105 protein-coding genes and 2 pseudogenes (1 of these 107 running past the window's edge) are annotated in these 111872 nt (G+C 72.1%); 37 read left to right on the plus strand and 70 right to left on the minus strand.

The features are described from left to right. Positions 1 to 10: 10 nt before the first annotated feature. The 3 genes from AMK18_RS33065 to AMK18_RS33075 all read left to right on the plus strand — a co-directional run bounded on the left by AMK18_RS33065 (position 11) and on the right by AMK18_RS33075 (position 2738). The gene (locus tag AMK18_RS33065) at positions 11 to 1219 is read left to right on the plus strand and encodes an NAD(P)/FAD-dependent oxidoreductase (protein ID WP_073865732.1); all 1209 of its coding nucleotides are present in this window, start codon (positions 11 to 13) and stop codon (positions 1217 to 1219) included. Continuing rightward, complete coding sequence (locus tag AMK18_RS33070; protein ID WP_073865733.1) at positions 1216 to 2166, plus strand: RNA polymerase sigma-70 factor; 951 nt, start codon at positions 1216 to 1218, stop codon at positions 2164 to 2166. The genes AMK18_RS33065 and AMK18_RS33070 overlap by 4 nt, the downstream gene beginning before the upstream one ends. A 218-nt stretch (positions 2167 to 2384) precedes the next feature. Beyond that, positions 2385 to 2738, plus strand: a complete 354-nt coding sequence (locus AMK18_RS33075) for a beta/gamma crystallin domain-containing protein (protein ID WP_018105894.1) — start codon at positions 2385 to 2387, stop codon at positions 2736 to 2738. Between the two features lie 57 nt (positions 2739 to 2795). On the opposite strand, the gene AMK18_RS33080 is transcribed toward AMK18_RS33075, so the two are convergent. Beyond that, on the minus strand, positions 2796 to 3275 hold the full coding sequence (locus AMK18_RS33080) for a VOC family protein (RefSeq protein ID WP_073865734.1): 480 nt from the start codon (positions 3273 to 3275) through the stop codon (positions 2796 to 2798). A 75-nt stretch (positions 3276 to 3350) separates the two neighbouring features. Between AMK18_RS33080 and AMK18_RS33085 the strand changes: the two genes are divergently transcribed. From AMK18_RS33085 to AMK18_RS33110, 6 genes are all read left to right on the plus strand, one after another. Continuing rightward, positions 3351 to 3830, plus strand: a complete 480-nt coding sequence (locus AMK18_RS33085; RefSeq protein WP_073865735.1) for a nuclear transport factor 2 family protein — start codon at positions 3351 to 3353, stop codon at positions 3828 to 3830. Between the two features lie 93 nt (positions 3831 to 3923). After that, a complete protein-coding gene (locus AMK18_RS33090; protein WP_073865736.1) occupies positions 3924 to 4562 on the plus strand; it encodes an RNA polymerase sigma factor in 639 nt (212 codons plus the stop codon). Continuing rightward, positions 4559 to 5632, plus strand: a complete 1074-nt coding sequence (locus AMK18_RS33095) for a CU044_5270 family protein (RefSeq protein WP_073865737.1) — start codon at positions 4559 to 4561, stop codon at positions 5630 to 5632. Before AMK18_RS33090 ends, AMK18_RS33095 begins: the two co-directional genes overlap by 4 nt. Before the next feature lie 28 nt (positions 5633 to 5660). After that, a complete protein-coding gene (locus tag AMK18_RS33100) occupies positions 5661 to 6428 on the plus strand; it encodes a histidine phosphatase family protein (protein WP_079199391.1) in 768 nt (255 codons plus the stop codon). Next, on the plus strand, positions 6425 to 6916 hold the full coding sequence (locus tag AMK18_RS33105) for a nucleotidyltransferase domain-containing protein (protein WP_073865739.1): 492 nt from the start codon (positions 6425 to 6427) through the stop codon (positions 6914 to 6916). Before AMK18_RS33100 ends, AMK18_RS33105 begins: the two co-directional genes overlap by 4 nt. Before the next feature lie 176 nt (positions 6917 to 7092). Further along, the gene (locus AMK18_RS33110; RefSeq protein ID WP_073865740.1) at positions 7093 to 7560 is read left to right on the plus strand and encodes a DUF2871 domain-containing protein; all 468 of its coding nucleotides are present in this window, start codon (positions 7093 to 7095) and stop codon (positions 7558 to 7560) included. Positions 7561 to 7623: 63 nt separating this feature from the next. Here AMK18_RS33110 and AMK18_RS33115 read toward each other — a convergent pair whose 3' ends face one another. Next, the gene (locus tag AMK18_RS33115; RefSeq protein WP_073865741.1) at positions 7624 to 8820 is read right to left on the minus strand and encodes an alpha/beta hydrolase family protein; all 1197 of its coding nucleotides are present in this window, start codon (positions 8818 to 8820) and stop codon (positions 7624 to 7626) included. 372 nt (positions 8821 to 9192) lie between these two features. On the opposite strand from AMK18_RS33115, the gene AMK18_RS33125 reads away from it, so the two are divergent. Both AMK18_RS33125 and AMK18_RS33130 read left to right on the plus strand, forming a co-directional pair. Continuing rightward, positions 9193 to 9549: a YciI family protein gene (locus AMK18_RS33125; protein WP_241836715.1), complete on the plus strand. Its 357-nt coding sequence runs from the start codon at positions 9193 to 9195 to the stop codon at positions 9547 to 9549. Between the two features lie 17 nt (positions 9550 to 9566). Beyond that, a complete protein-coding gene (locus tag AMK18_RS33130; protein ID WP_073865744.1) occupies positions 9567 to 10832 on the plus strand; it encodes an RNA polymerase sigma factor in 1266 nt (421 codons plus the stop codon). Positions 10833 to 11063: 231 nt separating this feature from the next. Here AMK18_RS33130 and AMK18_RS33135 read toward each other — a convergent pair whose 3' ends face one another. After that, a complete protein-coding gene (locus AMK18_RS33135; protein WP_073865745.1) occupies positions 11064 to 11966 on the minus strand; it encodes an NAD(P)/FAD-dependent oxidoreductase in 903 nt (300 codons plus the stop codon). A 93-nt stretch (positions 11967 to 12059) separates the two neighbouring features. Here AMK18_RS33135 and AMK18_RS33140 point away from each other — a divergent pair, with 93 nt between their 5' ends. From AMK18_RS33140 to AMK18_RS33150, 3 genes are read left to right on the plus strand one after another with little or no spacing between them, the layout of a single operon-like run. Further along, positions 12060 to 12722: an ArsR/SmtB family transcription factor gene (locus tag AMK18_RS33140; protein ID WP_018105907.1), complete on the plus strand. Its 663-nt coding sequence runs from the start codon at positions 12060 to 12062 to the stop codon at positions 12720 to 12722. Beyond that, on the plus strand, positions 12719 to 14035 hold the full coding sequence (locus AMK18_RS33145; RefSeq protein ID WP_073865746.1) for an MFS transporter: 1317 nt from the start codon (positions 12719 to 12721) through the stop codon (positions 14033 to 14035). Before AMK18_RS33140 ends, AMK18_RS33145 begins: the two co-directional genes overlap by 4 nt. A 10-nt stretch (positions 14036 to 14045) precedes the next feature. Then, a complete protein-coding gene (locus AMK18_RS33150) occupies positions 14046 to 14885 on the plus strand; it encodes a class I SAM-dependent methyltransferase (protein ID WP_073865747.1) in 840 nt (279 codons plus the stop codon). Between the two features lie 4 nt (positions 14886 to 14889). On the opposite strand, the gene AMK18_RS33155 is transcribed toward AMK18_RS33150, so the two are convergent. Further along, on the minus strand, positions 14890 to 15495 hold the full coding sequence (locus tag AMK18_RS33155) for a hypothetical protein (RefSeq protein ID WP_073865748.1): 606 nt from the start codon (positions 15493 to 15495) through the stop codon (positions 14890 to 14892). A gap of 53 nt (positions 15496 to 15548) precedes the next feature. Then, the gene (locus AMK18_RS33160; protein WP_073865749.1) at positions 15549 to 16478 is read right to left on the minus strand and encodes a quinone oxidoreductase family protein; all 930 of its coding nucleotides are present in this window, start codon (positions 16476 to 16478) and stop codon (positions 15549 to 15551) included. An 85-nt stretch (positions 16479 to 16563) separates the two neighbouring features. On the opposite strand from AMK18_RS33160, the gene AMK18_RS33165 reads away from it, so the two are divergent. After that, positions 16564 to 17049, plus strand: coding sequence for a MarR family winged helix-turn-helix transcriptional regulator (locus AMK18_RS33165; RefSeq protein ID WP_073865750.1), 486 nt, complete (start codon positions 16564 to 16566; stop codon positions 17047 to 17049). Here AMK18_RS33165 and AMK18_RS33170 read toward each other — a convergent pair. Continuing rightward, complete coding sequence (locus AMK18_RS33170; protein ID WP_073865751.1) at positions 17003 to 18406, minus strand: MATE family efflux transporter; 1404 nt, start codon at positions 18404 to 18406, stop codon at positions 17003 to 17005. The two genes, AMK18_RS33165 and AMK18_RS33170, sit on opposite strands and share 47 nt — an antisense overlap. Further along, a complete protein-coding gene (locus AMK18_RS33175; protein ID WP_073865752.1) occupies positions 18403 to 19389 on the minus strand; it encodes a phosphotransferase family protein in 987 nt (328 codons plus the stop codon). The genes AMK18_RS33170 and AMK18_RS33175 overlap by 4 nt, the downstream gene beginning before the upstream one ends. A gap of 311 nt (positions 19390 to 19700) precedes the next feature. Between AMK18_RS33175 and AMK18_RS33180 the strand changes: the two genes are divergently transcribed. Beyond that, entirely contained in the window at positions 19701 to 20084 is a 384-nt protein-coding gene (locus AMK18_RS33180) for a hypothetical protein (protein ID WP_143202289.1), read from the plus strand. A 194-nt stretch (positions 20085 to 20278) separates the two neighbouring features. Here AMK18_RS33180 and AMK18_RS33185 read toward each other — a convergent pair whose 3' ends face one another. Continuing rightward, positions 20279 to 20839: a peptide deformylase gene (locus AMK18_RS33185; protein WP_073865826.1), complete on the minus strand. Its 561-nt coding sequence runs from the start codon at positions 20837 to 20839 to the stop codon at positions 20279 to 20281. Positions 20840 to 21564: 725 nt separating this feature from the next. On the opposite strand from AMK18_RS33185, the gene AMK18_RS33195 reads away from it, so the two are divergent. Continuing rightward, the gene (locus AMK18_RS33195; protein WP_073865755.1) at positions 21565 to 22020 is read left to right on the plus strand and encodes a MerR family transcriptional regulator; all 456 of its coding nucleotides are present in this window, start codon (positions 21565 to 21567) and stop codon (positions 22018 to 22020) included. A 15-nt stretch (positions 22021 to 22035) separates the two neighbouring features. Next, entirely contained in the window at positions 22036 to 23106 is a 1071-nt protein-coding gene (locus AMK18_RS33200; RefSeq protein WP_073865756.1) for an SDR family oxidoreductase, read from the plus strand. Positions 23107 to 23114: 8 nt separating this feature from the next. Here the strand turns inward: AMK18_RS33200 and AMK18_RS33205 are convergent, their stop codons facing one another. From AMK18_RS33205 to AMK18_RS33215, 3 genes are all read right to left on the minus strand, one after another. Beyond that, positions 23115 to 24875: an ABC transporter ATP-binding protein gene (locus AMK18_RS33205; RefSeq protein WP_073865757.1), complete on the minus strand. Its 1761-nt coding sequence runs from the start codon at positions 24873 to 24875 to the stop codon at positions 23115 to 23117. Then, entirely contained in the window at positions 24872 to 26620 is a 1749-nt protein-coding gene (locus tag AMK18_RS33210; RefSeq protein WP_073865827.1) for an ABC transporter transmembrane domain-containing protein, read from the minus strand. The genes AMK18_RS33205 and AMK18_RS33210 overlap by 4 nt, the downstream gene beginning before the upstream one ends. A gap of 84 nt (positions 26621 to 26704) precedes the next feature. Next, on the minus strand, positions 26705 to 27637 hold the full coding sequence (locus tag AMK18_RS33215; protein ID WP_073865758.1) for a LysR family transcriptional regulator: 933 nt from the start codon (positions 27635 to 27637) through the stop codon (positions 26705 to 26707). Between the two features lie 66 nt (positions 27638 to 27703). Here AMK18_RS33215 and AMK18_RS33220 point away from each other — a divergent pair, with 66 nt between their 5' ends. From AMK18_RS33220 to AMK18_RS33230, 3 genes are all read left to right on the plus strand, one after another. Further along, entirely contained in the window at positions 27704 to 28534 is an 831-nt protein-coding gene (locus AMK18_RS33220) for a MerR family transcriptional regulator (protein WP_018105919.1), read from the plus strand. Between the two features lie 134 nt (positions 28535 to 28668). Next, entirely contained in the window at positions 28669 to 29904 is a 1236-nt protein-coding gene (locus AMK18_RS33225) for an MFS transporter (protein ID WP_073865759.1), read from the plus strand. Between the two features lie 66 nt (positions 29905 to 29970). Further along, a complete protein-coding gene (locus AMK18_RS33230) occupies positions 29971 to 30381 on the plus strand; it encodes an SgcJ/EcaC family oxidoreductase (protein WP_073865760.1) in 411 nt (136 codons plus the stop codon). A gap of 15 nt (positions 30382 to 30396) precedes the next feature. On the opposite strand, the gene AMK18_RS33235 is transcribed toward AMK18_RS33230, so the two are convergent. The 3 genes from AMK18_RS33235 to AMK18_RS33245 form a co-directional block, all read right to left on the minus strand. Further along, positions 30397 to 30927, minus strand: a complete 531-nt coding sequence (locus AMK18_RS33235) for a GNAT family N-acetyltransferase (RefSeq protein ID WP_073865761.1) — start codon at positions 30925 to 30927, stop codon at positions 30397 to 30399. Between the two features lie 77 nt (positions 30928 to 31004). Then, positions 31005 to 31790, minus strand: coding sequence for a VOC family protein (locus AMK18_RS33240; protein ID WP_073865762.1), 786 nt, complete (start codon positions 31788 to 31790; stop codon positions 31005 to 31007). Positions 31791 to 31890: 100 nt separating this feature from the next. After that, complete coding sequence (locus tag AMK18_RS33245) at positions 31891 to 32943, minus strand: phosphotransferase family protein (protein ID WP_073865763.1); 1053 nt, start codon at positions 32941 to 32943, stop codon at positions 31891 to 31893. 259 nt (positions 32944 to 33202) lie between these two features. Between AMK18_RS33245 and AMK18_RS33250 the strand changes: the two genes are divergently transcribed. Both AMK18_RS33250 and AMK18_RS33255 read left to right on the plus strand, forming a co-directional pair. Next, positions 33203 to 33739 (plus strand): pyridoxamine 5'-phosphate oxidase family protein, encoded by a 537-nt coding sequence (locus tag AMK18_RS33250; protein WP_073865764.1) that lies wholly within the window; start codon positions 33203 to 33205, stop codon positions 33737 to 33739. A gap of 164 nt (positions 33740 to 33903) precedes the next feature. After that, complete coding sequence (locus AMK18_RS33255; protein ID WP_018105927.1) at positions 33904 to 34398, plus strand: anthrone oxygenase family protein; 495 nt, start codon at positions 33904 to 33906, stop codon at positions 34396 to 34398. A gap of 58 nt (positions 34399 to 34456) precedes the next feature. Here AMK18_RS33255 and AMK18_RS33260 read toward each other — a convergent pair whose 3' ends face one another. After that, positions 34457 to 35083, minus strand: coding sequence for an anthrone oxygenase family protein (locus tag AMK18_RS33260; protein WP_018105928.1), 627 nt, complete (start codon positions 35081 to 35083; stop codon positions 34457 to 34459). 175 nt (positions 35084 to 35258) lie between these two features. Then, positions 35259 to 36728, minus strand: a complete 1470-nt coding sequence (locus tag AMK18_RS33265) for a multicopper oxidase family protein (protein WP_073865765.1) — start codon at positions 36726 to 36728, stop codon at positions 35259 to 35261. 259 nt (positions 36729 to 36987) lie between these two features. Here AMK18_RS33265 and AMK18_RS33270 point away from each other — a divergent pair, with 259 nt between their 5' ends. The 3 genes from AMK18_RS33270 to AMK18_RS33280 are packed head-to-tail and all read left to right on the plus strand — an operon-like array spanning position 36988 to position 39685. Then, positions 36988 to 38412 carry a pyridoxal phosphate-dependent decarboxylase family protein gene (locus AMK18_RS33270; protein ID WP_198957125.1) on the plus strand — a complete coding sequence of 475 codons (1425 nt, stop codon included), beginning with the start codon at positions 36988 to 36990 and terminating at the stop codon, positions 38410 to 38412. After that, a complete protein-coding gene (locus tag AMK18_RS33275; protein ID WP_018105931.1) occupies positions 38409 to 39053 on the plus strand; it encodes a hypothetical protein in 645 nt (214 codons plus the stop codon). The genes AMK18_RS33270 and AMK18_RS33275 overlap by 4 nt, the downstream gene beginning before the upstream one ends. Beyond that, on the plus strand, positions 39050 to 39685 hold the full coding sequence (locus AMK18_RS33280; protein WP_018105932.1) for a DUF6875 domain-containing protein: 636 nt from the start codon (positions 39050 to 39052) through the stop codon (positions 39683 to 39685). Before AMK18_RS33275 ends, AMK18_RS33280 begins: the two co-directional genes overlap by 4 nt. A gap of 60 nt (positions 39686 to 39745) precedes the next feature. Here the strand turns inward: AMK18_RS33280 and AMK18_RS33285 are convergent, their stop codons facing one another. From AMK18_RS33285 to AMK18_RS33335, 11 genes are all read right to left on the minus strand, one after another. Then, on the minus strand, positions 39746 to 40462 hold the full coding sequence (locus AMK18_RS33285; protein ID WP_073865767.1) for an indole-3-glycerol-phosphate synthase: 717 nt from the start codon (positions 40460 to 40462) through the stop codon (positions 39746 to 39748). Continuing rightward, positions 40459 to 41214: a hypothetical protein gene (locus tag AMK18_RS33290; protein ID WP_018105934.1), complete on the minus strand. Its 756-nt coding sequence runs from the start codon at positions 41212 to 41214 to the stop codon at positions 40459 to 40461. The genes AMK18_RS33285 and AMK18_RS33290 overlap by 4 nt, the downstream gene beginning before the upstream one ends. Beyond that, positions 41211 to 42356: an acyl-CoA dehydrogenase family protein gene (locus AMK18_RS33295; RefSeq protein ID WP_018105935.1), complete on the minus strand. Its 1146-nt coding sequence runs from the start codon at positions 42354 to 42356 to the stop codon at positions 41211 to 41213. Before AMK18_RS33295 ends, AMK18_RS33290 begins: the two co-directional genes overlap by 4 nt. A 35-nt stretch (positions 42357 to 42391) precedes the next feature. Continuing rightward, entirely contained in the window at positions 42392 to 42766 is a 375-nt protein-coding gene (locus AMK18_RS33300; RefSeq protein WP_018105936.1) for an ectoine synthase, read from the minus strand. Positions 42767 to 42768: 2 nt separating this feature from the next. Next, positions 42769 to 43605 carry a tryptophan synthase subunit alpha gene (gene trpA / locus AMK18_RS33305; protein WP_018105937.1) on the minus strand — a complete coding sequence of 279 codons (837 nt, stop codon included), beginning with the start codon at positions 43603 to 43605 and terminating at the stop codon, positions 42769 to 42771. Then, complete coding sequence (locus tag AMK18_RS33310; protein WP_073865768.1) at positions 43598 to 44638, minus strand: hypothetical protein; 1041 nt, start codon at positions 44636 to 44638, stop codon at positions 43598 to 43600. Before AMK18_RS33310 ends, trpA begins: the two co-directional genes overlap by 8 nt. 164 nt (positions 44639 to 44802) lie before the next feature. Beyond that, entirely contained in the window at positions 44803 to 45060 is a 258-nt protein-coding gene (locus AMK18_RS33315) for an acyl carrier protein (protein WP_073865769.1), read from the minus strand. Continuing rightward, positions 45057 to 46586 (minus strand): AMP-binding protein, encoded by a 1530-nt coding sequence (locus AMK18_RS33320; protein WP_073865770.1) that lies wholly within the window; start codon positions 46584 to 46586, stop codon positions 45057 to 45059. Before AMK18_RS33320 ends, AMK18_RS33315 begins: the two co-directional genes overlap by 4 nt. Continuing rightward, positions 46583 to 47485 (minus strand): MaoC family dehydratase, encoded by a 903-nt coding sequence (locus AMK18_RS33325; RefSeq protein ID WP_073865771.1) that lies wholly within the window; start codon positions 47483 to 47485, stop codon positions 46583 to 46585. Before AMK18_RS33325 ends, AMK18_RS33320 begins: the two co-directional genes overlap by 4 nt. Further along, entirely contained in the window at positions 47482 to 48732 is a 1251-nt protein-coding gene (locus AMK18_RS33330; protein WP_073865772.1) for a beta-ketoacyl-[acyl-carrier-protein] synthase family protein, read from the minus strand. Before AMK18_RS33330 ends, AMK18_RS33325 begins: the two co-directional genes overlap by 4 nt. Positions 48733 to 48778: 46 nt before the next feature. Then, positions 48779 to 49996 carry an aminotransferase class I/II-fold pyridoxal phosphate-dependent enzyme gene (locus AMK18_RS33335; RefSeq protein WP_018105943.1) on the minus strand — a complete coding sequence of 406 codons (1218 nt, stop codon included), beginning with the start codon at positions 49994 to 49996 and terminating at the stop codon, positions 48779 to 48781. Positions 49997 to 50372: 376 nt separating this feature from the next. On the opposite strand from AMK18_RS33335, the gene AMK18_RS33340 reads away from it, so the two are divergent. Beyond that, entirely contained in the window at positions 50373 to 51230 is an 858-nt protein-coding gene (locus AMK18_RS33340) for an AfsR/SARP family transcriptional regulator (protein WP_073865773.1), read from the plus strand. 134 nt (positions 51231 to 51364) lie between these two features. Here AMK18_RS33340 and AMK18_RS33345 read toward each other — a convergent pair whose 3' ends face one another. Genes AMK18_RS33345 through AMK18_RS33355 form a run of 3 tightly spaced genes read right to left on the minus strand, consistent with a single transcriptional unit; the run spans position 51365 to position 53368 of the window. Beyond that, the gene (locus AMK18_RS33345; RefSeq protein ID WP_018105945.1) at positions 51365 to 52120 is read right to left on the minus strand and encodes an SDR family NAD(P)-dependent oxidoreductase; all 756 of its coding nucleotides are present in this window, start codon (positions 52118 to 52120) and stop codon (positions 51365 to 51367) included. Next, the gene (locus tag AMK18_RS33350) at positions 52117 to 53103 is read right to left on the minus strand and encodes a 3-oxoacyl-ACP synthase III family protein (protein ID WP_018105946.1); all 987 of its coding nucleotides are present in this window, start codon (positions 53101 to 53103) and stop codon (positions 52117 to 52119) included. The genes AMK18_RS33345 and AMK18_RS33350 overlap by 4 nt, the downstream gene beginning before the upstream one ends. A gap of 10 nt (positions 53104 to 53113) precedes the next feature. After that, positions 53114 to 53368 carry a hypothetical protein gene (locus AMK18_RS33355; protein WP_018105947.1) on the minus strand — a complete coding sequence of 85 codons (255 nt, stop codon included), beginning with the start codon at positions 53366 to 53368 and terminating at the stop codon, positions 53114 to 53116. A 193-nt stretch (positions 53369 to 53561) separates the two neighbouring features. Here AMK18_RS33355 and AMK18_RS33360 point away from each other — a divergent pair, with 193 nt between their 5' ends. The 7 genes and pseudogenes from AMK18_RS33360 (at position 53562) to AMK18_RS33390 (ending at position 61194) form a co-directional block, all read left to right on the plus strand. Next, positions 53562 to 54440, plus strand: coding sequence for a class I SAM-dependent methyltransferase (locus AMK18_RS33360; protein WP_018105948.1), 879 nt, complete (start codon positions 53562 to 53564; stop codon positions 54438 to 54440). Positions 54441 to 54449: 9 nt separating this feature from the next. After that, positions 54450 to 56006 (plus strand): flavin-containing monooxygenase, encoded by a 1557-nt coding sequence (locus AMK18_RS33365; RefSeq protein ID WP_073865774.1) that lies wholly within the window; start codon positions 54450 to 54452, stop codon positions 56004 to 56006. Positions 56007 to 56025: 19 nt separating this feature from the next. Next, positions 56026 to 57519 carry an FAD-binding protein gene (locus AMK18_RS33370; RefSeq protein WP_018105950.1) on the plus strand — a complete coding sequence of 498 codons (1494 nt, stop codon included), beginning with the start codon at positions 56026 to 56028 and terminating at the stop codon, positions 57517 to 57519. A 71-nt stretch (positions 57520 to 57590) separates the two neighbouring features. Then, positions 57591 to 58121, plus strand: coding sequence for an SRPBCC family protein (locus AMK18_RS33375; protein ID WP_241836716.1), 531 nt, complete (start codon positions 57591 to 57593; stop codon positions 58119 to 58121). After that, positions 58118 to 58966, plus strand: coding sequence for an alpha/beta fold hydrolase (locus tag AMK18_RS33380; protein ID WP_018105952.1), 849 nt, complete (start codon positions 58118 to 58120; stop codon positions 58964 to 58966). Before AMK18_RS33375 ends, AMK18_RS33380 begins: the two co-directional genes overlap by 4 nt. 421 nt (positions 58967 to 59387) lie before the next feature. Next, on the plus strand, positions 59388 to 60014 hold the full coding sequence (locus AMK18_RS33385) for a zeta toxin family protein (protein WP_073865776.1): 627 nt from the start codon (positions 59388 to 59390) through the stop codon (positions 60012 to 60014). Positions 60015 to 60219: 205 nt separating this feature from the next. Further along, a pseudogene (locus AMK18_RS33390) lies at positions 60220 to 61194 on the plus strand (site-specific integrase). A 168-nt stretch (positions 61195 to 61362) separates the two neighbouring features. On the opposite strand, the gene AMK18_RS33395 reads toward AMK18_RS33390, so the two are convergent. The 14 genes and pseudogenes from AMK18_RS33395 to AMK18_RS34705 all read right to left on the minus strand — a co-directional run bounded on the left by AMK18_RS33395 (position 61363) and on the right by AMK18_RS34705 (position 77992). After that, entirely contained in the window at positions 61363 to 63444 is a 2082-nt protein-coding gene (locus AMK18_RS33395) for a hypothetical protein (protein WP_073865777.1), read from the minus strand. Between the two features lie 50 nt (positions 63445 to 63494). Continuing rightward, entirely contained in the window at positions 63495 to 64061 is a 567-nt protein-coding gene (locus AMK18_RS35065; RefSeq protein ID WP_198957126.1) for a hypothetical protein, read from the minus strand. A 48-nt stretch (positions 64062 to 64109) separates the two neighbouring features. Continuing rightward, entirely contained in the window at positions 64110 to 65057 is a 948-nt protein-coding gene (locus AMK18_RS33405) for a PHP domain-containing protein (protein ID WP_241836717.1), read from the minus strand. Between the two features lie 131 nt (positions 65058 to 65188). Further along, complete coding sequence (locus tag AMK18_RS33410; RefSeq protein ID WP_073865778.1) at positions 65189 to 65704, minus strand: hypothetical protein; 516 nt, start codon at positions 65702 to 65704, stop codon at positions 65189 to 65191. Positions 65705 to 65744: 40 nt separating this feature from the next. After that, positions 65745 to 65954 carry a hypothetical protein gene (locus tag AMK18_RS34695; protein ID WP_143202290.1) on the minus strand — a complete coding sequence of 70 codons (210 nt, stop codon included), beginning with the start codon at positions 65952 to 65954 and terminating at the stop codon, positions 65745 to 65747. A 52-nt stretch (positions 65955 to 66006) separates the two neighbouring features. Next, positions 66007 to 68744 (minus strand): annotated as a pseudogene (locus tag AMK18_RS35735) (Tn3 family transposase). An 832-nt stretch (positions 68745 to 69576) separates the two neighbouring features. After that, positions 69577 to 70140 carry a DUF4913 domain-containing protein gene (locus AMK18_RS33425; protein ID WP_079199393.1) on the minus strand — a complete coding sequence of 188 codons (564 nt, stop codon included), beginning with the start codon at positions 70138 to 70140 and terminating at the stop codon, positions 69577 to 69579. Beyond that, positions 70130 to 71869: a type IV secretory system conjugative DNA transfer family protein gene (locus AMK18_RS33430; RefSeq protein WP_073865780.1), complete on the minus strand. Its 1740-nt coding sequence runs from the start codon at positions 71867 to 71869 to the stop codon at positions 70130 to 70132. The genes AMK18_RS33425 and AMK18_RS33430 overlap by 11 nt, the downstream gene beginning before the upstream one ends. Further along, positions 71866 to 73461 carry an ATP-binding protein gene (locus AMK18_RS33435; RefSeq protein ID WP_073865781.1) on the minus strand — a complete coding sequence of 532 codons (1596 nt, stop codon included), beginning with the start codon at positions 73459 to 73461 and terminating at the stop codon, positions 71866 to 71868. The genes AMK18_RS33430 and AMK18_RS33435 overlap by 4 nt, the downstream gene beginning before the upstream one ends. A gap of 2 nt (positions 73462 to 73463) precedes the next feature. Further along, positions 73464 to 74918 carry an SCO6880 family protein gene (locus AMK18_RS33440; protein ID WP_241836718.1) on the minus strand — a complete coding sequence of 485 codons (1455 nt, stop codon included), beginning with the start codon at positions 74916 to 74918 and terminating at the stop codon, positions 73464 to 73466. Beyond that, positions 74902 to 76356: a hypothetical protein gene (locus AMK18_RS33445; protein WP_143202291.1), complete on the minus strand. Its 1455-nt coding sequence runs from the start codon at positions 76354 to 76356 to the stop codon at positions 74902 to 74904. Before AMK18_RS33445 ends, AMK18_RS33440 begins: the two co-directional genes overlap by 17 nt. Before the next feature lie 38 nt (positions 76357 to 76394). Next, a complete protein-coding gene (locus AMK18_RS34790; RefSeq protein ID WP_073865783.1) occupies positions 76395 to 77204 on the minus strand; it encodes a hypothetical protein in 810 nt (269 codons plus the stop codon). A 1-nt stretch (position 77205) separates the two neighbouring features. After that, the gene (locus AMK18_RS33455; RefSeq protein WP_073865784.1) at positions 77206 to 77514 is read right to left on the minus strand and encodes a hypothetical protein; all 309 of its coding nucleotides are present in this window, start codon (positions 77512 to 77514) and stop codon (positions 77206 to 77208) included. A gap of 1 nt (position 77515) precedes the next feature. Next, positions 77516 to 77992 (minus strand): hypothetical protein, encoded by a 477-nt coding sequence (locus AMK18_RS34705; RefSeq protein ID WP_143202293.1) that lies wholly within the window; start codon positions 77990 to 77992, stop codon positions 77516 to 77518. A 415-nt stretch (positions 77993 to 78407) separates the two neighbouring features. On the opposite strand from AMK18_RS34705, the gene AMK18_RS33465 reads away from it, so the two are divergent. Beyond that, entirely contained in the window at positions 78408 to 79469 is a 1062-nt protein-coding gene (locus tag AMK18_RS33465; protein ID WP_073865786.1) for a C40 family peptidase, read from the plus strand. Positions 79470 to 79611: 142 nt separating this feature from the next. On the opposite strand, the gene AMK18_RS33470 is transcribed toward AMK18_RS33465, so the two are convergent. The 16 genes from AMK18_RS33470 to AMK18_RS33545 all read right to left on the minus strand — a co-directional run bounded on the left by AMK18_RS33470 (position 79612) and on the right by AMK18_RS33545 (position 101770). After that, on the minus strand, positions 79612 to 80748 hold the full coding sequence (locus tag AMK18_RS33470) for a hypothetical protein (protein WP_079199395.1): 1137 nt from the start codon (positions 80746 to 80748) through the stop codon (positions 79612 to 79614). Positions 80749 to 81114: 366 nt separating this feature from the next. Then, on the minus strand, positions 81115 to 81648 hold the full coding sequence (locus AMK18_RS33475; RefSeq protein WP_018105953.1) for an anthrone oxygenase family protein: 534 nt from the start codon (positions 81646 to 81648) through the stop codon (positions 81115 to 81117). Continuing rightward, complete coding sequence (locus tag AMK18_RS33480) at positions 81645 to 82313, minus strand: hemerythrin domain-containing protein (protein ID WP_073865787.1); 669 nt, start codon at positions 82311 to 82313, stop codon at positions 81645 to 81647. Before AMK18_RS33480 ends, AMK18_RS33475 begins: the two co-directional genes overlap by 4 nt. 85 nt (positions 82314 to 82398) lie before the next feature. Beyond that, the gene (locus tag AMK18_RS33485) at positions 82399 to 83208 is read right to left on the minus strand and encodes an NmrA family NAD(P)-binding protein (RefSeq protein ID WP_198957127.1); all 810 of its coding nucleotides are present in this window, start codon (positions 83206 to 83208) and stop codon (positions 82399 to 82401) included. A 269-nt stretch (positions 83209 to 83477) separates the two neighbouring features. Then, a complete protein-coding gene (ahcY, locus tag AMK18_RS33490) occupies positions 83478 to 84929 on the minus strand; it encodes an adenosylhomocysteinase (RefSeq protein WP_073865788.1) in 1452 nt (483 codons plus the stop codon). Further along, positions 84919 to 85794 carry a methylenetetrahydrofolate reductase [NAD(P)H] gene (gene metF, locus AMK18_RS33495; protein ID WP_073865789.1) on the minus strand — a complete coding sequence of 292 codons (876 nt, stop codon included), beginning with the start codon at positions 85792 to 85794 and terminating at the stop codon, positions 84919 to 84921. The genes ahcY and metF overlap by 11 nt, the downstream gene beginning before the upstream one ends. Then, positions 85794 to 89264 carry a methionine synthase gene (gene metH, locus AMK18_RS33500; RefSeq protein WP_073865790.1) on the minus strand — a complete coding sequence of 1157 codons (3471 nt, stop codon included), beginning with the start codon at positions 89262 to 89264 and terminating at the stop codon, positions 85794 to 85796. Before metH ends, metF begins: the two co-directional genes overlap by 1 nt. After that, positions 89261 to 90244 carry a carbohydrate kinase family protein gene (locus AMK18_RS33505; RefSeq protein WP_073865791.1) on the minus strand — a complete coding sequence of 328 codons (984 nt, stop codon included), beginning with the start codon at positions 90242 to 90244 and terminating at the stop codon, positions 89261 to 89263. The genes metH and AMK18_RS33505 overlap by 4 nt, the downstream gene beginning before the upstream one ends. 39 nt (positions 90245 to 90283) lie before the next feature. Continuing rightward, entirely contained in the window at positions 90284 to 91495 is a 1212-nt protein-coding gene (gene metK / locus AMK18_RS33510; RefSeq protein ID WP_018106341.1) for a methionine adenosyltransferase, read from the minus strand. A gap of 47 nt (positions 91496 to 91542) precedes the next feature. Then, positions 91543 to 93627 (minus strand): condensation domain-containing protein, encoded by a 2085-nt coding sequence (locus AMK18_RS33515; protein ID WP_073865792.1) that lies wholly within the window; start codon positions 93625 to 93627, stop codon positions 91543 to 91545. Positions 93628 to 93907: 280 nt separating this feature from the next. Continuing rightward, positions 93908 to 94738 carry a 4'-phosphopantetheinyl transferase family protein gene (locus tag AMK18_RS33520; protein WP_018106303.1) on the minus strand — a complete coding sequence of 277 codons (831 nt, stop codon included), beginning with the start codon at positions 94736 to 94738 and terminating at the stop codon, positions 93908 to 93910. Next, positions 94735 to 96504: an acyl-CoA dehydrogenase gene (locus AMK18_RS33525; RefSeq protein ID WP_073865793.1), complete on the minus strand. Its 1770-nt coding sequence runs from the start codon at positions 96502 to 96504 to the stop codon at positions 94735 to 94737. Before AMK18_RS33525 ends, AMK18_RS33520 begins: the two co-directional genes overlap by 4 nt. Positions 96505 to 96635: 131 nt before the next feature. Beyond that, positions 96636 to 97592, minus strand: a complete 957-nt coding sequence (locus AMK18_RS33530; protein ID WP_073865794.1) for an aromatase/cyclase — start codon at positions 97590 to 97592, stop codon at positions 96636 to 96638. 62 nt (positions 97593 to 97654) lie between these two features. After that, entirely contained in the window at positions 97655 to 98449 is a 795-nt protein-coding gene (locus AMK18_RS33535) for an SDR family NAD(P)-dependent oxidoreductase (protein ID WP_073865795.1), read from the minus strand. Further along, positions 98446 to 100149, minus strand: coding sequence for an FAD-dependent oxidoreductase (locus tag AMK18_RS33540; protein ID WP_073865796.1), 1704 nt, complete (start codon positions 100147 to 100149; stop codon positions 98446 to 98448). The genes AMK18_RS33535 and AMK18_RS33540 overlap by 4 nt, the downstream gene beginning before the upstream one ends. Positions 100150 to 100186: 37 nt before the next feature. Further along, on the minus strand, positions 100187 to 101770 hold the full coding sequence (locus tag AMK18_RS33545) for a class I adenylate-forming enzyme family protein (protein WP_073865797.1): 1584 nt from the start codon (positions 101768 to 101770) through the stop codon (positions 100187 to 100189). A 157-nt stretch (positions 101771 to 101927) separates the two neighbouring features. Here AMK18_RS33545 and AMK18_RS33550 point away from each other — a divergent pair, with 157 nt between their 5' ends. Continuing rightward, positions 101928 to 102416, plus strand: coding sequence for a nuclear transport factor 2 family protein (locus AMK18_RS33550; RefSeq protein WP_018106309.1), 489 nt, complete (start codon positions 101928 to 101930; stop codon positions 102414 to 102416). Positions 102417 to 102432: 16 nt separating this feature from the next. Here the strand turns inward: AMK18_RS33550 and AMK18_RS33555 are convergent, their stop codons facing one another. The 6 genes from AMK18_RS33555 to AMK18_RS33580 form a co-directional block, all read right to left on the minus strand. Beyond that, positions 102433 to 103332: an MBL fold metallo-hydrolase gene (locus AMK18_RS33555; RefSeq protein ID WP_073865798.1), complete on the minus strand. Its 900-nt coding sequence runs from the start codon at positions 103330 to 103332 to the stop codon at positions 102433 to 102435. Then, a complete protein-coding gene (locus AMK18_RS33560; RefSeq protein ID WP_018106311.1) occupies positions 103333 to 103596 on the minus strand; it encodes an acyl carrier protein in 264 nt (87 codons plus the stop codon). A 57-nt stretch (positions 103597 to 103653) separates the two neighbouring features. Next, positions 103654 to 104907: a beta-ketoacyl synthase N-terminal-like domain-containing protein gene (locus tag AMK18_RS33565; RefSeq protein WP_073865799.1), complete on the minus strand. Its 1254-nt coding sequence runs from the start codon at positions 104905 to 104907 to the stop codon at positions 103654 to 103656. Then, positions 104904 to 106169, minus strand: coding sequence for a beta-ketoacyl-[acyl-carrier-protein] synthase family protein (locus AMK18_RS33570; protein ID WP_073865800.1), 1266 nt, complete (start codon positions 106167 to 106169; stop codon positions 104904 to 104906). Before AMK18_RS33570 ends, AMK18_RS33565 begins: the two co-directional genes overlap by 4 nt. Then, complete coding sequence (locus AMK18_RS33575) at positions 106166 to 106930, minus strand: thioesterase II family protein (protein ID WP_073865801.1); 765 nt, start codon at positions 106928 to 106930, stop codon at positions 106166 to 106168. Before AMK18_RS33575 ends, AMK18_RS33570 begins: the two co-directional genes overlap by 4 nt. Positions 106931 to 107024: 94 nt before the next feature. After that, the gene (locus AMK18_RS33580; protein ID WP_026171947.1) at positions 107025 to 107846 is read right to left on the minus strand and encodes an AfsR/SARP family transcriptional regulator; all 822 of its coding nucleotides are present in this window, start codon (positions 107844 to 107846) and stop codon (positions 107025 to 107027) included. Between the two features lie 304 nt (positions 107847 to 108150). Between AMK18_RS33580 and AMK18_RS33585 the strand changes: the two genes are divergently transcribed. Next, positions 108151 to 109080: an AfsR/SARP family transcriptional regulator gene (locus AMK18_RS33585; RefSeq protein WP_073865802.1), complete on the plus strand. Its 930-nt coding sequence runs from the start codon at positions 108151 to 108153 to the stop codon at positions 109078 to 109080. 10 nt (positions 109081 to 109090) lie between these two features. Here AMK18_RS33585 and AMK18_RS33590 read toward each other — a convergent pair whose 3' ends face one another. The 4 genes from AMK18_RS33590 to AMK18_RS33605 form a co-directional block, all read right to left on the minus strand. Beyond that, positions 109091 to 109612 carry an acyl carrier protein gene (locus AMK18_RS33590; protein WP_018106317.1) on the minus strand — a complete coding sequence of 174 codons (522 nt, stop codon included), beginning with the start codon at positions 109610 to 109612 and terminating at the stop codon, positions 109091 to 109093. Between the two features lies 1 nt (position 109613). Then, a complete protein-coding gene (locus AMK18_RS33595; protein ID WP_073865803.1) occupies positions 109614 to 110255 on the minus strand; it encodes a ScbR family autoregulator-binding transcription factor in 642 nt (213 codons plus the stop codon). A 32-nt stretch (positions 110256 to 110287) separates the two neighbouring features. Continuing rightward, positions 110288 to 111121 (minus strand): AfsR/SARP family transcriptional regulator, encoded by an 834-nt coding sequence (locus AMK18_RS33600; RefSeq protein ID WP_073865804.1) that lies wholly within the window; start codon positions 111119 to 111121, stop codon positions 110288 to 110290. Between the two features lie 108 nt (positions 111122 to 111229). After that, on the minus strand, positions 111230 to 111872 hold the 3' end of the coding sequence (locus tag AMK18_RS33605; protein ID WP_107422387.1) for an acyl-CoA carboxylase subunit beta. It continues 944 nt past the right edge of the window; 643 of the gene's 1587 nt are visible here — the last part of the coding sequence; its start codon lies off the right edge, out of view; its stop codon occupies positions 111230 to 111232.

Consider the following 111872-nt stretch of genomic DNA (forward strand, 5'->3'; position numbering starts at 1 on the left):
AGGACCGATCATGAGCACGCAGCGGGAGACGCACCACATCGTGGTTCTGGGAGCCGGATACGCGGGCATGGCCGCCGCCGTGCAACTGGCGGCCCGGACGGGGAAGCGGGGGGACGCGGTGCGGGTGACCGTGGTGAACGCGCGGGAGCGGTTCACCGAGCGGATGCGGCTGCACATGGTGGCCGCCGGGCGTCCCCTCGACGCGATGAGCGTCCCGGAGATGCTGGAGGGCACGGGCGCGCGGTTCACGCGGGGCTGGGTGACGGCGGTGGATGCCGGGGCCAGGACCGTACGCATCGACGACGAGCGCGTCCTGTCCTACGACACGCTGGTGTACGCGCTGGGCGGGGTCGCCGACACCGCTGCGGTCCCGGGCGCCGAGGACCACGCGTACACCCTGGGCAGCGCCGAGGACGCGCAGCTGCTCGCCGACCGGCTGAAGGCCCTCGAAGGCGGCCACGGCACCGTCGCCGTCGTCGGCACCGGGCTCACCGGCATCGAGTCGGCGGCGGAGATCGCCGAGCGGTACCCCCGCCTCGATGTGGTCCTGCTCGGCGGCCCGCAGCCCGGCGCGACCATGAACGCCAGGGCGGCGGCGCGTGTGCGGGCCGCGCTCGACCGACTCGGCGTGCGGGTGCGCGGCGGCGTCAGCGTGGCGAAGGTGCTCGCCGGTTCGGTGGAGCTGGCGGACGGCGAGAGCATCGCGGCCGACGCGGTCCTGTGGACGGGCGGCACCCGGGTGGCCCCGCTGGCGGCCGCCGCCGGCCTGGAGACGGACGAGCGCGGACGCATCGTCACCGACCGGGCGCTGCGTTCCGTTTCGCACCCCGAGGTGTACGCGGTCGGCGACGCGGCCGCGATCCGCCAGGGTTACGGGGTCATGCACGGGACCTGCCAGGGCGGCATGCCGACCGGGGTGCACGCGGCGCTGTCGATCGACCGGGTGCTGCGCGGCAAGGAGCCCAAGCCGTTCCGGTTCGGCTACTACCACACGCCGGTGAGCCTGGGCCGGGGCGACGCCGTCGTCCAGTTCACCCGGCCCGACGACAGCCCGCGCCGGATCTGCCTGGTGGGAGCGGTGGCCGTCCGGTACAAGGAGACCGTGACAGCCTCACCCTGGCCGACGTACGGCCGTATGAAGAAGATGCCCGCGTCGGGCGCGTTCTGGCCGCGCGGAGGGCGCTTCACGCGCATCCGACGTATCCGGGGGGACAAGTGACCGGCGCCGCCGACCGTTTCGCCCATCCCGGCCAGCAGGTCTTCCTGGAGTACCGGCGGCTGCTGTTCTCCGTGGCGTACCGCGTCCTCGGCACCGCCGCCGACGCCGAGGACGCCGTGCAGGACGCCTGGCTCAAGTGGTCCGCCGCGGACCGTTCGCAGGTGGCCGACCCCAAGGCGTACCTGACCCGGATCGTGACGAACCTGGCGCTGGAGCGGCTGCGGTCCGCCCGGTACAAGCGGGAGACGTACGTCGGGCCGTGGCTGCCGGAGCCCATCCTGACCGGCGGCGGCCCCTCCGAGCCCGTCCCGGACGCCGAATCGGCCGCGCTGGGCGCCGAGTCGGTGTCGATGGCCATGCTGGTGGTGCTCGAAACGCTCAGTCCGCTGGAGCGCGCCGTGTTCGTGCTGAAGGAGGTGTTCGCCTTCAGCCACGCCGAGATCGCCGAGGCGGTCGAGCGTTCCGAGGCGTCGGTACGGCAGGCCGCGCACCGCGCCCGTGCGCATGTGCGGGCCCGGCGCCCGCGCTTCGAGGCGGACCGGGCGCGGCAGCGCGAGGCGGCGGAACGTTTCCACGCCGCCGCGACGGGCGGTGACGTCAACGCCCTCCTCGAACTCCTCTCCCCCGACGTCACCCTGTGGACCGACGGCGGCGGCAAGGTCCGCCAGGCCCTGCGCCCGGTGACCGGGGCGGCCACGGTGGCCGGCTGGTTCGCGGCGATCGGCACGGTCGCCTACCAGGGCGTCGAGCCGGAGGACATGAAGGCCGGACTCGTCGAGATCAACGGCGGTCCGGGCATGGTGTTCAGCGGCCCGGACCGCGTCATCGCCACGGTGACCTTCGACTTCGACGCGCAGGGGCGCATCACCGCGATCCACAACGTGGCCAACCCGGACAAGCTGCGGGCGGTCGCCGAGGGCGTCGCGTACGACATCGGGGCGCGGTAGCCGTCACCCTCGCCCGATCGGGTCGAAAACGGGCGGCGCCGCTCCGCCTTCCGCATATGCCGGTGCCATGCCTACAAGATCGTCAACGAGTCGCCACCGGCTCGGCGGAGCGCGCCCCGGTATGTCATGGCGCCACGTCACCGACCCGGCCGGACCCCGGCCGAGTCCCCCAAGTCCCGCCCGGCCGCGCGACGCCGGGCTCGTACGAAGGAGATCCCGTGATCGCACAGGGCAAGCGGATTCTCGGCTCCCTGGCCATGGCATTCACCGCCGCGGCCTCGCTGACCGTCGCCGTCCCCGTAGGGTCCGCCTACGCCATCGACCACGTGGAGTGCGTCGGCGGTGCGGACTTCCTGAAGATCTACTCCCACCTCGACGGCCGCCAGAGCGTCGACTGCTACGCCAACGCGGGCCGGACCGACTTCGGCGGCTGGTGGGCCGACCGGATCGTCACCGGCAACAACGACCTCATCTACTACGACGTCAACGGGGACTCGGTCCGGATCAACCGCTGGACGGACATCACGTTCCCGAACAACCCGCCCCGGATCAAGAGCATCCAGATCCTCTGAGCGCCCGGAAGTGCACCACCGGTCACCGCCGTTCACGAACGGCGGTGACCGTGGCCGTCAGACCACGTCGAACTCGTTGCCCTCCGGGTCCAGCATGGCGGTGGCGTAGAAGTCCATGTCCGGCAGCTCCCTGACCTCCGCCACCGTGGCACCGGCCCCGACCAGCCGCGCCACCGTGGCATCGACCCGCTGCTTGCGGACCTCCCGCGGAACGGCACGCCCCCCGCCGACCTTGAGGTCGAAGTGCCACCGGTTCTTGACCGCCTTCACCTCCGGGACCTTCTGGAACCACACTCGCGGCCCGTGCCCGGCCGGATCGATGATCGACTCCGGCAGGTCCCCCGCCCCGGGCGGCAGCTCCTCCTCGGGCACCCCCATGTCCTCCCAGTAGGCACGCCAGCTCGCATGCCCCTCCGGCGGCGGCTCGGGGACGTACCCCAGAGCCTCGGCCCAGAAGGCCACCATCCGCTGCGGATCGGCACAGTCGATCGTCAGCTGCACCGTCATCTCGGGCGTCATCTCGGTCTCCGTCTCCATCCCCGGAGCATCCCAGACGGGTCTGACAACGCAGCACCTTGACCTCAAGTCCGCTTGAGATACGAGGCTTGCGCCATGGATACCGAAGAAGCGCGGCGACAGCTGCGCCACCTGACCGACCGTGCCGAGATCACCGACCTTCTGAACCGCTACCTCCACTCCCTGGACCACGATGTCCTTGACGAGGAGTGGGCTCGCGCGTTCCACACCGAGGACGTCACCGCCGAGATGCCCGTGGGCACCGTCCACGGGCGCGATGCCGTGCTGGACCGCGTGCGTAAGGGCATGGCGCTGTTCGACCGGACCGCGCATTTCGGTACGAACAATGTCATCGAAGTCGACGGCGACCGGGCCACGGCCCGGGGCGCCCAGCTGAGCACCCATGTCCTCGCGGGCAGCACCGACGACGTCTTCGTCTCCGCCGGGCACGCGGAGGCCGAGTTGGTCAGGACGGCCGACGGCTGGCGGATCTCCGCCACCGCGCTGCGGATCGTATGGACACAGGGGACTCCGCCGCGACTGCCGGAGGAGTTCGCTCCCGCCGCCACCGTCTGACGCCCGCCCGGTGTGGCGGGGGTCACGGGAACCCGCCGCAGCGGGCGGAGAGGTAGAGGTGTGAGATGTGATGATCAGGAAGACCGGGAGCGCATGCGCACACGCATCAGGGCGGGCGACCGTCAGGCGTTCGCCGTGCTCTACGAGGAGTACGCGCGGGCGGTCTACAACCATGCCTACCGGCTGACGGGCGACTGGTCGACGGCCGAGGAGGTCATGTCCGAGACCTTCCTCGCCGCCTGGCGCACCCGGGAATCCGTCGAGCCGGAGGGCGATTCGCTGCTGCCGTGGCTGCTCGGCATCGCCACCAACAAGGCGCGCAACGCCAACCGGGGTACCGGCCGGCGCCTCGCCTTCCTGGCCCGGCGCCCCGCGCCCGAGCCCGTCGCGGACATCGCGGAAGCCGCCGCCGGGCAGGTGGACGACACCCGGCGGCTCGCCGCGGTCCGGCAGGCGCTGGACGGACTGCGCCGCCAGGACCGTGAGGTGCTGGCCCTCTGCGTCTGGTCGGGCCTCGACTACGCGGAGGCCGCCGAGGCGCTCGGCGTGCCGGTGGGCACGGTGCGGTCGCGGCTGTCCCGCGCTCGGGAACGGCTGAGGCGGCTCACGGACGAGCGGCTGGCCAGGGAACGGAAACGGAACGACAACGCCGGGGAACCCCGCCCCCGTCGCGGAGAGGTACAGGGCAGGGCCGCGTTCGTGGCCCTGCCCCTTCAGGAGGAAGCCCGATGAACGACCGTGCCTCCGGCCCCACCGGCGCCGAACGCGAGGAACTGGCCCGGCTGCTGCCGGCCCCGGCCGAACGGGACCTGCCCCCGGGGCGCCATCTCCACCACAAGGAAACCCTGATGCAGCTGATCGACCAGGACGGCGACCGCGCCACCGCCCGCCCCGGGCCCCGCTCCCGGCCCCACCTCCTGCGCCCCGCCGTCCTGCTGCCCGCCGCCGGACTGGCCCTGGGCGGGATCCTGTTCACCACGCTCACCGTGACCGGCCGGGACGAGACCCCCCGCACCGCCGCCACGGCCACGGCCCCGCGCGGCGCGACCGTGCTGCTGGACCGGATCGCCACGGTGGCCTCGAAGAGCGACGCGATCGAGGTCACCGACGCCCAGTACGTGTACGTCAGGACGTTGCAGGCGGAGAACACGGGCGCGTTCGGCGGTCCGGTGAAGCTGGGGAAGCCCGGTGAGCGCGAGGTCTGGATGGCGCAGAAGTCCGGACCGGTGATCGACGAGGGGCTGATCCACGAGGACGGCACGTACTTCCCGATCGAGGTCGGCGTCCCGGACGGCGAGAAGCCCGTCGGCTACCCGGCGGGCCTCAACCGGCCGACGTACACCTGGCTCGCCTCCCTGCCCACCGACCCCGACGCCCTCCTCCGCAGGCTCGCCGCCGAGATCACCGCGGACCAGGACGCGCGGAACACCCCGGCCGACGAGCGGGACCCGGACCAGGACGCCTTCGAGGCCATCGGCGAGCTGCTGCGGGAGACCCTGATGCCGCCGAGGACCGCGGCCGCCCTGTACAAGGCCGCGGCGCGGATTCCCGGCGTGAGCGTGGACTCCGACGCGGTGGACGCGGCCGGGCGGCACGGCATAGGCGTGGCCCGCGACGACGAGCGCGCCGGGTGGCGGACCGCCTGGATCTTCGACGCGAAGACCCTGGCGTACCTGGGCGAGCGGACCTATCTGATCCGGGACACCTCCATGGGCCGGAAGGGCACCGTCACCAACACGTCGGCGGTCCTGGAACGCGCGGTGGTGAACGCCCTCCGCGAGAAGCCGTCGACCACCGCCTGAGCGGCCGGACTCCCCGTAGCCTGACGGCATGACAGACGCGGGACGGGGAAGAGGCGAGGCGGCGCCCTGGCGTCCCGAGGGGGAACCGGGCGGGGCTCCTCTCCCCGTCCCGAACGCGCTCGGCGCGTTGTGGGCGGTCCGGCACGGGCAGAGCACCGCCAACGTCGCCTTCGCCGAGGCGGGCGCGGCGCCCCTGGAAGGACGCGACCGCGACGTACCGCTGTCCGGCCTCGGACAGGAACAGGCGCGGGCGCTCGGGCGCTGGCTCGTGGAGTACGCCGGTGAGCTGGACCTCGTCGTCTGCTCGCCGTACGTACGGGCCCGGCAGACCTGGCAGCTGATGGCCGGGTGCGCGGCCGGTGAGGGCGTCGCTCCGCTTCCGCTTCTGGTGGACGAGCGGCTGCGGGACCGGGAGATGGGCGTCTTCGAGCTGTACCCCCCGGCCGCGCTGGCGGCGCGGGACCCGGAGGAGGCCGCCCGCCGGGAACGGCTGGGCGAGTGGTTCTACCGCCCGCCGGGCGGCGAATCGCTCGCCGATGTCGCCCTGCGGGTGCGCGGGTTCCTCGCCGGTCTGGAGCAGGCCGCGCCCGGGCGGCGCGTGCTGCTCGTCGCCCATGACGCGGCGGTCGTCGCCGTCCGCTTCGCCCTGGCGGGCCTCGGCGCCGCGGGTCCCGAGGACGTGCCGCCGGTGCCCAACGCCTCGCTGTCCCACTGGCAGGGCGACGGCCACCGCCTGAGCCTGCGGCTCTGGGGCGGGACCGCACACCTCCCTCGGGAAGGGGACACGACCGCGTGACGGGCGACGATGTGCTGGAGATCCTGGACCTGCTGCGGGCGGCCGGTGCGGAGGTGTGGGTCGGCGGGGGCTGGGGCGTCGACGCCCTGGTGGGGCGGCAGACCCGGGAGCACCGGGATCTGGACCTGATGCACCGCCTGGAGCAGGAGCCGGCGGTCGTCGCGGCTCTTGCCGCCGCCGGGTTCGCCGAAACACTCGACTGGCGGCCCGTACGGTTCGTCGTGTCCGACCGGACGGAGCGTGAGATCGATCTGCACCCGCTCTCGTTCGGCCCGGACGGGAGCGCCCTCCAGGAGTCGCCGGAGCCCGGGAAGCCGTTCCTCTATCCGGCGGACTGCTTCGTCACGGGCAGCGTCGGGGGCCGTACCGTGCCCTGCCTGTCCGCCGCGCAGCAGGTGTACTTCCACCAGGGGTACGAGCCCAGGGATCGGGATCTCCATGACATGGCCCGGCTCCGCGAGACGTTCGGTATCGGCACGCACTTCTGATCCTGGAGCGCGGTACGACCACCGGCAAAGGCGCGCAGGAGAAGCGCTCGAAGGCGACTTGAGGATCGCTCGTGAAGCTTCCCGGCGCACTGGGTGAAACACCCGCACGCGCGAGGCCGGGTGTTTGAATGGCCGTGATCAGTACGGTATTCGACCCAGGGGGGGCGAAATCCGCCATGCGGAAGTCATTTCACGCAGCACACGTTTACATGATCGTCGGAGTGATCTCGGGGCTTTTCTACCGTGAGTTCACGAAAATAAAGGACTTTCACGGCGATACCCAGTTGGCGCTCATGCACACCCATCTCCTGGCACTGGGCATGCTCGTCTTCCTCATCGTCCTCGGCCTGGACAAGCTCTTCGGGCTGTCCGGATCGAAGCTGTTCACCGCGTTCTTCTGGTTCTACAACATCGGCATCGCCATCTCGACGGCGATGATGGGCGTCCACGGCATCCTGACGGTGCTCGGCCGGGACGAGGACCACATCGCGGAGGCCGTGCCGCTGACCGCCGGGCTCGGACACATCCTGCTGACCGTGGGGCTGATCCTGCTCTTCATCCTGCTCGGACAGCGCGTCAACGAGCACGTCAAGGCGGACGCCACGCCGAAGGAGCCGACGGCGGAGGCGGCGAACGCCGTCTGAGCTCGCACCTGGGGGTCTCGATTATTACGGCGTAATAATCGAGACCCCCGCGTTGCGCAACCGCTAGCGCGCAGGCGCCTGGAACGTCACCTCGGGATTGCCCGGCGTCGGTCCGGCGAGCAGGCGCTGCGGTACGCCCTTGAGGTGGAGGTCGAAGAAGGCGGCGACGTAGTCGCGGGTGATGTCGCCGGAACGGTCGGCGGGCAGCGGGGCCGAGGGGTCGCTGATGCCCAACTGCGCCCCGAGCAAGGGAAGATCGGTGAACGTGAAGTGACCGGCCCCGGCGACCGTGAGCCACCTCTTCCAGCCGTCGAGGCGCGCCCAGTCGCGGTCCCACGTGGTGTCGAAGGTGCCGCCGGACGCGTGGTCGGCCTCGGTGCCCAGCATCATGAACGGCCGGCCCCGGAGCCCCTGGGCGGGCACCGGGTCGAAGAAGGTGCCGTCCATGTTCACGCCCGCCCGCACCCGCCGGTCGGCGGCCATCGTGGACGCGGCGGAGTCACCGCCGATGGAGTGCCCGGCCATGCCGATGCGCCGCCGGTCGATCATCGAGGCGTACCGCCAGGCGGGGTGACTGCCCGTCAGCCGGTCCAGCAGGAACGGGACGTCCTTCGCCCGGCCCCGTGCGACCTCCGCATACCCCTCGTAACCGGCCCGCTCCACGTAGTCGCAGGCGGCGCAGGGCAGGACGCGCCCGCCCGGGAAGACGGTGGAGACGGACTCATGGGCGTGGTCCACGGCCGCGACGACGTACCCCCGGGAGGCCAGGTCCGTCGCAAGGGAGGTCAGCGTGAAGCGGCTCTGCCCGAACCCGGGCGACAGCACGACGAGCGGGAACCGCCCGCGCGCGGGGGCCGCACCGGTCCGCGCGTACGTCTCGGTGGCCCCGACCACCTCGGGCGCTACGGCACCGGTCAACCCCTTGTCCTCCAGAAGCAGTTCCGCCTCCTTCGCGCTCATGTACGGGGCACGCGCCCCGGTCCCGGCCCGCGCCGGGTAGAACACGGACACCAGCAGCTCACGTGCCCCCGCCTCCGGCACGTACGGGTCGGCGCGCCCGGTGTCCCGGAGGTGGACGGTGTCCTCGCCTACGGCATACGGGCCGGTCGGCGCGGGCAGGCGCAGCTGCTGGGCGGGGGTGGTGAGCGCGGAGCCGTTGCCGGCGGGCGCCGGGGTGGCGGCGACGGCCGGGAGGGTGGCCGTGGCCCCCAGGGCGAGGACGAGGAGCGAGGCGGCCAGGGCGCGGTGACGAGTTCTCATGCCCCGAACGCTAGGCGGGGGCCCAATGCCCCAACGTCCGCCCACGGTCTGCGTTTTGGTACCTCCGCGGTCGCACGGAGCGGGGCGCGTGTCCTACCACGGGCCTACGGGCAGGCGGTGACCGGGAACGGGTCCGGGGTCCATCCCCACGAGGAGCCGGAGGTCGGCCGGAACCTCCGGGACCATCCGACGGTCAACATGGTCTTCGCGCATTCCCCGGTGATCGCGATCGCCGAACGCGCGGCGGATCTGATCCGCGGTCGCGCGCCGATGAGATCGACGGACTCGGCGGAGGATGTCGATCTGCGGCCGGCTCGTTCGTCGTAGAGACAGGAGGGCCGAAAGAGGCCCTGTGACGATGGGATGCACGCGATGGCGAAGTACCTCCTCCTCATCTACGGGGACGAGCAGATCTGGGAATCGATGTCCGAGCAGGAGCAGAAGCAGGTCGGGGCCGCTCACGCCGCCTTCACCGCCGCGGCGGGTGACGCCGTCCTCTCCGGTCACGAGCTCCTGCCGACAACGACCGCGACGACCCTGCGCGGCAGCGTGAGCGCCCGGCCGACGCCGACCGACGGGCCGTTCCTGGAGGCCAAGGAGGCCCTGGGCGGCTACTACGTGGTGGAGGCGCCCGACCTGGACGCGGCCATCGCGCTCGCCGAGCGGCTGCCCGAGGTGGCGGTCGGGCACAGCGGGGTCGAGATCCGCCCGATCAACGAGCCCGGCTAGAGCGGGACCGGCGCGACGTGACGGAGTACACCGGCGACGCCGATGTCACGGAGGCCGTCGCGCAGGCGCACCGCCGTGAGTGGGCCCAAGTGCTCGCCGCGACGGTGCGCGTCACCCGCGATCTCGACCTGGCCGAGGAGTGTGCCCAGGACGCCTACGCCCAGGCGCTGCGGAAGTGGGCCACCACCGGTGTCCCGGAGCGGCCGGGTGCCTGGCTGACCACCGTCGCGCGCAACCGCGCGAAGGACATCCTGCGCCGGGAGTCCGTCCTGCGCTCGGCCCTGCCGCTGCTCGTCATGGACGAGGTCGTGGCCGGGCCGCAGGACGGGGCGGACCCCCAGGCGGTCGACGACGACTGGTTGCGGCTCATCTTCACCTGCTGTCATCCGGCCCTCTCGCGCGACGCCCAGGTGGCGCTGACCCTGCGGCTGGTGTGCGGCCTGTCCACGACCGAGGTGGCCCGGGCCTTCCTGGTCCAGGACACCGCGATGGCGGCCCGGATCACGCGGGCGAAGAAGAAGATCAGCGGCGCCAGGATCGCCTACCGGGTGCCTGCCCCCGACGACCTTCCCGAGCGTCTGGGCTCCGTGCTCGACGTCGTGCACCTGGTGTTCACCACCGGCCACGCCGCACCCGTCGGCAGCCGGCTCGTGCGGCAGGACCTGGTCGACGGTGCCATCCACCTCGCCCGCACCCTGCACCGCCTGCTGCCGGGGAACAGCGAGGTCGCCGGTCTGCTGGCGCTGGTCCTGCTCACCGACTCCCGCCGGGACACCCGTGTCTCGGCGGACGGGGAGCTGGTCCTGCTCTCCGAACAGGACCGGACGCGATGGGACACCCGGCAGATCGAGGAGGGCAGCGCGCTGCTGACCGAGTCGCTGCGCCGCGGGGGCCCCACCAGGTACGCGCTCCAGGCGGCCATCGCGGCGGTGCACGCGGAAGCCAGGATCTGGGAGGAGACCGACTGGACGGAGGTGATCGGGCTCTACCGGGAACTGCACCGCCTGTGGCCGTCGTCGGTGGTCGTTCTCAACCTCGCGATCGCCGTCGGATTCCGGGACGGCCCCGAGGCCGGCCTCGCCGAACTCACCCCCTTGCTGGACGATCCGGCTCTGGGCACGTACTCGTACCTGAGCGCGGCCCGCGCCGACTTCCTGCGTGCCCTGGGCCGGTGGGCGGAGGCGGCCACGTCGTACGAGGAGGCCCTGACCATGACCGACAACGAGGTCGAGCGCGCCTTCCTGGCGCGTCGTCTCGCCGAAGTGACCGACCGCCTCGGCTGATCCGCTCCGCACTGTCGATCCGCGCCCCGCCTGTTCGTCGCTCATAGGTACGGCACCGAGCGGACGGCAGACGGAAAGGCAGCGGAATGCGGGCAGAGCAGGTGGTGCCTCGCGACCTACCGTGCTCACCGACGCCATGTGCGCCGTCGGAGAGGAGTGGAGTCCGGAGGAACGCGTACGCTCCCGGGCCTGGCTGGGCCGGATCTTCCACTCGCCGACGCGTACCGATGCCTACCCGGCGGCATCATCCGGCCCGAGCAGGTCCCGCGCCGCGTAGTACGCGTGCAGCGCGGCCTCGCTGCCGGAGCCCAGGGCGGTCATGATGCGCTGGTAGCGCGCTGAGCGGAGGTCGCCCGCGACGAGGACGCGGGGGTGCTGGTCGGAAGGCGCGCAGTAGCCATCCGCGCCCCGGACCAGGTCGCCCGGCGGGGCGGCGGGCGCGCTGCCGAGGCTGAGGAAGACGGCGTCCGCGGCGAGTGCGCGCCGCAGGCCGTCGGGGGCGGTCACCTCCGCCGACCCCGAGAGCGTCAGGTGTCCGACGGGGACGAGCGTGACCCGGGGGTCGTCGCGGATCTCGTCCGTCTTGTACGCGTCGGCCGCCGGGTACGCCACGATCAGGCGGGTGTCCGTGTCGGGGTGGGCGCGCAGGAAGGTCCCGATCGGCCGGTCACCGCCGAGTACGAGGAGGGTCCGGCCCTCCTCCGCCCCGGCCTGCCACAGCGGCGGCAGGGTGAGCCCGTCCGGTGCGGTGATCCAGGGGACGTCGCGCGGCTGGAGCGGCCCGACGCCGGTGGCGACGACGGCGTACGGGGCGGTGAGGCGGGCTCCGGTGTCGAGTGTGACGGTCACGTGGTCGTCGGCGGCGCGCAACTCACTCGCGTAACACCCGAGTTCGACCCGGCACAGCTCCGTGCCCATGACCTCCGCCGTGATGGCGTCGGCGAGCGCCGGGCCGCTGGTGTGGCCGCCGAGCACGTTGTCGAGGGCGGGGACGCGGTAGAGGTTCCGGCACAGCCGGTCCGGCTCGACCAGCACCGTACGCAGCCCGACCCCGGCGGCCATCCGGACGGCGGCGCAGCCGGCGGGGCCGCCGCCGATGACGAGCAGATCGGAGTCGTACAGCGTGTCGCCCATGGGGCCATTCCAGCATCAAGGGCGACCACACCGCAAAGAGTTCTTCGCGAAGAACTCTTTGCGAAGAACTCTTTGCGGTCTAACGTGTGCCGCATGGCTGATGTGGTGAAGGGGCCGGACGGCCCGGACGTCGACAAGGAATCCGTCGTCCTGGATGCCAAGGGACTGCGCGCCCTGGCCCATCCGGTGCGCGTACAACTGGTCGGGCTGCTGCGGAAGTACGGTCCCTCGACGGCGACCCGGCTCGCGGAGCGTCTGGGGGTGAACTCGGGAACGGCCAGCTACCACCTGCGGCAGCTCGGCGCGGCCGGCTTCGTGGAGGAGGACACCGGTCTCGGCAACGCGCGGGAGCGCTGGTGGCGCTCGGTGCACCGCACGATCTGGTTCAACGATCCGGAGCTGGCCGAGCGGGAACCGGAGGCGGTCCTGGCCTATCTCCAGTCCGTCGCCGCCATCCACACCCTCCGCCTCCAGCAGACGCTGAACGAGCTCCTGACGATGCCCCCGGCCTGGCGGAACTCCTTCGACATGAGCGACTGGGCGCTGCGCCTCACGCCCGAGGAAGCAGGCTCCCTGGAACAGGAGTTGAAGGAGGTCGTCGCCCGCTACCGGCGGGACCGGCCGGAGGACGCGGCGAGCGCCCCCGAGGGTGCCGAGCGGGTCAGCGTGATCACGTACGTCCTGCCCGAACTGGACGCGCCCGGCGCGGCGCCGTATCCCGGGCCCCCGGAAGCGGAAGACGGACCCGCGTCATGACCGGGAGCCCGTCGGACAGCGGCGGCATATCCGGTACGAGGTCCTTACGGCCGCTCGTCGGGGTGCTGACGGCCATGGCGATGTCGCTGACCGGCACGCGGATCTCCGTCGTGGCGCTGCCCTGGTTCGTCCTCGTCACGACCGGCAGCGCCGGCCGCACCGGACTCGTCGCCTTCTGCGAGATGGCCCCCTACGTGGTGGTCAAGGTGTTCACCGGACCGCTGGTGGACCGGACCGGGCCCCGGGCCGTTTCCTGGACCACCGACCTGGCCAGCGCGACCGCGGCCGCCGCGATTCCCGTTCTGCACGTCCTGAACGTGCTCTCCTTCCCGCTGTTGCTGGGCCTGGTCGCGCTGATCGGGGCGGCCCGGGGCCCCGGCGACCTGGCCAAGGAAGTGATGGTCCCGGAGGCGGCCGAACGCGGCCGGGTGCCGCTGGAGCGTGCCACGGGTCTGTCCGGCGTGATCGAACGCCTCGCCTCCACGGTCGGCATGGCGGCCGGCGGCTCCCTGGTGGCGCTGCTGGGACCGCTGACCGCGCTCGCCGTCAACGCGGGCTGCTTCGCGCTCGGTTCGGTGGTCATCCGGATCGCGCTGCCCCGTGGCGCGGAGCGCTCCGCCGACGACGCCCCCGACGCGGCGGAGGAGGCGGAGCCGGGCTACTGGCAGCGGTTCGGCGAGGGCTTCGCCTTCCTGCGCGGCGAGCCGCTCCTGCTCACCGCCATCGTGATGATCTGCGTCACCAACCTGCTGGACGCGGCGTTCACCTCGGTCCTCGCCCCGGTCTGGGCCCGGGACTCCGGCAACGGGCCGACCGCGATCGGCCTGATGGGCGGCGTGATGGGGGCCGGAGGGTTCGCCGGGAGCCTGATCGCCGCGGTGGTCGCGCACAGGCTGCCGCGGCGGCTGGTGGTGCTCGGCGGGTTCCTGCTGGCCGGAGCGCCGAGGTTCCTGGTGCTCGCCTCCGGCGCCCCGCTGTGGGGAGTGCTGGCCGTCTTCGCCGTCAGCGGCTTCGGGGCGGGCTTCGTCAACCCGGTGCTGGGGGCCGTCCTGGTCGAGCGGGTGCCGCGCCGGATGCTGGGCCGGGTCAACGCGCTCGGTGACTCGCTGGCCTGGGCCGGCATCCCTCTCGGCGGACTACTGGTCGGGGCCGCGGTGACCGCCACCGGACTCGTGCCGATGCTGCTCACGTGCGGGGCCGCGTACTTCCTGACGACGAGTCTGACCGGACTGCGTCCCGAGTGGCGCGAGATGGACCGTACGCGGGTCCCCGATGACTACGCGCCGACGGCGCCCGGTCCGAGCACCCCGTAACCTGCTCCGTATGCCCGAAATCACCGCACCCGCGCCCCGCGACGACACCCCCGAGGACTCCCGGCGGGAGCTGCTGCGGCGGACGTTCGACGAGGACGCGGAGCTGTACGACCGGGCCCGGCCGGGATACCCGGTGGCGCTCTACGACGACCTCGCGGAGCTCGCCGGGGCGCGGCGCGGCAGCCGGGTGCTTGAGGTGGGCTGCGGGACCGGGCAGGCCACGGTGCCGCTGGCCCGGCGGGGGTGCCGGATCACGGCCGTCGAGGCGGGGCCGAGCATGGCCGCGGTCGCCCGGCGCAATCTGGCCGGGGCGGCGGACGTGGAGGTGGTGACGGCCGCGTTCGAGAGCTGGCCGCTGCCCGCGGAGCCGTACGACACCGTGCTCGTGGTCACCGCGTTCCACTGGATCGACCCGGCGGTGCGCGTGCCCAAGGCGGCCGACGCGCTGCGGGCGGACGGGGCGCTCGCCGTGGTGCGCACCCAGCATGTGCAGGGCGGCACCGAGGAGTTCTTCCTGGAGGTCCAGCGCTGCTACGAGCAATTCGACCCGGCGACGAAGCCCGGGACGCGGCCGCCCACCGCCGCCGAGGTCGGCAACGCGGACCACGCGGAGGAGGTGGCGCGCAGCGGCCGCTTCGGCCCCACGGTCTTCCGGCGTTACGAGCACGACGTCACGTACACCACCCCGCAATACCTGGACGTGCTGCGGACGTACTCCGGGCATCGGGCGCTCCCGGAGCCCGCCCGGCGCGGGCTGCTGGACTCCATCGCCGAGTTGATCGACGGGCGGTACGGGGGCCGGGTGACGAAGCGCTACCTGATCGAGCTGGGGGTCTCGCGCAGGCGCTGACCGCCTACCCGTTCACGCCCGCGATCCCCCAGCCCCGGCGGGCGGCCTCGGCCAGGACTTCGCCCCAGTCGGTCAGGAGGCGTACGAAGGCGTCGAAGGTTCTGTACCGGGACGCCTCGGAGCGTTCCTCGTAGGGTGCGCGGAGCTCGTCGAGCCGGGGCCGTACGCGCTCCCAGGTCGCGAGCAGGTCCCGTACGCCCTGCGGGGACTGCACGACCAGCAAGCCGTCGCCCCCGGTGAAGAAGGCGCGACCCTCGCCCGGTTCCTCGTCATCGAAGTCCGGACCGTCCCAGATCAGCCCGCCGAGCAACGTGTCCAGCTCGGCCCGCAGCCCCGCGTCCACGTGGTCGCGGGCCTTCTCCCACGCCTCCCCCGCCCAGAAGTGCGGCTTGTACGAGCCGAGGGTGCCGGGGAACTCGTACACGCCGAAGAGTGCGCTGTGCGGCCCGCGCGGCCACTCCCACCCGTCGTCGGTCCTGTTCCTGTCGTAGTCCCACAGCCCGGTTTCGTCGTCGTACCAGGCATTCCGCAGCCGCTCCAGCCGTTCCGGGGGCGGGACTTCGGCCAGCCAGGACCAGTCGGCGATCAGTGTGGTGAGGTCGACGCCCATGGGGCGAGCCTATCGACCGCACGTACGAGGGTGCCTTCCCCCTGTCGCCGGGGTTACGGGACGTAGACGAGGCGTTCGTCGCTCCGGTGGTCGTTCCACGCCTCCGCGATCCCGGACGGCGTCACGGCGCGTGCCCGGACGTCGAGGGCGCCCTCGGTGACCGCCGAGGCCAGTTCCGGGAGTTCGGCGAGAAAGTCGCGGGCGGAGAGCGATCCGATGCCGCTGCCCACGATCTCCAGCCGGGCCTTGCGCAGTGCCGCGGAGGGGATCGGTGCGGTCGGGCCCGCCATGGAGCCGATCTGCACCCAGGTGAGCGGGGTGGAGCGGTCGGCACGCGCGGTGAGGAGGGGAAGCATGGCGCCCGCCGCGGGCTCGCCCCAGACGAAGTCGAGGACGACGTCGGCGTCGGCCGCGGCGGCGATCTCTTCGAAGGTGAGCGCGCGGTCCGCGCCGAGGGCGGGCAGCTCGGCCAGCCGGGCAGCGTTCCGGCCGACGGCGAAGACCTCCGCCGCGCCGAACCGCTTGGCGATCTGGACGGCCATGCGTCCGGCGCTGCCGGTGGCACCGAGCACGAGCACGCGCTGCCCGGCCCGGAAGTCGATGCGGCGGCGCAGCGCGACCCAGGAGGACATGCCCGGGTTCATCGCGGCGGCGATCCGGACCGGGTCCGCGCCGTCGGGGAGGACGATGCTCCGGCGTACGTCGATCACGGTGCGCTCGGCGAAGGTGCCCAGGTCCGTGTCGTCCAGGATCGCGTAGCGCAGGCGGCCCGAGGGTTCCCGCACGACGGCGTCGACGCCGGGCACGATCGGGAAGACGCCGGTGGCCGAATAGTGGGTGCCTTCCGCCTTGGACCGGGTGAGGTGGTGCAGGCCCGCCGCGAGCACCTCCACGACCCTCTCGTGCTCGCCCCGGGCCACGGGTTCGGGGTGCTCGCGGTGGACGGGCGGGGTGCCCCGCTCCGTGATGACTGCTGCGTACATGAGAACTCCCTGACAGTTTGGTTTGCATTACCAATCATTAACAGAGTTGTTTGTAATGCAAACAATGTCAAGTAGGGTGGGCGGCATGGCCCCCGACGACTCCCCCGGCGACTCCACCGATGCCCTGCTGGACGGCCTGGTCCGCAGCGCCTTCCAGATCATGGGCGTGCTCACGCGGATCGGCGCCGAGCACGATCTCTCCCTCACGCAGCTGCGCGTGCTCGGCATCCTGCGCGACCGGCAGCCCCGTATGAGCGATCTGTCGGCCTTCCTCGGCCTGGACAAGTCGACCCTGTCCGGCCTGATCTCCCGGGCCGAGCGCCGGGGCCTGCTGACCCGGGGCACCAGCCCCGAGGACAAGCGGGCCGTGGTCGTCCTCATCACCGACGAGGGCCGCGACCTCATCGAACGGCTCTACGCGCAGGGGCGGGAGGAGCTGGCACCGGCGACCGACCGGCTCGACCCGCACCAACGCCACGAGTTGGCACGGCTCCTGGAGCCCTTGCTCTCCCCGCCCCTGCCGGTCACCCCCCGGCGCCCGGCCGGGCGGACGGGCGCGCTGGACGGTTAGGGGGTGTCTTCACCGCCGCACCGGACAGGCGTCGCAGGAGCAGGACCGCGCCCGCGGCGGTGGCCAGTTCGCCTGCGGACAGCGCTGCCCAGACCCCGTTCGCGCCGAGGCGGCCGAGGGTCGCGACGAGCGGGACCTTGATCAGGAGCAGGCTGCCGATGGAGATCAGGTAGGCGGGCGCCGGGCGCCCCAGGGACTGGGCGTACGCCGCCGCCAGCGGGGCGATCCCCGCGACGGTCAGGCCGATGGCGAGGACGCGCAGCGCCTGGGCGGCGGTGCCGACGGTCTCGGGGTCGCTCAGGAACAGCCCGGTCAGGGGTCCGGCGAGCAGCGCGAGAGCGGCGGCGGTGAGGACTCCGTACAGCAGGGAGCCGAGCAGGGCGATGTCGCGGGCCCGCAGGGCGCGCCCGGGCAGGCCACGTCCCGTGTTGTAGCCGACGATGGGCTGAAGCCCCTGGCCGATGCCGGTGTGCGGCATCAGCACGAAGGTCTGCAGACGGGCGCAGACGGCGTACGCGGCGAGCGCGGTGGCCGATCCGGTCGCGGCGAGGGTGGAGTTGACCAGGACAGCGAGCAGCGTGACGCCCGTTCCGGCGAGGAACGACGGCAGCCCCACTCCGAGCAGGGCGCGCAGCGTCGGGCCGTGCGGCAGCAGGTCCCCGGGGCCGATCCGGTACGGGCGACGGCGCCGGCCGAAGAAGAACCACAGGCTCATCGCGGCGGAGACGGCCTGCCCGCCCACGGTGCCGAGGGCCGCGCCCCGTACGCCCATGCCGAGCCCGAAGATCAGCAGCGGGTCGAGGGTGATCTGCACGGCGACCGGTACGAGCCACAGCAGCGTCGAGTACCCCATGCGGCCCTCGGCGCGTACCAGGCTGGAGAAGCCGGTCGAGACCAGCGCCCCGCAGAGCAGGACCACCGCGTACGGGTGGGCGAGGTCGCGCAGCTCACCGCGGGCGCCCAGGAGGGCGAGCAGCGGGTCGAGCAGGGCCAGCCCGATGACGGTGGTGGAGGCGGCGCAGATCCAGAACAGGGTGAACGCGTTGCCCGCCGCCCGGGCGGCCGCCTTCCGGTCCCCCGCGCCCAGTGCGCGGGAGACGAGCGAGGCGCCGCCCGCGCCGACCGTGGTGGACACCGCGCCGAGCAACAGCAGCAGCGGGGCGACCAGGTTGACCGCGGCCATCGCGGTGTCGCCGACGCCGTGACCGACGAACCAGGCGTTGGTCAGCGCGTACACGCCGTACACGCCGACCGCGGCGGTGGTCTGGGCGCAGGAGCGCCACAGCAGCCGGCCGACGGGCTCGGTGCCGAGCCGGGTGGTGTGGTCGGACGCGGAGTCGGTGTGCGTGGTCGTCACCGGCGGGTGCGGCCGAGCAGGGCCATGGCGTGGTCGAGCCGGGGGCGGGCCCAGTCGTACTGCTTGGTGTCGGTGTGGCCCCGGTACACGGTCTCGATGACCATGATCAGCATCAGGTGCAGGCAGTACAGCCGACGGCGCACCCGCTCGGTCCCGGTCAGTTCGCCGTGGCCGTATCCGCGCATGAAGGGGGCCGGGTCGCCGAAGTCGGATATCTGGGTGCCGGTGAAGCAGGCTTCGATCAGCGGGTCGCCGTAGAAGGCGCGTTCATGGTCGATGACGCAGACGATCCGGCCGTCGCGGACCATGACGTTGCTGTCCCACAGGTCCCACTCGACCAGGCGGGGTTCGGTGACCTCGTCCAGGCTTCCGGCGTGGTCGGCCAGGACCTCGCGGACGGTGTCGTAGTCCCACCCGATGTCGACCCCGCGCCGCTCGCCGTCGGCGAGGACGTCCTCGACCATCCCGGTGAACACCCGCCGCCAGCTCTCGTCACCCGGCCCGGCCAGCGGCCCGAACGCCTTGCCCCGCACCGAGTTGATCTCCCGGTTGAACGCGCCGAGCTGCTCCATGCACGCGTCGCGCTGCGCGGCGGTGAGGGTTCCGCCGACGATGCCGAGGTTGTCGGCGTCCACGAACGGCATGAAGAAGTAGTCGGCGTCGCACAGTTCGCGGGTCCGGTCGGCGAAGTCCACGACGGGGACCGGCACGGAGGTGTGCTCACGCAGCAGGTCCAGCGTGGCCAGCTCGATCGACATCGCCCCGCGCTCGTAGGTCATCACCTCCACCCCCGGCGGCGGCGCGATCTTCAGAACGACCTCGGCCCCGTCGCGCAGCCGGATGCGATAGGCGACGTTGAACCACCCGTGCCCCAGCTCGCTCGCCCACCCGTCCCCGGCGGGCACCCGCCCGGCCCCGTAGGCGCGTTCGACCATGGCGCGCAGCGCGTCGGACGACTGCCTGTTCTTGGTGATGCTCTCCACGCCCTGTCCCTTCGACCGTGCCCGGCCCGGCCCCGTCCGGGCCGGGCGGAGACCCCGGGGCAATTACTTACCATGTGGTCGGTAACTTCTCCAGAGGCGGCGGAGCCGGCCGGCGCCCAGGGGGGACATTCGCCCGCGTCCAGCGCTCTCAGATCCGCGCGGAGAACCAGGCCGCCCACACCCTGCGCCGTGCGGCCGCGACATACGGGCCACCGGCACCGCTGACGACTGATGAACCTTGGTTGGGCATTTCTGTAGGTTGACTTGTCGTGACCACCAGGCGGCTTGCTGATGTGGGGAGGGTTTGACGGGTGGCCGAAGAGTCCGTGCGGAATTCAGTGTCGCTGGCTGTGTTTCTGGCTGTGGCCGCTGGCCCCGGGGTGCCGTTCGGGGTCGTCGAGCTGGCGGGCCGCGGTATCGCCGCGGATGCGGCCGCGAGCCGTTGGGTGCTTGAGGCCGGGAAGTCTTCTCTCGACGGCTTCGCACTCGCCGACAAGTTGATCGACCTCGGCGAACGTGAGGATCAGCTCGTCGCGCTCTGGCAGGAATATGGAGCCGACGAGGTCGGTGTGGTGGCCTTCGAGTCCCGGCTGACGGAGATCGTGACGGCCATGGAGACGTGGGTGCCTGTCCCGGAGGGACCCACGGGGGACTTCTCAGTCCGGCTTCGCCGGGATCCAGGCACGGATGGATGACTCGGGGACCTGCACCCCCCTTTCGGTTCGGCTCAGGCGTTGCGCCAGAGCATGTAGGCGGCGATGACTGCGTTCCGCTCGCCGGATACACCCTCCACGATCACGATCTGGAAGCAGCCTGCCGGGCAGCGGACCAAAGATCTCCGGGACGAGCCGCTGAGCGACGAACACGGAGCCCGGCCCCGCCTCGGCTGCTACTGCTCGTAGGCCCACGCCTGGCCGGTCTGGCGGTACTCCTCCACAGGGATGGGAACGACGCCCGTCCGCATCCGTGCGGTGTAGAGCAGACCGTCGAGGTGGTCGATCTCGTGATGGACCAGCCGGGCGAGCCCTCGTTCGTAGGTGGTGGTCACCAGACGGCCCTCCAGCGTGGTGGTCTCCACGGTGATCCACAGTGGCCGAGGGACCATGCCGCGAGCGTCGAAGAACGACAGGCAGCCCTCGTACTGCTCGTCTTCTTCGCTGGAACGGTCGGTGATTCGGGGATTCAGCAGGACGATCGCCGGAGCCCCGGCGGCGTGGGGCTGGACGACGGCGGCGGCACGGCCGATGCCGATCTGGGGTGCCGCGATGCCCATGCCCTTGGCGAAGGGGTGGACTTGCCCGATCCGCTCCATGGAGGAGAACAGCCGCTCGATGGCCTGCTCGGCCGCCTCGCGCTCAGTCGGCAGGTCGAAGACGCGTGCCCGCTCAGCAAGAACGGGGGCCCCGCGCTGCACGACGCCGAGGTCCCGCATCTGTTCACTGGGACGCATCTGGATCACCTGAACTCCCCGTTATCCGCTTCATGTTCGGGACCGGCCCAGAACCGCCACTCCAAACGGTATCGGGCGTGGAGCGCGGGTGCGGAAGTACTCCAGGCGAAGACGCGCGCCCCTCCCTCCTCGCGCTGGACCGGTGCCGTTCCGAACGCCTTCCCGAGCCCTCGTTTCCGACGGCCGCACAAGCACTGGCTGCGTACAAGGATGGTGGCCCGTCCTTCTCCCGCTACGGATGGCCGGCCACCATCACGAAGTGAGTCCCGTACTGCAGCAATGGCTGATCGGCATGCCGCCGACCAGCAGTGCTGGCGGGCGTCGCCCGCATCCACACCCGTACCTGTCTGACTGTGCTCGGCTGGGACGGCAGCATCGGCGCCGTTACAAGACCGAGGACGGCGTTGCGCGCGGACGGGTCGAGTGGGCCCGCGCCACCACCCGCCCGGTGGATCGAGGAGGGTGAGCTGCCGGTGTACGGGGCGGGGGGCACCGTCACCCCGGGGGGCGTGACGACACTGAGGCGCGGCGGGTGGTCGGCGGTGTTGTAGGTGCCACCCGCTCCACCGGCGGGAACCCGGGTGGAGCAGGCGGACATCGGCGCGGAATCCGGCGCGCGGAAAGTGACGCCGCCGCCCCTGGGGCGTGTCAGGTGCGGGCCGTATCCCTGTGGTGCCGATCCTGGGGCTTGACTTCAAGCGCTTCAAGTATCGGAGGGTGCTCGTATGCAGGGAGCAACCGGACAGCGGCCCATCGATCTCACCATTCAGGAGATGGCCCGGCGGTCAGGTTTCAGCGAGTCGGCATTGCGCTACTACGAGAAGGTCGGCCTGCTGGGACCGGTCGCCCGGGACGACTCCAGCGGACACCGCCGGTACGGGCCGGAGACCGCGGCCCGGATCGAGGCTCTGTCCTGCCTGCGTTCCGCAGGGGTGACGGTCAGCGGGATGCGCCGTTACCTGGACCTGCTCGCCCGTGGGGAGGACGCGGCGGTCGAGCTGCGAGATCTGTTCGCCTCGCAGGCGGAGCGGCTGGCCGACGACATCGAGCAGCGCAAGCTGCGGCTGGCCTACCTGCGGAGCAAGGCCGACTTGTGGGATGCCCGGGTCCGCCGGGACGGCCCTGCGGAGGAGCGCGCGGTCAAGGACACCACGCGACTACTGGAACACTTCTTCAGCTGAAAGTTGTTGCACACGATGATCAACGCAGACGTCTCTTCCGTGCCCGAATCCGCGATGGTCCTGGTGACGGGTGGCAGTGGCTTTCTCGCCGGCCACACGACCGCCCGCCTCCTGCATGACGGTCACCGGGTGCGCGTCACGGTCCGGGGTGCCGAGCAGGAGGCCCAGTCGCGGGCCGCACTGCGCCGCGCCGGGGTGGAGTCCGCGGATCGCGTGGAATACGCCTTCACGGACCTCACGAGCGATGACTGCTGGGCGGGCGCCATGGACGGGGTGACCCACGTCGTCCACCACGCCTCGCCGTTCCCGGTCGCTGGGCCCGCCACCGAGGACGAGGTCGTCCTCCCCGCCCGGGACGGCGCCCTGCGCGTCCTCGCGGCAGCGCGGGTGGCAGGAGTCCGGCGGGTGGTCATGACCTCCTCGTTCGCCGCCGTCGGGTACACGCGGACGACCGACGACCACTACTCGGAGGAGAACTGGACCGACCCGGACACCCCGGGTCTGCCCGCCTACCACAAGTCGAAGGTCCTGGCGGAGCGGGCAGCGTGGGACTACGTCCGCTGCCACGGCGACATCGAGCTGACCGTGGTGAACCCCACGGGCATCTTCGGCCCCCTGCTGGTGGACCGGCCCTCGGGCTCGGTCGGCCTGATCAGGGCCATGCTCAACGGCAACATGCCCGTGGTGCCCGTCATGCACTTCGACGTTGTCGACGTACGTGACGTGGTCGACGCACATCTGCGCGCGATGGTGCACCCCAAGGCGGCGGGGGAACGATTCCTCGTCGCCGGCGGACCTTCCAGCCTGTTCCGGATGGCGCAGATTCTGCGCCGGCACTTCCCCGCCTACGCGGACCGCCTGCCGGCCCGCGAACTCACCTTGGCGGAGGTGACCGAAGCGGCGAAGACCGAACCCGCCCTGCGAGAGGCCGCAGCGCTGGCAGGCCGCATCCCCGTCATCAGCAACCACAAGGCTCGCTCCGTACTGGGCTGGGAGCCCCGGACCGTCGAGGACACGATCACGGCGTCCGTCGAAGCGCTGATCGAGCTGGGTGTCATCAGCGAGCCCGCTGCGGCCGACTCGTAAGCAGCGCCCTACGACGGCCCCTCGCCGTGCCAGGACCGCCACAGCGCGGCGTAGGCACCGTCGGAGGTCACGAGGTCGTCGTGGGTACCGAGTTCAGTGATGCGGCCGTCTTGCATCACGGCGACCCGGTCGGCGTCATGGGCGGTATGCAGGCGGTGGGCGATGACGGTGCGTCCTTTCAGTACGGCGGCCAGCGCGCGTTCGGTGTGGCGTGCGGTGCGCGGATCGAGGAGTGCGGTGGCCTCGTCGAGTATCAGCGTGTGCGGGTCGGCCAGGACCACACGTGCCAGGGCGAGTTGCTGTGCTTGCGAGCCGTCGAGCCGATGTCCTGCGGCACCCAGCTCGGTGTCCAGGCCGTCCGGGAGTTCTTCGGCCCACTCGGCTTCGACGGCCGCCAGGGCGGCGCGCAGTTCGGTGTCAGTGGCGGACTGGGCCGCAATCAGCAGATTGTCCCGGACCGTGCCGAGGAAGACGTGGTGTTCCTGGGTGATCAGGACGATCTGCCGGCGCAGCAGGTCGGGGCCGAGGTCGCGGATCGGGACGCCGCCGACCGTCACCGTTCCGGTGCGGGGCGCGTCGATTCCCGCGAGCATCCTGCTCAGGGTGGACTTGCCGGCGCCGGAAGGGCCGACGATCGCCAGCCGTTCGCCCTCCTTCACGGTCAGGTCGATGCCGTGGAGCACATCGCCCCCGCCGTCGTAGGCATAGCACACGCCGGTCAGCTCTATGCGGTCATCGGCGGGGGCGCGGGAGGTTCCCGAAGGCGCCTGGGGTACCTGCCCCAGCCCCTCGACCCGGGCGAAGGAGGCGCTGCTGCTCTGCAACTGCTCCAGACGCTGCAGGATCGTGTCCAGCGGGGCGGACAGTTGCCGCAGATACATCGCGGAGGCGACCACCGCGCCCAGGCTCATGGCGCCGTGGCCATGCAGTACGCCACCGATGAGCAGCACGCCGACCACCGGAAAGACGTAGGAGACGTCCACGGACGGGAGGAGCACGCTGCGCAGGAACAGTGTCCGCATCCGGGTCTGCCGGCACCTCTCGATAGCCTCCCGGCATGCGGTGATGCGTCGCCGGCGCAGTCCGTACGCCTCGATGGTGCGCGCACCGGAGGCCGTGGTCGCCACGAGCTCCGCGAGCACCGAATTGGCGGCGCCCTCGGCGAGGTATGCGCGGCGCGCCCGGCGCAGGTACCAGCGACCGGCGAAGTAGATGCCGCTCAGCCCCACCACCGCACAGGCGCCGAGCAGCGGGGCAAGGGCGAAGACCGCGCCGAGGATGAACAGCGTCTGCACTGCGGCGATGAGCACGTCCGGCCCGATGTCGCGCAGGGCGACGGCGACGGAAGCGACATCGGTACTGCCGCGGGTGGTCACATCGCCCGTTCCCGCACGCTCCACGACGGATGCCGGCAGCGCGAGCACGCGTTCCACGAACCGCTCTCGCACCCGCGCCGAAGTCCGCTCGCCGAAACGGTCTCCCACCAGCCGGGCGTACCGCGTAAGCACCAACTGGGCCACCGCGCACACGACGATGGCGAGCGCGAACCGGTCCACGGCCTTCGCACCACCGCCCGCCTCGATCGTGTCGATGATCCGGCCGAGCAGCCACGGGCCGGCGAGACCGGCGCCGACCGCCAGCGCGTTGAGGGCGATCAGACCGGTGAAGGCGCGTGCGTCGAGTGCGATCAGCTCAAGCGCCGCACGGCGTAGCTGCGACGGCTCGGCAACGGGCAGCTGCCCGGCCGTCGACTGCGAGCGGGCGGTCATCGGACGGCCTGTGGGGTCGGTTGACCAGGGCCGTCCGGGTCCGTCTCGCCTTCCGCGCCGCGCGAGACCAGCCTGCGGTAGCCGGGCAGGTCCCGAAGGAGCTCCTGGTGGCTTCCGGCAGCGGCCACCTCGCCGTCGACAAGGAAGTACACGACGTCCGCCTGGTCCAGCAGGAGCGGTGAGGTACTGGCGACCACGGTGGTGCGGCCCTCGCGCACAGCACGCAGCCGGGCCGCCACGGCGGCTTCGGTGTGCGCGTCCAGCGCCGAGGTGGGCTCGATCGCCAGCAGTACCTCGGGATCGGCCAGCAGCGCCCGCACCAGGCGGATGCGCTGCCGCTGGCCGCCGGAGAGGTTGCGGCCCTGCGCATCGACGGGCGAGTCGAGCCCGTCGCGCGAGCCCAGCAGGATGTCGTCCGCCATGGCCGCGCGGAGGGCCCGGGCGAGAGCTTCCTCGCTCCGTTCCCGACGCCCCTCGACCACCTCGCGCAGCGGGCCGGCGAACAGTTCGGCCTCGCTGTCAGCGACCAGGATGCGGTCGCGGACCTGTTCGAGGGCGATGGCGTCGAGCCGTACCGCGCCCCAGGTCGCCGCGGTGCCGGTGAACCGGCCGAGGCGGTCGATCACGGCCGCGGCCTGCGACGGCCGGGCGCCGACCAGCGCGGTCAGCTTCCCGGGCGCCACCTCGACGCCGGAGGCCGGATCACGCAGTACGGACGGCGGCCCGGGTGCGTCTTCGCCCGCCGTGGGGTCGGCGACATCGGGCTCCAGGGCAAGGAATCGCAGCAGACGCCGCGCGGCGACCAGTCCGCGGCTGAGGTCGTAGCCGCCCTCGACGAAGAACGACACCGGCACCACGAGAACCACGACATACCCGTAGACGGCCACCAACTCTCCGACGCTGATAACACCTTGAACAGCCATCCGGGCAGCGAGCCAGGTGACCACGGCGAGGAACAGCATCGGCAGCCCGACGCCGAGGGCGCCGATCCAGCTGGTCACCGCCGCGACCCGATAGCCCTGCGCTTTCAGCGCCTGCGAATCGCGACGGTAGCGCTCGGCGTACACCTGCTTGCCACCGAAGCCATCCAGGACCCGCAGACCCCCGACGATGTCCCCGAATCGGGCCGCGAGCCCACCCTGCTGCTCCCGGTAGGCCATCTGCACCCCCTGCAACCGGCTCAGCAACGGCCCGACGAGCAGCACGAACAGGGGGACGCCCAGCAGCACGACCACGGCGAGCAACCAGGAGACGGAGGACAGGAACGCCGCAACGACGGCGTAAGCAACCACAGCGCCGACCCCGGGCCCGGTGATGGTCAGCGTGTTCGCCATCACCGCGGCGTCACCGAACCCGATCGTGACCACCTCTCCGGCCTCCATCCGGCGGGGCAGAGCGGCCCCCAGCCGCGTCGCATGCGCCACCACGACCTGCACCGTACGAAAGACGGCGTCCAACCGGACCCGGGTCATGGTGCGGTGCCGCATGATGGCCAGCCAGGCGTTCACCACCCCCACCCCCAGCAGCACCGCGCACCAACCGGCCAACTCACCCGTGTGTCCCGGCTCCAGCCCGTCATCGACCGCGTGGGAGATCACAAGGGGAGGCAGTGTCAGACCGACCATCCACGCGCTGCCCAGGGCCGCACCGGCCGCGCATCGGCCGCGCTGACAGACGATCAGCCACCACAGATACCGGCCGGGGCCCCACCGGTCCGGGATCCCCGGAGTAGATGCATCGGTCATCCACCTCACCCTACGGAGCATCCACCACCCTCTCCAGGGTGGCGGTCGCTCCCACTCACAGGGCCCTTTGCTACGCGAGCCCCTTCAGCAAGGGTCCACCCACCCCGGCACCCAACTCCCCGCCGCCCCGTACTCCCCCGCCGCCCCCAGGTACGTCCGCAGCGCCCCCAGCCCCGGGTGCGGGTTGTCGCGGTGCCAGAGGAGGGAGTGGGGGTAGACCGGGGTCGGGTCGGTGAGGGGGATGCGGCGTAGGTCGTGGGTGTCGGGCCAGATGAGGCGGGAGTGTGCGCCCATGAACGTGGCCAGGGACGGGGTGTCCGCGATGGTGTCGAGCAGGACGTCCGAGCCGAAGTTCGGGCCCGTCGCCTCGATGGTGAGGGCGAATTCCGCGACCAGGTCGGCGTAGTAGGCGCCCCACTCCGTGCCGGGGGCGATGCCCGGCATCCAGATGCGGTGGCCGACCAGGTCGGCGAGGGTCACCGAGGGGGCGTCGGCCAGGGGGTGGGCGGGGCCGGTGAGGAGCTGGAGGGGTTCGTCCAGGACGCGGACGGACTCGATGTCGTCGGGCAGGGGGCGGCCGGGGGCGGTCACCGCGCGGAACGTCGCGTCGAGTTCGCCGGAGCGGAGCGCGGCGACGGCCGTGTCCATGCTGACCAGCATCATCACGTCGAGGGCGATCCCGGGGTGCGCGCCGTGGAAGGCGCGCATCAGGCCCGACTGCGCGGTGCGGGACGCGATCACGTCGACGCGGAGCGGCCGGCTGCCGGGGCGTACGGACGCGCTCGCGCGCTCGGCCGCGCGCAGCAGTTCGCGTGCGTGGGGCAGGAACGCCCGGCCGTCGATGGTGAGCTCGGCGCCACGCGGGGCGCGGGTGAACAGCCGGACGCCGAGGGCCGCCTCCAGCGCGGCGATCCGCTTCGAGACGGCCTGCTGGGTGACCGACAGGTCCGCCGCGGCCTTCTGGAACCCGCCCGCTTCCGTGACGGCGACGAAGGTGCGTACTGCTTGGAGGTCCACAAGGAGAGAGCGTACTGATCAGGAGCTTGACCCTGACATCGTGTGAGGCCCTGCACTGGAGTCGTGATGTTGACCATCGGAGAATTCGCCAGATACGGCCAGGTGTCGATCCGCATGCTGCGGCACTACGACGCCCTCGGCCTGCTGCACCCGCAGCGCACCGACCCGGCCAGCGGCTACCGCTATTACGGTGCCGGCCAGCTCGCCCGCCTCAATCGCATCGTCGCGCTCAAGGAGCTCGGCTTCACCCTGGAACAGGTCGGCACCATCGTCGACGAGCAGGTGAACGCCGATGAGCTGCGCGGCATGCTCCGCCTGCGCCGGGCGGAGCTGGAGACGGAGAGGGCGGCCGCGCAGGCACGGCTGGGCCAGGTGGAGGCGAGGCTCCGGACGATCGAGAGTGAGGGACGTATGCCCGTGAACGACGTGGTGATCAAGAGCCTGCCCGGCCAGTGGGTGGCGGAGCTGTCGGCGACCGCCCAGAGCTGGGAGCCCGCGCACATCGGGCCCGTGATCGGTCCGCTCTTCGACCGGCTGTGCCGGCTGACGGACGCCGCATCGGTGCGGCCGGCCGGTCCGTGTGTCGCCTATTACGAGGACGCCCCCGAGGGCGGCGGCGCGATCACGGTGCACGCCGCCCTGCCCGTCGACCCGGACGCGGTGCCCCGGGACCAGGAGTTCGCCGTCGTCCACCTGCCGGGAGTGGCCGAGGCGGCCACGATCGTGCACCGCGGACCGATGGAGGGCGAGATGCTGGCCACCGAGCAGCTGTTGGTCCGCTGGATCGAGGACAACGACCGCCGCCAGGTGGGCTACGTCCGTGAGGTCTCGCTGTCCTGCCCGCCGGACGACCGCTCGCAGTGGGTCACGGAGCTCCAGGCGGTGCTGGACCGCTAAGGGAAGGCCGCCACCGATGCGGTTGGTGCACAACCTGCGGTTGTGCACCAACCGGTCACTGGTTGTTTGACCTGGGGTTCTCGTACGCGGTTAGCTCTCGCCCGTCACTCTTCGGTTGTCCGGGTGAGGTGTGGGTGGGCAGGAAAGCGCTGGGCCGGCCGTTCGGCTGGCTGTGGGCCGCGTACGCCGTGAGCGCGTACGGGTCGGGGCTCGGGTTCGGAGCGCTGCCGCTGCTCGCCGTGCTCGTGCTGGACGCCGGGCCCGCCCAGGTGTCCGCACTGTCGGCGGTCGGGCCCGCCGTGGGGGCGCTGATCGCGATGCCGCTCGCGCCGTGGGTGGAGTTCCGGCGCAAGCGGCCCGTCATGATCGGGATGGACCTCGTCCGGTTCGCGGCCATGGCGTCGATCCCGGTCGCGTACGCCTTCGGGCTGCTCGGGTTCGTCCAGCTGCTGGTGGTGTCGGCGGTGATCGCCGCGGCGAAGATCGCGTTCGGCGCGGCGAGCGGCGCGTATCTGAAGGCGCTCGTCCGCCGGGAGGACCTGCTCGTCGCCAACGCGCGGTTCGAGTCCACGAACTGGAGCTCCATCGCGGTCGGCCCGCCCCTCGGCGGTGCGGCGATCGGGGTCTTCGGGCCGGTCACCACGGTGGTGGCCGACGCGCTCAGCTATCTGCTCTCCGCGCTCGGCATCACGGCGATCCGGGGCCGGGAGGAGGCGCCGGGGACGACGGACAGGACTCCGCTGCGGGCAGGCGCACTGCTCGCCGGGTGGCGGCACATCTTCGGCCACCCCGTGCTGCGCGCGCTCTACCTCAACCAAGTCCTCGTCGGCGGCCTCATCATGGCCACCGAACCGCTGCTGGCCGTGCTCCTGCTGCGCCGGCTCGGGTTTCCGCCCTGGCAGTACGGGCTCGCCTTCGCCGCTCCGTGTCTCGGCGGGCTCATCGGCTCGCGGCTGGCCCGCCGGGTCGTCGCCCGCTACGGCCGCGACCGGGTCTTCCGGACCGTGGGCACCCTGCGCGCGGTGTGGCTGATCGGGCTCGTGTTCGTACGGCCAGGTGTCGTCGGGCTCGTCACGGTGATGGCGGTCGAGCTGGCCATCATCGTCAACATGAGCCTGTACGGGCCGGTGCTCTCCACGTACCGGCTGGAACACACGCCCCAGCACCTCGTCGCCCGGATGCTCACCGCCTGGTCGATCGGGCAGCAGGCGTCCATCGCCGTGCTCACCGCGCTCGCCGGGCTGCTCGCCGACGCCACCGGGCCGCGCACGGGCCTCGCGGTGGCGGGGGTGCTCATCCTGGGCACCCCGTTCCTGCTCCCCCGGCGGGAGCGGGCACCCCGGACGGCCCTCGACCTCAATCGGACCTGATCCCAAGCAGACTTGATCTCGACCGGGCTTGATCTCAAGTGGACTTGAGGTTGCAGGATTCCCGGCATGGATACCGAAACCGGAACACGCACACACGCCGCCGACCTCGAAGCGATCCGCGCGGTCGTCGCCACCGTCGAGCGCTCCCAGCAGCGCAAGGACCCCGACGCGTTCCTGGCCCTCTTCCGGCCCGACGCGGTCTGGACGACCGCCCACGGCAAGGTCCTCATCGGCCTCGACGCGATCTCCGCGTTCACCCGGACCGTGCTGCCCGCCGCCGACTGGTCCGGGCAGGTCACCTACGAGGTGGCGCACGTCCTCTTCATCCGCCCGGACGTCGCGGCGGTCAAGATCCGGCAGCGCTACCTGGCGCCGGACGAGGAGAGCGAGGGCGCTCCTCTGTACGTGATGAGCCGGGACGACGACGGACGGTGGCTGCTGACCGCCGGTCAGAACACGGAGGTGGTGGAGAGCTGACCGCATCGGCTCCCGTCAGTCGGTCAGCGCCTTTTCCAGGAGCGTGAACGACTTCGGCGCACCGCCCGGCTGCGGCTTGCCCTCCTTGCGGCCGACCACGCGATAGCCGGCGCCGAGGTAGTACGCGGTCAGGGGCTCGTTGCCCGCCAGGCAGTCCAGGCGCACCAGCGTCCGGCCCGCCTCGGCCACGCGGCGTTCGGCGGCGCGCAGGAGCCGGCGTCCCGTGCCGGGCGGGACGCCGCCGCGGTCCACCATCAGCCGGTGCACGTAACCGGCCGGTGCCGACTGCGGGCCCCAGGCGTCCTCGTCCTGCCACCACAGCTCCCAGGCGCCGACGGCCCGGCCCCCGGACTCCGCGAGCCACACCTCGCCGGTCTCCATGATCCGGCGGAAGTGGTCCTCGCCGAGTTCGCCAGGCTGCCATTGGCCGGTGACGCCCTGGGCGAGCATCCAACGGGCCGCGTCGTCGCGCAGCCGTACGAGCGGGGCGAGGTCGTCGCCGTCGGCGAGGCGGAAGCGCAGGTCGGTCGGGCCCAGGTCCTTCATGTCCCGATCTTCGCACGCGTGTACGCACGCGGCGTCGGGCGCGGGAGGCGGCGTCCTCCCCGCGCCCGTGCCGGGCCCTACGACGCCTTCGGCGAGATGACCGAGAACGGCCCGCCCTGGGGGTCGGCCAGGACCGCCATGCGGCCGGCGACCATGTCGAAGGCGGGGGCCAGGACCGTGGCGCCCGCGCGGACGGCGGCCGCCTGGATGTCGTCCACGCTGTCCACGGCGAAGTACGGCTGCCAGTGCGGCGGGACGCCCGGCGGCACCTTGCTCATGTCCATCATGCCGCCCACCGCCCTCCCGTCGACCTGGAACTCGACGTAGCCGTCGGCGCCCTCCATTGCGGAGGGGGTCGCCGTCACCGGCAGGGCGGCGGAGTAGAACGCGGACGCCGCCTCCGGGTCCGGGGTGGTCAGCTCGCTCCAGATCAGCGCGCCGTGCTCGTTGACGATGCCCGCACCGCCGAAGGTGCCGGGCTGCCACAGGCCGAAGACCGCGCCCGCCGGGTCGGCGATCACGGCCATGCGGCCGAGGTCCATGACGTCCATCGGGGGGACGACGACCGCGCCGCCCGCGTCGGTGACGGACGTGAGCGTGGCGTCGATGGCGTCGGTCGACAGATACGTCGTCCACGCCGTCGGCGGCATCGGGTCCGGCACCGAGCCGTCCGGGTTCATCGCCTTCATGATCCCGGCGACGGGCTTGCCCTTGAGCGTGCAGACGGAGTAGCCGCCCTGCTCCGGCGGGCCCACCTCGCCCTGCCAGCCGAAGAGGTCGCAGTAGAAGTCGATGGCCGCCTGCTGGTCGGGGACCATCAGGTCGATCCAGCAGGGGGTGCCGGGCCGGTAGGGATCGTTCATTTCGGGCACGGGTGCCTCCGGGAGGCTGCTCGGGGGTGGACGGGCCCTCCTTACCCGGACCCCGCGCGAGCGGAATCGACCCGTACGGGTGACAGCCCGTTCAGTACCAGGGCCGCTGGTCCGGCGTGGGCAGCGGGCGCAGGGTCGGCCAGCGGTCCAGCAGGCGGGTGGCCAGGGTGGAGGCGAGGCGGCCGAGGGCGTGCAGGTGGTCGTGGTCGCGGGTCAGGTCGGCGACGACGCCCAGGCGGTGCACGAGGCGTTCGCGGGCGGAGACGTATCCCCACTCGAAGTCCTCGGTGGGCACCCGGGCGAGCTGGTCGGCCGTGCCCCGGTGCGCCCGTTCGACCAGCGCGTCGCCCTGGATCAGCCAGCCCGCGCACGCGTCGGCGAGGTCGCCCGGCACGTCCTTCCCAGTGAGGTCGCGCCAAGTGGACCGGTAGACGGCCTCGACCTCCGTGAGCGGCGCGGCGGTGACCGACATGGCGCACCAACAGGTGGGGAAGCCGATGCGGAAGTACGCGAGCTCGACCAGGCCGTTGCCGAGTGCGGCCCGCTCGAAGTCCACGAAGCGGACGCCGTCCGGGGTGCGCAGGTCGTTGCCGGGGCAGGGGTCGCCGTGCAGCAGGGCGTGGTGCCCGGTGGGGTCGAGCCGTGCCAGGAGCCCGGCGAGTTCGTCCGGGACGGCGGCCGGTACGGGCACGTCGAGCGCCCGGGCCAGGGCGAGGAACGACTCCGCGTCGGCGGCCGTGGGACCCGACCAGGCGGGGAGCGCGCCCGCGTCGGCGGGCCCGGTCAGGGCGTGCAGCCGGGCGAGCGCGTCGGCGTACCCCGGCATCCAGTCCTCGGTCCGGCCGAGGTCGTCCACGTACTCCAGGAGCATGACCCGCGCGCCCGGGTCCGTGGCGAGCAGCGCGGGGGCCACGGAGCCGCGCCCCGCCAGCCGCAGCCCGGCGGCCTCCCGGGCGAACCGCGCGTCCGCGTCGGCGGCGACGTCCCCGTCGCCGGTGATCTGCTTGACGATCACGACCCGCCCGTCCCCCGCCCGCACCCGCCACACCCGCGACCGGGGACTGCTGTCCAGGGACTCGGCCTGCGCGGGGATGCCGCCCATGGCGGAGAGCAGGGGGGCGGTCAGCGGGAGGGAGTTCGGCATGGGGAGGAGCGTAGCCGGGGGCTTCATCGAAGGCCGCGCCCTTTTTGCAGGTAGAACAGCTCCGGGTCACCCTCGTCCAGGCCGTGAAGCACTTCTCGATGCTCGTACGCCGTCCGGCGTCGTTCTTCTCCATATCCATGGCCCATGCTGGACTGTTCCGGGGAAACCGCGGGCCGCGGGCGGCCCCGCGTATGGCCGCTGGGCTCGGTCGCCGCGCAGACTGGAGGTTTCCCAGGACCATGTCGAGGGCGGCGGAATCATGACGAACGAACCCGTGCCGGAGCTCCATCCCGACTACAGCAGTGCCGGGGCCACGGCGACCCCGTGGGGCGAGGTGGTGGCCGTTCTCGAAGGGGCCGAGATGTTCTGGCTCTCGACGGTCCGGCCGGACGGGCGGCCGCATGTGACGCCGTTGCCGGCGGTGTGGCTCGACGGGGCGCTGCACTTCTCGACGGGGCTCGAGGAGCAGAAGGGCCGCAACCTCACCCGTAATCCGAACTGCGCTCTGACGACCGGCAACAACGCGTACGGGCGAGGGCTCGACGTCGTCGTGGAGGGGCCCGCGCTGCGCGTCTCCGAGCACGGGACGCTGGAGCGGCTCGCGGAGCTGTGGATGGCGAAGATCGGGTGGCCGTACGACGCGGTCGAGGGCGGCTTCCGGCACCGGCCGGAGGGGCCCCAGCCGGAGACCTCCGGGGAGCCGGGCGCGGTCGTCCCGGTGTTCGCGGTCCGACCGACGAAGGTCCTCGCGTTCGGCCGGGGCGAGACGTTCAGCCAGACCCGCTTCCGGCCGTGACGCCCTGAGCCACCCGCGCAGGCTGCCACAATTGCGCCCCGCTGCTGCCGGTGCCCCCGTACTCTGGACCACGGCACTTGACCTTCCTGTTGCATTCCCTTTGCGCAGAGGAGAGTTGACTTGCGCAGGCACCGCCGTACCGGCAGAAGCTGAAGGGTCAGGCAATGGAGATCGCACAAACGCTCGCGCTCATCGCGGCCACCGTGACGACGGGGCTGATCAGCGGGCTGTTCTACGGCTTCGCCATCTCCGTGATGCCGGCGTTGCGCGGGACGGGGGACCGTACGTTCATCGATGTGATGCAGCGGGTCAACGTGGCCATCCTCAACGGGTGGTTCGTGCTCGGCTACATCGGGGCCCTGGTGTTCACCGGGCTCGCGGTCGGGCTGCAGTTCGGCGGCGGGGACCGGGACGCCGTGGTGCCGACCGTCGCGGCGCTCGTCTGCTACATCGCGTCGATGGGGGTCACCAGCCGCCTGAACATCCCGCTGAACAACGCGCTGGACGCGGCGGGCCCGGTGGACGGGATCGCCCGGCCCGAGGCGGTGCGGGCGGCGTTCGAAGGGGCCTGGGCGCGGGGGAACGTGCTGCGGACGCTGCTGTGCATCGCCGCCACCGGGCTGCTGTGCTGGGCCCTCGTACTGAACGGCGGGAGCTGAACGCGCGGAGGGCGGGTACGGGGCTCATGCCCGTACCCGCCCTCCCCGGAGCCTCGGCTCAGCGGCCGACGGACAGCAGCGCCTCCGCGCGGCCGTGCAGCTTGGCGGCGTACGCCGCGCAGCCGAGGGCCGCCGTGTTGAGGAGCGTACGGAAGATGTTGACGGTCTCCCAGGTGCCCTTGAACTTGTCGACCAGCGAGAAGTCATGGATCTTGGCCGGGTTGCCGAGGTCGGCGAGCTGGTTGTTGAGCGGGATCTCGACGCCCATCGTGAGCATCAGGACGACGAGGTAGAGGACGGCGGCGAGACCGGCCCACAGGGCGATGGTCTTACGGCCCCGGCGGAACTCCAGGAACGCGGCGAGGCCGGCGGCGACGATGGCCCCCATGAAGATGAGCGCGAACAGGCCGTTGCCGTCAATCATCGCGTTGAACTGCTGCATCGCGGTCACGTAGGTGCGGTCGTCGGTCTTCGCGAGGCCCGGCATGACGGAGACGTCGTAGGCGAAGAACAGGCCGGCCATGAGCCCGAGCGTGATCACCGAGATCATGTGCAGCCAGCCCGCGGCCTTGTTCGGGCGGTCCTCCCGCGGCGGCACGGGCGCGGCGGGCTGTCCCCACGGCTGCTGGTACGGCGCCTGCGCGCCGGTGGGGCCCTGCTGCTGCGGGTACTGATTGGGTGTCATCGGTACGTCCTCGCTCTTGTCCGGTTCGTAAGTAGGGTGCCGAGGCGCGCTGTTGACGAGGATAGAGGTGCTTTTGCTCCCGCCGCGGGCGCGGAGGCCGCCCTGGACAGGATCACGAGCGTTCCTCCAGCGAACGTCGAGCGACACTCGAACGGGCGTGCCCGGGTGCGATGGATCAGCGGATGCGCATCCGCGCCATCATGCCCATCGCGGAGTGGTCGAGCAGGTGGCAGTGGTAGACGTAGGTGCCCCGGTAGGAGTCGAAGGTCGCCTGGAGCTTGACCGTCTCGCCGGGCAGCAGGCACACGGTGTCCTTCAGCCCCGCCTCCGCCCCGGTCGGCGACTTCCCGTTGCGTTCCAGGACGCGGAACTGCACCAGGTGCATGTGGAAGTTGTGCGGCACGTCGGTGTTGGTGTTGGTGACGGTCCAGACCTCGCTGGCGCCGTACGGGATCTCGGTGTCGACGCGCGCCGGATCGTAGACGCGGCCGTTGATGGTGCCCTGCGGTTCGCCGCCGACGACGGCGACGTTCAGGTCGAAGGAGCGCCGCCCGGTGACCGGCGGCAGCGGCGGCAGTGTACGCAGAACGGGCGGCACCCGGCTCGGGTCGGGGGCCTTGCGCACCACGTCGAAGCGCATGACCTTGCCGGTCCGGTCCGGATCGCCGGGGCCGAGGGTGTTCTCCAGGACCAGCCGGGTGCCGACCGGGTAGCGGGAGAAGTCGATGACGATGTCCGCCCGCTCGGCCGGTGACAGGAGCAGCGAGTCGGTGGTGAAGGGGCGCGGCAGCAGGCCGCCGTCCGAGCCGATCTGCGTGAAGGACGAGCCGTCGGCCAGTCGCAGCGCGAAGAACCGCAGGTTGGACGAGTTCAGCAGCCGGAAGCGGTACTTGCGGGCGGCGACCTGCAGATACGGGTACGGCTTGCCGTTCGCGAGGATCGTGGAGCGGCCCTCCGCGTCGTCCAGGATGTACAGCAGCTGCCCGTCGTCGCCGAAGTGGGCGTCGCGCAGCGCCACGGTGACGTCGTAGCGCCCGGCCGGCAGCGGCAGCGCCTCCTCCACGTCGTCGGTGAGCAGATAGCTGCCCGACAGGCCCCGGTAGCAGTTCTCGGACTCCGAGTGGTGGGCGTGGTCGTGGTACCAGAGCGAGGCGTGCGGCTGCTGGTTCGGGTACGTGTAGGTGCGGCTCGTCCCGGAGGCGAAGGTGCTCATCGGGTCGCCGTCGCTGGCGACGGGCACCGAGGCGCCGTGCAGGTGCACCGAGGTGTCCACGCCCAGCTGGTTGTGCTGGCGCATCACCACGGGGCGACCGGAGCGGGCTCGGACGATGCCGCCGGGGAAGTGCCCGTCGTAGGTGAGGACGTCGGTGCTCAGGCCCGGCAGGATCTCGGCGCGGGTGCGGCGCATCGTGATGTCGTAGACGTCGGCGCCGCCGCGCGTCGCGGCGGGCGTGAGCACCGGCAGCAGGGGCAGCGGCACCTGGAACGGCTGGACTGCGGGGCCCACGGGGACGGCCTGGCCGGTCGCGGCGGCGTCCTCGCGCGGGGCGGCGCCCGCCGTCATCAGCGGGGTGAAGGCCGCGCCGGTGAACAGCCCGGCGCCGGTGACGCTCAGGGCGGTCATCAGAGTGCGTCTGGTCACCATCACGGAACTCCTGCTGCTTGATTCGGCGGACGCGCCGAGTGCAGCAAGGACGGCTCGTACGCGTCTCGGGGGCTGCTAGGGCGGGTTCGGAGTCGGTCACTTTGTCGCGATATGACAGGGAACGTCGCTGGAGAACGCGTCCAGACCGGGCCCAGATCCGCCAGGGAACCGGTTGCGGTCGGCTTGCGCTCCGCTCCGTATACCTGAGCCGTCCGATGCCCCACGCCCCTGCCCACCTGCCCCCACCGGAAGGCCGACCGTGGATCTTCGTTACTGGCTGCCGCGTGCCGTAGACGTGGCCGAACAATGGGGAGAACGCTTCGGCCCGTACCGGGAGCACCCGTCGCACCTGGTCGGGGACGAGGAGTTCGGCGCCGCGTTCGCCGCGTTCTCGAAGCGGCTGGACGACAACTATCCGTTCTTCCATCCGAGCTACGCGGGCCAGATGGTCAAGCCGCCCCATCCCGCGGCGGTCGTCGGCTACGTCACCGCGATGCTGTTCAACCCGAACAACCACGCCGCCGAGGGCGGTCCGGCCACTACCGAGATGGAACGCGAGTGCGTGGAACTGCTCGCCGGGATGTTCGGCTTCCGGGGCTCGCACCTCGGCCATCTGACGACGAGCGGGACCATGGCCAACCTGGAGGCGCTGTACGTGGCGCGCCAGACGCATCCCGGACGCGGCATCGCGTACAGCGCCGAATGCCACTACACGCACGCCCGCATGTGCGGGGTCCTCGGCGTCGAGGGCCACCGGGTGCCCGCCGACGGGCTGGGCCGCATCGACCTGGACGCCCTGGAGAAGCTGCTCGCGGCCGGCCGGGTCGGCACCGTGGTGGTGACCACGGGGACGACGGGGCTGGGGGCGGTCGACCCGGTGCACGAGGTGGTGCCGCTGGCCCGGCGTTACGGCGTACGGGTGCACGTGGACGCCGCCTACGGCGGGTTCTACGCGCTCCTCGGGCGCTCGGACCGGCCCGAGGGCATCGACGTACGCCCCTGGCGGGCCATCGCGGACTGCGACTCGGTCGTCGTGGACCCGCACAAGCACGGCCTCCAGCCCTACGGGTGCGGGGCGGTGCTGTTCAACGACGACGCCGCCCGGAACCACCTCGCGCACGACTCGCCATACACCTACTTCACCGAGGCCGCACTGCACCTGGGCGAGATCAGCCTGGAGTGCTCGCGGGCCGGGGCGGCGGCCGCCGCGCTCTGGCTGACGCTGCAACTGCTGCCGCTGACCCGGGACGGCTTCGGCGAGGTCCTGGCCGGCAGCCGCCGCGCGGCCGTCGGATGGGCGGAGCGCATCGAGGCGTCCGAGGAGCTGGAGACGTACCAGGCACCCCAGCTGGACATCGTCAGCTACTTCCCCTCGGCGCGGCCGCTGACGCTGTCCGCCGTCGACTCCGCGTCCGGCCGGCTGCTCACGGACGGGATGCACGCGGAACGGGACCCCGTGTTCCTCAGCGTGCTGCGGACCGACGCGGCGGACTTCGCGCGGCGCAGACCCGATGTGGTGGCCGACGCCGCCACGGCCCGGGTGATGCGCAGCGTCCTGATCAAACCGGAAGCCGAACTCCACCTGGACCAGCTGCACAACCGGGTGGCAGAGCTCGCCGTCACCGGGCGCGTCCGACCGCCGCGCCCGGCACACCCCTCATCGAACGGGAGGAGAACTTCGTGACCCACCTGTCCACGTTCCCGCCGCCGCCCCTGCCGACTGCACCCCGGCCGGCCCTGCGGCGGGCCCGACGCGACGAAACCGGCCCCCTCGCGGAGCTGCTGGCGGACGCGTTCCACGACGACCCGCTGACCCGCTGGATCACCCCGGACCCGGAGCGCAGGGCGCGGGTGCTGCCCGGCCTGTTCGAGGTGTTCCTCGACATGTCCTTCGGGTACGACGCGGTGACCTGCACCCCGGACCTGGACGCCGTGCTGCTGTGGACGCCGCCGGGCGCCCAGGCCGAACTGGAGGCGCGGGGCGAGGAGTTCGCCGGGCGCTTCGAGGACGTCCTCGGTGTCCGCGAGGCCGCGTCGCTGGCGCTGATCGCCGAGCTCCAGGCGTCCCGGCACCCGGCCCGGCCGCACTACTACGCGTCGTTCGGCGCGGTGCGCGGCGGCGCGCGGGGCCGGGGGCTGCTCGGCGCGCTCGTCGCCGAGGTGCTGCGGGAGGCCGACGCGGCGGGCTGCGCGGCCTACGCGGAGGCCAGTTCGCCCGGCGGCGAGGCGTCGGCGCGGGGCCAGGGCTTCGTGCGGCTCGGCGAGGACATCGTGTTGCCGGACGGCGGGCCGCGCCTCCGGCCGCTGTGGCGGGAGCCGCGATGAGGGGCGACAGCCGGCTGCAGATCTACACGCCGGGTCAGGTGGACCGCGGTCTCGTGCCGGCCGGACAGCTCGGGCCGCTGCGCGAGGTGCTGGAGTGGAGCCGGACCTTCCTGGTGTCGAGCCATCCCGAGCTGGGGCGCAGCGGCCCGGTGTGCCCGTACACCCAGCCCTCGCTGCGCGCCGGCCGCTTCCTGCTGGCCGTGCCCGCCGAGAGCACCCCGGCCGCGCTGCCCGGTGCGGTGGAGGCGCTGCGCAGCTGGTACGAACGGCTGGCGGCGGAGCTCCCGGAGGACGAGCGGGAACTCCTCACCGTACTGATGGTGCTCCCCGACCTGGACCACGCGGACCCGGCGGACCTGGACCTGTTGCAGGCGGACGCGAAGGACGACTTCGTGGCCCAGGGGCTGATGATCGGCCAGTTCCATCCGCTGTGCGCCGAGCCGGGGCTGTGGAACGAGGACTTCGCGCCGCTGCGCTCGCCGGTGCCGCTGCTCGCGGTGCGCCGGCTGCTGGTCTTCGACCTGCCGTTCCTGGTCGGCGCGGACCGGCACATCGACCACTATCTGCGCCGGTTCGCCCCGGACATCCCGGCCCGGGTGCGCGACCAGCTGGTCAACCGCGTCGTGTCCTGACGGCGGGCAACGCGAAGGGGGCTCCGTGGCCACGGAGCCCCCTTCGTCCGGTACGGACACTCACGACGGATGGAGGGCCGACTGTGTGGTGTTACGGCTGCTCTCCAGCGTACGCAGCCACTCGCCGGGGTCGCCGCTGCGCAGCAGGGCGGTGCCGACGAGGAGGCCCTTGTAGCCGGCGTCGAGCAGCCGGGCCGCCGTCTGCGGGCTGTCGATGGCGCTGGCGCTCACCGGGCAGGGGGTGCCGCTCGCGCGCAGGGCGGGCAGCAGCTCGAAGCTGCGGGCCAGGTCGCCCCGGTCGCGCTCGCGGGTCTTGATGTCCTTGTTGTTGACGGCGATGACGCACTCGTCGGCGTGCGGCACGGAAGCGATCTCGGCCTCGGTGGTGGCCTCGACGAACGGGGTCAGGCCCGCGCCGAGCGCCGCGATGGTGAGCCCGCGCAGCGCGGAGGCGGAGAGCAGTCCGGCGGTGAGCAGGACGGCCGAGGCGCCGAGCTCCCGCGCGGTCTCCAGCTGGTCCTTGCGGGTGATGAAGTCCTTCTGGAGCAGGGGGAGTTCGGTCAGCCGGGCGACATCGCGGAGCAGTTCGCGGGTGCCGCCGAACCAGCGCCCCGTGACGACCGAGATGCAGGGCGCCCCGGCCTTCTCGTAGGCGGTGACGATCTCTGCGGGGGTGTGTCCTGAGATGAGGTCGAAGCCGAACGCGTCGCGCCGCTTGACCTCCATCACCAGGGGCTGCGGGGCCGACAGCAGGGACTCGATGAAGGGAAGGCTCATGGCTGCTCCGTAGGCCGTGTGGTCGGGGTGTCCGTGGCGGAAGGAGTGCGGGGGGCGGGGTGGCCCGGCCCGGTGTCCCAGGCCTGGGCCAGTCCGGCCACCTCGATCGCGCCGAAGCGGCCGTCGTCGCCGCGGGCCGCGGTGTCGACGTCGATGCCGCGCAGCCGGGGGTGGCGCAGGACCCGTTCGTACGCGGACCGGTTGGTCCGGTCGAGTCCGCCGGCGAGCCAGAACGGCAGGGTGAACCGTTCGGCCAGCCGGAGGACGGTGTCCTCGTCCAGGCGCTGCCCCGTACTGCCGACGCGGCCGTCGGCGGTGGTGGCGTCGATGAGGAAGAGGTCGGTGCCGGCCCGCTCGTACGCCCCGATCAGGGGGCGTTCCGGGCAGGTGCCGTCCGCGACGTGCAGCACCTTGACGATGACGGCGTCGGGCAGTGCCGTGCGCAGGGCGCGGACGGTGGCGGGCGGCTGGTAGGCGTGGAGCTGGACGATGCGGATGCCGGTGCGGCGCAGGACGCCCGCGACCGCGTCCGGGTCACCGAGGAAGGTGACCAGGACGGGGTGCAGGGCGCCGGTGGCGCGGACGGCCGCCGCGAGGGCGGCCACTTCGTGCTCGGGCAGGTCCGCGGGGCCGCCGGGGACGCCGTGCCAGAGGCCGACGAGTCCGGCCCCGGCGCCGGCCAGCACCCCGATGTCACGGGTGCTGGTGGCGCCGCAGACCTTGAGGGTGCGCGGTGGGGACAGGGTGGTCATCGGCCCAGGCCCAGCTTGGACGCGATGCGGTTGTACTGGATCTCGTTGCTGCCCGAGTAGATCGTGCCGCCCACGGCGTTGCGGACGTCGATCTCCAGGCCGTATTCGCTCATGTAGCCGTGGCCGCCGAAGACCTGGACGGCGGTGAGGGAGCTCGCGAGGTTGGCCTCGCTGGTGATCAGCTTGGCGATGGCCAGGTCCTCGGTGACGTCCTCGCCCTCCTCAAGCCGCTCGGCGGTGTCGTAGAGCCACTTCCTGGCCGACTCCAGACCGATCTTGGCGTCCACGATCTTGTTGGCGACGGACTGGTAGGAGCCGATCGTCTTGCCGAACGACCGGCGGGTGCGGGCGTACTCGACGCAGCGGTCGAACCGGTGCTGCATCTCCCCCACGTTCACGATGAACGAGAGCAGGATCTCCCGCTTCATCACGTAGTCGAGGACGATGAAGCCGCCGCCCACCCGGCCGAGGACCCGGTCGCGCGGGACGCGGCAGTCGTCGAAGTACAGCTCGCTCAGCGGAGAGGTACGCAGGCCCATCTTCTTGACGGGCTTGCCGACGGTCAGGCCCGGGGTGTCCCGGTCCACGAGGAACGCGGTCACACCCAGGGCCCCGCCGTCGGGGTGGGTGCGCGCGTACACGACGAACACGTCGGCGACGGGTCCGTTGCTGACGAAGCACTTGCTTCCGTTCAGCACGAAGTCGTCGCCGTCGCGTTCGGCGCGCGTGGTCATCGCCATCGCGTCGCTGCCGGACTCCGACTCGGTGATCGCATGGGCGCCGATCGCCTCGCCGGAGCTGATCCGGGGGAGGTACCTGTCCTTCTGGGCGGGCGTGCCGAACCGCATGAGGGGGACGCCGGTGCTGGCGAGCGTGGTGGTGACGCAGAAGTTCAGACCCGCGTCCTGGCAGTGCTCGCCGAGCCCTTCCAGGACGTACATGGTGGTGAGGAGGGACTGGCCCAGGCCGCCGTGCTCCTCGGCGAAGGGCAGGGCGAGGATGCCGGACCGGCGCACCAGTTTCCACTTCTCCCAGGAGAACTCCGCTCGTTCGTCCTGGGCGATGTGGTCGGCGCTGAGTGCCTCGCCCCACCGGGCCAGGCCGGCCCGGAGGTCGGCCTGGTCGGTGTTCCAGCGGATCACTGGGACCCCTTTCAGAGGTGCGGGTGCCGTGTGGATCAGTAGGCGGAGGAGGTGTGCGCGTCGAGGCTGTGCACCTCGTCGCCCTGCAGCGCCGGGGTGAAGACGCAGACGAGCCTCAGGTCCTCGTGCGGGGATGCGACGAGGTAGTGCGCGTCGTGCTCGTCGAGGGAGTACAGCCGGCCCGGCGTGATGGGGTGCACGGTGCCGTCGAGCTCGACCACCTCGCCGGAGCCCTCGATGCAGTAGCAGGACTCCAGGTGGTTGCGGTACTCCAGGCGGGACTTGGTGCCGGCTCGCACCGTGGTGTCGGTGATCGAGTAGCCGACGCCGTCGGATGCGGTGAGGAAACGACGGCTGAGCCCGTTGCCCCAGTCGACGCTCTTGACGGTCTCCAGGTCACGGATGATCATGGTCAACTCCTTGTTCGGATAGGGGTATTGGCCGTACTGGTCTCGTCCGGTCCGGGCTGGAGCGACCGGACGAAGTCGCGCAGTGCCGTGGTGACGGAGCCCTCCTCATCGAGGGCCTGCTCCACGCGCGCCACGCCCGCGGAGCCGACGATCGCTGCGTCGGCGCCGCTCGCGGCGACCGCCGCGACGTGGTTGCGCGTACTGACCCCGAAGCCGACGGCTATCGGGGAGTTCGTGTGGGCCCGCAGCCCGGCGACGACCGGGGCGAGCGCGGCGTGCCCGGCGGGCGGCGCGGTGCCGCTGCGGCCGTAGTGCGCCACCAGATAGACGTATGCGGAGGACTCGCGGGCCGCGCGGGCCCGGGTCTCCTCGGGGCTGGTCGGGTAACAGGTGGTGACGACGGCGGTGCCGGCCGCCTCGGTGGCCTCGCGGTAGGCGTCCCGCAGCCGGGGCGGCAGGCCGTGCACCAGGAGCCCGTCGGCGCCGGAGGCGGTGACGTCCTTGACGGCCGCGCCCAGGTCCCGGTGCTTGAGGGAGTGGCTCCAGTCGGCGAGCAGCGCGATCCGCAGCCGCCGCAGCCCCGGCCGGACGCGGGCGACGAAGCCGAGGACGTCGTCCAGGCCGGTGCCCCGGTCCAGGGCGCGGCGGGCGGAGCGGCGTACGACCGGCCCGTCGGTGAAGGAGTCCGGGAAGGGCACCGCCAGTTCGAGGCAGTCGACGCCCTCCTCGTCGAGCATGTGCACGACCTCGGCGAGCTCGTCCAGCGCCGGGTCGCCCGCGTTGAGGAACAGCGTGAGCCCGGGCCGGCCGGGTCCGCGCCCGGTGAAGAAGTCAGCCATGGCGGACCGCCCCCGCCGTCGCCGCGGTCCGCCGGGAGCGCAGCCGCTCGACCAGGGCCACGGCGGCCCCGCTGGTGACGGCGTCGTCCGTGGCGTCGAGCGCGTCGCGCCAGGTGGTGTGATGGCCGGCCGCGAGGGCGAGCGCGGCGGCGTTGAGGCGGACGGTGTGGGTGGCCGCCGGATGGGCGCGCCCGGCGAGCACGGCCAGGAAGTGGTCGGTGGCCGCGTCCTTGGGCGCGGGGGCCAGCGCCTCGAAGCCGCCGTCGGCCGGGATCAGCGCGCCGGGCTCCAGGACCTGGTCCTCGCCCCGCGCGATGTGGACGGTGTTGCGGGCGAAGCCGAGGAGTTCGTCGGCGCCCCGGTCGTTGCTGGTGAGCCACACCGTGCGGCCGGTGACCGTGGCGGCGAGGCGGCGCAGGTCGTCCAGGGGCATGGTGTGCGAGACCCCGGTGACCTGGGCGGCGACCGGCAGATCGGCGAGGAGCGGCCCGAGCGCGTTGAGGAACCGCCCGAACGGCTTCATGCTCACGGGCGCGATCAGCCGGGCGAGCCGGGCGAGCTCGACCGGGTAGACGAACGGCCCGGTGAAGGCGATCCCGTCCCGCTCCAGGTGCTCCTCGGTCTGCTCGTACGAGGAGGTGAGGCGCACCCCGAGGCGTTCGAGGAGGTCGACGGAGCCGAGGCTGGAGGTGTAGGCCCGGGAGCCGGACTTGACGACACGCACCCCGGCGGCGGCCGCGACGAAGGCCGAAGCGGTGGAGACGTTGAAGGTGGCGGGACCGCCTCCGGTGCCCACGACGTTGACGGTCGCGGGCCAGGCGGGCCCGGGGCGCGCGGGGCGCCGTTCCATGAGTGTGCCGTGCAGGGCGGCAAGCGTCGCGGGGTCGGGGAGCCGGGTGGTCAGCGAGGCCAGCAGGGCGACGGCCTGCTCCCGGGGGAGCGTGCCGTCGCCGAGCCGGTCCCACAGAGACCGCCAGGTCTCGTGCTCGGCCACCGTGCGCCGCGCCAGCAGGCCGGTGAGCGCGTCGTGCATGGTAGGGCCTTTCGTTTGGGTCAGGCCGGATCAGGGAGCGGGCTCTGGTGCCGTGCATCGCAAGGCGGAGGATTGAATCAACGCGGAGCGTTGGTGATTGACGACAACGCCGCGAGGTGCGGTGCCAGGGCCCGCGAGCCCGGCATGGCCCAAACGACAGGCCCCTAGCCGCTCACCCCCTGGCGCGCATTGGCCACGAAGGTGTCGATCGCGGTGACGCTGCGGAAGTTGTTGGGGTCGAGGTCCGTGTCGTCCACGGCGAGCCCGAAGCGGTCCTCCACCCAGGCGATGAGCTTGAGCAGGCCGAGCGAGTCGATGGCTCCGCTCGACAGCAGGTCCTGGTCGTCGGCGAGTTCGTCCTGCGTGAGGTCCGGCAGGAACTCCTCGATCAGGAACTGCTTGATGGTGGCCGTGTTGCTCATGACGTCCTTCCTTCTACTGTGGTCAGCCGGCGCGAGTGGTCCGGCGCCTGGGACGGTCCGCGCAGCCGGTCGAGCGCGGTGCGGTCGACCTTTCCGGTGGGGGTCTTGGGCAGCGGTTCGTCGGTGATCCGCAGGACGCCGGGGACGGCGGCCCGGGGCAGGGCGCGGGCGCAGTGTTCCTTCAGGAGCAGGCTGTTGAGGCCGCTGCCGGGTGCGCGCCGCACCCCGGCGACGAGCCGTTTGCCGGTGAGCGGGTCGGGCTGCGCGGCGACCCCGGCCTCCAGGACCGCGGGGTGGCTGAGCAGCACCTGCTCGATCTCGGCGGTGTTGACGGCGACGCCGCGCACCTTGACCTGGAAGTCGCTGCGTCCGGTCAGGTACAGCAGCCCGTCGGCGTCGCGCCGTACGAGGTCGCCGGTGCGGAACCAGGTGCCGTCGTCGTGGCCGAGCGGGTGACCGGTGAACCGGCCCTGGCTGCGGGCCGGGTCGAGGTAACCGGCGGTCTGGAAGGGCGTCCTGACGTGCAGCTCCCCGGCGCCGGGGCCGGTGACCTCCTGGCCGTCGGCGTCCAGCACGAGCACCGAGACCCCGGGGAGCGGGGTGCCGATGGGCAGCGGGCCGGAGACGGTGGCGTCGGTGCCGACGTCGTACGTGAAGCTGTCGTTGGTCTCCGTGCAGCCGTAGATGTTGGTGAGGCGGGCGGCGGGCAGCACCTCGCGCAGCTCGGCCAGGGTGCGTTCGGGCAGGACGTCGCCGGTGAAGGCGGCCCGGCGCACCGACGGCAGCAGCACCCCGGCCCGGCGGGCGGCGTCCAGCACGAGCCGGTAGAACATCGGCACGGCCTGGACGATCTCCACGTCGTGACGGAGCAGCAGGTCGAGCAGGTGGCGTCCGTCGACGGCCTTGTCCGAGTCCACGAGGACGACCCGCCCGCCGTGCGCGAGGGTCGTCCACACGTCGAGGAAGCAGAGGTCGAAGTTGAGCGGCGCGTAGTTGAGGACGGTGGTCCCCGGCGCGACGGCGAAGGCGGGCCCGGCCCAGCTGACGAACCGGTCCACGGCCCGCTCGTCCAGTGGGACGGTCTTGGGCAGCCCGGTGGAGCCGGACGTGGTGAGCATGAAGGCGGTACGGGGAGGCACCGGGTACGCCGCCGAGCGGGCCGGGACCCGCACCCCGCGCGGTTCGCCGCCCGGGGTCAGCACGTACCCGCAGCCGGCCTGGGCGAACAGCTGGGTCAGCAGCTGCTCGCCGAGGTGCGGGGAGGGCAGCAGGAACGGGCGGTGGGCGAGCAGGCAGCCCAGGACGAGCGCGAGGGCGTCGGGCGACTTCTCGGCGAGGATGCCGACGGGTTCCCCGGTCGGCAGCCCGAGCAGGGCGAGGCGTTCGCGTTCGCGGCCGGCGCTCTCGTACAGCTCGCGGTAGCTGGTCTCCTCGCCGTGCCAGACCAGGGCGGGCGCGTCGGGGCGCTCTCGGACCTGGGTGAGGAAGCCGGGCAGTAGTCCGGTGGTGCCGTCCCGGCCGGTCATGGCCGCCGTCCCGCCAGCCGGGCCCAGCCGCTCTTCACGGCGATGCCCGAGGGGGTGCGGCAGGTGAAGCGGACCAGGGTGCGGTCGGCGTCCGGGGCCAGTTCGACGCGCAGTGGCACGTCCGGGACCACAGGGGCGGAGAACCGCCCGCTGACCGCGAGGACGCGGGTGACGTCGCCGTCCGCGTACCGGTCGGCGATCTCCTCGACGGCCAGGGCGAGCACGCTCATCCCGTGCGCGATGACGCTGGGGAAACCGGCGTCCTTGGCGGCCCGGTCGTCCAGGTGGATCGGGTTGAGGTCGCCGGAGGCGTGGGCGTAGCCGCGGATCCAGGCGGGGGTGAGCCGGTGCTCGGCGGCGGCGGGTTCACCGGCTCCGCCGGACGGGGCGGGCGCGGCCGGTGCCGGGATCTGGCCGAAGGGCTCGATGGCGGCGGCGCCCACCAGCAGGGCGCTGGTGAGGAGTTCGGCGCGCGGGGTGCCGTCCTCGCCGGTGAGCCGGGCCCGGACGGCGACGCGGGTGCCCTTCGGTTCGCGGCGGGCGCCGACGACGTCGAGGCCGACGGTGATGTCCTCGCCGGGCAGCAGGGGCTGCTCGATCTGGATGTCCTGGCCGAGGTGGACGACGGAGACGGGCTCGGGCTCGGCCGCCGCCAGGTCGCGTACGGTCGCGTCGGCGAGGGTGTGCGCGAGGACGAAGGCGTGCACCGGCGAGGTGCCGGGCTCCCCGGCCGCGGGCAGGTCCGCGCGGACGGCGGCCCGGAAGGCGGCCACCTCGTCGGCGGTGAGGCTGCGGATCGCGGTGCGGGGCTGGGCGGGCGTCTGTGCGGTGGCCTGCGCTGCGGTCTGCGCTGTGGTCTGGGCTGTGGTCTGGGCGGTGGTCTGGGCGGTGGTCGTCATACCGGCGCCACCACCATGCTCGCGTTGTGGCCGCCGAAGCCGAAGGAGTTCGACAGCGCGGGTCCCAGGGCGACGGGCCGTGGACTGGTGTGCACCACGTCGATCTCCATTCCTGGCTCCAGGTGTTCGTGGTTGGCGGTGGGCGGCACCTCTTGGGCGCGCATCGCCTGGACGGCGGCGATGATCTCGACGGCGCCGGCCGCTCCGATGAGGTGGCCGATGACGCCCTTGGACGCGGTGACGGGCGGGCCGTCGGAGCCGAAGACCTTGGCGAGGGCCGTGGCTTCGGCGCGGTCGTTGTGCGGGGTCGAGGTGCCGTGCGCGTTGATGTGCGTGATCTCGTCGGGGGCGAGCCCGGCGGCGGTGAGCGCACCGGTCATCGCGGAGACCGCGCCGGCCCCGTCGGCCAGCGGCATCGACAGGTGGTACGCGTCCGAGGTGGCCGCGTACCCGGCGATCCGGGCGTAGGTGCGGGCGCCCCGGGCCAGCGCGTCGTCCAGGCGTTCCAGGACGACGAAGCCGGCCCCCTCCCCCATGACGAACCCGTCGCGGTCCCGGTCGAAGGGGCGGGAGGCGTGCGCCGGGTCGTCGTTGCGCCCGGAGACCGCGTTCAGGTTGCCGAAGGCGGCGAGGGTGACCGGGGTCAGGGTGGACTCGCAGCCGCCCGCGATCGCCACGTCGGCCTGGCCGGACGCCAGGAGCGCGGTGGCGTGCCCGATGGCGTCGACGCCGCTGGCGCAGGTGGTGGCGATGGTGGTCGCGGGGCCGGTCCAGCCGAGGCGCATGGCGATCTGGGCGGCCGCCGCGTTCGGCATGGTGAGCAGCGGCATCAGCGGGTTGACCCGGTGCGGGCCCACCTCGCTGTAGTGCGCGGACTCGCGGTCGCTGGTGGCGCGGCCGCCCACCGCGTTGCCGACGACGATCGCGGTGCGCCCGGGCTCGGGGACCGGGGCGCCGGCGTCGCGGTGGGCGGCGAGCGCGGCCGTGGTGCCGTACAGCGCGAAGGGGTCCATGCGCCGGGCGTCCTTGGCGGACACGAGGGCGTCGGGGCCCTGGGTGTCGAGTCCGCTGACCCGGCAGCCGATCCGGACCCGGTGGCGGGACAGGTCCAGGTGGTCGAGCGGGGCCGCGGTGGAACGGCCGGCGCGGAGCGCGGCCCACAGGGCGTCGGGGGTGCACCCCGCCGGGGTGACCACACCGATCCCGGTGATCACCACCGGGGTGCGGTGGGAGGCTGCGGCTGTCATCTTCGGTCTCGTCTCCGTCCGGTGTCCCGGGGCCTTGACCGGCCGGTCAGGCCGGGATGATGCCGCACTCGCGGGCGGACTTGATGAACGCGTCGGCGGCGAAGTCGATGTCCTCGGGCGTGTGCCGCGCGGTCACCGCGATCCGCAGCCTGGCCAGGTCGTTGGGGACGGCCGGGGTGACCACGGGGATGCCGATGACGCCGTTGCGGCGGCAGGCGGTGGCCAGGTCGTACGCCTTCTCGTCGGAGCCGGCGATCAGCGGCAGCACCGCGGTCTCGCTGTCCTGCGTACGCAGCCCCTGGGCGTTGACCAGGGCGCGCAGGCGGGCGGACTCGCGCTGGATGTGGGTGACCCGCTCCGGCTCGCGCTGCAGGATGCGCAGGCTCTCCAGGGCGGCGCCGGCCTGGGCCGGGGCGAGGGCGGCGGAGAAGAGGAACGGCCGGGCGGCGTAGCGCAGGTGGCCGATCAGCTCGGCGGGTCCGGTGACCCAGCCGCCCATGGACGGGATGCCCTTGGACAGGGTGCCGAGCTTGATGTCGGCCTTCACCCGGTGGTCGAAGTGCTCCTCGATGCCCCGCCCGGTGGCGCCGATGACGCCGAGCGCGTGGGCCTCGTCCACCATGAGCAGCGCGTTGTGCTCGTCGCACACCTTGCGGAGCTCGGGCAGCGGGGCGATGTCGCCGTCCATGGAGTAGACGCTGTCGACGATGACGAGCCGCACCCCGTCGGGCGAGGCGGCGGCCAGGCGCCGGTCGAGGTGGTCGACGTCGTTGTGCCGGAACCGGGTGACGGTGGCGCCGGAGAGCCGGCAGCCGTCCACGATGGAGGCGTGGTCGTACTTGTCGATGAAGACGGTGTCGCCGGCGCCGACGAGACCGCCGACGGTGCCCACGTTCGCCGCGTAGCCCGAGCTGAAGACCATGGACGCCTCGCGGTCCGCGAAGCTCGCGACCTCGGCCTCCAGCTCCTCGTGCAACGGGATCGTCCCGGCCAGGGCGCGCACGCCGTGGTTGCCGCTGCCGTAGAGGTCGAGCGCGGCCTTGGCGGCGGCGACGACGCGTTCGTCGCCGCCCAGACCCAGGTAGCTGTAGCCGGACATCATCAGCAGCCGTTGCCCGTCGAGATCGGCGTACGCGCTGTCCCGCTCGACGGTGTAGGAGACGAAACTGTTGCGGCGCTCCGGCTCGGACTCCAGTGCCGCCACGCGCTTGTTCGTGACGGCCAGCTTCGGCGCCAGCCGTTCCCAGCCTCCGGTTGCGTTCACGTGAGTCTCCTCAGACTGATTCAGTCGGCCGGCGAACGGCCTATTCATGACAGGATTTCTACGCCGCGCTCCGCAACGCGGCCGCAACAAGGAAGCCGGAGCCCTTCTCGAATTACGCTCGAAGCCGCTCGGGATTCACTAGAAATCCCCTGGTGAACGCATGGAGAAGGGCGGAAACATGGACCCTCGATTCAGCGGAACTTGGGCTTCCACTCATTCCCCCCGGTATGTTCCCGGGCTCAATTGACACGGCCTGAACGCCCCTGCGAGGGTCACGACGACATCACGGGGAATGGCGAGAACCGAACGGCGCAAAGAGAAAGCAACGGCGCCGTGTTCCCCGCTCGGTTCCTGATCTGCCGCAGGGAGTGTCGACGTGTTGATCCGGCTCGTAGGACTTGTCAGCATCGAGCACGAGGCGGAACCGCCCCGGCACCTGTCGAGCGCACAGGCCCAAATCGCCTTCGCCCGGCTCGTCCTGGAGCGTTCCGCGGGCACCAGCCGCGACCAGCTCGCGGACACGCTGTGGCCACAGGGCCTGCCCGACACCTGGGCGTCCGCGCTGCGCAGTGTCGTCAGCCGGGTGCGGTCCTTCGTCACCAGCGCGCACCAGAAGCCCGGCGAGACGCCGTTGGTCGCCCAGAGCGGGCGCTATCTGCTGCATCTGCCGAGCGACGCGCTCACCGATGTGGAGACGGCCGAGTCGTCGGTCTCCGAGGCCCGGCAGGCGTGCCGGGAGGGCGCCCACGCGGTGGCCCTGCAACTGGCCTCCGGCGCGGTCGCCAATCTGCGCGGCGCGTTCCTGCCCGCTCACGAGGGCGAGTGGGTGAACACCACCCGCGAGCGCATCGAGGCGGTACGCCTGAGCGCCCTGGAGCTTTCCAGCGCCTCGGCCGCCGCCCTCGGCAACAGCCACCACGCCCTGCGGTACGCCGACGAGGCGGTGCGCAGGGCGCCGTTCCGGGAGAGCGCGCACCGCTGCCGGATGACGGCGCACGCCGCCGCCGGCAACCGGGCCGACGCGCTGCGCGTCTACCAGCAGCTGCGCGAGCTCCTGTCGGACGAGCTCGGCATCGAGCCCGCCCCGTCCACCCAGTCGCTCTATCTGGGCCTGCTCCGCGAGCCCGACCCGGCCCGCGAGGCGCCCCGCGCGATGACCCCGTACGGCGGCCCGGCGACCATCGACCCGCTCCTGATGAGCGCGTACGAGCCCCTGCTCCCGCCGGCCGCGTAGGCGGCCCTGCCCGGGCAGGGAAACGTCCGCGGAATGCTCCTGCGAAATCCGGTTCGCAGGAGCATTCCGCGGACGTTTCGTGCGGAATTTTTTTCCCGGGGGACTTTCCGAAGAAAGCCCCCCGGGGGTGGATATCAGGTGATGGTGACGCCGCTGTCGATGCTGATGACCTGGCCGGTCATACAGTCCTGGTCGAGGAAGAGGGCGGAGCTGCGCGCCACCTCTTCCACGGTCACGAAGCGGGGCACCGGTGCCTTCTTCTCCATCGATTCCACCACGTGGTCGGGGAGGGTCTGCGTCATGCCCGTGATCATGAATCCGGGCGAGAGCGCGTTGACCGTGACGCCCCGCCGTCCGCACTCGGCGGCCAGCGTCCGGGTGAAGCCGATCAGGCCGGCCTTGGACGCGGAGTACGCCGTCTGTCCGGCCGTCGCGATCAGACCCGACGGCGAGACCACGTTGATCACCCGGCCCCACCGCTTGCGCAGCATGTGCGGAACGCACACCCGGGCCGTGTGGAAGGAGCCGATGAGGTTGGTCTGGATCACCGCCGCCCAGTCCTCGGGCTTCTGCATCGCCATGACCTGGTCACGGCGGATCGCGCCGTTGTTGACGAGGACGTCGACCGGGCCCAACTGCTCGGCGATCTGCGCGTGCATCGCCGTGACGGCCTCGTACGAGCCGACGTCGCCGGTCACCAGGACGGAGTCGTTGGAGAGCTTCTCCTGCACCGCGAGCGCGGCGTCCTTGGCGCTGTTGTAGTGGACGGCCACCTTGCAGCCGAGGGCGTCCAGTTCGATCGCCAGCGCCTGGCCGAGCCCGCCGGAGGCGCCCGTCACCAGGGCGACGGGGTGCTCGGGCCGGGTGCCGGCGGGCTTCTGCGTACTCATCGTGTCCCTCCGCGCCATTCGAGGAGCATGGAGCCCCAGGTCATGCCTGCGCCGAAGCCGGCCAACAGGACCAGGTCGCCGTTCTCGATGCGGCCCTCGTCCAGCGCCTCGGCCAGCGCGATCGGGATGGACGCGGACGCCGTGTTCCCGTACTTGTGCAGGTTCGCGACCAGGGCCTCGGGCCGCAGCCCGGTGTGGCTGAGGATCGAGTTGATGATGCGGATGTTGGCCTGGTGCGGGATGACGTGGCGTACGTCGGCCGCCTCGACCTTGGCGGTCTTCAGCGTCTCCCGGACCGTACGGACCGTGTACCGCACGGCGTTGAGATAGATCTCGTTCCCGTTGATCTGCGCGTAGTGCAGACCCTGGCGCACCGTTTCCTCGGTGGTCGGCATACGGCTGCCGCCCGCGAGGACCTTGAGGCTGCCGGTGCAGCTGCCGTCCGCGCCCAGGTTCCAGGCCAGGACGTTGCTGTCGGCCGCGGGGACGAGCACGACGGCTCCCGCGCCGTCCCCGACCAGGATCGACAGGTCCCGGTCGGCGGGGTTCGCGGTCAGCGTGTGGGTGTCGGAGCCGATGAGCAGGATCGGCCGCGGGTCGATCGCGATGAGGGCCATCGCGGAGACGAGCCCGTAGACGAAGCCCGCGCACTCGGAGTTGACGTCGTGCGCGCTGCCGGCGATGCCCAGTTCGTGGTGGACGAACGCGGACGTCGCCGGCGAGGGCTGCTCGGGCGTGGCGGTGGCGACGATCAGATGAGCGATGTCGCCGCCGCTCAGGCCCGCCTTGGCGAGGGCGCGCCGGCCGGCCTCGACGGCCAGCGAGGCAGTCGTCTGGCCGGGCCCGACGGCGCGCCGTTCACTGATCCCGCACCGGCTGGTGATCCAGTGCTCGTCCACGCCGAAGCGCTCGGCGAGCTCCGCACTGGTGACCACCTTTTCGGGGACGGATATGCCCCATCCGGTGATGTCGAAGCCGTTCATGCGCGCCCGCTCAGGCCTGCGCCGGCACGAGCGCCAGGATGCGGTCGTAGACGTGGCGCAGCGTGGTGGTGTCGTCCAGGTCGGCGAAGAGCGACTCGTCGGCCGGGATGTCCGGGTAGGTGTTCTGGAACCCGTACAGCCACTCCATGAGGTCCAGCGAGTCCACGTCCGGGATGTGCTGGAGCGGGTGGTCCGGGTCGACCTTCTGGGCGCCGGACACGGCCTCGAGCTGGCTCGCCAGTTCTTCGATGGTGGGCAGAGACATGAGGTGAGGTCCTTCCTCCGCAGGGCTTGGCCTTTTCGAGACGCATGGAACCCGTACGCACGCAACCGGCGCGCAACAGCCGGCGCCCCGGTCGTGTTGCACGTCTCTTGCGACGCGGGGGTTTTCTTCGTCTCGCGATGACATCGCAGGCACCACGCCATGAGCATGAGCCGGACGGGAGTTGAGGACGAAGATGACCACGGTCGCAAACCAGTCGGTCCCCGAGGTCGACGCGATCAGGCACCACTACGAGGTGAGCAACGACTTCTACCGCCTCCTGCTGGGCCCGACGATGATGTACTCCGGCGGTTACTGGGAGGAGGGCGAGGGTCTCACCGAGGCCCTCGACGAGGCCCAGGAGCGCAAGCTGGACAAGTTCGTCGAGCTGGCCGGAGCGGCGAACGCCCGCCGCGTCCTGGACGTGGGCTGCGGGTGGGGCACCATGCTCAACCGCGTCACCACGGTGCACGGCGTCGAGCAGGCGGTCGGGCTGACGCTCAGCCGCACGCAGGAGCAGTTCATCGCCGGCCTGGACAACCCGCGGATCACCACGCGGGTGGAGTCCTGGGAGGACCACACCACCGACGACCCGTACGACGCGGCGTTCTGCATCAACGCCCTGGAGCACTTCGTCTCCTCGACGCTGCCGCCGCGCGAGCGCACCAAGAAGTACCGGGTGTTCTTCCAGAAGGTCGGCGCCACCCTGAAGCCGGGCGCCCGCTTCGTGCTGCACACCATGACGGCCGAGGCGCTGCCCATGAACCGGCAGCTGCTGGACGACCTGAAGTTCCTGCAGCGCTCGGAGTTCGAGAACTGCCACATCCCGCACCTGCACGAGCTGACGCAGGCCGCCGAGGGTCTGTTCGACGTGGTCGAGGTCGTCAACGAGCGCGAGTCGTTCGCGGTGGCCTGCCGCGCCTGGCTGAAGCTGCTCGCCGAGCGCCGTGACGAGGCCGTCGCCATGGAGGGCGAGGAGGTCGTGGCCCGCTTCGAGCGCTACCTCGACATCTTCGCGTACACGCTCGAGGACAAGTTCTTCAACAACTTCCGCGTCACCATCGCGCGCCGCTAGGAGGCTGACGTGACGAGCACTCTAGAGCCGCCGCGCAGCGACGAGGACAGCCGCCCGGCCGGCGGCGGCGGACCGCAGCGGCATCTGCGCGTCGCCGTCATCGGCAGCGGGTTCTCCGGCCTCGGCATGGCGATCCGGCTGTTGCAGAAGGGCGTGGACGACTTCCTCGTCTTCGAACGCGCCGACGAGGTGGGCGGCACCTGGCGGGACAACTCCTACCCGGGTGCTGCCTGCGACGTGATGTCCCACCTGTACTCGTTCTCGTTCGCGCAGAACCCGGAGTGGAAGTCCACCTTCGGCAAGCGCGACGAGCTGTACGCGTATCTGCGGGACACCGCCGACCGGTTCGGGGTGCGTCCGCACATCCGCTTCGGCCACGAACTGCTCGGGGCCCGCTGGGACGAGACGACCCGCCGCTGGCACATCGAGACCTCGCAGGGCGACTACACCGCGCAGGTCCTGGTGAGCGGCACCGGCTATCTCAGCGAGGCGGCGGTCCCCGACATCCCGGGCCTCTCCGACTTCGAGGGCGCCGTCTTCCACTCCTCCCGCTGGCGGCACGACCACGACCTGAGCGGGCGCAACGTCGCCGTGATCGGCACCGGCGCCTCCGCCATCCAGTTCGTGCCGAAGATCCAGCCCGAGGTGGGGCGGCTCGACCTCTACCAGCGGACCCCGCCGTGGATCGGCCCGAAGAACGACAAGGAGACGAGCCCGCTCCAGTCCAAGCTGCTGCGCGGGGTCCCCGGCTACCAGAACTTCCGGCGGAACTTCAACATGTGGGGCCGGGAGATCCTGGCCTTCGTGATGAAGCGGCCCAAGGTCGCCGGGAAGATGCAGAAGATGGCCAGCGACCACCTGAAGAAGTCGGTCGCCGACGAGAAGCTGCGCGCGAAGCTGACCCCGGACTACGTGATGGCGTGCAAGCGCCTGCTGTTCTCCAACACGTGGTACCCGGCGATCCAGCAGCCCAACGTGGACCTGGTCACCGACGGCATCGCCAAGGTCACCGCCCACTCGATCGTCACCGCCGACGGGTCCGAGCGGGAGATCGACACGATCATCCTGGGCACCGGCTTCAAGGCCACGGACCGCCCGGTCGCCGGGCGGATCACCGGCCGCGAGGGCAGGTCGCTGCGCGAGGTGTGGCAGGAGGACGGCATGGCCGCGCACCGCGGCACCACCGTCGCCGGCTTCCCGAACCTGTTCCTGCTGCTCGGCCCGAACACCACCCTGGGGCACTCCTCGCAGGTCGTGATGATCGAGGCGCAGATCGGCTACGTGCTGGACGCGCTGAAGGTCATGGACCAGAAGGGCCTGGCCTCGGTGGAGGTTCGAAAGACGGTCCAGGACGACTGGAACGAGCGGCTGCAGGCCCGCCTCGATGGCACCGTGTGGAACGCAGGCAACTGCAAGAGCTGGTACCTCGACGCACACGGGCGCAACCCGTCGATCTGGCCGACGTACACCTGGCGCTTCCGCCGCCAGACCAAGCGCTTCACCCCTTCCGAGTACCAGCTCGCCACCCTCGCGGGCGCCGGCCTGCCGGCCCTGAACCACACGTAATGGACGGGAGACAGACCGAATGAGAAGCAGCAGCACCCCCATCACGCGGCGCAGCATCCTCGGGGGCATGGCGGCCGCCACGGTCATCGGCTGGAGCACTTCGCACCAGGCGTGGGCACGTGAGTCGGACTCCTTCGCCCATACGGCGGCGAGCCTGCCGGCGCTCGACGGCACGCTGGAGACCTCGGCGGGTGTCAAGTCCACGTTCAACCACGACTTCGGCCACATGGTGACCGGCGCGTGCTGGGCGGTGCTGCGTCCCGGCTCGGTGCAAGACATCGTCAAGATGGTCAACTACGCCCGGGCCAACGGGCTGAAGATCGCGATGAACGGCCGCGGCGGGCAGAACGGCGACGAGGAGTCGCACTCCTGCTACGGGCAGGCGCAGGTCCCGCAGGGCGGCATCGCGATCGACGCGCGCGGTCTGACGAAGATCGTCCGCATCGGCTCCTCGTCCGCCGTGGTGGAGACCGGTGTCACGTGGGCGCAGCTCACCGACGCCGCCCTCGCCCGGGGCCTGACCCCGCCGGCGCTCACCGACTACCTGCACCTGTCGATAGGCGGCACGCTCAGCGTCGGCGGCATCGGCTCCACCGTGGCGCGTTACGGGCTGCAGATCGACACCGTGAAGTCGATCGACATCGTCACCGGCAACGGCGACCTGATCACGGCCAGCCCCAGCTGCCACGCCGATCTGTTCAACACGGCGCTCGGCGGCGGCGGCCAGGTCGGCATCATCGTGCGGGCCGAGGTCGCCCTGATCCCGGCACCGCCGAAGATGACCGTCTTCACCCTCTACTACAACGACGTGTCCGCGTTCCTCGCCGACTCCGAGAAGCTCATGGCGGAGAAGCGGTTCGAGGGCCAGGTCGGCGAGATCGCCCGCACCCCGGACGACTCCGGCTGGTGGTACAAGCTGGAGGGCCAGGCGTACTGGAAGGGCGGCACCGCGCCCAACCGCACCGCGCTGCTCACCGGTCTGCACGACGTGCGGGCGTCCGCGACGATCGAGGACCTGCCGTTCCGCGAGGCCGTGTTCCGTACCGACGGCGACGAGGCGTGGCTCAAGGAGAACGACTTCTGGGGTCAGCCCAAGCCGTGGCTGAGCCTGTTCGTCCCGGCCTCGAAGGCGAAGGCGTTCGCGGACCTGCTGACCGCCGAGCTGAACAGCGACGACCTGGGCGCGGGCTTCCTGCTCTATTACCCGTACCCGACGTCGAAGCTGACCCGCCCGCTGTCGGTGCAGCCCTCCGAGCCGACCGCGTACCTGTGCGACGTGCTCCGCTTCCCGGCCCCGGGGGCGGACATCGCGCGGATGCTGGACCAGAACCGCCGCCTGTACGACAAGGCGGTCGCGCTGGGCGCCAAGCGGTATCTGGTGGGCGCGATCCCGAACATGACCTCGGCGGACTGGCGGGCCCACTTCGGCATCCGCTGGAAGGTCCTCGTCGCGGCGAAGCGGCGCTACGACCCGGCGGGCATCCTCACCCCCGGTCAGGGCTTCTTCGGCTGATCCGGGACGCCCCGGGCCCCGGCCGGCGAGACCCAGACCGCCACCCGGAACACCCCGACAGGAGAATCGGCATGACAGTTTACGACTTGATCGACGAGGCGATCGTGGACGCGCCGCCGGAAGCGGTGTGGGCGGCGCTGATCGCCGAGTTCCGCGGCGCCGGCCGCTGGTGGGTGCCCGCCAACACCTTCGCCACCGTGTCCGGTTCGCCGGACGAGGTGGGCGGCGAGGTCGCGGTCACGGTGCACACCAAGGGCGTCGACAAGGGCGGCCCGAAGCTGCGGTTCACCGCGCGCACCCGGGCCGTCGAGCCCCAGCGGCTGCTGTCGGTCGACTACGTGTCCGGGGTGTTCCGGGGCACCAGCGACTTCTACGTCGAACCGCTCGACGGGGGCCGCACCAAGGTCGGCATGCACTTCGTGGGGCGGCCGAACGGCTTCCTGAAGCTCCTCGCGAAGGTCGCCGACATCGGCGCGGAGCACTCCACCGCCACCAGCGAGGCGTTCGTCCGGCTCGGGCGGATCCTCGCGGCGGAGAGCGCTCCGGCCGTCCGGTCCGGCGCGGCGGCACAGGACCGGAAGCTGGAGGGCAGTACCCGATGACGACGGTGGCCGCCGCACCGGCGACCGAGACGCAGGTGCGCACCGACGACGGGGCCCGCCTGGCGGTGTCCGTCCTGCCGCCGCTCACGCCCCCGACCGGCGTGACCGTGGTGCTGGTCCACGGCTGGGGCGCGTCGCGCCGGGTGTGGAGCACGGTGGCCGACCGGCTGATCCGCCTCGGGCACCGCGTCGTCTCCTATGACCTCCGGGGCCACGGCGCCTCCTCGCAGGGCGCCGAGCCCTTCGGGATCGCCCGGCTCGGGGCGGACCTGGGCGCGGTCCTCGCGCATGTGGAGGCACCGGACGCCGTCGTCGTCGGGCACTCCGGGGGCGGGTTCGCCGCCCTGGCGTACGCCGCGTCGGAGGACCGGAACGCCGCCGCGCTGAGCGGCCTGGTGCTGCTGGCCACGGCGGCGCACGACCAGGAGACCCCGGACAGCGAGGTCCGCATGATGGGCAGCGCGCTGTTCCAGCGGGCGGTCTCGCGACCGGCCCTGGGCCGCAAGCTCCTCGGGCAGAACATGCTCGGCCCGAAGGCGGACCGGCGGCTGAGCGAGGTGAACCGCCAGATGTTCGCCGCGGCGGGGCCCGCGGTGCGCGCGGAGGCGTTCCGCTCCTCGCGGGGCATGGACCTGCGCGAGGCCCTGGTGTCGGTGACCGTACCGGCGGTGGTCCTCGCGGGCACCGCCGACAAGGTGATCGCACCGAAGCTGGGCCGGGTCGTCGCCGAGGCGCTGCCCCGGGCACGCTTCGAGGAGGTGCCGGACGCGGGGCACATGCTGCCTCTGGAGGCGCCGCAGACGGTGGTGGGCGCGGTCAGCGAGCTGACGCGGGACCACGGATAGCGCGGCGCACGCGGAAGGGCGGCCGGTCCCGGGCGGGGGCCGGCCGCCCTTCCGCGTGCGTGGCTGCGGATCGAGGCCCGCGCTATCGCCGTGGTCGTCGACCGGGCAGGCACGGGCGCACAGGACTTGCCGAACTCAGCAATCGCGCTGCGCAATATTCCCAGCTCAGGGCGCCTGTCGTGCCGGATACGACACGACAGGGGTCTTCTGCGAGATCTGGTCGGCAGAGGACCACATCCCAGACTCACTCATACAGAATCGGGATCAGAAGAAACAAGGCAGGAATCTGACAGAAGGAACGAGATGAGTGAACCCATCATCGGCCACCTGCGCCCGCACCGCTGGTCCTCAGAGGAGTCCCTGGCCTACGAGGCGGCCATCGAGGCCATCAACGGGGTCGTCGGTACCTACAGCGGGCTGATTGCCGCCGCCGCCGGAGGAAAACCGGCGGATCTTCGTCTCCGCCATCGTGCCCGAGCACCTCACCGGCCCCACCCCGCAGGACCCGGCCACCGCTGTCTTCCTGATCGGTCAGCCCGGCGCCGGCAAGACCCGGTTGGCCCAGCTTGTTGCCGAACAGCTCGACGCACGGGGCGGGTTCGCGGATATCGACAGCGACTTGTACAAGCCCTACCGCCCCCAGTACGCACAGCTCATGGCCAAGGACGACCGGCTCATGACGCTCTACACCGGGCACGACGGCCGGGTCTGGATGCGCCAGGCCCAACAATTCGTCCGCGGTGAGGACCCGCTCTCCGAGGGCCGCAAGCTCCACGCCTTGGTCCAGGAGATCGCCATGGACCCGCGGTATCTGGCCGAGACCATGCAGAAGTACCGCAACGTCGGCACCCGCATCGATGTCCTCGTACTGGCAGTCCCTCAAGCCCTGAGCGAGCAGGGCATCCTCAACCGCTACCTGGAACAGGTCCGCGACCGCGGGCAGGGACGTCTGACCGTGCCGGAGAAGGCGGCCGCCTCCTACACCGGGATCGCCGACTCCTGCGAGGTCATCGTCCGAGAGGGTCTCGTGGATTTCGCCGCCGTCTAGGGGGCTGAGGAACATCCGTGTCAGATCGTGCGCTAAGCGTTCGTCGTCCCTGGTGGGCGGCTGACGGCGCGTTGGTCGTGGGGGCGGCCTGAAGTTCTTCCACGGATAACGTCCTATTATCTGGGGGATCTTGGTTCGTCACCTGCGGTGACGTTCTTCGGGCCGTACGTGCAGCGGCCCTGTTATCCGTGGCAAGGGGGAAGCGGTGCCCACCGTTGTGCAACTGCCGGCAGGGAAAGCGTTGACGGTCCGCGCGGCGGCCGACGCCTCCCTCGACTCGCTCCGCAACCCGAACACCGTCCGCAGCTAATCGACCGGGGTCGGCAAGACGGCCGAGCGAATCGGGGAGGGCCGCCCGCTGGGGTCGGTCACGGACGACGAGATCGGCGAGGCCCTGGAACTGCTGTGGGGCACCGCGGCGGTCAACACCTGGGACGCCCGCCGGGCAGCGGTCCTCTCGTGGCTGGGCTGGTGCGCGGAGTACGGCTACGACAGTCCGTCCATCTCGGCCTGGACGAAGCGGCTGGCCGTGCCGGACTCGGAGACCCCGGCCCGCTCGAAGATGGCCGTGGACCGGCTCATCGCCCGCCAGGATGTCCACCTGCGGGAGAAGACGCTGTGGCGGATGCTCTACGAGACCTGCGCCCGCGCGGAGGAGATCCTCGGCGTCAACATCGAGGACCTAGACCTCGCCGCCCGCCGCTGCCCGGTCAAGGCCAAGGACGCCTGGAGCAAGGCCCGCCGACGCGGGCAGACGAGGGAGGACTTCGTCCTGGAGACCGTCTACTGGGACGCGGGCACCGCACGGCTCGTGCCCCGGCTCCTCAAGGGCCGCACCCGGGGCCCGGTCTTCGTCACCCACCGCCGCCCCCGCCCGGGGAAGGTCGTCAGCCCGCGCGACGTGTGTCCGGACACCGGCCTGGCCCGCCTCTCCTACGGCCAGGCCCGCGCCCTCCTCAATGAGCACACAGCCGTACACGGACCGGGGACCGGCTGGGACCTGCACGAGTACCGCCACTCTGGACTCACCGAACTCGGCGTGCAGGGCGCCTCCCTGCTGATGCTCATGGCGAAGTCCCGGCACAAGAAGCCGGAGAACGTCCGCCGGTACTTCAAGCCCTCGCACGAGGCGATCTCCGAGCTGACCAGCCTCCTCGCGCCCGGCGACGTCCGGCGCTGAGCCACCAGTCCGGGCTGAATGACCCTGCCGATCGTTTGCGGGCACCAGCCGGCGGGCGTCGCGCACCGCGAGGGGTCGCTGCCACCCGGCGTCCCGCTCGGCCTCGTCGGCGTACGGGTCCATCGAGTCGTCGTGCGGGTCCGTCACAAGGGTTCCCTCTCCCCTCGTCTACAGGCTGCGTCCTCGCCCCGGTTCGGGGCCGGGACTGCGCAGGTGCGGCGGCTGCTGGGTGTTCGACGTTGCGGTGCCGTTCTGCGGAGGCCGAGGCTTGCGGACGGTCGTCGACTTGGCCCGCGCTGCGGCGGCCGAGGGGCGCGTGCGGGGCGAGGGCTGCGAGGGGTCGGCTGGTGGTGGAGCAATCCGGGACCGAGGAGTACGCCAGGCCTCGGGCCGGTCCGGGCTGTGGATGATCCAGTCAGTGTCCCTGAAGTGCGAGGACAGGTTGCGGCCGAGTTGGGTGGCGTCGAAGGGGCCCGAGGACTCGAAGACGCCCAGTGATATCGGGCGGCCCAGCGTTGCCTCCCAGGTGCGGGCCCAGTCGGCCAACGCTGGCAGGGTGCCCAGTACCGTCGCCTTGTCCAGGTAGCCGTGCCCGCCCATGAAGTCGCCCGGGTAGCGGTGGGAGTGGTTGGCGCGCCAGTGCTCGCGTGCCGCCCGCACGATGGCCGTGGAGTTGATGTCGAGGTCAAAGTCGCTGGGTTCCGATTCCAGGCCCAGGCGCCACATGGCGTCGAAGGGACGAGCCAGGGGCCTGCTGTCCTCACCGAACCACGTGTGCAGGCGTTGGAGGGCCTGGAGATCGTGTGCAAGGGCCTGCGGGCCGGGCAGGGTCTTGTGGATTCCGGCGTAGAACCCGGCACCCGAGCCCTTGATGCGGATGTCGACGTCGGCGGGATCGATGCCGTCGTGGCCCAGAGCGGTCAGCATGTGGGCACTGAACTGTCCGTAGAGCGCTGGGGTCATCCCCATCGGGGCTTCCCCAGTCACCATCCACTTGATCTGTACGGGATTGATGCCCAGGAAGTCGAGGTCACGCTGGGCCAGCACGTAACCGGTCTGGTCCTGGGGCCACCAGGGCGGTGCGGGTTGCGTGCCCGCCAGAATCCCCAGGATCTGAGCATCGAGCGGCACGGCCGGGTCGAGCTGGTCCGTGATGGAGAGCGGCTGCCACTGTCTGGTGTCCGGGTCCGGCTGGATGGGGGCTGCTGGCGGGGCGGCGAAGGCCAGTGCTGGAGCACCGAGGGAGATACCGGCGGCCGCCGTCTGAGTCCCGGATTCGGGCGGGGCAAGGTGGGAGACGATGCCGTCCAGGGTGACGCGGTAGTCGCCCGGCAGGGCGACCCATTCCATCTGCCCGAGGAAGCCCATGCCGGTGGTGGGCAGGGAGAGTACCTCCGCGGCCCGCTGGCGGGAGGCGACGATCACGCCGTGCCCGGTGCGCTGCTCCAGCCAGTCGGCGACCACCTGACGGTCCGCCGACCAGCTGGAGAGCGGACGCTCGCGGGCCTGCACAACCGTCCCGACGTTGTCGCCGCTCACCCACAGGGGCTGCTCGGCGCCCTCGGGCCAGCTCAACGCGCGATATGCGATCACTTCGGTGATCCCGCGCGCGGCCAGCACTTCCTGGGTCATCTGGTGCTGGGTCCGCAGGAAGTGCCGCAGGGCATCGCGGTTGTAGCTCAGTTCCATCCGTACAGCGGACGCCGTCTTGGGGTCCAGATGCCACTCCAGAGCATCGGTGATCTCGAACTCCTCGGCCGCGGCCTCCTGGAGCGCCAGGACCCGCACGTTATTGTTGGAGCCGTAGGACCAGGCGCCCATGAGTTCGCTGACCGCGACCATCCGCACCAGCAGCTCGGCCTCGGGCGAGTCCATGCGCACCGCCCCGGCCGGGGCCTCCCGAGGGAAGGCCGGGCCCAGTTCGCCGACATGGAGTACATCGACCCCCATGGAGGGGTAGCACGCATTGTGCGGGACCACGACGTGCTGCGGGCTGCCCAGATGGGCCGCGAGGTCACTGCCGACGCTCAGCCCCATGGCAGCAAGCACCAGCTCCGGCGTGGGCGTCTGTATTCGCCGGGCCAGCCGGCCGATGGCGATGGTCTTGGCCTGAGGAGTGTCGGTGACCTGGCCGTCGTCGGTCAGCAGTGCCTCGCCGATGCGCAGGGCCTCGGCGCGCTCCGGCGAGCCGAGCGGCGGGACGAGGACCCGGTCTGGCTCACCCGCCGACTGGCTCGTGCACTCGCTCAATGTGCTCCCCCGTGTGTGGTGGTGTCCTGTACCGGTGCCGCGGCGGCGGGTCAGTGCGCGGCGAGGAACGCCGCGGCCTGGCTCTGGAGGCTGTCCGGAGCCGTGTCCCAGGCCGGGGTGCGCATCAGCTCGCGCAGCCTGACCTCCTTGACCTCCGCGGGAGCGTCCGCCCGCAGACCGAGGTGGAACCACACGCGGTCGAGGTCATCGGGCCATGCCCAGTGCGCGCCGACCGCGGAGGCCGGGCCGTCCTCGGAGCCGGCGTCCGGAACGTGCACTTCGGCGGCGGTGGCCGCAGGGGTGATCTCGACGAGGTCGAGCCCCAGGTGGTCGATGGCCTGGCGGAACCGTGCCCGGTGGCTCTCGACGACTGCGGGCGGGGCCTGCGCGCCGTCCGAGAACAGCGCGAACACCCAGCTGGTGGCGTCGGTACGGGCCACATCCAGCACGAGCCGGTTGCCCGCAGCGTCAGTGAAGGAGCGGTGGGCGATGCTCTCTGCCGCACCGGGTCCCTCACGGCGGGGTTCGGGGGACAGGTCGAAGTCAATGCGCAGCCACTCCTCCTGGGCGGCGGTCAGTTCTCCGACGGACAGGGCGCGCAGGGCGGGCCACAGCATGAGCGTGTCTCCTTGTGTTCGGGAAGGTCGGCGGGGGATGAGCGTCGGTCAGGAGCGGTCGAGGTGAATCGGGTTGGTCCAGGCGCGGCCGCCAAAGGCATCTTCCACGGTCACACGGCAGTACCCGCGTCGGAACATCGCGTGCGGCAGCGAGCACTCCGTCAGGTCGGTGCCCTCCACGACCTCGGCGCCCGGCGCCCCGCCGCTGAGGACCACCTTGCTGGCCGGCGAGCAGCGCACGACGACCGCTTCGTCGGTGAGCTGAACGTCGTAGATCTCGGGGCCGGTGCTGGAGTAGAAGTCCCCGGCCTTCAGGGCCGCCAGCAGCAGGCCCGGGGCGAGTGTTTCGGCGAGGACGTTGACCCAGGCGGCACACGCCGGCGGGTCCTGCGGTTGCAGGTGCGCATCGTCGGCGGCGTACGCGGTGAGCCGGTGTCCCCGGTTGAGGAGGGTGTCGGTCAGGTGCCAGCTGTCCCCTCGGTGCTCGCGCTCGGCGAGGGCGTTGTAGACCTCGACGGCGTGCGCGGCGTCCAGGCTCTCGGCGTCATCGACGGTGAGCAGCGAGGCGGCGGGGTGTGCCATGCCGACGAAGGCACCGGCCGCCCGGGCACGGCGGGCCAACTGCGGGCCGTCCTCGCCGGGGTGCGGTGGGGCGAAGCCGATGGGCAGTCCGACCGCGACGATGTGCCAGGACGGTCCGGCCTCGGTGCGCGGGGCGTGCAGCTCGGCGCCGATCAGCGTGGTGAAGCCCAGGCCCCTCAGGGCGCGGGTGTCAGTCACCGGGAAGTCGTACTCGGGGCGGAAATGGTCCGTGACGGCCAGGAAGTCGTAGCCGTGCTCCTGGTAGTGCCGGGCCGTCTGGCGGGGCGTCAGGGCGCCGTCCGACTCGGTGGTGTGGGTGTGCAGGTTGCCGCGCCAGAACGTGCCGGGCCGGTCGAACGGCAGACCGCTTGTGTGGCGGCGTCCTAACGAGCGCGCTGGGCGGCTCTCGTGCATGATCCCTCCTCGTTGATGGTGACCATTCTCGTGCAGCTGATCATTCGGGGAACTCCTTTCGGACGAGGATGGTGCTGACTCACGCGCATGAGAGCGGCTCGGCGGCGAACGTGCCGTCGCCGCCGGGGAGGTCAGTCCGTCTCGAAGGCGTCCTCCCGCAGATGCGCGCTGAGGACTTCAGCGATGGTGTCCAGGGCGTCCTTGATGGCGAGGTGGTCGGCGCCGCTGACCGTGGTGTCCAGCAGTTCGCTATCGCTGCGCACGGTGGTCCTGCGGTAGTCCTCTTCGCCGAGGGTGACAGTAAAGGTGCGGCCGACCGGCAGGGACAACTGGAGTACTGTCTCGCCGGCCACGGCCTGCTGAATGCCGAGCGGGTCGAGATCCCGCTCCGAGGTACGGGCGGCGAACTGGTCGGTGCTCTGGAGCGAGGCCCAGTGGGCGTGCGCGTAGCGCAGGGCGTCACGCAGCTTGCTGACCAGGTCCTCGGCCATCTCGACGTGACGCTCCTCCTCGTGTCCGTCGAGGAGGGCGGCGATCCGGTCGTAGGCGGTGCTCATCTGCCAGGCGGCGCTGGCCAGCGGGGCCGGATCCTCCTCCAGCTGCGCGGGCAGCAGGACCTGCGCGGCCAGCTCGGAGAGTTCGTGCACGGCCTCCGCTCGCAGCGACTCGTACCGCGGGCGCGGCCGTTCAGGAACCGCGGCACGGTCGGTGGGCTCGATACCCGGGGCGCGCAGGTCGTCGTAGACGGTAATCCCTGGTGATGTTGGCGGTACGGGCGAGTTCGGCGACGTTGCGGGTGCCCGACCACCAGGCGGCGGCCAGCAGGTCGGCGCGGTGCTCGGGCAGGCGGTCGCGGCGGGCGGCCCAGCCCTTGAGGGCGGCGAAGGGCTCGCGCACCGCTGCCGGGATAGTGGTGCCCGCCCCACGTTCCCGGCAGCACGGGCGGTCCTCACGCGTCGTCGGTAGCGTGCTTGTCGCGCAGGGGCCGCAGCCCGCCGGGCAGGTCGGGGAGCTGGAAGGAGTACCGGCCCAGCACGTTGATGTGGTGGCGGTAGCCGGGCTCGTCGGCCAGGCGCAGGATGTGCAGAGTCTTCGCGATCCGCCCGTAGTGCGCGATCGCGTCACCGAGCGGGGTGGGGCGTCCGTCGCGCGACAGCATCCGGATGACGTCATAGGCGCGGACGGCTCCGGTGTGGATGGAGCCGATGATCCGCAGGATGTCCTCCCAGTGCCGCTCGATGCGGGTGAGGTCGACCCGGCCGCGGGCCGCTTGCTGGAAGGCCCCGTAGTCGGCGGTGCGGTCGATCCGCCACATCTTCTGGTCCGGCAGGTCGGCGAGCTGCGGGGCGTAGGCGAACCCGGCCAGGGCCAGCAGCCCGAACCAGCAGCCCGAACCAGCAGCCCGAAGACAATGTCGCTGTAGGAGGCGGTGTCGGTGACGATCATCTCCGGACGCTTGCCACCGTCGCGGTCGTAGAGGACGTCCAGCACGTACAGGGAGTCGCGCGGGGTGCCGGCCACGGCCTTCCCGCCCAGCCCGGCCGCCTGGTCGTTGATCATGTTCAGCCAGGTGGCGCCGCCCCGGCGACCGAAGTACTTCGGGTTCGGCCTCGCGTACACGCTGGGGACGGGGACGACGAACCGCATCCCGTCGACCGAGGCGACCAGGCCCCCGCCCCTTGCCTGGGCGAGCGGGATGCACTCCTGGTGCTCGATGAGGGCCGCGTTCGCGGCCCGGTAGGTCGCCAGAGCCGCAGGTACGTCTGGTCCACGTGGGACAACCGGCTGTACTTCAAGGCGTCCGCGCCGCCCATCACCGGGGTGTAGACGACGTTGCGGCCGCGGGCGACCAGCAGCCCGGCGATCGTGACGCGCAGGTCCTTCAGCCTTGCCTCGCCGCCGGTGACCGAGGTGAAGGCCTGGTCGGCGCCGGTCCAGGACATCACCTCCAGCAGCACCTCGGGCAGGTCCACCCGGGGCAGCATCGCGTTCACCGCGGCCCGGAGGTCGAGGAGGGAGGCCGGTTCGGGCTCCGGCTCCAGGGCAGCGAAGCGAAGGCGGCCGTCGTCGTCGAAGACGATCTGCGCGTTGTCCGGGCAGGTGCAGCGAGGCCAGCACAGTCGGGCGGGCCTGCTGCCACGCCTCACCCGCCAGCAGCTTCGCCCGCGGGTCGCCCCACTTCGAGGAGTTGCGGGCAAAGACCTGCTTGCTGCGCAGCATCCGGTGCAGCTGCTCCAGCACGCAGAACGTGTACGCCTTCCAGTCCACCGTCCCCGACTCCAGGTGCGACGCCGCCAGCACCAGGCGTCGCCACGAGCCGCCCAGCAGGGCGGTGTCGATCTCGGCGGGTCCGACCTTCTTGCGCCCCATCAGCTCCGGCAGCGACAACAGCGCGCCCAGCACCGGCTCGCCCTCCGGGGTGGCGTCGAAGTCCACCACGGTGACCAGCAGCTTCAGGAACGGCCGGACCGTGCCGAACCGGTTGATCAGCATGGCACGCCATGCCTCGTCCGCATCCGAGTCCAGGGGCGGGGTCAGCTCGAACAGCGCGGCGATCGCCGCGGCCAGCTCGTGGCGGGGCACCACCTGCTCGATCGCCGCCCACATCGCCTCCAGGCTCCACCTTCGGCCGCGTGATCTCCCCGGTGTCGGTGTCGACCTGCTCGCTGGTGGTGTCGAACACGACCTGGAACGCGGTCGCCAGCTTCGCCGACGCCCGCTCCACCCGCGGCAGCGTCTTCAGCTTCTCCTTCGCGCTCTCCCGCTCCGCCCTCGCCAGCAGCTTCGTCGCGATCAGCACCTCCAGCAGGTCCAGCGCGTCGTCCACCGCCCGCGAGGTCAGGTAGACGGTGGTGGCCAGCAGCGTCGCCAGCCGACGCGCGTCGGAGTGCCGGCGCAGCAGCGACGCCTTCCCGTCCACCCCGTACCGCGACAGCTCCGCCAGACGCCGGGGCGGTATACCCAACACGTCCACGGCGCCCATCCCGAGCGCGGCGATCTCCTCCGCCCGCTCCAGGGCCCGCTTCATCTGCGGGCCCGACACCCGCACCGGGCCCCGGCGCAGCCGGTCCAGCTCCGAGACCCGCTCACCCGGCGGCACCGTCAGCAGCGAGTCCAGCACCGCCCGCTGCCCCAGCCCGAGCATCCCGTACAGGGTGTCCCACAGCCGCTGGTTCGCCGCCTCCCGTACCGAGGCCACCAGCCGCGTCAGCGTCGTCACCCCCGGCAGCAGCACCCGGCCCTCGCGCAGCCACCCGGCCGCCGCGTCGAACAACGCCTTCGGCCCGTCCCCCGTCGTCCACGCCCCCGCGTCCAGCCACCCCGCCAGCTCCTCGCGGACCTCCGCGAAGTCCCGCCAACCCCCGGCCTCCTGGATCTCCCCGCATGCGTACGGGCCGTACCGTCCCGCTCGCCGTACAGCTTCAGGCACGAGGCGCCCTCGATCTCCAACTGCCCGGCCAGATACTCCGCCACCTCCGCCAGCACCTGCCGTGGGTCCGGCATGAACCGCACGCTCGTGAGCTGGACCGCGTACCCGAGCCGGTTGTGCGACCGCCGCTTCGCCTGCACCGCCTCCCGGTCCGCGTCGTCCAGGAAGAAGTACCGCTCCAGCTCCGCCCGCGAGGGCACCTCATGGAACGCCCCGTACCGGACCGCCTGCTCATCCGTCAGGAACTCGACCGCCACAACAAGTCTCCGAAGATCGAAAACAACGACCCACGAAGGCTCTGACGCTCAATCACCCCAGGTCAAAACGCCAAAACACCCGACGAACGCCTAGCACACGATCTGACACGGATGTTCCTCAGCCCCCCGTCTACCGCCGGGGCGACTCCACGCCACGCTACGCGGCCGACGCCGACGGTCTGGCCCGCAAGCCCCTGGCGCTGCGCGAGTCCCTCGAAGGGGAGCGCAACCGTCCCTGGACGCCCGAGGAGACCCACGACTTCCTCACCGTACAGAGGAAGCTCCGCGACGACTTGGGCCCGGAGTTCAGCCCCCAGCTCGACCGGATCGACGCCCTCGCACGCCCGCTCCTGGCCCACTCCTCCTCCGGGCCCCGCACATCGGCCGCTCGCTCCCGCAGCACCGCAGCCGCGAGGCGGCTCCCGGGCACCGGACCAGCTGCCGGCCAGACCGACAGGCAGGCTCCCGCGCACAAACGCCAGGGCCCCGAGCAACCGCGCGGCCGCAACAAGTAGTACGCCTCCGTGACTGGTGCGGCGGTGCCTCACCGCTCCCCCGCCTACCCGCCTCTCGTACGAACGGAGCACCGAGAAACACTCACCCTTGAAGGAGCCTCAGAAGAGTTCGAGCGTGCGCTCCTCGCCCTGTTCGCCGCGCATCGCCCGAATTGATCCGGCCTGCTGACACCGGCTGGACCGGCGACCGTACGGAACGCTATCGGCGCTCCCTGCCCAGCGGCGCCCGGCCCTTCGCCCGGCTCGTCGTGGTCGACGGTGATGGCCCGCCGCCCCCGGGCGTTCAGCCCGCCCGCAGGTCAGCCTCCGCCGGTACTTCAGTCCGCAACGTGCGTCCAAGCGCTGGGAACCACACTGGGCAGGCGGTGCTCGATGCGGTGTTCGCCCTTGACGCACCCGGCGAACGGGCCGGTGGACGCTCTTAGCTCGCGCAGGGCGGGGTCCAGGTGATCGCGGTGCCAGACAGAGGGGCCGGTGTATCCGCAGGATGCCGGGTCGGTGAGCTCCTGCCAGGCCAGCCATGCAGCGTGGAGGCGGGCGACGGCCACCGTGTGCTCGAACCACAGGTGGCACCAGCGGGCGTCGGCCGACGGCTCTGCGAGGTAGCCGGGGACGAGTACGCCCTCGACCCATTCGATCAGGCCGCGCAGCTCGTCGTCGTACTCGGGGGTATCGAGCAGCAGGATGAACGGCGGGTACTGCGCCTCTTCCTCCTCGGCCTCATCGCCGGTGTCCGTTGGCCCCACCTCCTCGATGGCACCCTCGGTCAGGGTCTCGACCAAGGCGGTGAGTTGGGCGAGCTGGGCTTTGACGTCTCCGATGTCCTCGAACGTCCCAACCGGCACGTCGAGCTGCGGGCTGTCATCGGATTCAACGGGCATCGCGGGCCGCCTTCCGGTCCTCGTAGGCCACGACCGCGCGCTTGGTGATGGCGGCTTCCTCGTAGCGCATCTGCGGGCCGATGTGCGCCATCGCCTTCTCCTCGTACCAGGGCCGCAGAGCGATCTGCGCGACCGGCATGCCGGTGGCCAGCAGGAGGGCTGTGCCCTTGCGCATGGCGCGGATCTCGGCCGGGTCGAGCACCTGCTCGCGCTGCTCGGACCAGCTGTGGCTGCCGCCGTCCTTGCCCTTGGAGTACGAGCCGCGCTCCACGAAGTGCGCGCCGGTCAGGCTGCTGATGTCCTGGGCGAATTTCGCGTCATCGATCCCGACGCCGATGATCTTCTTCGTGCCGGCCGACCACATCGCGTCCATGCCGACCTCGCCCCACGCCTTCACTCCCTGGCGGTAGGACTGGAGGATCACGAACGGGGTGATCCCCCGGCTGCCGAGGTGGCTGTAGAGGTCGGGAAGGTCGCCGATCTTGCAGATGTTCGCGGCTTCGTCCAGGACGGCACGCATCGGCTCAGGCAGGCGGCCGCCGTGGCGCTCGCCCGCCTCGGTGCCCGCCGTGAAAACCGCGTCGGCAACAGCCGCGACGAGGGCGCTCGACGGCCCGCCCTTCTTGCTCAACAGGTACAGGGTGTCCTTGCTCGTCGCGAAGGCCTCGGGGTCGAACCGGGTCCGGTGCTTGTCCGGGGTAACCCACGCGAGGACCTTCTCGTCCCGCAAGGCGCTCATGGCCGTGCGCGCGTTCTGGTAGATCCCGGACTGCGTTTCCTCGGCAATGTTGATCGAGGAGTCGACCTGCTCGGCAAGCACGGGCTCGTGCTCGTAGAGGACGCGCAGCGGAGCCTTCTCCTTCGGATCGGCCAGCCACTGCATGACCTCACGGACGGTCGCTCCCTCCCACCAGGCGGCCCGGAAGAGGCCGGTGAGGAGGTCTCCGGCGGCCTGGGACCAGAAGGGGTCTCCCTGTTCGCTGGTGATCTGGTTGACGAAGTGAGTGGCGAGGCGTTCGGCACCTTCCAGAGTCTCGGCCTGGGCGACCAGGTCGACCCACACCTCGCGCTCGGCTTGGGCGACGCCCTGTGTGTCGAACAGGAAGGTCGTGCCGACGCGTGCCCGCGAGCCCCGGGTCGCGGCGTAGACGTCGGCCTTGTTCGACGTCATGAGCAGGGCGCCGGGTGCTTCCTCCGCGACGGGGATGGCCAGCGCCGTCGACTTGCCGGCGCGGGGGGCCATGATGGCAATGAAGGTGTCCTCGTCGCTGCCCCGCAGTTCGACGCTCGAGGGCAGATGGTCGCCGAGGAGCACGCCTCGGTCCCGGGCCGCCAGCTTCTTCGGTGCGGTGCCCTTCAGCGAGGCCCGAAGTCGAGTCGCGGTGATGGCGGCGTGCTTCGGCGTCAGCTCCCGGACCTGGTGCAGCGTGGCCAAGCTGCTCGGATTACGGAACCATCGGAAGGCCCAGCGCAGCCCCCAGACGATGAAGGCGACGACGGCGAGGTCGGCGACGGTGGCTCCGACGAGGGAGGCTGTCTGCGAGTGCGGCCACACCGCGGCCCAGTCGCCGACCATGCGGTAGATGGTGAGCGGGGAGGCGGGGGCCGCCTCGTCGCCGGTGAGTACGGCGCCGGCGGCCGCCCCGGCCCAGCTGGACGCGGACAGGACCACCGCCCCGCCGAAGACGGTGCCGGCCAGGGCCCACATCCGGTCGTTCTCCGTCATCATCTGCTGCCGCCCCCTGTGGTCTTCCTGCGCCGGTTGGTGTCCGTCCGGTACAGGCGCTGCTCGGTCTTGGTCAGGTCCAGCGAGGCCGCGATGCCCGGCCTGGTCCCCACCTTGATCAGGTACTTGCCGCGGCCCGGGTGGCGCACGCCCTCGTCCTCGGGCGGCCGGGCCGGGTTCTCCTCGCCGTCGTAGGAGAGGGGGTCGATGTCCAGGCCCGTGGAGGTCGCCGACGACCAAGAGCCGATCATCATGACCTCCTGCTCGGTCAGCTGCCGTTTGCCGGTGACACGACGGAGCTCCTCCTCGCTGGAGGCGCCGATCACCCAGGTGTCGCACCGGTCCATCAGACCGCGGGCCTTGGCCCGGTCGGTCTCGGTCGGCAGCGCCTCGACATCGAGCAGCGAGTGCGTGACGTAGATCGTCACGTCGTCCGTGGTGCGGTTGAGGCGGCTGATGGCGTCCATCGCATCGACCAGGCCCGGACCACTTCGCAGGGCCCGCCACATCTCATCCATCGGCAGCACAAGGGACCGGTCCATCATGCCGATGCTTCGGGCGGAGTCGATCGCGGAGTAGGTGTACGCCCACGTCGCGATCATGCCCGCGCTGACGACGTCGTTCCCTCGGGCTCGCAGGGCGGAGATGTCCACGGACACGGCCGGTGCGGAAATGTCCAGCGGTGTGGTCGTCGGTCCGTCGAACAGGCCCTTGAGCGGGCCGCCGATCAGGTTGTCGAGCCCGGCAATCGCCGACCGGGTCAGGTCCTGGTACCGCTCCCCCTGCGCGGCCAGCTTCGTACGCAGTTCCTCCGGGGCCAGGCGCAGGACTTGGACGACGTCGGCGACGACGGGGTCGCTGCCGGGCGTCTGCGCGGCGGAGGCGACCTGCACAGCGGTGTCCAGCGCGGATCGTTCGATCTCGTTGGGCGCCCTGCCGAGCCCGTGCTTGGTCGACAGCAGCGCGACCAGGGTCTCCAGGCGGCGGCCATTGAGGACGTCGAGCAGGGCCTCGCGGCGCTCGACGGACAGCGACTGAGCGCGCCCCTTCAGCGGACCGGAGTCGAGCGGGTTCAGGCGGCCGATGCCGTCACCGATGCGGACGACGCTGCCGCCGAGTTCGCTGATCAGGGTGGAGTACTCGCCCTTGACGTCGCCGGGCACGCACACCATGTGCCCGTACGCCGAGTAGACGAGGCAGATCCGCTTGACGAGCGCCGACTTGCCGGCGCCGGGCTGGGACATGACCCACACCCCGGGGTTCGTCGTCAGGCGGCCGGTCCAGCCGGAGGGGTCTATGCAGACCAGCTCACCGGTCAGGACGTCGCGACCGACGGGCACTCCGCGCGGGGGGAGACCGGCGCCGAGCAGGAAGGGGTAGATGCCGGCGGACTGCTGGGTCGGGCCGGTGTAGACGGTGCCCCGGTCCTCGACGGGGGCCCGGCCCCCGAACCGGCCGCCCCACCCCAGCCTCGGGGCGAAACGGGCCCGCCGGGCCTTCGCGGTACGGCGCTCGTCCCGACTCGGGCGCACGTCGGCCTGCTCGACCACGCGTCGAGGAGTGGTCACCTCCGGCGCCTTCGGCTTCCGCGCCATGCTCAGTCCTTCACGAGGGGGTTGTAGCCCAGCGGGAGCCCGGCCGCGAAGACGGCGGCCTGAGCCCCGTAGGCGGGCCGCATGCGGATCCCGCGCGTCGACTTGATGGCGCGCTCCATCTCCTGCCGGGCGGCGGGGAGTTCGGCGAGGTTGCGGGCGGTGACGGTCACCATCAGCGTCCAGTCCACGACCTGGGACCCGGCAGCTACCTGGGCGGCCGCCTGTTCCGCCCGCTTCATGTCCGCCTTCTGCGACCACTTCGCCCGGCCCTTGATCTCGGCCGTGGCGGCCGCGCGGTTGTGGGCGTGGCTGATCTCCCGCTCCATCACCGCCTCCCCCTCCATCGGGTCCAGCGCCCGGTAGACGAGGGTGATCCGGCGCTGGTAACGGCCCGGGGCCAGCAGCGGCAGCAGCACGCTGTACGCGATCGAGCGGCGCGGCATCTCGCGCAGCACCCAGCTTGCCGACACCCCGCCATCGTGCGCGTAGGTCTCCCAGTCGTCGTCGGCGGCCTGCGGCCCGCACTCCGCCCACGACAGCTCACTGAACTCGCTGTCGCGGGCGTTAAAAACGGCCGGGTCGTACGCGGCGCGCACCAGGCGGCGCAGGTCGACGTCGGTCGCGCGGCGCTCGACGTCCGTGCCGCTGCCCGCCAGGTCGAGCGAGTCGACCACCTTCAGCGTCTCGGCAACCTGCTCGGCCAGGTCTGCCGGTGGGGCGGCGGAGGCGCCTGGGTCCACCGTGACCGACATCCACGGGGCCACGCTCGCCGTGGCCCGCGGGGTGGTCCGCACCAGCTCGTTGATCAGGTCCTTCGCGAGCTTCGGGGCCCCCGGGTCCTGACGCGCCCGCACATCGTCACCGAGCGCCTCCCCGGCGCCCGGGGTGATCTGGATGGTGATGCTCGCGCCCTTGATCTGCTCATCGGTACTCATCGCCTCCAGCACGGACGACCACGCCCGCAGGCGGCCCCGCACCGTGCCGGTCGGCGCCATCAGGCTGCCGCCCGGTGCCAGGAGCGTACTGATCGTCATCCGGCCCGTCGCACGGTCGTGGACGACGCCGACGGGCTTCCCGGTGGTCGGGTCATGCGCCTTGATCAGGGTGCTGCTCGCCCCCACTCCCGGCAGGTCCAGCGCGTACGGGTGCGGCAGCAGGAGCCTGCGGTACGACGTCGCGTCGAACCGGCGCGCCCTGCGCCAGGCGAACTTGGCCCAGTAGTACGCGAGAGCGGGCATGCCGTGCCGCCGGGCCGCCGCCAGAGTGATCACGAAGAAGGTCGGCGGGAGGGTGACGAACAGGGTGACCGGAGCCTGAGAGGCGATCACTCCCTCCGCCATCAGCACGAGGGCCGCGATGATCGTCCCGCCCTTGGACAGGCCGCCGACGCCGAAGGACCGGCGGACCCGGAACCCGGTCACCATCAGCGCCCCGGGCACGTCATGCGTCGTCGTCATTCCGGTCCTCCCCACCCATCTCTTCACCCGCGTTCTGGATCGCGTCGTTCACACCGTCCAGGACCTCGATGGCCACCCCCACCGGGCCCATCGAACCGCCCTTCACCGCCCCGTTCACGAGTCCTCCGTCCATATCTCCGGTCGGCTGCTCGGGGATCGGGGGAGTGGTGTCGTTACGCTGGCTGTGGTTGCGCAGACCTTCGCGCTCAGGCCCCTTGTCCGGGTCGTCCGGCGGGTCATCGGGGCCGGGCCCGGGAGGCCCAGGAGGCGGGTCGTCGGGGTTGTCGCCCATGTTCTTTTCGACCATCTGTGCGTGGCTCATCGGCGTGGCCGGCGGCGCACCCTCGCCGCCCTCGCCTCCGCCGCCGAACTTGCTGCCCAGGAAGTCGGCGGCCGCGCCGATCGCACCGCCCACTCCCCCGGAGCTCATCCCGGAACCGACCGCGTTGCCGAACGGGGCGAAAATCTTGGTCAGCGGACCGGGAGCCAGGACACCGAGGACGAGGGTCGCCACACCGCGCAGCCATTCCGCCAGGGTCTGCGACTTCCCGAACTCGGAGAAGCCCACGCAGATGATGATCGCGAGGATCGGCTTGTAGGTGATGATGACGAGCGCGGACGTGATCAGCTTCGGGGCCCACTGCCGCGTCGCGTCCCCGCCTGCCCTGCCCGCGGCGGCCACGGGCAGGAGCAGGGCGATGAACGGGATCGCCGACTGACGCAGGAAGATCACCACGAGCTGGATGAATCCCACCAGCAGGAGTACCACGACGATGCCCAGCACCGTCATGGGGTTCTGGACTCCCACCGGCAGCAGCGTCTCCATGACCCGCCAGTACGCCTCTTTGTTCTCCTCGAAGGTGACCTTAACCAGACCGGCCGTCAGCTCGTCACCAAGCTTCAGCATCAGCGCGAACATGGCCACGCCGATGGTGGACAGGAGCAGGTTCTCGCCCCATCCCACCGCGGCCCGCCCGAGGTGTTTGGCCTGCCCGGTGACCGCCATCTTCCCGAGCTGCCAGATCACCCCGCCGGCCGCGACCACCAGGCCCAGCCACATCAGCATCCCCGCGAGCGTGGCCTCGCCGTCCCACAGGCCCGTGGCCTTCAGGTCGACCGACGGCCCGATCAACGCGATCGTCAAAACCTTCTCGACAACCCATCTCGTCACGTCGGTCAGGGAATCGATCACGGGACCGAGCGCGCTGTCCTTGACTGCCTTCCAAGCCTCCTTGACCGCCTCCGCCCCGGAGTCGCCGACCTTCTCGCACAGGTCCCCGCCGGGCAGATCGCCGACCAGGGGGACGTCGAACTTGTGGGCGAGCATGGCGCCACCGGCAGCCGGGCCGGACGCGAGGATGCAACCACCCTCGATGACGTCGTCCAGGCCGATATCGGCTGCTGCTGGCGGTGCCACCGAAACCGCCAGCCCGAGCATGGTGACCAGGGCGAGCAGGAACGAGAGGAGTCGGCGTGTCACGACGCCTCACGGATCGCGGTCCACCCGGCCGAGTTGAACGCGGCGTCCCCGGGAGCGACGATCTTCGGTTTGGCCTGCGTCTGCGTCTGGGACATCGCGCGGGCCAGTGCTTCCGGGCCCAGCTTCCAGTCCCCGTCCTTCCACTGCACGCCGACCAGCGTGCGTGTGTAGCTGCCGGACTCCTTGGCCATCTCACCGTTCTTCTGTGTAGCCCGGGCCAGCACCCACATGGAGATCTCGTCCCGCGTGGACTCGATGATCTTGTAGCCGACCACGTTGCTGCGCATGTACGCGCCGGCGGGCAGGGGACCTCCCGACGGTGCGCCCGTCGCCTTCTCGAAGTCGCGGTCCGGCTTTTCGGTGGTCTTCTTGATGTACTCGACCGCCACCGGCGCGTGGTCCTCCTGCGCGGCGTAGGAGTCGTAGAGCCGCATCTGCTCGTCGTACGTGCTCGTCTCCCCCTCGACCGCGCTGGTGTTGGCAGCGACCGCCATGGACACGGCGCCCTCGACGGTGTGCGGGAAGCCGACGGCACTGCCGTGGGCATCGGTGCGCTTGCCGCGCGTCAGCGACGCCCACCGCTCCGGCTCGGTCCAGTCGTCCGGCGGCGCGTACGTCGCGGCCGGAGAGGACGACGCCGAAGCCGTAGGAGACGCCGCACTGGCCCCGCCCTTGGCGGGCGTCTCGGCGTCCTGGTCATCGCCGCCGGTGACCATGGCGTAGACGGTCAGCACCACCACGGCGACCAGGACCACGCCGGCAGCCCAGAGACCCTTGGAGGCCCCCGCCCCCCTTGCCCGCACCATCTCAGACCCCACCCGCAATACCGTTGAGGACGGCGATCACTACCCCGGCCAAAATCACCGCCGCAATCCCGCCGCCCATCCACTTGAACGGCTCCGACCCGCCACCGCCCCGGCTCTTGTCGGAGACCGCCAACTTGAAGACGCCGTACCCGACACCGCCCGCCCCGGCCAGGACCACCAGCCACAGCCCGTACCCGAAGAGCGTCGCCACGGAGCTGTCCAGCCCGGGAATCGCCTTCGGCGTGGCCGGGGGAATCAAAGGGCCTTCGAGATCGCCATCGCCCTTACCGGCCAGTCTGAGCCAGTCCATGTCAGTTTCCCTCCATCGCGCGCCGGAGCTTGCGCCCGGCAGCCTGAACGTCCTTGAACTCCGCGGCTTCCGCCGGGCCCTTCACCGTGCGCAGGACGGGCAGGTAGGGCATCGTCGCCACTCCCGCCAGCCGGTTCTCCAGCGCGCGCACCAGGTACCGCGCATCCGCCACCGGCCGGACCGGGGCGTCCGCCACCAGCACCAGCCACGGCCTCGGCAGGGGCCCCCAGCGAAGCAGCATGTTCTCGACGCCCGTCGCCCCGTACACCGTGGTGTCCGCCAGCAGCACCGGCTGTGCGCCCATCGGCAACGATTCCCCCGGCCTGAGCACCCGTGCGCGCGTTCCGCCGGAGCCGTCATCGAGCAGCCAGGTGACGGTCGCCTCCGCGATGCCGTACCCATGAACAGGAATCAGCCCATAGCTGAACCCAACTGCCTCTTCATTTACGGGATTTGCCGTTTCCGACAGAGCAGTCATCCCGCAACTCCCCCCTGCGTGCGTGAATCCGTAGCGGTCTCGCAACCGCACGACCACTGAGGGTAGCGTGTATCTCTGCAAACGGTTATGCAGATTCGGCACACCCGGAAGGACTGCCCACAGGTGTCACCACCACCAGCGAGAAGAACGCGCAAACTGCCCGATAGTTCCGGATAGCACGTCAACACGGGTTGTCGCGACACTGGTTACGCACCTCGCCAGTACACGCCGACATCGGAAAGAATCTAGAAATCGACATTCTCATCACCGACCCGCCAGGGTCTACCCGATAGTGGCTCGGTGTTTCAATACGCAAAACAGCGCAATCGGACTTGTTTGACCCGCCTGACCCGGGCCGCTCCGCGCCGCCCTGAACGACCACAAGCGGGCAGCATCATGCGTACGGGGGAACGGGATGAAGGTCTTGATCGGGGCGGTCGCCGCAGTCGCGGGCCTGCTCCTGGTCGCGGTCATGAGCCTGGTGACCATAGTTCTGACGGACGACAACGCCAAGGCCAGCGAGACGACGGGCGGCGAAGGTCTCCACGGGGTGCCCGAGGAGTTCCGCACCTGGATCCTCAAGGCCGACGCGGCCTGCGACGAGCCCGCCCTCACCCCGGCCCTGCTGGCTGCCCAGCTCTACCAGGAGTCGAAGTTCAAGACTTCCAAGGATGAGGCCACATCCGAGGCCGGAGCGATGGGCCCCGCCCAGTTCCTGCTCGGCACGTTCGCCACCTGGGGCCGCGACGACGACGGCAACGGCGAAACCTCCCTCTGGGACATCGGAGACGCCGTCATGGCTCAGGGCCGCATGATGTGCTCCCTCCTCAAAACCGCGAAGAACTCCGGCATCAACGACGACATCCGCCGCCTCGCCCTCGCCGGCTACAACGCCGGCTGGGGCCGGGTCATCGAGTTCGGCGGCGTACCCCCCGAGGATTGGTCGAAGGGGGAGACCTACCACTACGTCGAGATCATCATGTCGACGATGCACCGGTACGAGGGCCCGGCCCTCCTGGAGGTCTCCGGCTCCGGCTTCGGCGCGAAGGCCCTGCGCCGGGCCTCCACCCAGCTCGGCACCCCCTACTCCTACGGCGGAGGCAGCCCGGCCGGGCCCTCCACCGGCAGCTGCGACGGCACCAACGGCTACCTCAACGGGCGGTGCTCCGCCTCCGTGACCGCGGGCTACGACTGCTCCTCGCTCGTCCAGTACGCCTACTGGCCCACGACGCACCTCCCGCGCACCGCAGCCGCCCAGTACGGGGCGACGTCGAACCACCCCGTCGCCCGCTCGCAGCTCAAGCCGGGCGACCTGCTGTTCTGGTCACACGGCTCCAGCAGCTCCATCTACCACGTCGCCATCTACGCCGGCGATGGCAACGTCCTCCACGCCCCCCGCACCGGCCGCGACGTCTCCATCGCACCCCTGACCTCCGCCATGCCGGAGAAGGACTATGCCGGAGCCACCCGTCCCTGAACCGAAAACGACCCGAGCGGAGTTCAGGCGAGCGAGCGTGTCAGTTGTTCGGTGCTCGTCCGTCCACCGCAGAAGACGCCGCTCGACAGACAGCGCACGGCCCTCCGTGTACCCCCGCCGGGTCAGGCATACGGACCGCCGACTACTTCTTTTTGCCCCGTGCGGGACCGGTAGTCTGACCGCGAGTGCTTGCCGCAGCCACGGCAGGCGCAGTTGCCTTCGCCGGCTTAGGGCCGCCGCTGGTCGATGTCGCCCGAGCCGCTGTCGTGTTCACCGCAACCCGCGACTTCGTCGCCGGACCAAGCGGCTTCCGCAGGGCATCGGTAGCAGCACGGACCAACCGCCCGCTCAGCGGGCTCCGGTCCCCCTCCCGCCACGACGGCTCCTCCCGCAGACGCACCAGGTACGTCTCGACCAGACTGCCCTCCTGCTCCGTGTGGGCCATCCGTGCGGCAATCAGGGGCCACTGCCGGGAGGCGACCAGCAGGTCCGCCTCGCGCTCCATGCCCGGCATCGCCTCACGCACCATCCGTGCGAAGCGCCCGTTCTCCGACGGTGCGATGGCCAGCTGCCGAAGGGCGCGCTCCCGGTCGGACAGATCCAGGTCCTTGGGAATTTCCAAGCCGGTCGTCAGCGGGCCGTACGAAAGCATCGCGTCCCAGCTCGTCGTCGGCACCGAAGCGGCCGCGAGGACTTTGCCCACGGCCTGGTCGACGCCCGTGCCCTCCTCGTACGCGGAGGAAAGGATCGCCCGGACGTCGACGCCGCGCTCGTGCAGCTTCGCCATCGTCGCCGCCATTTCCGGCCACGCCGGAGAGGCGAGAATCGCCTCGCGCACCGGGCCCGCCGGCATCGTCACCCGTAGCATCGCAGCCCATGGATCGGTGCCCTCACGGGCAATGCGCTGGACGTTCGCCACGACCGCCTCGCGCACCGTCACCGTGATCTCGCCCAAGCGCGGGAGCATGGCCTCCAGGTCCACCCCCGCATCACGCAGCGCCATGAGCTGCTGTGCGAGCTGCGGCCAGTCCCCTCCCTCAACGAGTGCCGTGTCGATGTCCGGCGGCAGGAACCTCCTCATCTCCTCCTGCGCCTCCACCGACGCCTTCTCAGCAACCGTCAGTTCGGACTCCCGCCCCGCCTTCTTCTGCTGCTCCCGCCGCACCGCGTCCGCAATGGCCATGACCAGTCGATAAACCATCACCGACGTCTGCACCGCCTCGCCAACCGCCGCTACAAAAGCCTCCGATGCCAGCTCATCGGGCGTAGGTGTCGCCATGCTCCGCTCCCCTCGTCACCGGGGCCTCCTCGGCCTCCTGCTCAGCTCGTCCCCCGGCATCCGACTTCTCGGCCCCGGCCCACCCGCCTGACGGACAGCACCGGCCGGACCGATGTCCCCTGTGGATGTTGATGGCGACGCCGCCGGGGCGGATGCCGCCGACTCTCGGTGCCGTTGCCCCCGTCCAGACGCAATGTAAGCACTTCAGCCACCGAGTCCGCTGGCCCCAACTCCCGGTGGGCAGCGACGAACGCCAACACCTCCGCCGGTTCTTCCCTCCGCGACCAGGCGCTTACGCGACGCGGACCACCGGGATTCATATCGGCCGCAACCGGACCGTACAGGCGCTGAAGCAGCCCGCACGTGTCAGCCGCGGGCCCGCAGCGTGAGCGCGCGGCCCAGGCACGCCAGGGCTGCCGTGCAGGCCAGGGTGCGGGCGGCGTTGGCCGGGGTCCAGGCGCCGCGGAAGCGGTCGCGGATCAGGGCGAGTTCGGGGCCCGACGCCTCCGCGGTCAGCTGGGCGAGCCGGCGGTTGAGGGGGATGTTGACCTTCATCGTGACGGCGACGGCCGCCGAGTAGAGGGCGAGGGCGGCCCAGGTCCAGCGGGCGGCGCGGGTGTGGCCGAGGCGGCGCAGGGAGACGCCGGAGACCCCGGTGGCCAGGAACGCGCCGAAGAAGACGAGCCCGAAGAACCCGTTCTCGATGGCGTCGTTGATGTGGCCCATGGCGCTCGCGAAGGCCGCGTCGTCGGTGCGGTCGAGCCCGGGCATGACGGACACGTCGAACGCGAAGTACAGCCCCGCGCTCAGCCCCATCGCGATGGTGGCCGCGTACAGCGAGGCTTCGGTGCGTCCGCCCGGCCGGGCCGGGAGGGAGGTGGTCGGCGCGATGGCGGTCATGGCTTCTCCTCGGCGGTGCGCAGTACGGGGGCGAGCAGGCGTTCGTAGCGGCGGCGCAGCACCGTCCGGCCGAGCAGCCGTACCGGTGGCGGGATGGTGGCGGCGACGTGGGCCGCGGAGGCCGGGTCCGCCCCGTCGAACATCCAGGGCTGGAGGCGGGCGAGCACACCGGGCGGCGCGGTCCGCAGCAACCGCCGTTCCACGGACGCGTAGCGCGAGGCGCCGAGCGCGGTGAAGGCGGGGAAGGCGATGCGCTCCTCGGCGGCGAGGTGGTCGCGCAGGACGGCGGCGAAGGCGTCGGCCGCGGGGCGCAGCGCCCCGGGGTCGGCGCCCGGGCGGAGCGCGGCGTCGACGGCGTCCATCGCCGCGTCGAGGCGCTGGTGGTCGCCGTCGATGGCATCGGCGGCCTGTGCGAAGCCGGGGACGGCGCTCCGGAGTTCGGGCCAGAGGACGGCGTCCTCGCTGTGGTGGTGCCAGTCGATCACCTCGCGCAGGCTGTGCCACCAGGTGACCGTTCCGCCGGTGCGGGCGCCGGGCCCGGAGCGTGCGACGGCCACGAGGCGGGCGGCGTCGCGGCGCATCGCGATGTGCATCAGCGCGAATCCGTGGAAGTGCCCGGGCAGCGACGGGAGGTGTTCGCTCGTCATCGGTTCGGTACCGGTCATGGTGCCTCCTCACACGAGGGGGTACGGGGACAGGGACGGGCGGCCGCGGTGGTGCGGCCGCCCGTCCCACGGGTCCCGGTGTCGGTCAGGCGTTCCAGACACCGCTGGCGGCGGCGTCCCGGGCGAAGTCGGCGAAGTCCTTCGGCTTGCGGCCGGTGGCCTCCTCGACCCCGTGCACGAGGTGGGCGTTGCGGCCGTCGAGGATCAGCCCGAACAGGTCGGCGAACTCGACGGGCAGCCCGTTCTCCGCCAGGGCCTGGCGGTACTCGTCCACGCTGACGGGGATGTACGTGATGGTGCGGCCGGTCGCCTTGCCCAGCTCCTGGGCGATGTCGCCGAAGCTGAGCAGACGCGGGCCGGACAGCTCGTACGTCTTGCCGATGTGCTTGTCGTCGGTGAGCGCGGCGACGGCGACGTCCGCGATGTCGTCGGCGTCCACGAAGGGCTCCACCGCGTCCCCGGTCGGCAGGACGATCTCGCCGGCCATGACCAGGTCGTGGAAGAAGCTCTCGCTGAAGTTCTGGTTGAACCAGCTGGCGCGGACGACGGTCCAGTCCGCGCCCGACTCCTTCACCTTGTCCTCGCTGATGACCGCGCCCTCCTCGCCGCGCCCGGACAGCAGCACCAGGCGGCGCGCCCCCTTGGCGACGGCGGCCTTCGCGAACGCGCCGACGGTCTCGGCGGCCCCCGGGAAGGCGAGGTCGGGGTAGTAGGTGATGTAGACGGCGCTCACCCCGTCGAGGGCGGCGTCCCAGGTCGCGGGGTCCTCCCAGACGAAGGGGGGCGTGCCGGAGCGCGATCCGATGCGTACGGGGAGCCCTTTGGCGGACAGCCGATCGGCGACCCGCCGCCCGGTCTTGCCCGTGCCGCCGATCACTAGGGTCGTGTTCGTCATGTTCGTCCCGTCTGTCGTGGCCTGCGTGGTGGTGTGGTGCTCGTCGTTACTCGTCATGAGGGAGTGGGCGCGTGCGGAGGGTCATGGGGGTCCGCACGGTGGCGGCGGTGGCGGCGCTCTCCGGTGGGGGGTGACTGCGGAAGGACCGTCGGGTACGGCCTTCATCCGCAGCGTAGGCAGCCCCTCGCCGCACGAGCCACGTCACCGGGCCTCGTCTCTAGCGGTTCTCCAGGGGGTCTCTGGGCGATCACCTCGTACGGCTGTGGGGGTCAGTAGCGGTAGTGATCGGGCTTGTACGGGCCGTCGACCTCGACTCCGATGTACGAAGCCTGCTCCGGGCGAAGGGTCGTCAGCTTGACGCCGAGGGCGTCGAGGTGGAGACGGGCGACCTTCTCGTCCAGGTGCTTGGGCAGCACGTAGACGTCGGTCGGGTACTCCTCCGGCTTCGTGAACAGCTCGATCTGGGCCAGCGTCTGGTCCGCGAACGAGTTGGACATCACGAACGACGGGTGGCCGGTCGCGTTGCCCAGGTTCAGCAGACGCCCCTCGGAGAGCACGATGAGGACCTTGCCCTCCGGGAACGTCCAGGTGTGGACCTGCGGCTTGACCTCGTCCTTGACGATGCCGTCGATCCTCGCCAGACCGGCCATGTCGATCTCGTTGTCGAAGTGACCGATGTTCCCGACGATGGCCTGGTGCTTCATCCTGGCCATGTCCGAGGCCATGATGATGTCCTTGTTGCCCGTCGTCGTGACGAAGATGTCGGCCTGCTCCACCACGTCATCGAGCGTGGCGACCTGGTAGCCGTCCATCGCCGCCTGCAACGCGCAGATCGGGTCGATCTCCGTGATGATCACCCGGGCACCCTGGCCGCGCAGCGACTCCGCACAGCCCTTGCCCACATCGCCGTAACCGCAGACCACGGCGGTCTTGCCGCCGATCAGCACGTCGGTGGCGCGGTTGATGCCGTCCACCAGCGAGTGGCGGCAGCCGTACTTGTTGTCGAACTTCGACTTCGTCACCGCGTCGTTCACATTGATCGCCGGGAACAACAGGCTTCCGTCGCGGTGCATCTCGTACAGGCGGTGGACACCGGTCGTGGTCTCCTCCGTGACGCCACGGATCTCGGAGGCCAGCTGCGTCCACTTCTGCGGCGACTCTCCGAGCGTGCGGTTCAGCAGCGTCAGGATGTACGCGTACTCCTCACTGTCCGCCGTCGCCGGATCCGGAGCCGCACCCGCCTTCTCGAACTCGACGCCCTTGTGCACCAGGAGCGTGGCGTCACCACCGTCGTCCAGGATCATGTTCGGACCACCGGTCGGCGTGTTCGGCCAGGTCAGCGCCTGCTCCGTGCACCACCAGTACTCCTCCAGCGACTCACCCTTCCAGGCGAACACCGGCACACCCGCCGGCGCCTCGGGGGTGCCCTTCGGACCGACCGCGATCGCGGCGGCCGCGTGGTCCTGGGTCGAGAAGATGTTGCAGGACGCCCAGCGCACCTGCGCACCCAGCGCGACCAGCGTCTCGATCAGCACCGCCGTCTGCACGGTCATGTGCAGCGAACCGGTGATGCGGGCACCGGCCAGCGGCTGCGCTGCGGCGTACTCCTTGCGGATCGACATCAGGCCGGGCATCTCGTGCTCGGCCAGGGTGATCTCCTTGCGCCCGAAAGCGGCGAGGGAGAGGTCGGCGACCTTGAAATCGATGGTCTCAACTGGCATGGAGGCTCCTAGTGCTCATGACGTTGCGGTGGATGTCGAGGGTCGCCGTCGACTTGTTCAGCGTGATGTAGTGCAGCCCGGGCGCGCCTTCGGCGAGCAGCCGGTCGGCCATCAGCGTCGCGTGGGCCACGCCGATCTCGTACGCGATGTCGGGCCGGTGCTGCGCGGCTTCCAGGCGGTGGGCCAGGTCCTCGGGGAAAGCTGCGTCGGAGAGTTCCGCAAAGCGGCGGATCTGCCGGACGTCGGTGGCCGGCATGATCTCCGGGATGATCGGGGTGGTGCAGCCGGCCGCCGCCACCCGGTCCCGCAGCCGCAGATAGTCCTCCACGTCGAAGAACATCTGCGTGATGGCGTAGTCGGCGCCGGCGCGGCACTTGGCGACGAAGTGCCGGATGTCGCTGTCCCAGTCGGCCGAGCGCGGGTGCCGCTCGGGGAAGGCGGCGACACCGATGGTGAAGTCCCCCAGCGAACGGACCAGTTCGACCAGCTGGTAGGCGTGGTGGAAGCCGTCCGGATGCGCGGTCCACTCCCCCTTGGGGTCGCCGGGCGGGTCGCCCCGCAGGACCAGGACGTCCCGCACCCCGGCGTCCGCGTACTGGCCGATGATGTGCCGCAGCTCGGCCACCGAGTGCCCTACGGCGGTCAGGTGCGCGACGGGCCGCAGGGTCGTCTCGGTCACCAGGCGCTTCGTGACCTCGATGGTGCGGTCCCTGGACGACCCGCCCGCGCCGTAGGTGACGGACACGAAGTCGGGGCCCAGCGGCTCCAGGCGGCGGATGGCCTGCCACAGGGTCCGCTCGCCCTGGGCGGTGCGGGGCGGGAAGAACTCGAAGGAGTACGTCGGACGGTCCGCGACCGGGCCCATCACCGGCCACCCCCGGCCCGGCCCGCGTTGAAGTACGAGGCCTCGGGGTGGTGGACGACGATGGCGTCGGTGGACTGCTCCGGGTGGAGCTGGAACTCCTCGGACAGGTGCACCCCGATCCGCTCCGGCCGCAGCAGGTCCGCGATCTTGGCGCGGTCCTCCAGGTCGGGGCAGGCCGGGTAGCCCAGCGAGTAGCGGCAGCCCTGGTACTCGGTGCGCAGCATGCCGTCCAGGCCGTCGGGTTCGCGGTCGGCGATCCCGAGTCCGGCGCGGACGCGCGCGTGCCAGTACTCGGCCAGCGCCTCCGCCAGCTGCACGGAGAGGCCGTGGAGTTCGAGGTAGTCGCGGTACGAGCCGGAGGCGAAGAGCTCCGCGGTGGCCTCGCCGATCTTCGAGCCGACGGTCACGATCTGGAGCCCGACGACGTCCGTCTCACCGGACTCCTCCGGCCGGAAGAAGTCCGCCAGGCACAGGTGGCGGCCGCGCGACTGGCGGGGGAAGGTGAACCGGGTCCGTTCGTGCCCGTTCTCGTCCAGGATGATCAGGTCGTCGCCCTTGGACACGCACGGGAAGTAGCCGTGCACGACGGCCGCTTCGAGCAGGTTCTCCGTACGCAGCCGGTCCAGCCACATCCGCAGCCTCGGCCGGCCCTCCGCCTCGATCGTGTCGCCCTTCAGCCCCCACTGGCCCTTGAACAGGGCGGCCTCGTCCAGCCAGGAGGTGTACTCCTTGTGCGGGATGCCCTTGACGACCCGGCTGCCCCAGAACGGCGGGGCGGGGACGGGGTTGTCCACGGCGACGTCCGACCGGCCGACGTTCACCGGCTCCTCGAACTGCGGCTCCCTCAGCGGTACGCGGCGCTGCTTGAGCGGGGGCAGGGTGGCGCCGGGGACGCCGCGCTTGACGGCGATGAGCGCGTCCATGAGGCGCAGGCCCTCGAAGGCGTCGCGCGCGTAGCGCACCTCGCCCTCGTACAGCTCGTGCAGATCCTGCTCGACGTAGGCGCGGGTCAGAGCGGCGCCGCCGAGGATGACCGGGTAGTCGGCGGCCAGCTTGCGCTGGTTCAGCTCCTCCAGGTTCTCCTTCATGATCACCGTGGACTTGACCAGCAGTCCCGACATCCCGATGACGTCCGCCTTGTGCTCGACCGCCGCGTCGAGGATGGCCGAAACGGGCTGCTTGATGCCCAGGTTGACGACGTTGTAGCCGTTGTTGGAGAGGATGATGTCGACCAGGTTCTTGCCGATGTCGTGGACGTCGCCGCGGACGGTGGCCAGCACGATGGTGCCCTTGCCCTCCTCGCCCTCGGCCCGCTCCATGTGCGGTTCCAGATACGCCACCGCGGCCTTCATGACCTCGGCGGACTGGAGGACGAACGGCAGCTGCATCTGGCCGGAGCCGAAGAGCTCGCCGACGACCTTCATGCCCTCCAACAGCGTGTCGTTGACGATGTCCAGGGCCTTGCGGGTGGTCAGCGCCTCGGAGAGGTCGTCCTCCAGGCCGTTCTTCTCGCCGTCGATGATGCGGCGCTGAAGACGCTCGTCCAGCGGCAGAGCGGCCAGCTCCTCGGCCCTGCCCTCCTTGAGGGACTTCATGTTGACGCCCTCGAACAGCTCCATGAGCTTCTGCAAGGGGTCATAGCCCTCGGCGCGCCGGTCGTAGATCAGGTCGAGGGCGACCTTGACCTGCTCCTCCTCGAGCCGCGCGATCGGCAGGATCTTCGACGCGTGCACGATCGCCGAGTCCAGGCCCGCCTTCACGCACTCGTCCAGGAAGACCGAGTTCAGCACGACACGCGCGGCCGGGTTGAGGCCGAAGGAGATGTTCGACAGGCCCAGGGTCGTCTGCACGTCCGGGTGGCGCTTCTTCAGCTCGCGGATCGCCCCGATGGTGGCGATCCCGTCCTTGCGGGACTCCTCCTGCCCCGTGCAGATGGTGAACGTCAGGGTGTCGATGAGGATGTCCGACTCGCGGATGCCCCAGGTGCCGGTCAGATCGGTGATCAGGCGCTCGGCGATGGCCACCTTGTGCTCGACGGTACGGGCCTGGCCCTCCTCGTCGATGGTCAGCGCGATCAGCGCGGCGCCGTGCTCGGCGGCCAGCTGGGTGACCTTCGCGAAGCGGGACTCCGGACCGTCGCCATCCTCGTAGTTGACCGAGTTGACGACGGCCCGCCCGCCCAGCCGTTCCAGGCCGGTGCGCAGCACGTCCACCTCGGTGGAGTCCAGCACGATCGGCAGGGTCGACGCGGTCCCCAGACGCCCCGCGAGCTCGTCCATGTCGGCGACCCCGTCGCGGCCCACGTAGTCCACGCACAGGTCGAGCATGTGCGCGCCCTCGCGGACCTGTTCCCGGGCCATCTCCACGCAGTCGTCCCAGCGGCCTTCGAGCATGGCCTCCCGGAACTTCTTCGACCCGTTGGCGTTCGTACGCTCACCGATCGCCAGATACGCCGTGTCCTGACGGAACGGCACCGTCTGGTAGAGCGAGGCGGCGCCCGGCTCCGGCTGCGGGACGCGGTCCGGCGGCACGCTGCCGCGTACCCGCTCCACGACCGCCCGCAGGTGGTCCGGCGTCGTCCCGCAGCAGCCGCCGACCAGCGACAGGGCGTAGTCCCGTACGAACGCCTGCTGCGCGTCCGCCAGGCCGTCGGGCCCGAGCGGGAAGTAGGCGCCGTCCGCGCCCAGCACCGGCAGACCCGCGTTGGGCATGCACATCAGCGGGGTCCCCGAGTGGCGGGCCAGGTGGCGCAGGTGCTCGGTCATCTCGGCCGGACCGGTCGAGCAGTTCAGGCCGATGAGGTCGATGCCCAGCGGCTCCAGGACCGTGAGCGCCGCGCCGATGTCCGAACCCAGGAGCATCGTCCCGGTCGTCTCGAAGGCGAGCGAGCAGATCAGCGGGACCCGCACCCCCGTCGCGTCCATCGCGCGGCGCGCGCCGACCAGACCGGCCTTCGTCTGGAGGAGGTCCTGCGTCGTCTCCACGATCAGCGCGTCGGCACCCCCGGCGAGCAGCCCCTCGGCGTTCGCCTGGAAGCCGTCCCGGATCGTGGCGTACCGGATGTGACCGAGCGAGGGCAGCTTGGTGCCCGGGCCCATGGAGCCGAGGACCCACCGCTGTTCGCCGGTGGACGCGGTGAACGCGTCGGCGGCCTCCCGGGCGATGCGCGCACCGGCCTCCGACAGCTCGTGGACCCGCTCGGGGATGTCGTACTCGCCGAGCGCGGCGTGGTTCGCCCCGAAGGTGTTCGTCTCGACACAGTCCACGCCCACGGCGAAGTACGCGTCGTGGACCGAGCGCACGATGTCGGGGCGGGTCACGTTGAGGACTTCGTTGCACCCTTCCAGCTGCTGGAAGTCCTCAAGGGTCGGGTCCTGGGCCTGGAGCATGGTGCCCATCGCGCCGTCGGCCACCACCACGCGGGTGGCGAGCGCGTCCCGGAGCGCGGCGACCCGCTCCCCCGCGGTCATGACGCACCGCCCAGGACGGGGGCGAGTTCGGCCGCCGCCTCGGAGCCGTACTGGCGCCGCAGGATGTCCAGCAGCCGCCCGGCCTCCGGCTCGTACGCCTGCGACCCCACCGCGGCCAGCGCCAGTGAGGCGACCGCGCAGCCGAGGCGCGCCGCCTGCTCCGGGGCGGCGCCCCGGACCGTCGCGGCGAGGAAGCCCGCGCGGAACGCGTCGCCCACCCCGGTCGGGTCGGCCGTCTCGACGCCCGAGATGCCCGGCACGGTCAGGGCGGGGGCGCCGGCGCTCTCGATGCGGACGCCCCGCGCGCCGAGCGTGGTGACCCAGGTGCCGACGCGGCCCAGCACGTCGTCGCGGTCCCAGGAGGCGCGTTCCAGCAGGAGGGCCGCCTCGTACTCGTTGGTGAACAGCCACCGGGCGCCGTCGACCAGCTCGCGCACCTCGTCACCGCTGAGGCGGGCGAGCTGCTGCGAGGGGTCGGCGGCGAAGGGGACGCCGAGGGTCCGGCAGGCCGCGGTGTGCCGCAGCATGGCGGCCGGGTCGTCGGGGGCGACGAGGACGAAGCCGACGCCGTCGGCCCGGGCCGCCTCCGCCGTCAGGTCGATCTCCCGGGCCTCCGCCATGGCGCCCGCGTAGAACGCCGCGATCTGGTTGTCGTCCTGGTCGGTGATGCACGAGAAACGGGCGGTCTGCCGCTCGTCGCTCACGCGCACCGCACCGGTGTCGACACCGTGCTCCTTGAGCCACACCTCGTACGTGGCGAAGTCGCTGCCGACGGCGCCGACCAGCAGCGGATCCAGTCCGAGCGAGCCGAGCCCGAAGGCGATGTTGGCCGCCACTCCGCCGCGCCGCACCTCCAGGTCGTCCACGAGGAACGAGAGCGACACATGGGCGAGCTGGTCGGCGATGAGCTGGTCCGCGAACCGGCCCGGGAAGACCATCAGGTGGTCGGTGGCGATGGAGCCTGTCACCGCGATACGCATGGGAACTCCTGTCCCTGTCAACTGGGCCGGTGGATGCTGTCAGAGACCGGCGGCGGCCTTGAGCTGCTCGACGCGGTCGGTGCGCTCCCAGGTGAAGTCGGGCAGCTCGCGGCCGAAGTGCCCGTAGGCGGCGGTCTGCCGGTAGATGGGGCGCAGCAGGTCCAGGTCGCGGATGACGGCGGCCGGGCGCAGGTCGAAGACCTCGCGGATGGCGCTCTCGATCCGGGCCTGCGCGACCTTCGCGGTGCCGAAGGTCTCCACGAAGAGGCCGACCGGCTCCGCCTTGCCGATCGCGTAGGCGACCTGGACCTCGCAGCGGGTGGCGAGTCCGGCGGCGACGACGTTCTTGGCGACCCAGCGCGTCGCGTACGCCGCCGAGCGGTCCACCTTCGACGGGTCCTTGCCGGAGAAGGCGCCGCCGCCGTGCCGGGCGTAGCCCCCGTACGTGTCGATGATGATCTTGCGGCCGGTGAGACCGGCGTCGCCCATCGGGCCGCCGATCTCGAAGCGGCCGGTCGGGTTGACCAGGAGCCGGTAGTCGTCGGTCTCCAGCTTGATGCCCTCGTCGGCGAGTTCGTTCAGGACGTGCTCCACGACGTGCTCGCGGATGTCGGGGGCCAGCAGGCCGTCGAGGTCGATGTCCGCGGCGTGCTGGCTGGAGACGACGACCGTGTCCAGGCGCACCGGGCGGCTGCCCAGGTATCCGATCGTCACCTGGGTCTTGCCGTCGGGGCGCAGGTAGGGGACGGTGCCGTTCTTGCGGACCTCGGTGAGGCGCCGCGAGAGCCGGTGCGCCAGGTCGATCGGGAGCGGCATCAGGCTCGGCGTCTCGTCGCACGCGTAGCCGAACATGAGCCCCTGGTCGCCAGCGCCCTGCTGGTCGAGCGTGTCGTCGCCGGAGCCGTCGACGCGCTTCTCGTACGCCGTGTCGACGCCCTGCGCGATGTCCGGGGACTGCGCGCCGATGGAGACGGAGACCCCGCAGGAGGTGCCGTCGAAGCCCTTGGCGGAGGAGTCGTAGCCGATGTCGAGGATGGCCTGGCGCACGATGCCCGGCACGTCCGCGTACGCCGATGTCGTCACCTCGCCCGCGATGTGGACCTGTCCGGTCGTGATCAGGGTCTCCACCGCGACGCGGGAGCCCGGGTCCTGTGCGAGGAGCGCGTCCAGGATCGCGTCGCTGATCTGGTCGGCGATCTTGTCGGGGTGTCCCTCGGTCACGGACTCCGAGGTGAACAGACGTGTCGTCATGACTCTCCTGAGGTGTGAGGTGGGGCGGTTGACGGTGACCGCGGCGGTCACCGGATGCGGCGGACCACCGCTTCGAGGGTGTGAGCGAAGGCCCCGGCCGGTGTCGCGGTGCCGGTGAGGACCACTCCGGGCGGCCGGGAACCGGCGGCGACGAGTTGCCCGGCGAGCGCGTGGGCACGCTCGCCGCCCCCGCAGAACGCGCCGAGCACGAGCGGGCCGCCGAGGTCGGTCAGCGCCCCCACCACGGCGTCGGCGGCCGGGGCCGAGGCGTCCGCGTACGGCGGCGGCCGCAGCAGCACCACGGCCTCCGGTCCCCGGTAGGCGTACGCGACCCGGGTCAGCGCGGACAGCGGGGTCCCCGGCGCCCGGACCAGGCAGACGGTGCCGGTGCCGGGCCGCGCGGCGGGGCGCAGTTCGGTGAGGGCGGCCCCGCGCCGGGTGCCCGGCCGTCCGCGCGGTGTCCGGTCCGGCGGTCCCGCGAGGAGCGCGAGCGCCCCGCCGACCGTCGTCGCGGGCGTTGCCGTGCGCGGCAGTTCGCGCAGGGCGTGCGCGGTCCTGGTGAGCAGGTCCTCGGCGTGGGCGAGGCCCGTGCCGAGACAGGTGGCGGTGAGCACGAGGCCCCCCTCGTCGTCCCGGTGGGCGACGAGCGTGAGCGGGAATCCGGTGCGCGCGCCCAGCGTCTCGGGGGTGCTGACGCGGACGCCCAGCGCGGCGAGCGCCGGTGCGAGGTCGCCGGGCGGGCGCGGCCGGTTCTCGAAGACGACGAGGCTGCCGGTGCGCGGGGCGGCGGCCGGGGCGGGTGCGGAGCCGGGCGCGGTGGACCCGCCGGGGCGGGTCCAGGACCGGATGCGCCCCTGCGACACCCACTCGTACCCGGCGATGTCCAGGGCCTGGTCCCGCAGGCGGGCCGGGAGTTCGGCGAGCGGGGCGTACGGGTTGACGCCCGCGGTCATCGGCAGCGGGTTGCGCAGGGCGGCGGGCAGCCGTTCGACGCCGTCGAGGAGGATGCCGCGGCCGGAGACCGCCGCGCTGAAGCCGATGTCGGCCGCGCCCTCGTGGCCGCCGGCCCGGTAGAGGGCCAGCGCCCACACGGCGTGCAGGGCGCTGCTCTCCGGGCAGCCGAGGCTCCCCGCCCACGCGGCGAGCCGTTCGCTCTCCTCGGGCGTGATCCGGGCGCGGACCTGGCCGGTGCCGTCGCCCGCGGGCGGAAGCGTGGCGGGGCCGGGCGGGGTGTCGCGCCAGAACTCGCGGGCCGGGGCGGTGTCCTGGGCCGCGAGCCAGCGCGTGTAGTCGCCGAGGTCGGGGCGGCGGGCGCCGCCGGGCAGCTCACCGCCCGCCAGGTAGGCGCGGTAGAACTCGTGCAGCAGCAGCCGCACGCTCCAGTCGTCCAGGAGCGCGGGGTGGAAGCTCAGCAGGACGCGGGTGCTGCCCGCCGCGTCCGGGCCGCCGCCCAGGAAGGTGACGCGCAGCGGTCCGGGGCGGCGCGGGTCGAGCCCCCGGCGCCGGTCGGCTTCGACCAGCGCGTGCCAGTCCACGCTGCCGTGCGGGAAGCGCAGCACTTCGGGCCCGGCGCCCTCGTGGCAGACGATCCACGGCTCGGGCCCCTCCTCGAAGGCGGCCCGCAGCACGCTCTCCCGTTCGGCGACGGACTGCCAGGCGGCGGCGAGCCGTTCCGGGTCGAGCGGCCCGTACCAGGTGACCGCGAGCTGTTCGCACCAGCCCTCGGTGCCGGGGTGCGCGTCCGCGTCCGCGAGGAGTTCGCGTTGCAGCGGGGTCGGCTCGATCCGGGGCGCGGGCCCGGGACCGCTCTCCGTGACGGTGAGCAGGTCCGCGAGGAGCCCGGCGGGGAAGGGCGCGGCGTCGGTGGCCGGCGGCCCGTCCGGGGTCAGGCGCAGGGTGTGGTGTCCGTCGTCGGCGGGTTCCAGGCTGGGCCGCCAGGCGGGGGCGGGGCGCGGACCGAGCCGGGCCAGGCGGTCGAGTGCGGCCTCGACGCGGTGCGGGTCCACGGGGCCGCGCAGCTCCAGGACGGGCGGTGCGGCCGGGTCCTGGCCGGTGGGGTCGAGGACGACGGTCATCGGGCCGCCGGGGGTGGCCCGGGCGGGGGTGGTGTGCGAGGAGTGATCGGTCGTCATCGTCCTGCGGGGCACGCATGCGGGAGCGCGGCGGACCGGCTGCGACGCGCATGCGGGAGACCCCCTCCCTCCCCTCTGTCGGCGAATGCGGAACGAGTATGCGAGGGCCCGCCCACACGGGACCGACACGGCACTGACACGGCGGTGGTCCGGTGGTGGGGCGCCGTGGTCCCGCAGGGTTCCGTCGGGGGAGGCGACCGGGTCCGTACCGTACGCGGGCATGCGAAGGCCCCGCGTCCTCCTCCAGCGGGACTGGACGCGGGGCCGAGCGGGACACGATTCAGAGCAGTTCGGTGACCGCCCCCGCGAACCCGGTGTCGAGCATGGTGCGGACCGTGGTGTCGGCGGAGCCGGACAGGCCGGTGTCGTGGCAGGCGACGCTGAGCATGTACCGCCCGCCCAGGACCCGGTGGGTGTCGAAGGACCATTCGCCGTCGGCGGCGGGCCGGCCGTCGGGCGCGAGCAGTTCACCGCCGCCCTCGGCGAAGCCGAACTCGGTGAAGTCGAGCCGCAGCCCCTGCCCGAGCGCCTTGGTGTACGCCTCCTTGAGCGTCCACAGCCGCAGCAGCCGCGCCGCCCGCTCCCCCTCCGGCAGGTGTTCCAGCGTGTCGCGTTCGCCGGGTGTCAGTACGTGTCCCTGGAGCAGGTCGTACGACATGGGCCGGGTGGCGGGTTCGACGTCGACGCCGATCCGGCCGTTGCGGCTGATGCCGACGGCGATCATGTCCTCGGTGTGGGTGAGGCTCACGTCGATCTGGTCGAGGCTGCGCAGATAGGGCCGGCCACCGATCCGGTACGCGAGGTCGAGTTCGGCCGGTCCGGTGCCCAGGGCGGCGGCCGCCGTGTACTTGGTGACGAGGCGGGAGGCGAGGAACCGGTAGCGGAGGGTCGGGTCCTGGGTGCGCCGGTAGCGCTGCCAGTCGCCGCCGAGCAGCTGCCGCAGCGCCGGGTGGGTGACGGCCGCCCCCAGCCACTCGCCCCAGGTGGTGTGGACGACGGCGTTGCCGTGGCGGTCCATGGCCTCGCGCACCAGGTGCCAGGGCGCGCCGGGCCCCGCGACGTGAAGGGGTGCGCTGATCCGCCCGGCACCGGGCGCGGGGATGCTCGTCATGGTCTGCCTTCGTACGGGAGCGCGTCGAGGTCGTAGCCCAGCCCCTGGCCGTGACGGCGGATCAGCTCGGCGAGCACCTGGTCCTGGACGCCGTCGGGCAGGGCGGGCACCGGGATGCCGAGGCGCTGCCCGGCCCGGGTGAGGGCGAGCACGGCCCAGGCGGGGTCGGCGAGGAACGGGTCGGTGCCGTCCTGGCCCGCCCAGACGGCGAGCACGGCCGCGGCGCCGACGATCCGGCTGTAGCGGTCGCTGAGCCGGACGACGGCCGGGTCGGCGAGCGCGTCGGGACCGGCCGGAATGCGGCGGCACTGGGCGCGCAGCCCGCGCAGCTCGGTGGCGAACGCCTCGGCGAGCCCGGCCAGCGCGCCGGTGTGCCCGCCGGCTTCGCGGAGCGGGGCGAGCCGTTCGGCGGTCGCGACGAGCGAGGCGGCCATGAAGTCGCCGCCGCCCGCGATGCCGAGGAGCCGGTAGTCCAGGTGGGGCAGCGCGGCGCCCGGGGTGAACAGCTCGGCGGGCGGCTCGGGTTCGGCGAACCAGGAGCGTTCGGCGAGGCCGCGCAGCTGGGGCACCAGGACCGACTGGCAGGAGGCGGATCCGGCGTGCCCGAGCCCGGCGACGGGCAGGTCGCGGCTGAGCTTGCCGAGTGCCCCGTACGCGGGGCTCGTGTGGTCGTAGCCGCGGGCGCCGAGCACCGTGGCGAGCTCTTCCAGGTTCTCCCGCAGCAGTTCGGGCACCACGTATTTGACGGCGGCGGCGAAGAGGTGGGCGCTCGCGGGGAGCAGGCTCAGGGCGCGCAGGACGGTGGTGGACATCGCGTCGCAGGCCAGGAGGTCGGCGAAGACCCCGGTGAGCGGCTTGTGCCAGCGCCGGGCGACCCCGTTCGCGCGGCCCTCCGTCGCGGCGCGCGCCGCGGAGTGCAGGACCGTTCCGGCGGCGGCGGTGACGAGCCCGCAGATCAGGCTCCGGTTCACCTGGAAGGCGCGCAGGGCGATACCGGCCCCGTCGCCTGGGTGGCCGACGAGCGCGTCCTCGGGCACGGGCAGCTCGGCGAACTCCAGGCCGGAGAAGAGGGCCCCGCGCATTCCGGTGCTCTCCACCCGGGGCAGGTGGCGCAGGTGGGCCGGGTCCTGTCCGGCCGGGTCGAGCAGCAGGACGGAGTGGCTGCGCGGGCCGGGGGCCTCGTCGGTGCGGGCGTAGACGACGTGGAGGTCGGCGCGGGACGCGTTGAGGATGACGTCCTTGCGGCCGCTGATCAGGCGGCCGCCGGGGGCCGGGCGGGCGGTGAACTCGTGGCGCAGGATGGCGTTGGCGTGGGCGAGTTCGTGGTGCAGGATCGCGATCCGGCCGCCGCCGAGCAGCAGCCGGGCGGTCTCACGGCGCTGCGGCTCGTCCCCCGCCGCCCACACGGCGCCCGCCGCGAACAGCGAGATGAGGCCGTGGCCCATGCCGAGCCCCAGGTCGCGCCGGAACACCGGCCGCAGGGCCCGGGCCAGCAGATCGGCGCGGGTCAGCAGGCCGCCCAGCGCGGTGGGCACGAACTCGGCGCCGAGCCCCGCCTCGGTGAGCAGGGCCTCGGTCGCCTCGGGCGGGGTGCTGCGGGCGTCGGCGTCGAACAGGGCGGCGAACCCGTGCGGGTTGCCGGGGTCGTAGGGGTCGCCGAGCCGTGCTTCCAGGCGTCGCGCCCGTGCGAGGGCGTCCGCGTCCGCACGGTCCGGGGCGGGGGAGGAGGCGGCGGGGCGCCCGGGGATCTCTGCGAGGGTGGTCATGACGGCGGCGTCCGCCTCCTTCGTCGTACGGGCACGGGGTGCGGGTGGGCGTGGCTCGACCCTGCGGGCGGCCGCTCGCGACGCGGTGGAGAACGGCTCGGGAACCGCTCCGGACACAGCCCAGGGGTGTCTCACAGCATGCGGATCGCGGTCTCCGCGTGCCGCTTCGCCAGGTTGAGCGTGGCCGTCGAATTGCGGCCCAGCGCCTCGCGTACGTAACGGCGGGCCTCGGGCAGTCCGGCGCCCGCGCCCAGGACCTGTTCGACGGCGGTCTCGCGGAGGACGACGGTGTGCTGGGAGACGACGGTGACGCCGGTCGCGTCGGGCACCACGGACCACTCGCCGGTGTGCGCCTCCATCAGGGCGGGGGTGGCGGTCTGCTTGTAGACGATGCGCCCGGCGTGCGGGAAGCAGATGCGGACGGACTCGGTGGTGTGCGTACTGCCGTCCGCGGTGACGGTGTCCATCGCCATGACCTGGACGCCGGGGGCCGGTTCGGTGAAGTCGAGGCACGAGACGTGCGGGACCAGCTCGGGCCAGTCGCCGACGCGGTAGAGGAAGTCGTAGACCAGCTCGGCGGGGCCGTGGACGCGCACCGAGTCCTCGAAGGACAGGACGAGGTCGTCCAGCAGGGTCCAGCGCTCCGCGATCCCCTTCAGACTGGCCAGCTCCGCGCGGGAGTTGGTGTCGCACGCGGTCTCGACCCACTCCACGTCCCCGGGGCGGTCCCCGGCGACGGTGAAGTCGTGCAGCAGGACCAGCCGGGTGCCCCCGCCGGGGCGTTCCTCCACGATCCAGGTGCCCTCCATGGTCTCGACCGGGGCCTGCGGCCGGGTCTGCCGGAAGGTGATGCGGCGCGCCGCCGGGTCCTGGGTGCGCTCGGAGAGCCAGGACCGCACGTCGCCGTTGGCGGTCGCCCACATGCGCAGCCGCTCGTCGCGCCCGTCGAACTCAAGCCGCTCCACGTGCACGTTGGGCGGGAAGAACAGCGGCCAGCGCTCGGCGTCCGCGATCAGCCCGTAGACGACGCCCGGCTGGGCGTCCACGTCGACACTGTGCCTCGTCCGGTGCACACGTACGTCCGACACCACACACCTCTTTCTCGGTTGTTCGTGGACCCCGCCCGCGCGGCGCGGGCGGTCCGGGAGGGTCAGAAGTTGCCCAGGCCGCCGCAGACGTTGAGGGCCTGCGCCGTGATGGAGGCGGCGGGCCCGGACGTCAGGTAGCCGACCAGGGCCGCGACCTCCTCCGGGGTGGAGTAGCGCCCGAGCGGGATCTTCGCCTCGAACCGGGCGAGGACGTCCTCGTCGGTGGTGTCCCAGGCGGCGGCGTATCCCGCGCGCACCCGCTGGGCCATCGCGGTCTCGACGTAGCCGGGGCAGACGGCGTTGACGGTGACCCCGGTCGGTGCCAGCTCGCGGCCGAGCGCCTTGGTGAAGCCGACGACGCCGTGCTTGGAGGCGCTGTACGGGGCGCCGAGCAGGACGCCCTGCTTTCCGGCGGTGGAGGCGATGTTGATGATCCGCCCCCGGGCGGCGGCGTCCTGGAGCCCGCCGTTCGCCAGGGCCTCACGGGTCACCAGGAACACGCTGTTGAGGTTGGTGTCGATGACGTCGTACCAGAGCTCGTCGGTCAGCTCGGCGGTCACCCCGCCCCCGCTGCGCCCGGCGTTGTTGACGAGGACGGTGAGCGGCCCGTACGCGGTGACGGCGGCGCGCACCAGGGCGGCGACGTCCTCGCGGGACCGCACGTCGGCGGCCTGCCCGGAGACGTCGAGGCCCTCGTCGCGCAGGGCGTCGACGGTCTCCTTGACGGCCGCGTCGGTGCGGGCGCACAGGAAGACCCGGTGTCCGGCGCGGCCGAGCGTACGGACCACTTCCAAGCCGATGCCGCTGGTACCGCCGGTCACCAGGGCGACGGGACGGGTCTCGGGGGTGGCGGTCATGAGCGGTGCTCCTTCGTCGTGGCCGGGTGTACGGAAACGGCGCGCGGCTCCACGCGGGCCGGCAGCGCGAGCGGGGCGGACGGCCCGACGGGGGTGAGGGCGCGGTCGAGCGCGGTCCGGCTGAGCACCGGGCCGCGCGCGGCGACGTATCCGTCGGGGCGCACCAGGAGCCAGGAGCCGGGGCGCAGGCCGAGCGCGGTGCGCAGCGTGGCGCCGGGGTCGGCGAGGGGCGCGGGGCCTTCGGAGCCGTCGGCGCGGCCGCCGAGGGTGCGCACGGAGAGCCATTCGGCGTACTGGGCGGCCGCGGTGACGGCGACGCCCACGGGCACGTCGCCGGGTCCGGAGCCGCCCGCCCCGAGCAGCAGGCTCCACCGCACGTCCCGCAGTTCGGCGGTGAACGCCTCGCGCACGGTGGGCTCCAGGCCGTCCAGCACGACGGCCCGGGCGCGGCCGCCCGGGGCGGGCCCGGTGGCGGCGGTCCCCGCGGTGGTGAGCGGCGAGTCGCCGTAGCCGATGCGCAGCCCGGACATCCCGCCGAGGACCTTGCGCTGAATGGCGCGGCGCAGCGGGGTGACGTTGCGTACGACGGTGAAGACGACGGGCAGCACGGCCGCGGCGAGCAGGTTCTTCAGCTGCACCAGGACGGTGGCGGTGCGGGTGGAGTCGAGCAGGGCGGCGCCGATGGGCACGCGCTCGGCGCCGTAGCTGTCGAGCAACCGGTCCGCCGCGTGGCCCTGTTCGACCTGGGCGAGCTTCCAGGCGAGGTTGTACGCCTCCTGGATGCCGGTGTTCATGCCCTGGCCCGAGGCGGGGCTGTGCACATGGGCGGCGTCGCCCGCGACGAAGACCCGCCCCTCGCGCATCCGGTCGACCCTGCGCTGCTGGAACGTGAAGACGGACGTCCACTCGCTGGGACCGACGGTGACCTGACGGCCCAGGCCCTTGGACAGCTTCGCGCCGAGGCGTTCCTCCGCACCGGCGGGGTCGCGGTCCGGCACGGTGTCGAGGAGGCGCCAGTGCCCCTCGCGCGCGTACGGCACCATCATCAGGGCCTGTCCGCCGGTGTGCGCCCAGTAGATGGTGTCGGGCGGCAGGTCCATCGTGACGGGCACGTCGGCGAGCATCCAGGTCTCGCTGCTGGTACCGGCGAGCTCCAGGCCGAGGAGCTTGCGGACGGTGCTGTGGCCGCCGTCGCATCCGACGAGCCAGGAGACGTCCGCGGTGCTCCGGGCGCCGTCGGCGTCCTCCAGCGTCACGCGCACCCCGTCCGGGTGCTGGTCGAGGCCGGTGAGCCGGACGCCCCACTCGATGTCGACGCCGAGCCGGGCCACCGCCTCGCGCAGCACGGCCTCCGTCTCGGTCTGGCCGATGATCAGCGTGAAGGGGTACGCGGTGGGCATCGACGCGTAGTCGGCCTGGAGGCGGACCAGGCGGCGGCCCTCGGCGTACATGGTGAAGGCGGCGTTCCGGCGGCCCCGGGCGAGCACGGCGTCGACGACGCCCATCTGGTCGTACGTCTCCAGGGTGCGCGGGTGCGTGGCGACGGCGCGGCTGGTGCGTGCGGGTGCTGGGGCCGCGTCGACGAGGCGGACCCGCAGGCCGCGGCGGGCCAGTTCGTGGGCGGCGGTCAGGCCGACGGGGCCGGCGCCCGCGATCAGCACCTGCGGCGGGGCGGCCGGCTCCGTGCCGGAGTTCACCATGGTCGGTCTCCCGGGTCGGGGGCGGACGGTCGGGCGGTCACAGCGCGGCGCTGGCGCGCAGCTTCTGGCGTACGGCGCGGCGCCGGGGCTTCCCGGTGGGGGTGCGCGGCACGGTGTCGATCGCCTCGGCGAAGCGGATCTGCTCGAAGCGGCCGAGGCGGTCGTTGGCGCGCTCGGTGATCGCGTCCAGCACGTCGAGCACGCCGTGGCCGTACGGGTCGCCCTCCACCCCGGCGTCCTCGCGCAGCACGATCCCGGCCCACACCAGGGCCCCGTGCTCGGGGTCGGGCCAGTCCGCGACCAGGCAGTCGGCGACCCGGGGGTCGTCGGCGAGGATCCGCTCGATGCGGCTGGGCGAGACGATCTCGTTGTCGTACTTGAAGACGTCGGCGAGCCGGTCGACCAGGCTGAGGTTGCCCTCGTCGTCCAGGCGGCCGACGTCCCCGGTGGCGAAGAAGCCGTCCGCGTCGACCCGGGCGGGATGCTCCTCGCCCAGGTATCCGGCCATCAGCTGCGGCCCGCGCACCAGGACCTCGCCGACCGACCAGGGGCCGAGCGGGCGCCGGGTCGTGAGGTCCACGATGCGGCACTCGGTGTCCGCGACGACGGAGCCGACGGTGCCGGACCGGTAGCGGCCGGGCCGCTGGCTGTGCGTGAGCGGGGACAGCTCGGCCATGCCGTAGCCCTGGATGACGGGCACGCCGAGCCGTTCCTCCAGGACGCGCGCCGTCTGCGGCCGCAGCGCAGATCCGCCGGAGAGCACCGCGGTCAGCCGCAGCCCGTCCGGCGCACCGCCCGCCGCCAGGCGCTCATCGGCGGCCAGGGCGTGCAGCCGGGCGGGCAGCCCGTAGTAATGCGTGGCCCCCGCGTCGGCGGCGGCGCCGAGCGACGCGAAGGGGTCGGGGTCCTGGCAGAGGACCTGGCACGCGCCCGCGTACAGGGCCGAGTTCAGGTGCATGACGTGGTAGAGCGGCAGGTGGTTGAGGGTCACCGAAGCGCCGGTCAGGCCGTGTGCGTCGGCGGTCTGCCAGGCGTTGGCGACGACGTTGCGATGGGTCAGCAGGACGCCCTTGGGGGCGCCGGTGGTCCCGGTGGTGAACTGCACGCACGCCACGTCGTCCGGCGACGCGGCGGGCCCGGCGTACGGCCGCGCCCCGGCGATCAGCTCGTGCAGGGGGACGGTTCCGGCGGGCGCCCGCCCGTGGGGGGCGTCCACGACCACGACGGTGCGCAGGGCGGGCAGCCCGGGCGCGATCCGCGTGAGGGACGCGGCGGTGGCGGCGGGCGCGAGGACGATCTCGGCGCCCGAGGTGCCGAGCACGTGGTGCAGCCCCTCCGGCGGGAGCAGCGGGTTGACCAGCACGACGGTGGCCCCGGCCCGCATGACCCCGTGGTACGCGGCGGCGAACTCCGGGGTGAGGGTGTGGGTGACCCCGACCCGGGTGCCGCGGCCGGCGCCCGCCGAGGAGAGCCAGCCGGCAATCCGGTCGGCGTAGGCGTCGAGTTCGGCGAAGCGCAGCACGCGGGTCGCGGTGCGCACGGCGGTGCCGTCGGGGTCGCGCCACGCGGCGCGCCGCAGCAGTCCGTCCACCGGGAGGTCGCTGTACGGGGTGTCGCGCACCGGGGTCCCCTTCCGTCGTCCACCGGCGGCCTTTACCTCCGGATTGCCTTCACCCTCCGCCGGTGCGCTTGAGGAATCTTCGAAGAGCGCTCGATCAGCACCACGGAAGGTGACGGAGAACCGCCCGAAGACCCCTGCGGAGGAAAAGGAAGACACGATGACGGCCGACACCACGCACCTCACCGGACACGCGCCGGACACCTCGGACTTCGGTTCGCTGTACGCCGAGGTGCAGCAGTTCTACGCCCACCAGATGCAGCTCTTCGACCGCCACGAGGCCGAGCGCTGGGCCGCCACCTTCACCGAGGACGCCGTGTTCAGCGTGCCCACGCTGGACAGCCCGGTGCACGGACGCGCGGAGCTGGCCGCCAACGTCCACCACAACCGGGCCCGGCAGGAGCGCGAGGGCGGGCAGCTGCGCCACTGGATCGGCATGCTCGACGTGGACGTCCGCCCCGGCGGCGTCCTGCACACCCGCGCCTACGCGCTGGTCTTCGCGACGCCCCGGGGCGGTGTGCCGGTGGTGTCGCGGTTCTGTGTGATGGCGGACGAACTGGTGCGCTGCCGGGGCCGGCTACGGGTCCGCAGCCGCGTGGTGTCGCGGGACGACCTCACGGCCGGCTACCCGGCCCCGGTGCTCGTCTGAGGGATGCGCGAGGGCGTCAGGCGCGGCAGACCGGCAGACCGCCGTGGTACCGCGCCATCTCCCGGAACAGCGCCCCGATGTCGAGGGGCGCGCCCGGGAGGGCGCCGCGCTGCTCCGCGTACGCCCGGTGCAGATTGGGCACCAGCCGCTCGGAGTCCAGGAGCCCGGCGTACGGGCCGGGCCCGGCCTCCCGGGCGACGTCGTACGGGGTCAGCCCGGCGGCGACGCCCGCGCGGGCGAGCTCCTGGAGGCGGCGGAAGTACGCCGCGTCGGCGTCGAGGAGTTCCGGGCCGCCGACGGGCCCGTGCCCGGGGACGACCGTGAGCGGTTCCAGGGCGCGCAGGGCGGCGAGGGCGCGCAGGGAGCCGCTGACCGAGCCCATGGGGCAGAACGGGGTGACGCCGTTCATCACCACGTCACCGGCGAACAGGACGCGCGGCCCGGGCAGCCACACCACGGTGTCGCCGCAGGTGTGCGCGGGCCCCACGTGCAGGAGTTCGGCCCGCAACTCCCCCACGTACAGCGTCATCCGCTCCTCGAAGGTGACCTGCGGGACCACGACTTCCAGGTCCCCCCAGCGCACTTCGGGCCAGAGCCCCGTCAGGTGCAGCCCCGCCGCGGCGGCCTCGTCCCTGGCCCGTGCGTGGCCGACGACGACCGCCTCCGGGAAGACGCAGTTGCCGAAGGTGTGGTCGCCGTGGAAGTGCGTGTTGACCAGGTAGCGGGGCGGCCCGGCCGTCACCGCCAGGACCCGGGCGCGCAGGGCGCGGGCCCGGTCCAGGGTGGCGACGGTGTCGATCAGCGCGCTCTCACCTCCGTCGGCGAGCAGCCCGGAGTTGTTCAGACACCAGCCGCCGTCGCCCTGGACGTGGGCATGGACACCGTCGGCGATCTCGCTGAGCCGGCCGTCCGTCATTCAGGCCGCCGACCGGGCGTCCGGCGCCCCGTTGACGAGGTCGAGGTACGCGCGCGGGGTCTGCGCCTCGTCCAGCGCCTCCTCGTCCAAGGCCACGTCGTGGTCGCGCTCCACGATGCCGGTGACCTGGAGCAGGGCCAGCGAGTCGTAGCCCAGGTCGAGAAAGAGGGTGTCCAGGGCGGCCTCGTCCAGCGGCACGCCCTCGTCGCTGCCGGCGGCTTCGCGCAGCAGGGCGGCAAGGTCGGTCAGGGTCAGGCGGTCCACGGTGTTCCCCTCCTGGTACGGGTGTGCGTTCGGGTGGTGCGCAGAGGTGTACGGCGCTCACGCGCGGGGCGCGCGCACGACCGCGGCCGCGTTGAAGCCGCCCCGGCCCCGGGCCAGGACCAGCGCGTGCCGCAGCCGAGCCGGGCGGGGCGCGCCGGTCACCAGGTCCACGGGGCAGTCGTCGGCGAGCCGCCCGACCGGTGCGCCCGGCGGGACGACCTGGTCGCGCAGGGCGAGCAGGGCGGCCGCCAGATCGAGGGCGGACCCGCCCGAACCGAGGCGCCCGAACAGCGACTTCGGGGCCGTCACCGGCACCCCGTACGGGCCGAAGAGCGCGGTGAGCGCGGCGGCCTCGGCGCGGTCGGCGTCCCGGTCCCCGGCGGCGTCCGCGAAGACCACGTCCACGTCGGCCGCGTCGACCCCGGCGTCGGCGAGGGCGAGGCGGGCGGCGTCGAGCAGCCGGGGCGCGCCGCGTCCGGGCGCCGGGTCGAAGGTGGCGGCGCAGCCCTCGACGGTGCCGAGGACGCGCGCCCCCCTGGCGTGCGCGGCATCGCCGTCCTCCACGACGAGCAGGGCGCCGCCCTCCCCCACGACGTGCCCGGAGGCGTCGGCGGAGAACGGCAGGTAGGCGTCGGCCGGGTCGCGCCGGGTGCTCAGGCCCCCGGCGGCCAGCTGGGCGGTGAAGCCCCACGGGCACACCGTCGCGTCGAAGCCGCCGGTGAGGACGGCCCGGCCGCCCTTGCGCAGCTGGCGCCGGGCCTGGGCCATCGCGTCGAGGCCGCCCGCCTGCTCGGAGACGACGACTCCGCTGGGGCCGCGCAGGCCGTGCCGGATGGAGATCTGCCCGGAGTTGGCGGCGTAGAACCAGGCGAAGGACTGGAAGGCGCCGACGTAGCGGCTGCCCTTGCTCCACAGCTCCTGCAGCTCGCGCTGGCCGAACTCGAAGCCGCCCGCGCCGTTGGCGGTGACGACGCCCATGCCGTACTCGGGCAGGGCCGACGGGTCGATGTCCGCGCCGGTGATGGCCTCGGCCGCCGCCGCGAGGGCGAGCCGGGTCACCCGGTCGGTCTGCGGCAGCAGCTTGGCCGGCACGTGCGCCGCGTCCTCGAAGCCGGTGACCTCACCGGCGAGGACGGCCGGGTAACCGGAGGCGTCGAAGCGGGTGACGGGGCCGATCGCGCGGTGCCCGCGCAGGACCGCCGACCACCAGGTCTCGGTGCCGACGCCGCCGGGTGCGGCGATCCCGATGCCGGTGACGGCCGCGGTCGCGGTACGGGCTGATACGTCTTTCTCCGGGGCGGTGACGGTCATCGGCGGGCCTCCGTCCGGGGTGCGGTGAGCACCATCGCGCTCTGGAAGCCGCCGAATCCGCTGCCGACGCTGAGCACGGCGTCGGTGCGCTGCTCGCGGGCGACGAGCGGTACGTAGTCGAGGTCGCAGCTCGGGTCGGGCTCGTGCAGATTGGCGGTGGGCGGCACGGTGTCGTGCTCGATGGCCAGCGCGCACGCGGCGATCTCCAGCGAGCCGATCGCACCGAGCGAGTGCCCGATCATCGATTTGATGGAGCTGACGGGCACCCGGTAGGCGTGCTCGCCCAGGCTCGCCTTGAAGGCGGCCGTCTCGTGCTTGTCGTTCTGCTTCGTGCCCGAGCCGTGCGCGTTGACGTAGTCCACGGCGGTCGGGTCGAGCCGCGCCTCGTCCAGGGCGATCCGGACGGCCTCCGCCATCTCCCGCCCGTCCAGGCGCAGTCCGGTCATGTGGTACGCGTTCGAGCGGCTGGCGAACCCCGCGATCTCCGCGTACACGTGCGCCCCCCTGCGTACCGCGTGCGTGTACTCCTCAAGGACGAGTACGGCGCTGCCCTCGCCGAGGACGAAGCCGCCCCGGGTCCGGTCGAAGGGGCGCGAGGCCGTCTCCGGCTCGTCGTTGCGCGCGGAGGTGGCCCGGATCGCGTCGAAGGAGGCCAGGGTGATCGGGGTGATCGGCGCCTCGGATGCCCCGGCCAGCATCACATCGGCGCTGCCCTCCCGGACGAGCTCCGCGGCGTGCCCGAGCGAGTCCAGGCCGGAGGTGCACCCGGTGGAGACGACGGCGACGGGACCGAGCGCCCCGGCGTCCCGGGCCACCTCGGCGGCCACGGAGCTCGGCACGAGGTAGTCGCCGAGCCGTTCCTCCGCGCGGGCCGGGTCCAGCAGCCAGTGTGCGCCGCCCTCGCTGACCTGCGCGTACACCTCGTCGAGCCCGCTGCTGCAGCCGACCGCGGTGCCCAGCGAGACGCCGGTGCGCTCGCCCCCGGCCGCCAAGTCGAGGCCGCTGTCGGCGACGGCCTCGCGGGCGGCGGTGAGCGCGAACTGCGCGACCCGGTCCAGGCGGTGGACGTCGGCGGCGTCGAAGCCGTGGTGCGCGGGGTCGAAGTCGGCCTCGGCGGCGATCCGGGACCGGAACGACGTGGCGTCGAAGCGGGTGATGCGGCGGGTGGCGGTGCGGCCCTCCGTCAGCAGCGACCAGAACGCGGCGGTGCCGGTGCCGCCCGGGGCGACCACCCCGATCCCGGTGATGACGACCCGCCTCATCGGACACCCGCCGGCTGCGGGGCGAGGCGGCGCACCACGCGTGCGGCGCGGCCCACCAGACGGGGCAGGTCGTGGCCCCGCAGGAAGAAGTGGTCGCCGGGCACGGTGCGGACGGCGAACGGGCCGGTGGTCCAGGCGCGCCACTGCGCCATGGCCTCCGGCTGCGCCAGCGGGTCGTCCGCACCGGCCACCGCGAGGACGGGGACCGTGAGCGGCCCGGCCGTCGAGGGTTCGCGGGCGGCCGTCCGCAGCTCGTGGGCGAGGACGAGGTCGTCGCGGAGCACCGGCAGGACGACCTGGTGCCAGAAGTCACCGGGCCGGGCGCGCGCGGGCAGGGCGTTGGCCTCGCCGAGCAGGCGCAGCAACTCCTCGTCGCCCGCCCGGCACTGGTCGGCCAGGGCGGACAGCTCGTCGGGCGGCGGGCAGGCGCCGACGACGAGCAGCGCGGGCCCCGGGCGCCCCGCCTCGTGCAGGGCCCGGGTGACGCTGTACGCGACGAGGGCGCCGAGGCTGTGCCCGTAGAGCATGTACGGCGCTCCGCCGCTCTCGCCGTTCTCGCCGGTGAAGTGGGGCAGCTGGTCGGCGAGCAGGTCCGCGGGGCGGGTGAGGCGCGGCTCGGAGCGCCGGCGTTCGCGGCCGGGCAGCAGGTGCGGCACGGTCTCGACGCCGGGGCCGAGGCGCGGGCCCCAGCCGTAGAAGGCGGAGACGCCCGCTCCGGCGTGCGCGAAGCAGTGGAGCCGTACGGGCCGTTCGTCGGACATGGGCCGTCCTCTCGCGTAGGAGTCCGGGCCCTCGGCCTGGGCCCTCCCCGACCGCAGCCTGGCAACTCCCACTCGAACGGTGCTGGACCCGAGCTCAGGCCGCGTACAAATCGAACGTGGACAGCCCGCGCGGCCCGCTGAGCACGTCGAGCGCCGGGTCGACCGTGAGCATGGCCCGGTGGAGCCGCTGCATCTGTGGCGACGGCTCGACGCCCAGCTCCTCCACGAGCCGCAGCCTCAGCCTGCGGTAGACGTCGAGGGCGGTGGCCTGGCGTCCCGACCGGTAGAGGGCGACCATCGCCTGCGAGTGCAGCCCCTCGTGCTGGGGATGACGCATGATCAGGTCGGTGAGTTCGGCGAGGACCTCGGTATGCCGGCCGCAGCGCAGATCCGCGTCGATACGCCGTTCGACGGTGACCAGGCGCGACTCCTCCAGCCTCATCACCTCGATGTCGAGGACCGGGCCCAGCCGTACGTCCACCAGCGCCGAGCCCTGCCACATGGCGAGCGCCTCGCCGAACAGCGACGAGGCCCGGGCGTCCTCGCCCCGGTCGAAGGCGCCGCGCCCGGCCGTCACCAGCTCCTCATAACGGTGCACGTCGACGGCGTCCGGCGGGACCTGGAGCAGATAGCCGCCGTGCCGGGTGGCCAGGACATCCTTGGCGGAGCCGGGGGTGTCGGGCCCCATGGCGGTGCCGAGCCGGCGGCGTAACTGGAGGATGTACGTCTGAAGGGTGGTCATGGCGCTCTGCGGCGAGTTGCTGCCCCATATCTCTTCCATGAGGGTGGGCACGGGCACGACGCGGCCCGGATGGAAGGCGAGCAGCGCGAGGAGCTGTCGCGGCTTGCCCGCGGTGGGCACGATCGACATCCCGTTGACCTCGGCACTCAACGGACCCAGAACCTGTATGCGCACGGTGGCCTCCCCAAGGACCGGCCGGGGTGGGCCCGGCCGTGATCGCGTGCGCCGGCGCCTTCGCCCCCGTGGCCGAAAGCCGTCGGCGCCAGGCACGCTAGCCCCGGGCACACCGTGCGCCTCATTCTCTCGATCGGCGTTCGAGCAGCCTTCCAAGCAGGCATTGCGGCCTGATTGCGGCCCCCGGAGCGCCGCCTCAAGAACACGCAGACGACGACTGGAGGGGCGCTCGGGCGGTCTCCCCCGGCCATCGGGTGGTCGTTACCGTCCATGCCGTGACCGGATTCCGAGGGAGAGCCACCCGATGAGCGTCCTCGCCACTCCGCGCCCGAAGGCGGCGCGGGCCGCCGCCGCGCACAGCCCCGTGGAGTTCCGGCTGCTGGGCCCGGTCATGGTCCACGACACGGCCGGGGGCGCGGACATCGTCCCGGCCGGCTCCAAGCAGCGGGCGCTGCTCGCCGCGTTCGTCACCCACGCCGGGGTGCTGCTCGACGTGGACCGGCTGGCGGCGGAGCTGTGGGACGGGGCACCTCCCGGCAACGCGGCGAACGCCCTCCAGGCCCATGTGGCCCGGCTGCGGCGGCTGCTGCCCGCGCCCGGCGACTACGGCCATGCCTGGATCAGCACCCTGCCGACGGGCTACCTGCTCGACCTGGGCGACGCCTCCACCGACGTCCTGCGCTTCACCCGGCGCTCGGCCGAGGGGCGGGCGGCCGTCGCCACCGACCCGGGCCGGGCGGCCAACATGCTGCACGGCGCCCTGGAGTTGTGGCGCGGACCGGCGTTGCAGGACTGCCGCCGCGGGCCGGTGTGCGCGGCGGAGGCCGACCGGCTGGACGAGATGCGGCTCACGACGCTGGAGGCGTTGTACGAGGCGCGGCTGCGCTGCGAACGGCACGGCGAGTGCATCGGCGACCTGGAACGGCTGACCGCCGACCACCCGCTGCGCGAGCGCTTCTACGACCTGCTCATGGTCGCCCTGTACCGCAGCGGCCGCCAGGCGGAGGCCATCGGCGTGTACGAGCGGGCCCGGCGCCGCCTGGTCGCCGCCCTCGGCATCGAACCGGGCCCGGCGCTGCGCGGCCGCCTGGAGTCGGTGCTCACCCACTCCCCCGGCCTCGTGGCCCCCGGCGTCCTGGACGAACTGGACCGGCTGCGCCGCCGGGTGGACGAGCTGAGCAGGCAGCAGCTGGAGCTGACCCGCCGGCTGAACGCGGCGACAGCGGGCGCATAGGGGTGTCTCGTCAGGCGGCGGCGAGGTGAGCGGCGAGCGCGGTGAGGTCCGGGTGGTCGTGGAGGACGACGGCCCGCTCCCGTAGCCCGTACAGCCGGTTGACCGCCGTCATGAACTCCGCGCCCGCCCGGGCGTCGACGCCCAGATCGCTGAACGGGGTGCACGGGTCCAGGTCCCACGGATCGCAGGCCAGGATCTGCGCCAGCTCGTCACGCAGCTCGTCGGCGGACGGCAGCAGACGGCACGGCGGCGCGGCCGGGGCGGCGACGGGTGCGGGGACCGGCCCGCACCCCGCCTCCCGTGCCACGTGCACGGCGAACGCCTCCAGGCTGGGGTGGTCCAGGACGGCCGCGCCCTTGATGGCGGTGCCGAAGCGGGCGTTGACGGTCGCCACGAACTCCGTGCCGAGCAGCGAGTCCAGACCGATCTCCGGGAACGGCTGCCAGGGGCGCAGGGTGCACGCGTCGCGCCGGGTGACGTCGGCCAGCAGGCCGGTCAGCGTGGCCAGGACATCGGCGGGGGCGGAGTACATGTCACGCGGCCCGCACGGCCTCGGCCCGGGGCCGGGGCGGCGCCGTGCGGTAGCGGCCGGTCCGCCCGGGGCCCACGAGCGCCGGCAGCAGCAGCCGCCACAGCGTCCCGCCGTCCCCCGGCCGCGCCCCGGCGGACTGGTCCGTACCGGGCGGCGCCACCCCGTACAACACGGCGGCGAGGAGCGCCTCGGCGCCGCCGCCCCGGGCGTCCCCGGCCAGCTCCCCCGCCGCCTCGGCCTCGTCCAGCAGGCGCCGGGCCTCGGCGAGCCACACCCGGCGCAGGCCGCCGGTCCCGGCCGGACCCGCCACACCGTCGTCGGCCAGCCGGAACGCGGCCCGGGCGACCGGGTCCTCGCACCGGGCCAGGGTCAGCCAGTGCGTCAGGTCGATGAGGCGCTGCACCGGCCCGTCGCCGGTGGCCCGCCGCTCGTCCAGGAACGCCCCGAGCAGGGTACGGCCGTGCAGCGCCACCGCGTCGGCCAGCGCCTCCTTCGACGGGAAGTGGAAGTACAGCGCGCCCTTGGTCACGCCCGCGGCGGCCGCGATCTGGCCGAGCGTGGCGCTCGCGTACCCGCTCCGGGTGAGCAGCTCCGCCGCCGCGTCGACGAGCCGTCGCCTGGTGCGTTCCGACCTCTCCTGCATTCAGCCCTCCCAGGACCGTGGGTCCGCCGCGTTCAGCCGACCTGGGTCAGCCGCTCGCCGGTGTCGGCGGCGGCCGTCCCGGGTGCCGGTGCGGACCCGGCCTTCAGAATGGAGCGCTGCAGTCGTTGCAGCCCTGCGGATGGCTCGAGCCCCAGCTCACCGACGAGCCTGGCCCGCAGCCGGTGGTAGGCGTCCAGCGCTTCGCTGCGCCGGCCCGAGCGGTGCAGGGCGACCATGTAGTGGGCGTGCAGGTTCTCGTGCGTGCGGTAGCGGCTGACCAGGACCGTGAGTTCGCTCAGCAGCTCACGGTGGCGGCCGAGGCGCAGGTCGGCGTCGATGCGCCGGTCGAGGGCGCAGAGCCAGGTCTCCTCCAGGCGCCGGATCTCCATGTCCAGCCGCGGCCCCGTCCGTACGTCCACGAGGGCGGACCCGGTCCACAGCGCGAGCGCGTCCCGCAGTTCGCGCGCGGCGCGCGGGAAGTCGCCCGCGTCGCCCGTGCGGTAGCCGCAGCCGGCGAGCCGCTCGAACTCGCGGACATCGACGGTGCCGCCCGAGGTGTCCAGCAGGTACCCGCCGGGCGTGGTGACCAGGACGTCCTTGGCGGTACGCGACGCGGCGTCACCCGGGGCCTGTGCCAGGGCCGCGGCGATGAGCTCCCGCACCTGCAACACGTAGGTCTGCAAGGTGGTACGCGCGCTGCGCGGCGGGTTGTCGCCCCACAGCTCTTCGATCAGGTCGGATACGGAGACGACGCGGTCGGCGTGCACGGCCAGGAGCGCCAGTACCTGCCGGGCCTTCGGCGCCGTCGGGGTGACCGAGATCCCGCCCTCGGTGACGACCAGCGCGCCCAGTACTTCGATGTCCATGGTGCTCCCCCTTTTCACGCATGAGTCATCAGCGAAGCTAAAAACAGGGCACGCGGTTTGTCAATACCAAACCGCGTGCCCTGTTTACAAGGGGGATCAAGGGAGCCTCTACTGCGGAGGGTTTCCGTGCTTGCGGGCCGGCAGGTCGGCGTGCTTCGTACGGAGCATCGCGAGCGAGGCGATCAGCACCTCGCGCGTCCCGGCCGGGTCGATGACGTCGTCGACGAGCCCCCGCTCGGCGGCGTAATAAGGGTGCATCAGCTCGGTCTTGTACTCCTTGACCATGCGGGCGCGCATCGCCCCGGGGTCCTCGGCCTCCGCGATCTGCCGCCGGAAGATGACGTTGGCGGCGCCCTCCGCGCCCATCACGGCGATCTCGTTGGTGGGCCAGGCGTAGGTGAGGTCCGCACCGATGGACTGGCTGTCCATGACGATGTAGGCGCCGCCGTACGCCTTGCGCAGGATCAGCGAGATACGGGGCACGGTGGCGTTGCAGTACGCGTACAGCAGTTTGGCGCCGTGCCGGATGATCCCCCCGTGCTCCTGGTCCACGCCGGGCAGGAAGCCGGGCACGTCGAGGAGCGTCACGATCGGGATGTTGAAGGCGTCGCAGAGCTGCACGAAGCGGGCGGCCTTCTCGGACGCCTCGATGTCGAGTACCCCGGCCAGCGTCTTCGGCTGGTTGGCGACGATGCCCACCACTTCACCGCCCAGCCGGGCCAGGACGCAGATGATGTTGCGCGCCCAGTGC

The organism is Streptomyces sp. CB01249, assembly GCF_001905735.1.
GTDB lineage: Bacteria > Actinomycetota > Actinomycetes > Streptomycetales > Streptomycetaceae > Streptomyces.

What these genes read in the sequence shown, in the direction of transcription:
- AMK18_RS33065 (WP_073865732.1), top strand. Translation starts at nt 11, where the DNA reads ATGAGCACGCAGCGGGAGACGCACCACATCGTGGTTCTGGGAGCCGGA.
- AMK18_RS33080 (WP_073865734.1), bottom strand. Translation starts at nt 3,275, where the DNA reads ATGGAGACGGAGACCGAGATGACGCCCGAGATGACGGTGCAGCTGACG.
- AMK18_RS33085 (WP_073865735.1), top strand. Translation starts at nt 3,351, where the DNA reads ATGGATACCGAAGAAGCGCGGCGACAGCTGCGCCACCTGACCGACCGT.
- AMK18_RS33090 (WP_073865736.1), top strand. Translation starts at nt 3,924, where the DNA reads ATGCGCACACGCATCAGGGCGGGCGACCGTCAGGCGTTCGCCGTGCTC.
- AMK18_RS33095 (WP_073865737.1), top strand. Translation starts at nt 4,559, where the DNA reads ATGAACGACCGTGCCTCCGGCCCCACCGGCGCCGAACGCGAGGAACTG.
- AMK18_RS33100 (WP_079199391.1), top strand. Translation starts at nt 5,661, where the DNA reads ATGACAGACGCGGGACGGGGAAGAGGCGAGGCGGCGCCCTGGCGTCCC.
- AMK18_RS33110 (WP_073865740.1), top strand. Translation starts at nt 7,093, where the DNA reads ATGCGGAAGTCATTTCACGCAGCACACGTTTACATGATCGTCGGAGTG.
- AMK18_RS33115 (WP_073865741.1), bottom strand. Translation starts at nt 8,820, where the DNA reads ATGAGAACTCGTCACCGCGCCCTGGCCGCCTCGCTCCTCGTCCTCGCC.
- AMK18_RS33125 (WP_241836715.1), top strand. Translation starts at nt 9,193, where the DNA reads ATGGCGAAGTACCTCCTCCTCATCTACGGGGACGAGCAGATCTGGGAA.
- AMK18_RS33135 (WP_073865745.1), bottom strand. Translation starts at nt 11,966, where the DNA reads ATGGGCGACACGCTGTACGACTCCGATCTGCTCGTCATCGGCGGCGGC.
- AMK18_RS33140 (WP_018105907.1), top strand. Translation starts at nt 12,060, where the DNA reads ATGGCTGATGTGGTGAAGGGGCCGGACGGCCCGGACGTCGACAAGGAA.
- AMK18_RS33145 (WP_073865746.1), top strand. Translation starts at nt 12,719, where the DNA reads ATGACCGGGAGCCCGTCGGACAGCGGCGGCATATCCGGTACGAGGTCC.
- AMK18_RS33150 (WP_073865747.1), top strand. Translation starts at nt 14,046, where the DNA reads ATGCCCGAAATCACCGCACCCGCGCCCCGCGACGACACCCCCGAGGAC.
- AMK18_RS33155 (WP_073865748.1), bottom strand. Translation starts at nt 15,495, where the DNA reads ATGGGCGTCGACCTCACCACACTGATCGCCGACTGGTCCTGGCTGGCC.
- AMK18_RS33160 (WP_073865749.1), bottom strand. Translation starts at nt 16,478, where the DNA reads ATGTACGCAGCAGTCATCACGGAGCGGGGCACCCCGCCCGTCCACCGC.
- AMK18_RS33165 (WP_073865750.1), top strand. Translation starts at nt 16,564, where the DNA reads ATGGCCCCCGACGACTCCCCCGGCGACTCCACCGATGCCCTGCTGGAC.
- AMK18_RS33185 (WP_073865826.1), bottom strand. Translation starts at nt 20,839, where the DNA reads ATGCGTCCCAGTGAACAGATGCGGGACCTCGGCGTCGTGCAGCGCGGG.
- AMK18_RS33195 (WP_073865755.1), top strand. Translation starts at nt 21,565, where the DNA reads ATGCAGGGAGCAACCGGACAGCGGCCCATCGATCTCACCATTCAGGAG.
- AMK18_RS33200 (WP_073865756.1), top strand. Translation starts at nt 22,036, where the DNA reads ATGATCAACGCAGACGTCTCTTCCGTGCCCGAATCCGCGATGGTCCTG.
- AMK18_RS33205 (WP_073865757.1), bottom strand. Translation starts at nt 24,875, where the DNA reads ATGACCGCCCGCTCGCAGTCGACGGCCGGGCAGCTGCCCGTTGCCGAG.
- AMK18_RS33210 (WP_073865827.1), bottom strand. Translation starts at nt 26,620, where the DNA reads ATGACCGATGCATCTACTCCGGGGATCCCGGACCGGTGGGGCCCCGGC.
- AMK18_RS33220 (WP_018105919.1), top strand. Translation starts at nt 27,704, where the DNA reads ATGTTGACCATCGGAGAATTCGCCAGATACGGCCAGGTGTCGATCCGC.
- AMK18_RS33230 (WP_073865760.1), top strand. Translation starts at nt 29,971, where the DNA reads ATGGATACCGAAACCGGAACACGCACACACGCCGCCGACCTCGAAGCG.
- AMK18_RS33235 (WP_073865761.1), bottom strand. Translation starts at nt 30,927, where the DNA reads ATGAAGGACCTGGGCCCGACCGACCTGCGCTTCCGCCTCGCCGACGGC.
- AMK18_RS33240 (WP_073865762.1), bottom strand. Translation starts at nt 31,790, where the DNA reads ATGAACGATCCCTACCGGCCCGGCACCCCCTGCTGGATCGACCTGATG.
- AMK18_RS33245 (WP_073865763.1), bottom strand. Translation starts at nt 32,943, where the DNA reads ATGCCGAACTCCCTCCCGCTGACCGCCCCCCTGCTCTCCGCCATGGGC.
- AMK18_RS33250 (WP_073865764.1), top strand. Translation starts at nt 33,203, where the DNA reads ATGACGAACGAACCCGTGCCGGAGCTCCATCCCGACTACAGCAGTGCC.
- AMK18_RS33255 (WP_018105927.1), top strand. Translation starts at nt 33,904, where the DNA reads ATGGAGATCGCACAAACGCTCGCGCTCATCGCGGCCACCGTGACGACG.
- AMK18_RS33260 (WP_018105928.1), bottom strand. Translation starts at nt 35,083, where the DNA reads ATGACACCCAATCAGTACCCGCAGCAGCAGGGCCCCACCGGCGCGCAG.
- AMK18_RS33265 (WP_073865765.1), bottom strand. Translation starts at nt 36,728, where the DNA reads ATGGTGACCAGACGCACTCTGATGACCGCCCTGAGCGTCACCGGCGCC.
- AMK18_RS33280 (WP_018105932.1), top strand. Translation starts at nt 39,050, where the DNA reads ATGAGGGGCGACAGCCGGCTGCAGATCTACACGCCGGGTCAGGTGGAC.
- AMK18_RS33285 (WP_073865767.1), bottom strand. Translation starts at nt 40,462, where the DNA reads ATGAGCCTTCCCTTCATCGAGTCCCTGCTGTCGGCCCCGCAGCCCCTG.
- AMK18_RS33290 (WP_018105934.1), bottom strand. Translation starts at nt 41,214, where the DNA reads ATGACCACCCTGTCCCCACCGCGCACCCTCAAGGTCTGCGGCGCCACC.
- AMK18_RS33300 (WP_018105936.1), bottom strand. Translation starts at nt 42,766, where the DNA reads ATGATCATCCGTGACCTGGAGACCGTCAAGAGCGTCGACTGGGGCAAC.
- trpA (WP_018105937.1), bottom strand. Translation starts at nt 43,605, where the DNA reads ATGGCTGACTTCTTCACCGGGCGCGGACCCGGCCGGCCCGGGCTCACG.
- AMK18_RS33310 (WP_073865768.1), bottom strand. Translation starts at nt 44,638, where the DNA reads ATGCACGACGCGCTCACCGGCCTGCTGGCGCGGCGCACGGTGGCCGAG.
- AMK18_RS33315 (WP_073865769.1), bottom strand. Translation starts at nt 45,060, where the DNA reads ATGAGCAACACGGCCACCATCAAGCAGTTCCTGATCGAGGAGTTCCTG.
- AMK18_RS33320 (WP_073865770.1), bottom strand. Translation starts at nt 46,586, where the DNA reads ATGACCGGCCGGGACGGCACCACCGGACTACTGCCCGGCTTCCTCACC.
- AMK18_RS33325 (WP_073865771.1), bottom strand. Translation starts at nt 47,485, where the DNA reads ATGACGACCACCGCCCAGACCACCGCCCAGACCACAGCCCAGACCACA.
- AMK18_RS33330 (WP_073865772.1), bottom strand. Translation starts at nt 48,732, where the DNA reads ATGACAGCCGCAGCCTCCCACCGCACCCCGGTGGTGATCACCGGGATC.
- AMK18_RS33345 (WP_018105945.1), bottom strand. Translation starts at nt 52,120, where the DNA reads ATGAGTACGCAGAAGCCCGCCGGCACCCGGCCCGAGCACCCCGTCGCC.
- AMK18_RS33350 (WP_018105946.1), bottom strand. Translation starts at nt 53,103, where the DNA reads ATGAACGGCTTCGACATCACCGGATGGGGCATATCCGTCCCCGAAAAG.
- AMK18_RS33355 (WP_018105947.1), bottom strand. Translation starts at nt 53,368, where the DNA reads ATGTCTCTGCCCACCATCGAAGAACTGGCGAGCCAGCTCGAGGCCGTG.
- AMK18_RS33360 (WP_018105948.1), top strand. Translation starts at nt 53,562, where the DNA reads ATGACCACGGTCGCAAACCAGTCGGTCCCCGAGGTCGACGCGATCAGG.
- AMK18_RS33370 (WP_018105950.1), top strand. Translation starts at nt 56,026, where the DNA reads ATGAGAAGCAGCAGCACCCCCATCACGCGGCGCAGCATCCTCGGGGGC.
- AMK18_RS33375 (WP_241836716.1), top strand. Translation starts at nt 57,591, where the DNA reads ATGACAGTTTACGACTTGATCGACGAGGCGATCGTGGACGCGCCGCCG.
- AMK18_RS33380 (WP_018105952.1), top strand. Translation starts at nt 58,118, where the DNA reads ATGACGACGGTGGCCGCCGCACCGGCGACCGAGACGCAGGTGCGCACC.
- AMK18_RS35065 (WP_198957126.1), bottom strand. Translation starts at nt 64,061, where the DNA reads ATGCTGTGGCCCGCCCTGCGCGCCCTGTCCGTCGGAGAACTGACCGCC.
- AMK18_RS33405 (WP_241836717.1), bottom strand. Translation starts at nt 65,057, where the DNA reads ATGCACGAGAGCCGCCCAGCGCGCTCGTTAGGACGCCGCCACACAAGC.
- AMK18_RS33425 (WP_079199393.1), bottom strand. Translation starts at nt 70,140, where the DNA reads ATGCCCGTTGAATCCGATGACAGCCCGCAGCTCGACGTGCCGGTTGGG.
- AMK18_RS33430 (WP_073865780.1), bottom strand. Translation starts at nt 71,869, where the DNA reads ATGATGACGGAGAACGACCGGATGTGGGCCCTGGCCGGCACCGTCTTC.
- AMK18_RS33435 (WP_073865781.1), bottom strand. Translation starts at nt 73,461, where the DNA reads ATGGCGCGGAAGCCGAAGGCGCCGGAGGTGACCACTCCTCGACGCGTG.
- AMK18_RS33440 (WP_241836718.1), bottom strand. Translation starts at nt 74,918, where the DNA reads ATGACGACGACGCATGACGTGCCCGGGGCGCTGATGGTGACCGGGTTC.
- AMK18_RS33445 (WP_143202291.1), bottom strand. Translation starts at nt 76,356, where the DNA reads ATGCTCGGGCTGGCGGTTTCGGTGGCACCGCCAGCAGCAGCCGATATC.
- AMK18_RS34790 (WP_073865783.1), bottom strand. Translation starts at nt 77,204, where the DNA reads ATGGTGCGGGCAAGGGGGGCGGGGGCCTCCAAGGGTCTCTGGGCTGCC.
- AMK18_RS33455 (WP_073865784.1), bottom strand. Translation starts at nt 77,514, where the DNA reads ATGGACTGGCTCAGACTGGCCGGTAAGGGCGATGGCGATCTCGAAGGC.
- AMK18_RS34705 (WP_143202293.1), bottom strand. Translation starts at nt 77,992, where the DNA reads ATGACTGCTCTGTCGGAAACGGCAAATCCCGTAAATGAAGAGGCAGTT.
- AMK18_RS33465 (WP_073865786.1), top strand. Translation starts at nt 78,408, where the DNA reads ATGAAGGTCTTGATCGGGGCGGTCGCCGCAGTCGCGGGCCTGCTCCTG.
- AMK18_RS33470 (WP_079199395.1), bottom strand. Translation starts at nt 80,748, where the DNA reads ATGGCGACACCTACGCCCGATGAGCTGGCATCGGAGGCTTTTGTAGCG.
- AMK18_RS33475 (WP_018105953.1), bottom strand. Translation starts at nt 81,648, where the DNA reads ATGACCGCCATCGCGCCGACCACCTCCCTCCCGGCCCGGCCGGGCGGA.
- AMK18_RS33480 (WP_073865787.1), bottom strand. Translation starts at nt 82,313, where the DNA reads ATGACCGGTACCGAACCGATGACGAGCGAACACCTCCCGTCGCTGCCC.
- AMK18_RS33485 (WP_198957127.1), bottom strand. Translation starts at nt 83,208, where the DNA reads ATGACGAACACGACCCTAGTGATCGGCGGCACGGGCAAGACCGGGCGG.
- ahcY (WP_073865788.1), bottom strand. Translation starts at nt 84,929, where the DNA reads ATGCCAGTTGAGACCATCGATTTCAAGGTCGCCGACCTCTCCCTCGCC.
- metF (WP_073865789.1), bottom strand. Translation starts at nt 85,794, where the DNA reads ATGGGCCCGGTCGCGGACCGTCCGACGTACTCCTTCGAGTTCTTCCCG.
- metH (WP_073865790.1), bottom strand. Translation starts at nt 89,264, where the DNA reads ATGACCGCGGGGGAGCGGGTCGCCGCGCTCCGGGACGCGCTCGCCACC.
- AMK18_RS33505 (WP_073865791.1), bottom strand. Translation starts at nt 90,244, where the DNA reads ATGCGTATCGCGGTGACAGGCTCCATCGCCACCGACCACCTGATGGTC.
- metK (WP_018106341.1), bottom strand. Translation starts at nt 91,495, where the DNA reads ATGACGACACGTCTGTTCACCTCGGAGTCCGTGACCGAGGGACACCCC.
- AMK18_RS33515 (WP_073865792.1), bottom strand. Translation starts at nt 93,627, where the DNA reads ATGACGACCGATCACTCCTCGCACACCACCCCCGCCCGGGCCACCCCC.
- AMK18_RS33520 (WP_018106303.1), bottom strand. Translation starts at nt 94,738, where the DNA reads ATGACGAGCATCCCCGCGCCCGGTGCCGGGCGGATCAGCGCACCCCTT.
- AMK18_RS33525 (WP_073865793.1), bottom strand. Translation starts at nt 96,504, where the DNA reads ATGACCACCCTCGCAGAGATCCCCGGGCGCCCCGCCGCCTCCTCCCCC.
- AMK18_RS33535 (WP_073865795.1), bottom strand. Translation starts at nt 98,449, where the DNA reads ATGACCGCCACCCCCGAGACCCGTCCCGTCGCCCTGGTGACCGGCGGT.
- AMK18_RS33540 (WP_073865796.1), bottom strand. Translation starts at nt 100,149, where the DNA reads ATGGTGAACTCCGGCACGGAGCCGGCCGCCCCGCCGCAGGTGCTGATC.
- AMK18_RS33550 (WP_018106309.1), top strand. Translation starts at nt 101,928, where the DNA reads ATGACGGCCGACACCACGCACCTCACCGGACACGCGCCGGACACCTCG.
- AMK18_RS33555 (WP_073865798.1), bottom strand. Translation starts at nt 103,332, where the DNA reads ATGACGGACGGCCGGCTCAGCGAGATCGCCGACGGTGTCCATGCCCAC.
- AMK18_RS33565 (WP_073865799.1), bottom strand. Translation starts at nt 104,907, where the DNA reads ATGACCGTCACCGCCCCGGAGAAAGACGTATCAGCCCGTACCGCGACC.
- AMK18_RS33570 (WP_073865800.1), bottom strand. Translation starts at nt 106,169, where the DNA reads ATGAGGCGGGTCGTCATCACCGGGATCGGGGTGGTCGCCCCGGGCGGC.
- AMK18_RS33575 (WP_073865801.1), bottom strand. Translation starts at nt 106,930, where the DNA reads ATGTCCGACGAACGGCCCGTACGGCTCCACTGCTTCGCGCACGCCGGA.
- AMK18_RS33585 (WP_073865802.1), top strand. Translation starts at nt 108,151, where the DNA reads ATGAGCGTCCTCGCCACTCCGCGCCCGAAGGCGGCGCGGGCCGCCGCC.
- AMK18_RS33590 (WP_018106317.1), bottom strand. Translation starts at nt 109,612, where the DNA reads ATGTACTCCGCCCCCGCCGATGTCCTGGCCACGCTGACCGGCCTGCTG.
- AMK18_RS33595 (WP_073865803.1), bottom strand. Translation starts at nt 110,255, where the DNA reads ATGCAGGAGAGGTCGGAACGCACCAGGCGACGGCTCGTCGACGCGGCG.
- AMK18_RS33600 (WP_073865804.1), bottom strand. Translation starts at nt 111,121, where the DNA reads ATGGACATCGAAGTACTGGGCGCGCTGGTCGTCACCGAGGGCGGGATC.